This is a genomic window from Exiguobacterium sp. s189 (assembly GCF_018617615.1).
Lineage (GTDB): Bacteria > Bacillota > Bacilli > Exiguobacteriales > Exiguobacteriaceae > Exiguobacterium > Exiguobacterium aestuarii_A.
Genome location: NZ_JACSKM010000003.1, coordinates 1 through 113,132, shown reverse-complemented (window position 1 = coordinate 113,132; position 113,132 = coordinate 1). Strand labels below are relative to the sequence as shown.

The 113,132-nt window shown below is 49.8% G+C and carries 127 protein-coding genes and 1 riboswitch (1 of these 128 running past the window's edge); of the genes, 33 read left to right on the top strand and 94 right to left on the bottom strand.

Annotated features, from left to right (window positions below; translation table 11 throughout):
- From KNO99_RS05295 to cspD, 5 genes are all read right to left on the bottom strand, one after another.
- Window positions 1-611 carry the 5' portion of a YitT family protein gene (locus KNO99_RS05295; protein WP_214745980.1) on the bottom strand. The gene continues 247 nt to the left of window position 1, outside the view, so only the first 611 of its 858 coding nucleotides appear in the window; its start codon is at window positions 609-611; its stop codon lies off the left edge, out of view.
- Between the two features lie 61 nt (window positions 612-672).
- Entirely contained in the window at window positions 673-1,773 is a 1,101-nt protein-coding gene (gene prfB / locus KNO99_RS05290) for a peptide chain release factor 2 (protein ID WP_214693596.1), read from the bottom strand.
- 55 nt (window positions 1,774-1,828) lie between these two features.
- Window positions 1,829-4,351 (bottom strand): preprotein translocase subunit SecA, encoded by a 2,523-nt coding sequence (gene secA / locus KNO99_RS05285; RefSeq protein WP_214745977.1) that lies wholly within the window; start codon window positions 4,349-4,351, stop codon window positions 1,829-1,831.
- A gap of 139 nt (window positions 4,352-4,490) precedes the next feature.
- Window positions 4,491-5,054 (bottom strand): ribosome hibernation-promoting factor, HPF/YfiA family, encoded by a 564-nt coding sequence (hpf, locus tag KNO99_RS05280; protein ID WP_214687196.1) that lies wholly within the window; start codon window positions 5,052-5,054, stop codon window positions 4,491-4,493.
- A gap of 303 nt (window positions 5,055-5,357) precedes the next feature.
- Complete coding sequence (gene cspD, locus KNO99_RS05275; RefSeq protein WP_012726946.1) at window positions 5,358-5,555, bottom strand: cold-shock protein CspD; 198 nt, start codon at window positions 5,553-5,555, stop codon at window positions 5,358-5,360.
- 272 nt (window positions 5,556-5,827) lie between these two features.
- Between cspD and KNO99_RS05270 the strand changes: the two genes are divergently transcribed.
- The 8 genes from KNO99_RS05270 (at window position 5,828) to KNO99_RS05235 (ending at window position 11,420) form a co-directional block, all read left to right on the top strand.
- Complete coding sequence (locus KNO99_RS05270; protein ID WP_214745974.1) at window positions 5,828-6,322, top strand: competence protein ComK; 495 nt, start codon at window positions 5,828-5,830, stop codon at window positions 6,320-6,322.
- A gap of 74 nt (window positions 6,323-6,396) precedes the next feature.
- Window positions 6,397-8,112, top strand: a complete 1,716-nt coding sequence (locus KNO99_RS05265; protein ID WP_214745971.1) for a hypothetical protein — start codon at window positions 6,397-6,399, stop codon at window positions 8,110-8,112.
- Between the two features lie 9 nt (window positions 8,113-8,121).
- Window positions 8,122-8,412, top strand: a complete 291-nt coding sequence (locus KNO99_RS05260) for an EscU/YscU/HrcU family type III secretion system export apparatus switch protein (protein WP_214693601.1) — start codon at window positions 8,122-8,124, stop codon at window positions 8,410-8,412.
- Complete coding sequence (locus tag KNO99_RS05255; RefSeq protein WP_214745969.1) at window positions 8,409-8,789, top strand: flagellar export chaperone FliS; 381 nt, start codon at window positions 8,409-8,411, stop codon at window positions 8,787-8,789. The genes KNO99_RS05260 and KNO99_RS05255 overlap by 4 nt, the downstream gene beginning before the upstream one ends.
- Window positions 8,773-9,672 carry a flagellin N-terminal helical domain-containing protein gene (locus tag KNO99_RS05250; RefSeq protein ID WP_214745966.1) on the top strand — a complete coding sequence of 300 codons (900 nt, stop codon included), beginning with the start codon at window positions 8,773-8,775 and terminating at the stop codon, window positions 9,670-9,672. Before KNO99_RS05255 ends, KNO99_RS05250 begins: the two co-directional genes overlap by 17 nt.
- A gap of 24 nt (window positions 9,673-9,696) precedes the next feature.
- On the top strand, window positions 9,697-10,140 hold the full coding sequence (locus KNO99_RS05245) for a YaaR family protein (RefSeq protein WP_214745961.1): 444 nt from the start codon (window positions 9,697-9,699) through the stop codon (window positions 10,138-10,140).
- A gap of 9 nt (window positions 10,141-10,149) precedes the next feature.
- The gene (locus KNO99_RS05240) at window positions 10,150-10,815 is read left to right on the top strand and encodes a DUF2225 domain-containing protein (protein ID WP_214745958.1); all 666 of its coding nucleotides are present in this window, start codon (window positions 10,150-10,152) and stop codon (window positions 10,813-10,815) included.
- A 104-nt stretch (window positions 10,816-10,919) separates the two neighbouring features.
- Window positions 10,920-11,420, top strand: a complete 501-nt coding sequence (locus tag KNO99_RS05235) for a DUF1572 family protein (RefSeq protein ID WP_214745955.1) — start codon at window positions 10,920-10,922, stop codon at window positions 11,418-11,420.
- Here KNO99_RS05235 and KNO99_RS05230 read toward each other — a convergent pair.
- From KNO99_RS05230 to KNO99_RS05215, 4 genes are all read right to left on the bottom strand, one after another.
- A complete protein-coding gene (locus KNO99_RS05230; protein ID WP_214745953.1) occupies window positions 11,408-11,929 on the bottom strand; it encodes a DUF402 domain-containing protein in 522 nt (173 codons plus the stop codon). The two genes, KNO99_RS05235 and KNO99_RS05230, sit on opposite strands and share 13 nt — an antisense overlap.
- A 100-nt stretch (window positions 11,930-12,029) precedes the next feature.
- A complete protein-coding gene (locus KNO99_RS05225; RefSeq protein ID WP_214745951.1) occupies window positions 12,030-12,698 on the bottom strand; it encodes a DUF4352 domain-containing protein in 669 nt (222 codons plus the stop codon).
- Window positions 12,699-12,857: 159 nt separating this feature from the next.
- Window positions 12,858-13,484 (bottom strand): hypothetical protein, encoded by a 627-nt coding sequence (locus KNO99_RS05220; protein ID WP_214745948.1) that lies wholly within the window; start codon window positions 13,482-13,484, stop codon window positions 12,858-12,860.
- 135 nt (window positions 13,485-13,619) lie between these two features.
- The gene (locus tag KNO99_RS05215; protein ID WP_214693614.1) at window positions 13,620-13,805 is read right to left on the bottom strand and encodes a hypothetical protein; all 186 of its coding nucleotides are present in this window, start codon (window positions 13,803-13,805) and stop codon (window positions 13,620-13,622) included.
- Between the two features lie 159 nt (window positions 13,806-13,964).
- Here KNO99_RS05215 and KNO99_RS05210 point away from each other — a divergent pair, with 159 nt between their 5' ends.
- Window positions 13,965-14,342: a DUF3021 family protein gene (locus tag KNO99_RS05210; protein WP_214745945.1), complete on the top strand. Its 378-nt coding sequence runs from the start codon at window positions 13,965-13,967 to the stop codon at window positions 14,340-14,342.
- 36 nt (window positions 14,343-14,378) lie between these two features.
- On the opposite strand, the gene KNO99_RS05205 is transcribed toward KNO99_RS05210, so the two are convergent.
- From KNO99_RS05205 to KNO99_RS05185, 5 genes are read right to left on the bottom strand one after another with little or no spacing between them, the layout of a single operon-like run.
- Window positions 14,379-14,729, bottom strand: coding sequence for a flagellar protein FliT (locus KNO99_RS05205; RefSeq protein WP_251130958.1), 351 nt, complete (start codon window positions 14,727-14,729; stop codon window positions 14,379-14,381).
- Window positions 14,729-15,103 carry a flagellar export chaperone FliS gene (fliS, locus tag KNO99_RS05200; protein ID WP_214745942.1) on the bottom strand — a complete coding sequence of 125 codons (375 nt, stop codon included), beginning with the start codon at window positions 15,101-15,103 and terminating at the stop codon, window positions 14,729-14,731. The genes KNO99_RS05205 and fliS overlap by 1 nt, the downstream gene beginning before the upstream one ends.
- Before the next feature lie 14 nt (window positions 15,104-15,117).
- A complete protein-coding gene (gene fliD / locus KNO99_RS05195; RefSeq protein WP_214745938.1) occupies window positions 15,118-16,785 on the bottom strand; it encodes a flagellar filament capping protein FliD in 1,668 nt (555 codons plus the stop codon).
- Between the two features lie 12 nt (window positions 16,786-16,797).
- Window positions 16,798-17,154: a flagellar protein FlaG gene (locus tag KNO99_RS05190; protein WP_114165849.1), complete on the bottom strand. Its 357-nt coding sequence runs from the start codon at window positions 17,152-17,154 to the stop codon at window positions 16,798-16,800.
- A 44-nt stretch (window positions 17,155-17,198) separates the two neighbouring features.
- Window positions 17,199-17,438: a hypothetical protein gene (locus KNO99_RS05185; protein WP_214745935.1), complete on the bottom strand. Its 240-nt coding sequence runs from the start codon at window positions 17,436-17,438 to the stop codon at window positions 17,199-17,201.
- A 102-nt stretch (window positions 17,439-17,540) separates the two neighbouring features.
- On the opposite strand from KNO99_RS05185, the gene KNO99_RS05180 reads away from it, so the two are divergent.
- Window positions 17,541-18,416, top strand: a complete 876-nt coding sequence (locus KNO99_RS05180) for an endonuclease (protein WP_214745932.1) — start codon at window positions 17,541-17,543, stop codon at window positions 18,414-18,416.
- Between the two features lie 90 nt (window positions 18,417-18,506).
- On the opposite strand, the gene KNO99_RS15450 is transcribed toward KNO99_RS05180, so the two are convergent.
- Complete coding sequence (locus KNO99_RS15450) at window positions 18,507-20,117, bottom strand: flagellin N-terminal helical domain-containing protein (protein WP_214745930.1); 1,611 nt, start codon at window positions 20,115-20,117, stop codon at window positions 18,507-18,509.
- Window positions 20,118-20,512: 395 nt separating this feature from the next.
- Between KNO99_RS15450 and KNO99_RS05170 the strand changes: the two genes are divergently transcribed.
- Entirely contained in the window at window positions 20,513-23,248 is a 2,736-nt protein-coding gene (locus KNO99_RS05170) for an SH3 domain-containing protein (protein WP_214745927.1), read from the top strand.
- 165 nt (window positions 23,249-23,413) lie between these two features.
- Here KNO99_RS05170 and KNO99_RS05165 read toward each other — a convergent pair whose 3' ends face one another.
- The 4 genes from KNO99_RS05165 to KNO99_RS05150 form a co-directional block, all read right to left on the bottom strand.
- The gene (locus KNO99_RS05165) at window positions 23,414-24,706 is read right to left on the bottom strand and encodes a methyl-accepting chemotaxis protein (protein ID WP_214745924.1); all 1,293 of its coding nucleotides are present in this window, start codon (window positions 24,704-24,706) and stop codon (window positions 23,414-23,416) included.
- 122 nt (window positions 24,707-24,828) lie between these two features.
- Window positions 24,829-25,152 carry a hypothetical protein gene (locus KNO99_RS05160; protein ID WP_214745921.1) on the bottom strand — a complete coding sequence of 108 codons (324 nt, stop codon included), beginning with the start codon at window positions 25,150-25,152 and terminating at the stop codon, window positions 24,829-24,831.
- A 10-nt stretch (window positions 25,153-25,162) separates the two neighbouring features.
- Window positions 25,163-25,990: a GNAT family N-acetyltransferase gene (locus tag KNO99_RS05155; protein WP_214745918.1), complete on the bottom strand. Its 828-nt coding sequence runs from the start codon at window positions 25,988-25,990 to the stop codon at window positions 25,163-25,165.
- Between the two features lie 66 nt (window positions 25,991-26,056).
- On the bottom strand, window positions 26,057-26,542 hold the full coding sequence (locus KNO99_RS05150; RefSeq protein WP_074033732.1) for a hypothetical protein: 486 nt from the start codon (window positions 26,540-26,542) through the stop codon (window positions 26,057-26,059).
- A gap of 156 nt (window positions 26,543-26,698) precedes the next feature.
- On the opposite strand from KNO99_RS05150, the gene KNO99_RS05145 reads away from it, so the two are divergent.
- Window positions 26,699-27,199 (top strand): hypothetical protein, encoded by a 501-nt coding sequence (locus tag KNO99_RS05145; protein WP_074033734.1) that lies wholly within the window; start codon window positions 26,699-26,701, stop codon window positions 27,197-27,199.
- Window positions 27,200-27,230: 31 nt separating this feature from the next.
- On the opposite strand, the gene KNO99_RS05140 is transcribed toward KNO99_RS05145, so the two are convergent.
- The 3 genes from KNO99_RS05140 to KNO99_RS05130 form a co-directional block, all read right to left on the bottom strand.
- Window positions 27,231-28,166: a DMT family transporter gene (locus tag KNO99_RS05140; protein ID WP_214745915.1), complete on the bottom strand. Its 936-nt coding sequence runs from the start codon at window positions 28,164-28,166 to the stop codon at window positions 27,231-27,233.
- A 106-nt stretch (window positions 28,167-28,272) separates the two neighbouring features.
- Window positions 28,273-28,560 carry a putative quinol monooxygenase gene (locus KNO99_RS05135; protein ID WP_214745912.1) on the bottom strand — a complete coding sequence of 96 codons (288 nt, stop codon included), beginning with the start codon at window positions 28,558-28,560 and terminating at the stop codon, window positions 28,273-28,275.
- Between the two features lie 130 nt (window positions 28,561-28,690).
- Window positions 28,691-29,551 (bottom strand): YitT family protein, encoded by an 861-nt coding sequence (locus KNO99_RS05130; RefSeq protein ID WP_214745909.1) that lies wholly within the window; start codon window positions 29,549-29,551, stop codon window positions 28,691-28,693.
- A gap of 179 nt (window positions 29,552-29,730) precedes the next feature.
- Between KNO99_RS05130 and KNO99_RS05125 the strand changes: the two genes are divergently transcribed.
- Window positions 29,731-30,645, top strand: coding sequence for a YitT family protein (locus KNO99_RS05125; protein WP_214693643.1), 915 nt, complete (start codon window positions 29,731-29,733; stop codon window positions 30,643-30,645).
- A gap of 57 nt (window positions 30,646-30,702) precedes the next feature.
- Here the strand turns inward: KNO99_RS05125 and KNO99_RS05120 are convergent, their stop codons facing one another.
- The 17 genes from KNO99_RS05120 to KNO99_RS15480 all read right to left on the bottom strand — a co-directional run bounded on the left by KNO99_RS05120 (window position 30,703) and on the right by KNO99_RS15480 (window position 45,632).
- Window positions 30,703-31,758 (bottom strand): GGDEF domain-containing protein, encoded by a 1,056-nt coding sequence (locus KNO99_RS05120; protein ID WP_214745906.1) that lies wholly within the window; start codon window positions 31,756-31,758, stop codon window positions 30,703-30,705.
- Window positions 31,759-31,851: 93 nt separating this feature from the next.
- Window positions 31,852-32,079, bottom strand: coding sequence for a carbon storage regulator CsrA (gene csrA, locus KNO99_RS05115; protein ID WP_074033743.1), 228 nt, complete (start codon window positions 32,077-32,079; stop codon window positions 31,852-31,854).
- The gene (gene fliW / locus KNO99_RS05110; protein WP_214745903.1) at window positions 32,079-32,516 is read right to left on the bottom strand and encodes a flagellar assembly protein FliW; all 438 of its coding nucleotides are present in this window, start codon (window positions 32,514-32,516) and stop codon (window positions 32,079-32,081) included. The genes csrA and fliW overlap by 1 nt, the downstream gene beginning before the upstream one ends.
- 15 nt (window positions 32,517-32,531) lie before the next feature.
- Complete coding sequence (locus KNO99_RS05105; protein WP_251130957.1) at window positions 32,532-33,086, bottom strand: DUF6470 family protein; 555 nt, start codon at window positions 33,084-33,086, stop codon at window positions 32,532-32,534.
- A gap of 27 nt (window positions 33,087-33,113) precedes the next feature.
- Window positions 33,114-34,049, bottom strand: a complete 936-nt coding sequence (flgL, locus tag KNO99_RS05100) for a flagellar hook-associated protein FlgL (protein WP_214745897.1) — start codon at window positions 34,047-34,049, stop codon at window positions 33,114-33,116.
- A 6-nt stretch (window positions 34,050-34,055) separates the two neighbouring features.
- Entirely contained in the window at window positions 34,056-35,609 is a 1,554-nt protein-coding gene (flgK, locus tag KNO99_RS05095) for a flagellar hook-associated protein FlgK (RefSeq protein WP_214745894.1), read from the bottom strand.
- A 14-nt stretch (window positions 35,610-35,623) separates the two neighbouring features.
- On the bottom strand, window positions 35,624-35,980 hold the full coding sequence (flgN, locus tag KNO99_RS05090) for a flagellar export chaperone FlgN (protein ID WP_214745890.1): 357 nt from the start codon (window positions 35,978-35,980) through the stop codon (window positions 35,624-35,626).
- A 114-nt stretch (window positions 35,981-36,094) separates the two neighbouring features.
- A complete protein-coding gene (locus tag KNO99_RS05085) occupies window positions 36,095-36,346 on the bottom strand; it encodes a flagellar biosynthesis anti-sigma factor FlgM (protein WP_074033759.1) in 252 nt (83 codons plus the stop codon).
- Window positions 36,347-36,369: 23 nt separating this feature from the next.
- Window positions 36,370-36,756 carry a flagellar protein gene (locus KNO99_RS05080; RefSeq protein WP_074033761.1) on the bottom strand — a complete coding sequence of 129 codons (387 nt, stop codon included), beginning with the start codon at window positions 36,754-36,756 and terminating at the stop codon, window positions 36,370-36,372.
- A gap of 18 nt (window positions 36,757-36,774) precedes the next feature.
- Window positions 36,775-37,443, bottom strand: coding sequence for a ComFC family protein (locus tag KNO99_RS05075; protein WP_214745887.1), 669 nt, complete (start codon window positions 37,441-37,443; stop codon window positions 36,775-36,777).
- Window positions 37,440-38,597, bottom strand: coding sequence for a DEAD/DEAH box helicase family protein (locus KNO99_RS05070; protein ID WP_214745884.1), 1,158 nt, complete (start codon window positions 38,595-38,597; stop codon window positions 37,440-37,442). The genes KNO99_RS05075 and KNO99_RS05070 overlap by 4 nt, the downstream gene beginning before the upstream one ends.
- 125 nt (window positions 38,598-38,722) lie before the next feature.
- On the bottom strand, window positions 38,723-40,357 hold the full coding sequence (gene treC, locus KNO99_RS05065; protein WP_214745881.1) for an alpha,alpha-phosphotrehalase: 1,635 nt from the start codon (window positions 40,355-40,357) through the stop codon (window positions 38,723-38,725).
- Window positions 40,358-40,440: 83 nt separating this feature from the next.
- Window positions 40,441-41,889, bottom strand: a complete 1,449-nt coding sequence (gene treP, locus KNO99_RS05060) for a PTS system trehalose-specific EIIBC component (protein WP_214745878.1) — start codon at window positions 41,887-41,889, stop codon at window positions 40,441-40,443.
- Window positions 41,890-42,090: 201 nt separating this feature from the next.
- Window positions 42,091-42,798 (bottom strand): trehalose operon repressor, encoded by a 708-nt coding sequence (gene treR / locus KNO99_RS05055; protein ID WP_214745875.1) that lies wholly within the window; start codon window positions 42,796-42,798, stop codon window positions 42,091-42,093.
- A 51-nt stretch (window positions 42,799-42,849) separates the two neighbouring features.
- On the bottom strand, window positions 42,850-43,698 hold the full coding sequence (locus KNO99_RS05050) for a DegV family protein (protein ID WP_214745872.1): 849 nt from the start codon (window positions 43,696-43,698) through the stop codon (window positions 42,850-42,852).
- Between the two features lie 94 nt (window positions 43,699-43,792).
- The gene (locus KNO99_RS05045) at window positions 43,793-44,485 is read right to left on the bottom strand and encodes a response regulator transcription factor (protein WP_271305325.1); all 693 of its coding nucleotides are present in this window, start codon (window positions 44,483-44,485) and stop codon (window positions 43,793-43,795) included.
- A gap of 22 nt (window positions 44,486-44,507) precedes the next feature.
- The gene (locus KNO99_RS15480) at window positions 44,508-45,632 is read right to left on the bottom strand and encodes a sensor histidine kinase (protein WP_214745869.1); all 1,125 of its coding nucleotides are present in this window, start codon (window positions 45,630-45,632) and stop codon (window positions 44,508-44,510) included.
- Window positions 45,633-45,812: 180 nt separating this feature from the next.
- Between KNO99_RS15480 and KNO99_RS05035 the strand changes: the two genes are divergently transcribed.
- Both KNO99_RS05035 and KNO99_RS05030 read left to right on the top strand, forming a co-directional pair.
- Window positions 45,813-46,454: a YigZ family protein gene (locus KNO99_RS05035; RefSeq protein WP_214745866.1), complete on the top strand. Its 642-nt coding sequence runs from the start codon at window positions 45,813-45,815 to the stop codon at window positions 46,452-46,454.
- A 41-nt stretch (window positions 46,455-46,495) separates the two neighbouring features.
- A complete protein-coding gene (locus tag KNO99_RS05030; RefSeq protein ID WP_214745863.1) occupies window positions 46,496-47,503 on the top strand; it encodes an LCP family protein in 1,008 nt (335 codons plus the stop codon).
- Window positions 47,504-47,543: 40 nt separating this feature from the next.
- Here the strand turns inward: KNO99_RS05030 and KNO99_RS05025 are convergent, their stop codons facing one another.
- From KNO99_RS05025 to KNO99_RS05005, 5 genes are all read right to left on the bottom strand, one after another.
- Window positions 47,544-48,596: a glycosyltransferase family 4 protein gene (locus KNO99_RS05025; protein WP_214699601.1), complete on the bottom strand. Its 1,053-nt coding sequence runs from the start codon at window positions 48,594-48,596 to the stop codon at window positions 47,544-47,546.
- A 124-nt stretch (window positions 48,597-48,720) separates the two neighbouring features.
- On the bottom strand, window positions 48,721-49,131 hold the full coding sequence (locus KNO99_RS05020) for a Rok-like winged helix domain-containing protein (RefSeq protein WP_214745860.1): 411 nt from the start codon (window positions 49,129-49,131) through the stop codon (window positions 48,721-48,723).
- 210 nt (window positions 49,132-49,341) lie between these two features.
- Window positions 49,342-50,007, bottom strand: a complete 666-nt coding sequence (pgmB, locus tag KNO99_RS05015) for a beta-phosphoglucomutase (protein ID WP_214745858.1) — start codon at window positions 50,005-50,007, stop codon at window positions 49,342-49,344.
- Window positions 50,008-50,207: 200 nt separating this feature from the next.
- On the bottom strand, window positions 50,208-50,543 hold the full coding sequence (locus KNO99_RS05010; RefSeq protein ID WP_074033784.1) for an Asp23/Gls24 family envelope stress response protein: 336 nt from the start codon (window positions 50,541-50,543) through the stop codon (window positions 50,208-50,210).
- Window positions 50,544-50,617: 74 nt separating this feature from the next.
- On the bottom strand, window positions 50,618-51,673 hold the full coding sequence (locus KNO99_RS05005) for an acyltransferase family protein (protein ID WP_214745855.1): 1,056 nt from the start codon (window positions 51,671-51,673) through the stop codon (window positions 50,618-50,620).
- A 329-nt stretch (window positions 51,674-52,002) separates the two neighbouring features.
- Here KNO99_RS05005 and KNO99_RS05000 point away from each other — a divergent pair, with 329 nt between their 5' ends.
- Window positions 52,003-52,491: a hypothetical protein gene (locus KNO99_RS05000; protein ID WP_214693723.1), complete on the top strand. Its 489-nt coding sequence runs from the start codon at window positions 52,003-52,005 to the stop codon at window positions 52,489-52,491.
- Between the two features lie 5 nt (window positions 52,492-52,496).
- Here the strand turns inward: KNO99_RS05000 and KNO99_RS04995 are convergent, their stop codons facing one another.
- Window positions 52,497-53,096: an alpha/beta hydrolase gene (locus KNO99_RS04995; protein ID WP_214693725.1), complete on the bottom strand. Its 600-nt coding sequence runs from the start codon at window positions 53,094-53,096 to the stop codon at window positions 52,497-52,499.
- Complete coding sequence (locus KNO99_RS04990; protein WP_214745853.1) at window positions 53,093-54,037, bottom strand: VOC family protein; 945 nt, start codon at window positions 54,035-54,037, stop codon at window positions 53,093-53,095. Before KNO99_RS04990 ends, KNO99_RS04995 begins: the two co-directional genes overlap by 4 nt.
- A 116-nt stretch (window positions 54,038-54,153) precedes the next feature.
- Between KNO99_RS04990 and KNO99_RS04985 the strand changes: the two genes are divergently transcribed.
- The 3 genes from KNO99_RS04985 (at window position 54,154) to KNO99_RS04975 (ending at window position 56,717) form a co-directional block, all read left to right on the top strand.
- Window positions 54,154-55,044, top strand: coding sequence for an ABC transporter ATP-binding protein (locus KNO99_RS04985; RefSeq protein ID WP_214745850.1), 891 nt, complete (start codon window positions 54,154-54,156; stop codon window positions 55,042-55,044).
- Window positions 55,034-56,227, top strand: a complete 1,194-nt coding sequence (locus tag KNO99_RS04980) for an ABC transporter permease (RefSeq protein WP_214745848.1) — start codon at window positions 55,034-55,036, stop codon at window positions 56,225-56,227. Before KNO99_RS04985 ends, KNO99_RS04980 begins: the two co-directional genes overlap by 11 nt.
- A 64-nt stretch (window positions 56,228-56,291) precedes the next feature.
- Window positions 56,292-56,717 (top strand): hypothetical protein, encoded by a 426-nt coding sequence (locus KNO99_RS04975; protein ID WP_214693732.1) that lies wholly within the window; start codon window positions 56,292-56,294, stop codon window positions 56,715-56,717.
- A gap of 52 nt (window positions 56,718-56,769) precedes the next feature.
- On the opposite strand, the gene KNO99_RS04970 is transcribed toward KNO99_RS04975, so the two are convergent.
- Window positions 56,770-57,369, bottom strand: a complete 600-nt coding sequence (locus KNO99_RS04970) for a helix-turn-helix domain-containing protein (RefSeq protein WP_214745845.1) — start codon at window positions 57,367-57,369, stop codon at window positions 56,770-56,772.
- An 89-nt stretch (window positions 57,370-57,458) separates the two neighbouring features.
- Window positions 57,459-57,959 (bottom strand): PTS sugar transporter subunit IIA, encoded by a 501-nt coding sequence (locus KNO99_RS04965; RefSeq protein WP_012727005.1) that lies wholly within the window; start codon window positions 57,957-57,959, stop codon window positions 57,459-57,461.
- A gap of 208 nt (window positions 57,960-58,167) precedes the next feature.
- Between KNO99_RS04965 and KNO99_RS04960 the strand changes: the two genes are divergently transcribed.
- Window positions 58,168-59,862 (top strand): M3 family oligoendopeptidase, encoded by a 1,695-nt coding sequence (locus tag KNO99_RS04960; RefSeq protein ID WP_214745843.1) that lies wholly within the window; start codon window positions 58,168-58,170, stop codon window positions 59,860-59,862.
- A gap of 32 nt (window positions 59,863-59,894) precedes the next feature.
- Here the strand turns inward: KNO99_RS04960 and KNO99_RS04955 are convergent, their stop codons facing one another.
- From KNO99_RS04955 to KNO99_RS04940, 4 genes are all read right to left on the bottom strand, one after another.
- Entirely contained in the window at window positions 59,895-60,962 is a 1,068-nt protein-coding gene (locus KNO99_RS04955; RefSeq protein ID WP_214745840.1) for a DUF389 domain-containing protein, read from the bottom strand.
- A gap of 134 nt (window positions 60,963-61,096) precedes the next feature.
- A complete protein-coding gene (locus KNO99_RS04950; RefSeq protein ID WP_305794023.1) occupies window positions 61,097-61,990 on the bottom strand; it encodes an aldo/keto reductase in 894 nt (297 codons plus the stop codon).
- Entirely contained in the window at window positions 61,987-62,490 is a 504-nt protein-coding gene (locus KNO99_RS04945; RefSeq protein ID WP_214745836.1) for a cupin domain-containing protein, read from the bottom strand. The genes KNO99_RS04950 and KNO99_RS04945 overlap by 4 nt, the downstream gene beginning before the upstream one ends.
- Window positions 62,491-62,572: 82 nt before the next feature.
- Entirely contained in the window at window positions 62,573-62,899 is a 327-nt protein-coding gene (locus KNO99_RS04940) for a winged helix-turn-helix transcriptional regulator (RefSeq protein ID WP_012727011.1), read from the bottom strand.
- 264 nt (window positions 62,900-63,163) lie between these two features.
- Between KNO99_RS04940 and KNO99_RS04935 the strand changes: the two genes are divergently transcribed.
- The 4 genes from KNO99_RS04935 to KNO99_RS04920 all read left to right on the top strand — a co-directional run bounded on the left by KNO99_RS04935 (window position 63,164) and on the right by KNO99_RS04920 (window position 67,174).
- Window positions 63,164-64,366, top strand: coding sequence for an MFS transporter (locus KNO99_RS04935; protein ID WP_214745833.1), 1,203 nt, complete (start codon window positions 63,164-63,166; stop codon window positions 64,364-64,366).
- A 10-nt stretch (window positions 64,367-64,376) separates the two neighbouring features.
- Window positions 64,377-65,324, top strand: a complete 948-nt coding sequence (locus KNO99_RS04930) for an LLM class oxidoreductase (RefSeq protein WP_214745830.1) — start codon at window positions 64,377-64,379, stop codon at window positions 65,322-65,324.
- A gap of 16 nt (window positions 65,325-65,340) precedes the next feature.
- Complete coding sequence (locus tag KNO99_RS04925; RefSeq protein ID WP_214745826.1) at window positions 65,341-65,976, top strand: DegV family protein; 636 nt, start codon at window positions 65,341-65,343, stop codon at window positions 65,974-65,976.
- Window positions 65,977-66,064: 88 nt separating this feature from the next.
- Window positions 66,065-67,174: a low temperature requirement protein A gene (locus tag KNO99_RS04920; protein WP_214745823.1), complete on the top strand. Its 1,110-nt coding sequence runs from the start codon at window positions 66,065-66,067 to the stop codon at window positions 67,172-67,174.
- 37 nt (window positions 67,175-67,211) lie between these two features.
- Here KNO99_RS04920 and KNO99_RS04915 read toward each other — a convergent pair whose 3' ends face one another.
- From KNO99_RS04915 to KNO99_RS04845, 15 genes are all read right to left on the bottom strand, one after another.
- On the bottom strand, window positions 67,212-67,640 hold the full coding sequence (locus KNO99_RS04915; RefSeq protein WP_074033810.1) for a CBS domain-containing protein: 429 nt from the start codon (window positions 67,638-67,640) through the stop codon (window positions 67,212-67,214).
- A gap of 257 nt (window positions 67,641-67,897) precedes the next feature.
- Complete coding sequence (locus KNO99_RS04910) at window positions 67,898-68,701, bottom strand: alpha/beta fold hydrolase (protein WP_214745820.1); 804 nt, start codon at window positions 68,699-68,701, stop codon at window positions 67,898-67,900.
- Between the two features lie 75 nt (window positions 68,702-68,776).
- Window positions 68,777-69,889 (bottom strand): M14 family metallopeptidase, encoded by a 1,113-nt coding sequence (locus KNO99_RS04905; RefSeq protein ID WP_214745817.1) that lies wholly within the window; start codon window positions 69,887-69,889, stop codon window positions 68,777-68,779.
- 86 nt (window positions 69,890-69,975) lie between these two features.
- Window positions 69,976-70,374 carry a hypothetical protein gene (locus KNO99_RS04900; protein ID WP_214745814.1) on the bottom strand — a complete coding sequence of 133 codons (399 nt, stop codon included), beginning with the start codon at window positions 70,372-70,374 and terminating at the stop codon, window positions 69,976-69,978.
- A 114-nt stretch (window positions 70,375-70,488) separates the two neighbouring features.
- Complete coding sequence (locus KNO99_RS04895) at window positions 70,489-70,956, bottom strand: flavodoxin family protein (RefSeq protein ID WP_214745811.1); 468 nt, start codon at window positions 70,954-70,956, stop codon at window positions 70,489-70,491.
- A gap of 55 nt (window positions 70,957-71,011) precedes the next feature.
- Complete coding sequence (locus tag KNO99_RS04890) at window positions 71,012-71,440, bottom strand: hypothetical protein (protein WP_251130956.1); 429 nt, start codon at window positions 71,438-71,440, stop codon at window positions 71,012-71,014.
- Between the two features lie 8 nt (window positions 71,441-71,448).
- On the bottom strand, window positions 71,449-72,099 hold the full coding sequence (locus KNO99_RS04885; RefSeq protein WP_214745805.1) for an SIMPL domain-containing protein: 651 nt from the start codon (window positions 72,097-72,099) through the stop codon (window positions 71,449-71,451).
- Window positions 72,100-72,132: 33 nt separating this feature from the next.
- On the bottom strand, window positions 72,133-72,882 hold the full coding sequence (locus KNO99_RS04880) for a hypothetical protein (RefSeq protein ID WP_214745802.1): 750 nt from the start codon (window positions 72,880-72,882) through the stop codon (window positions 72,133-72,135).
- Window positions 72,879-73,421 carry an RNA polymerase sigma factor gene (locus tag KNO99_RS04875; RefSeq protein ID WP_214745799.1) on the bottom strand — a complete coding sequence of 181 codons (543 nt, stop codon included), beginning with the start codon at window positions 73,419-73,421 and terminating at the stop codon, window positions 72,879-72,881. The genes KNO99_RS04880 and KNO99_RS04875 overlap by 4 nt, the downstream gene beginning before the upstream one ends.
- Before the next feature lie 115 nt (window positions 73,422-73,536).
- Complete coding sequence (locus tag KNO99_RS04870; protein WP_214745796.1) at window positions 73,537-73,707, bottom strand: hypothetical protein; 171 nt, start codon at window positions 73,705-73,707, stop codon at window positions 73,537-73,539.
- Between the two features lie 23 nt (window positions 73,708-73,730).
- Window positions 73,731-74,267 carry a DUF2812 domain-containing protein gene (locus KNO99_RS04865; RefSeq protein ID WP_214745793.1) on the bottom strand — a complete coding sequence of 179 codons (537 nt, stop codon included), beginning with the start codon at window positions 74,265-74,267 and terminating at the stop codon, window positions 73,731-73,733.
- Window positions 74,264-74,587, bottom strand: coding sequence for a PadR family transcriptional regulator (locus tag KNO99_RS04860; protein WP_214745790.1), 324 nt, complete (start codon window positions 74,585-74,587; stop codon window positions 74,264-74,266). The genes KNO99_RS04865 and KNO99_RS04860 overlap by 4 nt, the downstream gene beginning before the upstream one ends.
- A 116-nt stretch (window positions 74,588-74,703) precedes the next feature.
- Window positions 74,704-75,339, bottom strand: a complete 636-nt coding sequence (locus KNO99_RS04855) for a GNAT family N-acetyltransferase (RefSeq protein ID WP_251130955.1) — start codon at window positions 75,337-75,339, stop codon at window positions 74,704-74,706.
- A gap of 62 nt (window positions 75,340-75,401) precedes the next feature.
- Entirely contained in the window at window positions 75,402-76,394 is a 993-nt protein-coding gene (locus KNO99_RS04850) for a tRNA dihydrouridine synthase (RefSeq protein WP_012727027.1), read from the bottom strand.
- 84 nt (window positions 76,395-76,478) lie between these two features.
- A complete protein-coding gene (locus tag KNO99_RS04845) occupies window positions 76,479-77,093 on the bottom strand; it encodes a TetR/AcrR family transcriptional regulator (RefSeq protein WP_214745787.1) in 615 nt (204 codons plus the stop codon).
- A 201-nt stretch (window positions 77,094-77,294) separates the two neighbouring features.
- Between KNO99_RS04845 and KNO99_RS04840 the strand changes: the two genes are divergently transcribed.
- A complete protein-coding gene (locus KNO99_RS04840; RefSeq protein ID WP_214745784.1) occupies window positions 77,295-78,239 on the top strand; it encodes a DUF5692 family protein in 945 nt (314 codons plus the stop codon).
- A gap of 103 nt (window positions 78,240-78,342) precedes the next feature.
- On the top strand, window positions 78,343-78,870 hold the full coding sequence (locus KNO99_RS04835; RefSeq protein WP_214745781.1) for an AAA family ATPase: 528 nt from the start codon (window positions 78,343-78,345) through the stop codon (window positions 78,868-78,870).
- Here the strand turns inward: KNO99_RS04835 and KNO99_RS04830 are convergent.
- Window positions 78,862-79,302 (bottom strand): hypothetical protein, encoded by a 441-nt coding sequence (locus KNO99_RS04830; protein ID WP_214745779.1) that lies wholly within the window; start codon window positions 79,300-79,302, stop codon window positions 78,862-78,864. The two genes, KNO99_RS04835 and KNO99_RS04830, sit on opposite strands and share 9 nt — an antisense overlap.
- 206 nt (window positions 79,303-79,508) lie before the next feature.
- On the opposite strand from KNO99_RS04830, the gene KNO99_RS04825 reads away from it, so the two are divergent.
- Window positions 79,509-80,177 (top strand): excalibur calcium-binding domain-containing protein, encoded by a 669-nt coding sequence (locus tag KNO99_RS04825; protein WP_214745776.1) that lies wholly within the window; start codon window positions 79,509-79,511, stop codon window positions 80,175-80,177.
- A gap of 43 nt (window positions 80,178-80,220) precedes the next feature.
- Here KNO99_RS04825 and KNO99_RS04820 read toward each other — a convergent pair whose 3' ends face one another.
- From KNO99_RS04820 to gatC, 9 genes are all read right to left on the bottom strand, one after another.
- Window positions 80,221-80,835, bottom strand: coding sequence for a hypothetical protein (locus KNO99_RS04820; protein ID WP_214745774.1), 615 nt, complete (start codon window positions 80,833-80,835; stop codon window positions 80,221-80,223).
- A 10-nt stretch (window positions 80,836-80,845) separates the two neighbouring features.
- Window positions 80,846-81,379, bottom strand: a complete 534-nt coding sequence (locus KNO99_RS04815; RefSeq protein ID WP_214745771.1) for a GNAT family N-acetyltransferase — start codon at window positions 81,377-81,379, stop codon at window positions 80,846-80,848.
- Window positions 81,376-81,969, bottom strand: coding sequence for a dihydrofolate reductase family protein (locus tag KNO99_RS04810; RefSeq protein ID WP_214745768.1), 594 nt, complete (start codon window positions 81,967-81,969; stop codon window positions 81,376-81,378). Before KNO99_RS04810 ends, KNO99_RS04815 begins: the two co-directional genes overlap by 4 nt.
- 134 nt (window positions 81,970-82,103) lie before the next feature.
- The gene (locus KNO99_RS04805; RefSeq protein WP_214745766.1) at window positions 82,104-82,556 is read right to left on the bottom strand and encodes a DUF5946 family protein; all 453 of its coding nucleotides are present in this window, start codon (window positions 82,554-82,556) and stop codon (window positions 82,104-82,106) included.
- Window positions 82,557-82,623: 67 nt separating this feature from the next.
- Complete coding sequence (gene rlmD / locus KNO99_RS04800; protein ID WP_214745763.1) at window positions 82,624-83,985, bottom strand: 23S rRNA (uracil(1939)-C(5))-methyltransferase RlmD; 1,362 nt, start codon at window positions 83,983-83,985, stop codon at window positions 82,624-82,626.
- 55 nt (window positions 83,986-84,040) lie between these two features.
- Entirely contained in the window at window positions 84,041-85,039 is a 999-nt protein-coding gene (locus tag KNO99_RS04795) for a diacylglycerol kinase (RefSeq protein WP_214745761.1), read from the bottom strand.
- A 63-nt stretch (window positions 85,040-85,102) separates the two neighbouring features.
- Window positions 85,103-86,533 carry an Asp-tRNA(Asn)/Glu-tRNA(Gln) amidotransferase subunit GatB gene (gene gatB, locus KNO99_RS04790; protein WP_214745758.1) on the bottom strand — a complete coding sequence of 477 codons (1,431 nt, stop codon included), beginning with the start codon at window positions 86,531-86,533 and terminating at the stop codon, window positions 85,103-85,105.
- 12 nt (window positions 86,534-86,545) lie between these two features.
- The gene (gene gatA / locus KNO99_RS04785; protein WP_214745755.1) at window positions 86,546-87,988 is read right to left on the bottom strand and encodes an Asp-tRNA(Asn)/Glu-tRNA(Gln) amidotransferase subunit GatA; all 1,443 of its coding nucleotides are present in this window, start codon (window positions 87,986-87,988) and stop codon (window positions 86,546-86,548) included.
- 11 nt (window positions 87,989-87,999) lie between these two features.
- Window positions 88,000-88,290 (bottom strand): Asp-tRNA(Asn)/Glu-tRNA(Gln) amidotransferase subunit GatC, encoded by a 291-nt coding sequence (gene gatC, locus KNO99_RS04780; protein ID WP_214745752.1) that lies wholly within the window; start codon window positions 88,288-88,290, stop codon window positions 88,000-88,002.
- Window positions 88,291-88,506: 216 nt separating this feature from the next.
- Between gatC and KNO99_RS04775 the strand changes: the two genes are divergently transcribed.
- The gene (locus KNO99_RS04775) at window positions 88,507-90,210 is read left to right on the top strand and encodes a methyl-accepting chemotaxis protein (RefSeq protein ID WP_214745749.1); all 1,704 of its coding nucleotides are present in this window, start codon (window positions 88,507-88,509) and stop codon (window positions 90,208-90,210) included.
- Window positions 90,211-90,250: 40 nt separating this feature from the next.
- Here KNO99_RS04775 and KNO99_RS04770 read toward each other — a convergent pair whose 3' ends face one another.
- The 3 genes from KNO99_RS04770 to KNO99_RS04760 all read right to left on the bottom strand — a co-directional run bounded on the left by KNO99_RS04770 (window position 90,251) and on the right by KNO99_RS04760 (window position 93,352).
- The gene (locus KNO99_RS04770; RefSeq protein ID WP_214745746.1) at window positions 90,251-91,612 is read right to left on the bottom strand and encodes an alanine/glycine:cation symporter family protein; all 1,362 of its coding nucleotides are present in this window, start codon (window positions 91,610-91,612) and stop codon (window positions 90,251-90,253) included.
- A gap of 485 nt (window positions 91,613-92,097) precedes the next feature.
- Window positions 92,098-92,535, bottom strand: coding sequence for a thioredoxin-dependent thiol peroxidase (gene bcp, locus KNO99_RS04765; protein ID WP_214745744.1), 438 nt, complete (start codon window positions 92,533-92,535; stop codon window positions 92,098-92,100).
- Between the two features lie 13 nt (window positions 92,536-92,548).
- On the bottom strand, window positions 92,549-93,352 hold the full coding sequence (locus KNO99_RS04760) for a hypothetical protein (protein ID WP_214745741.1): 804 nt from the start codon (window positions 93,350-93,352) through the stop codon (window positions 92,549-92,551).
- 171 nt (window positions 93,353-93,523) lie between these two features.
- On the opposite strand from KNO99_RS04760, the gene pruA reads away from it, so the two are divergent.
- Window positions 93,524-95,068: an L-glutamate gamma-semialdehyde dehydrogenase gene (gene pruA / locus KNO99_RS04755; RefSeq protein ID WP_074036480.1), complete on the top strand. Its 1,545-nt coding sequence runs from the start codon at window positions 93,524-93,526 to the stop codon at window positions 95,066-95,068.
- A 36-nt stretch (window positions 95,069-95,104) separates the two neighbouring features.
- On the opposite strand, the gene KNO99_RS04750 is transcribed toward pruA, so the two are convergent.
- The 6 genes from KNO99_RS04750 to KNO99_RS04725 form a co-directional block, all read right to left on the bottom strand.
- Window positions 95,105-96,340, bottom strand: coding sequence for a GAF and HD-GYP domain-containing protein (locus KNO99_RS04750; RefSeq protein ID WP_214745738.1), 1,236 nt, complete (start codon window positions 96,338-96,340; stop codon window positions 95,105-95,107).
- A 126-nt stretch (window positions 96,341-96,466) separates the two neighbouring features.
- A complete protein-coding gene (gene ribH / locus KNO99_RS04745) occupies window positions 96,467-96,931 on the bottom strand; it encodes a 6,7-dimethyl-8-ribityllumazine synthase (protein WP_214745735.1) in 465 nt (154 codons plus the stop codon).
- A gap of 5 nt (window positions 96,932-96,936) precedes the next feature.
- On the bottom strand, window positions 96,937-98,112 hold the full coding sequence (gene ribA, locus KNO99_RS04740; protein WP_214745733.1) for a GTP cyclohydrolase II: 1,176 nt from the start codon (window positions 98,110-98,112) through the stop codon (window positions 96,937-96,939).
- On the bottom strand, window positions 98,112-98,753 hold the full coding sequence (gene ribE, locus KNO99_RS04735; RefSeq protein ID WP_214745730.1) for a riboflavin synthase: 642 nt from the start codon (window positions 98,751-98,753) through the stop codon (window positions 98,112-98,114). The genes ribA and ribE overlap by 1 nt, the downstream gene beginning before the upstream one ends.
- Window positions 98,753-99,817 (bottom strand): bifunctional diaminohydroxyphosphoribosylaminopyrimidine deaminase/5-amino-6-(5-phosphoribosylamino)uracil reductase RibD, encoded by a 1,065-nt coding sequence (ribD, locus tag KNO99_RS04730; RefSeq protein ID WP_214745727.1) that lies wholly within the window; start codon window positions 99,815-99,817, stop codon window positions 98,753-98,755. Before ribD ends, ribE begins: the two co-directional genes overlap by 1 nt.
- Window positions 99,818-99,970: 153 nt before the next feature.
- Window positions 99,971-100,112, bottom strand: a riboswitch (FMN riboswitch).
- 80 nt (window positions 100,113-100,192) lie between these two features.
- Window positions 100,193-101,005 (bottom strand): undecaprenyl-diphosphate phosphatase, encoded by an 813-nt coding sequence (locus tag KNO99_RS04725; RefSeq protein WP_214745724.1) that lies wholly within the window; start codon window positions 101,003-101,005, stop codon window positions 100,193-100,195.
- Between the two features lie 453 nt (window positions 101,006-101,458).
- Between KNO99_RS04725 and KNO99_RS04720 the strand changes: the two genes are divergently transcribed.
- Window positions 101,459-102,100, top strand: coding sequence for a homing endonuclease associated repeat-containing protein (locus tag KNO99_RS04720; protein WP_214745722.1), 642 nt, complete (start codon window positions 101,459-101,461; stop codon window positions 102,098-102,100).
- Window positions 102,101-102,145: 45 nt separating this feature from the next.
- Here KNO99_RS04720 and KNO99_RS04715 read toward each other — a convergent pair whose 3' ends face one another.
- Both KNO99_RS04715 and KNO99_RS04710 read right to left on the bottom strand, forming a co-directional pair.
- A complete protein-coding gene (locus tag KNO99_RS04715; RefSeq protein ID WP_214745719.1) occupies window positions 102,146-103,825 on the bottom strand; it encodes a sensor domain-containing diguanylate cyclase in 1,680 nt (559 codons plus the stop codon).
- A 297-nt stretch (window positions 103,826-104,122) separates the two neighbouring features.
- Window positions 104,123-104,953 carry a DegV family protein gene (locus KNO99_RS04710; protein WP_214745716.1) on the bottom strand — a complete coding sequence of 277 codons (831 nt, stop codon included), beginning with the start codon at window positions 104,951-104,953 and terminating at the stop codon, window positions 104,123-104,125.
- Between the two features lie 160 nt (window positions 104,954-105,113).
- Here KNO99_RS04710 and KNO99_RS04705 point away from each other — a divergent pair, with 160 nt between their 5' ends.
- The 3 genes from KNO99_RS04705 (at window position 105,114) to KNO99_RS04695 (ending at window position 108,956) form a co-directional block, all read left to right on the top strand.
- Window positions 105,114-105,812, top strand: coding sequence for an ABC transporter ATP-binding protein (locus KNO99_RS04705; protein WP_214693849.1), 699 nt, complete (start codon window positions 105,114-105,116; stop codon window positions 105,810-105,812).
- 12 nt (window positions 105,813-105,824) lie between these two features.
- The gene (locus tag KNO99_RS04700) at window positions 105,825-108,146 is read left to right on the top strand and encodes an ABC transporter permease (RefSeq protein WP_214745714.1); all 2,322 of its coding nucleotides are present in this window, start codon (window positions 105,825-105,827) and stop codon (window positions 108,144-108,146) included.
- Between the two features lie 84 nt (window positions 108,147-108,230).
- Entirely contained in the window at window positions 108,231-108,956 is a 726-nt protein-coding gene (locus KNO99_RS04695; protein ID WP_214745712.1) for a DUF4261 domain-containing protein, read from the top strand.
- A 33-nt stretch (window positions 108,957-108,989) separates the two neighbouring features.
- On the opposite strand, the gene KNO99_RS04690 is transcribed toward KNO99_RS04695, so the two are convergent.
- The 6 genes from KNO99_RS04690 to KNO99_RS04665 form a co-directional block, all read right to left on the bottom strand.
- Window positions 108,990-110,072 carry a low temperature requirement protein A gene (locus KNO99_RS04690; RefSeq protein WP_214745709.1) on the bottom strand — a complete coding sequence of 361 codons (1,083 nt, stop codon included), beginning with the start codon at window positions 110,070-110,072 and terminating at the stop codon, window positions 108,990-108,992.
- A 15-nt stretch (window positions 110,073-110,087) separates the two neighbouring features.
- Window positions 110,088-110,360: a GNAT family N-acetyltransferase gene (locus KNO99_RS04685; protein WP_214745706.1), complete on the bottom strand. Its 273-nt coding sequence runs from the start codon at window positions 110,358-110,360 to the stop codon at window positions 110,088-110,090.
- Window positions 110,361-111,254 (bottom strand): DUF5996 family protein, encoded by an 894-nt coding sequence (locus tag KNO99_RS04680; RefSeq protein ID WP_214745703.1) that lies wholly within the window; start codon window positions 111,252-111,254, stop codon window positions 110,361-110,363.
- A gap of 14 nt (window positions 111,255-111,268) precedes the next feature.
- On the bottom strand, window positions 111,269-111,670 hold the full coding sequence (locus KNO99_RS04675) for a (4Fe-4S)-binding protein (RefSeq protein ID WP_214745700.1): 402 nt from the start codon (window positions 111,668-111,670) through the stop codon (window positions 111,269-111,271).
- An 87-nt stretch (window positions 111,671-111,757) separates the two neighbouring features.
- Entirely contained in the window at window positions 111,758-112,084 is a 327-nt protein-coding gene (locus tag KNO99_RS04670; protein WP_074036441.1) for a thioredoxin family protein, read from the bottom strand.
- Window positions 112,085-112,103: 19 nt separating this feature from the next.
- Window positions 112,104-112,955 carry a DegV family protein gene (locus KNO99_RS04665; RefSeq protein ID WP_214745697.1) on the bottom strand — a complete coding sequence of 284 codons (852 nt, stop codon included), beginning with the start codon at window positions 112,953-112,955 and terminating at the stop codon, window positions 112,104-112,106.
- Window positions 112,956-113,132: the final 177 nt, after the last annotated feature.

The window sequence follows — 113,132 nt, the reverse complement described above, 5'->3', positions numbered from 1 at the left end:
TTCTCCGAGATGACATACGCCATCTTGTCCTGTGTGAACCCGAGCTGAACGAAGTCGATCATCTTGACCGTGATGAATAACGCGATAAGTGCATAGAGCCCGGTCGAGAACGAGAACGTGACAGCAGCGGTCAAAACGACCATACCGTCGAGGATGGCGATACAAAGATAGAGCGGGATGTGCGTGAACTTATGTAAGATCTGTGCGATCAAGTCCATTCCGCCTGTCGAGGCACGTCCTCGGAAGATAAGCCCGAGTCCGACACCGACACCGACCCCACCAAAGATGGCGGCGAGTAACATATCGTTGACGGCAGCCCCTGCATCGATTGCCTCATAGAATAGGATGACACCCGGCAAAAAGATGGAACCGACGAGCGACTTCACGCCGAAACCGAGACCGAGGATGGCCCATCCGATGATAAGTAGCAACACGTTCGCCACGAGCTGGAACGCCCCCGGCGAGATGCCGAACAATTCATACGTGATGACCGAGATCCCGCTCACCCCGCCCGACGCGAGGTTGTTCGGCAACAGGAACAAGCTGAAGGCCGAGGCGACGAACACCGAGCCCGTCAACAAATATAGATAGTCTTTGACGATTTGCTTCATTAAAGAAATTCTCCTTTACAGACAACGTGGCCCAAAGACAGGAGTCTTTGAGCCACATGCATCACATATTTGTTTTACGAAGATAAGCATCGATGAACGGCATGACGTCGCCATCCATGACACCACTTGTGTTTCCGACCTCGTGGTTCGTACGGTGGTCTTTGACCATCGAATACGGGTGGAAGACGTATGAACGGATTTGGCTACCCCAACCGATGTCCGTTTTCTCTCCACGGATCTCGTCGAGCTTGCGTTGTTGCTCGTCGAGTTCGCGTTGGTACAATTTCGCTTTCAACATCTTCATCGCCGACTCACGGTTCTTGATCTGTGAACGTTCTGTCTGACAAGAGACGACGACGCCTGTCGGCACGTGCGTGATCCGGACGGCAGAGTCTGTCGTGTTGATGTGCTGTCCGCCGGCACCTGACGCGCGGTACGTGTCGATGCGGAGGTCTTCTGTCCGTACTTCGATTTCGATGTCGTCATCGAATTCTGGCATGACGTCACATGACACGAACGACGTGTGACGACGGCCTGACGAGTCGAACGGCGAGATGCGGACCAAACGGTGAATCCCTTTCTCCGCTTTCAAGTAGCCGTACGCGTTATGTCCGACGATGCGGAGCGTGACCGACTTGACGCCCGCTTCTTCACCAGGAAGGTAGTCGACCGTCTCGACTTTCCAGCCTTGCTTGTCTGCGAAGCGCTGATACATCCGAAGAAGCATCGATGCCCAGTCCTGTGACTCGGTACCGCCTGCACCCGGGTGTAATTCTAGAATCGCGTTGTTCGCATCGTACGGTCCGTTCAAGAGGATTTCGAGCTCGAAATCATCGAACTCTTTCTTGAGCGATTGAATCGTCTCCGCGAGCTCTTCTTGCATCTCGGCATCCGGCTCTTCTTTGATGAGTTCGAGCGTCACTTCGCCGTCCTCATGTTGTGTCGCGAGGTCTTGATACTTGTCGACCATCGCCTTGAGGCCGTTCGACTCGTCGATGACTTTTTGTGCCTTCTCTTGGTTGTCCCAAAAGTCAGGGTACGTCATCTCGTTCTCGAGCTCAGCGATGCGTGCTTCCTTCTCCGTTAAGTTGAGCGAAGCTCTGTAGTTCTCGAGGCGCTTCGCCATCGCCTCAAGTTCGTTCCGAATATCTGAAATTTCCATAGTGTTGATTCACCTTTCCGTAGGAAAGAGGCGAGCGGACCCGCCTCTTCAATAATTAAGCCTGTTGTCTACCGTGACAGTTCTTGAACTTCTTACCAGACCCACACCAGCACGGATCGTTCCGGCCGATGCTATCTTCTTTCGAACGACGAACCGGCTTCTTCTTGACCGGTGCGTCTTCCTTGCCTGAAACGGCGACTTCCTCTTCGACGACTTTCTCGCGTCGGAGGTTGTCCCCGACTTCGGCACGGAGTACGAAGCCTGTCACTTCTTCTGAGATGGCTGCGTTCATCGCATCGAACATGTTGATTCCTTCCGCCTGATACTCGCGGAGCGGGTCGTTCTGTCCGTATGCACGGAGATGAATCCCTTGACGCAACTGATCCATGTGGTCGATGTGAGACATCCAGTGCGAGTCGACGGCACGGAGCACGATGATCTTCTCGAACTCGTTGAAACGCTCAGGCGGTGCGAGTTGACGTTTCGCCTCGTACTGCTCGTTCACGCGCTCCATGAGGAGTTCGATGATCTCTTCGCGTTCTTTGCCGAAGAAGTCTTTGCCTTCGACCGTACGCTCGAGCGCGAGCGTCTGGTTTGCCCAATGCGCGAGCTCGTCGATGTTCCACTCTTCCGGCACGAGTTCGATCGGCGTGTATTGACCGACACCGAGTTCGACCGTCTGTGCCATCATCGAACGGACGATGTCTGTGACCGACTCGTTCTCGAGGATGCTCGAGCGGTCTTTATACATGACCTTCCGTTGGTCGGCCATGACGTTATCGTAACCGAGAAGCTGTTTACGCGCATCGTAGTTGTTTCCTTCGACGCGTTTTTGAGCCGATTCGACCGCTTTCGAGACCATGCGGCTCTCGATCGGTTGCGTATCGTCCATCCCGAGACGCTCCATCATGTTCTGGAGGCTGTCCGTTCCGAAGCGACGCATGAGCTCATCTTCGAGTGACAAGTAGAACTGGGATTTACCCGGGTCCCCTTGACGACCTGAACGACCACGGAGCTGGTTATCGATCCGGCGTGACTCGTGACGCTCTGTCCCGATGATATAGAGACCACCGAGGTCGATGACACCTTCGCCGAGCTTGATGTCGGTACCACGACCGGCCATGTTCGTCGCGATCGTGACCGATCCTTTTTGACCGGCGTTCTCGATGATTTCCGCCTCACGCGCGTGGTTCTTCGCGTTCAAGACATCGTGACGAATCTTCTTCTTCGTCAAGAGTTTGCTCAAGTATTCAGACGTCTCGACGGCAACCGTACCGACGAGGATCGGTTGACCAGTCGCGTGGACCGTTGCGATCTCCTCGACGACGGCTTTGAACTTCCCTTCCATCGACTTGAAGATGAGGTCTGAGCGGTCCTCACGAAGAATCGGTTTGTTCGTCGGAATCGTCACGACTTGCATGTTGTAGATGTTACGGAACTCTTCTTCTTCGGTCTTCGCCGTACCGGTCATCCCGGCAAGCTTCTCGTACATACGGAAGTAGTTCTGATACGTGATCGTCGCGAGCGTCATCGATTCACGCTGAATCTCGACGCCTTCTTTCGCTTCGATGGCCTGGTGAAGACCTTCTGAGTAGCGACGTCCGTCCATGACACGACCGGTGAACTGGTCGATGATCATGACTTGTCCGTCACGCACCATATAGTCGATGTCGTGATGCATGACCGCGTTCGCACGAAGGGCAAGCCCGACATGGTGGTTGACCGCGACGTGCTCGATTGCGAACAGGTTGTCGATGCCGAAGAACTTCTCGGCGAGGTCGACCCCTTGGTCCGTCAAAAGGACCGATTTCGTCTTCACGTCGACCGTGTAATCGTCTTCCTCTTTTAACGTACGGACGAATGCATCGGCACGCGTGTAGAGTTCCGTCGATTTTTGAGCCGATCCTGAGATGATGAGCGGGGTACGCGCCTCATCAACGAGGATCGAGTCGACTTCATCGACGATCGTATAGTAGAGCTCGCGTTGCACACGGTCTTCCTTATAAAGGACCATGTTGTCACGGAGGTAGTCGAATCCGAGCTCGTTGTTTGTCGAGTACGTGATATCACAGTTGTAGGCCGCCTGTTTCTCGACACGGTCCATGTTCGACACGTTGAGGCCGACCGAGAGACCGAGTGCGAAATAGAGCGGCTCCATGAGTTCTTTATCTCGCTTCGCCAAGTATTCGTTGACCGTTACGACGTGTACGCCACGGCCCGTGAGCGCGTTCAAGTAGACTGGAAGTGTCGCGACGAGCGTCTTCCCTTCACCGGTTTTCATCTCGGAGATGTCACCGTTGTGGAGCACGTAACCCCCGATGAGCTGGACACGATAGTGACGCATGCCGAGCACACGCTCTGATGCCTCACGACAGACCGCGAACGCCTCTGGTAAGATATCGTCGAGCGTCTCGCCTTTCTCTAGGCGTGAACGGAACTCTTCCGTCTTCGCTTGAAGCTGTTCGTCTGACAATGCTTTGATTGGTTCGGCGAACGACTCGATCAAGTCGGCCGCTTTCTCTGCTTTTTTCAATACTCGTTTCTGTGGAGCAAATAACTCTTTCAAAAAGTTCGCCATACTCATATCTCCTCTGCACTCACTAAAAAATGCATGTTTTTTCCCTAATGTACAGTTTAACCGAAGTGGTGCCACCTTTCAAGGAAAGGCAAAACGAAACGACCCTCCGAAACCGGAGGGTCGTGTAAGGTCAAGTATATTATTCTGGTTCGATCAAGCCATACTTCCCATCTTTACGACGGTAGACGACGTTCGTGTTGCCCGTTTCCGCGTCAGAGAAGACGAAGAAGCTGTGACCGAGCATGTCCATTTGAAGAATCGCCTCTTCCGTGTCCATCGGTTTCAATGTGAAGCGTTTCGTCCGTACGAGTTCGAGTTCTGCCTCGTCCTCATCGTAGACGGCCGGTGCATCATCAGGTCCTTCGAGGGACTTGAAGTACTCGCCGACGCCACCTTCTTTCCCGCGTCCTTTACGGTTGAGTTTCGTTTTGTGTTTACGGATTTGACGTTCCAATTTATCGACGACGAGGTCGATTGCCGCGTACATGTCGAGGTTGATGTCCTCGGCACGGAGCAACAAGTTCGGCATCGGGATCGTCACTTCCACTTTTTGTTTCTCGTTATACACTTTTAAGTTGACGTAAGCCGTCTGTGCATCCGTAGGAGTTGTGAAATACCGAGTCAACTTCTCCAGCTTTTTCTCGACATAGTCTTTGATTGCTGGTGTGACCTCAATGTTTTCGCCGCGAATGTTATAAATCATCTGAACTCCTCCTTAAAATAACCGCTTGAACCAATGATTCGTCGAACGAGACGGAATCTCCTGCTTCATTTCTAAAAGAAAGTGGAACCAGGTGGTTCACTAATATTATACCCCGAAATCGCTATGTTTGAAAACGTTATCATCAGAAAATAATGACAATTTTGTTCCGAATTCAACATTTCCTACAACGAGCTAAAGGTATAGAAAGAAAATACCCATTCCACCCATTTTTAAACACCTTTTTTTATTATGTAGACAAAATAAAAAGCCGACTCCCGAGGGAGCCGGCTTCACGGTTTGAAATTATAATTTTACAACGTTAGCCGCTTGTGGGCCACGCTCGCCATCAACGATTTCAAACTCTACGTCTTGACCTTCGTCAAGTGATTTGTAGCCTTCAGATTGGATTGCTGAGAAGTGTACGAACACGTCTTTGCCGCCTTCTACTTCGATGAATCCAAAACCTTTTTCTGAGTTAAACCATTTTACTTTACCTACCATGTGTAAATCCATTCCTTTCACCATTGGAGAATACAGAGGGTTGTCCTCTACGGCTAATCTTACCACCTTCTTGTAAGCGTGACAAACACTTTCTCAAATATTTGTAAACGTTTCGTCATTTGGCTTTCATTGGAATTCTTTTTCCCTACTTTTCATATTGTCTTGTTGAATTTACATTTTTTGTGATATATCATTGAAGGGATGATTTAGGTTTGTGCCGTTTGTCATTTAGCCGATCCTGAAAATCTAATAAGAGGAGGATGGTGCAGCGTATGCGCTCCTACTATTCTGAGGAAAAATATCGCATCACAAAGCGAACCGTGGCGATTCTCCCTTGCTTTGACATTATGAAGCAGTCACGGATCATTCTCGAGGATGGCACCGAGATTTCAACCCCGCTCCGGCCGTACCAGTTGTTGCAACTTTCTTGCCGCCAGTACAACAGCTCGATCGAGGAAAGAATCTTCATCGCCAAACGCGTCGCCGGCGTAAAAGGGAAAGTCCCTGTCGTGATCGAACCGACAACCGGACTCGTCTTCTTCCCGACGAAGTCTCCGAAGCGAGACGATTGTGAATGGTATGCCTGGTCCCATATTCGAGACATACTGAACATCGAGGAGGAGCCGAACGGCCTCGTCCTCACAAAAGATGGACATCAAATCCAGACGAACGCGACACCGTACGTCCTTCGGAACCAACTGAAAGCGACAGGAGAACTCGTCGCCCGGTTCCAACAATTGAATGCGAGCCCAGCGCTTGAATCATGACACGCCTTCCGTCGAAAAGACGGAAGGTTTTTTTCGTTTGTTTCGCTTCATTTTTTGAAAAAGAGGTCGATATTATGGTCGAGGTGACAAACATGCAAATTCAAGCCCAAGCGACCGCCGTCAGTTCGGTCTTACCAGGCATCCAGACGAATCGGACCTATAAGGCCGAACTCGTCAAACAGACAGGCCCCGACTCCGCTATCGTCAAGATCAACGGCGAAGAAGTCGAGGTCACATTCAAAGACGGGCTTCCGAAGACGAACCCGTTCCACGTGACGCTTGCCGAACAGGACGGCGTCTTGCTCGCGACCGTCGTTCCACAAAAGGAAGAGACGCTTGAACCCGCACCACCTGCATCGTCAAAGCTCGACACGAAGATCCAGACGCTCCTCGCTTCCCTTCCACCCGAAGTCCGAAGCGCCGTCAGCCGTCTGCTCCAGTCCGGGCGTTTGCCGATGAACGAGGACACGGTACGCCTCCTCGAGACGGCTTTTAAAGGTGACATGCGCGACGTCATCCTTCATCTAAAGACGCTCGACACTCAGGCCGTCCCGCGTGAAGTCGCACGGGAGATTGCCGTCCTTTCTTTAAATGAGGCGAGACAACTCCTCACACCACCATCACCAGACGCCCCGTACCCTCAAAAAGAGCGATACGTCGAACTCGTCAACTTGTCACGTCCCGTGAGCGAACGAGTAACACCGACTCAGGAGACGATCGACCGGGTCATCCGTGACTTCCCTACCCCACCGAAGATGGAGCGCACCGAACCGTTGCCGCTACCTCCGGTGAACGGACGACAGGTGATGGTCAAGGAAGTGACAAGCCATCTCGCGAACGTGACGAACACGTTCCGAAACGAACAGGCGACGGTGACGAAACAACTCGGACAGGTCTCAGCACTCATCGAGTCGAACCCACATGCGGCACGCCCCGCGCTTGAGACCGTCTCGACCCGCTTGACGCAACTCGTCCAAAAGACGGATGCGCTCCTTCACACGGATGTGACGCAGGAGAAACAACTCGTCGCCATGACCGCGAAGCTCGACCTCGCCTTGTCGTTACTCTCGACAAAGCCACAAGAGAGCGCGGCACTCGTCAAAGACGTACGGGCGACGTTGAACGACTTCCGCTACGCACCGAACCAGGCACGGATCGAATATATCCCTCACGGTGCGATGCGCGCCGGGGAGATTCCGAGCGTCACACCGCTAAAACTTGACGCGACACTATCCGGTCGGCACGTCCAAGAAGTGACGCAACGTGTCCAGGCACAGGCCCAGCTCGCACAGGCGAACAACACGCCGACGTCCGCATTATCGGTGCGAAGCGACACGACGAACCCGGAGGCGCAGCGACTCGCCTCGTTCCTTCAGGTCCAACAGACGCTCAACCGCCTCGATGGTGGACAGCTCCACCAGCTCCTCTTCGCCCTTCCGGCGAAAGTACAGGAGATTGACACCGGGATTCACGTCCATATCCAAAACCGCGAGGCCGGTGACGTCGTCGACTGGGAGAACAGCGTCCTCTATATCCGCTTAGAGACACCTCGCCTCGGCGAGATCGGCGTCAAACTCGAAGCGAAAGACCGGAACCTCCGTCTCACGCTCGAGCATGACGATGCGACGGTCGAACGACTCGCCCGCCCGCTCCTCGTCAAGATCGAACAGACGCTCGAGACGATCGGCTATAAGAGCGTGACGACCCAGTTCAAACCGCTCACGAAAGCCGAACGCGTCGTCGATGAGCCGAAAGTGGCACCGACGACCGGCTATGACTTCAGAATTTAGGAGGCCACGATGTACCAACGCATGGATTTGACGAAACGAAAGACGGCCGCGGTCGTCCGCTATGACGAATCGACGGACAAAGCGCCCGTCATCGTCGCCCGCGGAACGGGAGCCGTCGCTGAAAAGATTCTACAAGAGGCACGTGCCCGAGGCGTGGCGGTCGAGAACGACCATTCCTTGCTCGGACACTTGCTCGACCTCGACTTAGGGGACGCCATCCCCCCGCAGCTGTATGACGTGATGGCGGAAGTGTTGCTGTTGATAGAAGAACTCGATTCCATTAAAGGAGAACCAAGATGAACCCAACCCAGTTATATGAAATGAGGCCTGAAGAACTGACACAGGCGATGTTACACGCACTCACGTATCATTACGAACGCGCCCAAGGCTCGACGATCGCCGAACGAAATCGTCATCTGCGCCAAGCGCGCGAGCTGTTGGTCAAGCTCCATCAAGGACTTCATGACAGCGGTGGCATCATCGCGGCGCAACTTGATGAAATCTATCTCTATATGGCGAACGCCAGCGTCGAGGCAATCATCGACCAGGACCAACAAAAGATCGCCGAACTACATACGCTCGCAAGCGACCTCGACAAGACGTGGAGCGAGGCGATGGAACGCGCGAAAACACAATCTGTCCCGACTGGAGGAAACCGCTATGAAAATTACCAATAACGTCCAAGCGTTGAAAGCCTATACGTCACTCTCGTTGAACCAGGCATCGATGAAGAAGACGATGGACCGCCTCTCGAGCGGTGTCCGGATCAACAAGGCGTCAGATGATGCGGCAGGACTCGCCATCTCCGAGAAGATGCGGATGCGCCTTGACTCGCTCTCGATGGCAGAGCGCAACACGCTCGACGGCATCTCGCTCACCCAGACGCTCGAGGGCGGGATGAATGAGACGCATTCCCTCCTCCAGCGCATGCGTGAACTAGCGGTCCAAGCAGCGAACGGGACGCTCAGCGAGGACGATGCGAAAGCCGTCCAAGAAGAGATTAACGCGTTGACGGAAGAAGTGACACGAATCGCCGAGACGACGGAGTTCAACTCGAAGAAGATCATGAACGGGGAATACAAAGAAGAGAAGAGCACGTTATTCTTCCAGATTGGTGCCGGCAATAACGAAGCCGTCGTCTTGAACGTACAAGATATGCGAGCGCATGCACTCGGCATCACGACGACAGCGGGAGGCGGAGCGTTATCTACCGTCGACCACGACAACGATCAAGCGACAGCAGATGTTTCTTACTACTCCCTCAGCGTATTGACGCCAGACAAAGCGGGAGAAGCAATCGCGAAGTTCGATGCAGCCATCAACCGTGTGTCACTCGAACGCTCGAAGCTCGGGGCAATCCAAAACCGTCTCGAGGCGAACGTCAGCGTCGTCGCCATCGGTTCTGAGAACTTGACGGCGTCCGAGTCACGAATCCGTGATGCCGACATGGCCCGTGAAATGATGGACTTCGCCCGCCTTAACATCTTGAATCAGTCTGGCATGGCGATGATCGCGCAGTCGAACGCATTGCCGCAAGGCGTGTTACAATTATTGAACTAACCTAAAGAAAGGACGGTTGCCCATATGGACATTCGTCGCATCATGGAGACGCAATCGCTCCTCGGCTCAAATAAGGCGAAACGCCCCGAGGTCGAACCTGGCATCTCCTTCCAAAACGTCATCGGTCAAAAGCGTGAAGACCGTGAACACGAGCGATTCCATCGTCAAATCGCCGCGATCCAGGAACAAGGAGAGCTACTCGCCGAGAGCCAGACGGTCGAGGCGCTCGCCGACTATAAGAAAATGATCAAAGACTTTATGAAAGAGGCCGTTGACGCGGCACTCCGCCTCGAGGACAAGCGCGGATTCAACCGCCGGGGACGTGCGAAGATCTACAAGGTCGTCGAACAAGTCGACCAGAAACTCCTCGCGCTGACAGACCAGGTCATCTCAGGGGAAGCCTCTCGCCTCTCCCTCCTCGACCAGGTCGGTGAGATTCGCGGATTGCTCGTCAACGTCTATGTGTGAGGTGTCGAGATGGCAGAACATTTGTTTTTGAAGAAAGTCAAATGTCCGTATTGTTTACAGGAAAGCAAGACCCAGCGTGTCTTGTCGCGTCACATCCGTCCGCTCGAGGTCGAAAAGGACGGCTATACGACGTATGACGGACCGAACCCGTATTTGTATGAGCCGACCGTCTGCGGTCACTGCCACCTCGTCTTCCATGACTCGTTCGACAAGGTGCGAAAGCATAACCGGGAGGCACTCGAGACGCATTACTTCAACCAAGTGAATCCGGATATCCTAAAAGGTGACCGGACACATGAGCACGTCATTCTCTTATATAAATTTGCGGTCATGACGGCCCAGTTGAGCGGACAAAAGCCTTCCGTTGTCGCCATGCTCGGGATGCGGATCGTCTGGATGTATCGGTTGATGGGGGATACGGCGTCTGAGAAGGAATGGATGCAACGCACACTCGATAAATACAATGAGGTGCAAGAGGCGTATACGGACCCAATCCGGACCGGGCTGCCGTATGACCAGCTCATGCTTCGGATTGCTGACCTTTCGGCTGCGCTCGACTATTACGAAGATGCGCGGCGCTGGTACGGGATTCTCCTCAGCAGTAAGGAAGTATCGGAGCGGATTCGGAATCAGGCACGGACTCATTGGGAAGATTTTCGTTTGGAACATACATAAACGAAAGCGTAGGACATTAAATCCTACGCTTTTTCGTAGTCATCATTGAGAGGTTCGACGATGGGGTATAAACAAATAGCTTACATACTAAAGGAGGATTTCTCATGTTTGAAACACAATATCTCGATACCGTACGTGCCACGTTCAACAGCCAGAAACAACTCGCCGAGCGCGCACTCGTCCAAGTGAGTGACGAGAACCTGCACAAGACGCTCGCGCCCGATACGCTCTCCCTCGCCCTCATCATCCAGCATGTGGCGAACAACATGAAGTCGCGCTGGACCGACTTCTTGACGACGGACGGCGAAAAGCCGGACCGGAATCGCGACGCCGAGTTCGAGGACCAACAATTGTCCCGGGACGAGCTCATGCAAGTATGGGACGAGCGCTGGCAACTGTTAGACGACGTCTTGGCCGCTCTCACACCAGAAGACTTAGGAAAAGACGTCATGATTCGCGGGGAAGCCCACTCTGTGATCGATGCGATTGAGCGACAAGTGTCGCATTACGGCTATCATGTCGGACAGATCGTCTATCTATCGAAGCTATTTGCAGGCAATGACTGGGACGTGTTGTCGATCCCGTTACCGCATCAGAGGAAGTGAGGCATCTCTCTTTGAGCGAGTTCGATGAGACGCCGCTCTAACGAACCGTCAAACGGAAATTGCTGATGCTCGATTCGTCGTTTCACTTCAGCGACGGTGTGCCATACCTGTTCAACCAATGCATCTGGATAACCGTATCGTATCCGGTTGATGTCGAACTCCTCTTCGTCGACGAGTTGCCATTCTCCTGGTTCCCTCGCAACGAGGTCCACATCCAAGTCAATGAAATGAATCTCCTCATCCGTAACGGTTGGGGGCAGGCCAATATTGGAGTACCCGCGCATCGTGCCGTCCTGTTCTAAATCGAGTTGCAGCGTGAAGCCTTCATGTCGCATAAAGCACTCCAGTGAGTGAGAATCGTATGTATAACAGGCACCTCGCGTATGATGTTGGAGCGTCCGCCCCGGTCCCGCATACAACAATACGTAATCCTCCGTTTCTTCCAAGACATGACTCGACCATTCATAATGGAGCTGTTGGTCATATTTGAGTAGAGAGACGTTCTTCATCACTGACCTCCTAAAAGATGGGATATCTTCATTATCCTCTATCGTTTAGGTTTAGACTAGACAAAGAGGGCGTGCCGTTTGGTTTCGGCACGCCCTTTATTTATTTCGTCACGTTGATCGTATATTCGTAGCGGTCTTCCGCAATCGTATTGAATTGGTCGTTATACGGACCCTCTACGACAAAACGCACCTCAGTCAACTCTGCTGGCATCGAATCTACATGAAAGAGTACCCCGCCCTCTTTCTTCACTTTACCTAAAAATTCTCCTCCGACATCTTCCGAAATGATTAGATCAGCGTCTACCTGTTCTCCTGTGTTCGTTACAAGGCGGGCCTGATTCGGATGAAATGAGACCGTGTCGTCACTCGTATTTTCGACAATCACGTTGAACGAAACAATGGTCACTTCTTTTTTTTCATCGAACATGAAACGAAAATCAGAAGCAACCTGTAATCGGAGGGTTTGCACTTTATCAATCTGAAAAATGATTGGACCAATCTTTTCTTCAATACCTAGGTTACGATTTTTCATGTAAATTTGACTGATGCCAAGCTCATTCTCTTCTACCTCAAACTCTTCGGAGCCACCAATCCCTTCTGACGTATCTTCATCTTTACTCGATTCACTTCCTTCTGATGAAGAAGTGGTTTCTTCATCAGTCGCCTGCTCGGTTTGCTCGATAGTTTCAGAACTCGTCGCCTCATCCGTCTCCCCGCATCCAATCAGAAATACGAGAGGCAATGTGAACAACCAATGTCGAACTTTCATGACACGCTCCCTCCTATTCGAAAATCTCGTCGGACAATGACTTATATTGAATATGTACCCATCTAATTAGAAATAATCATTTGTTTTATGATAATTCCTCTACTCATTTTCCAATGACCATACAAAAAACGTGCCGACACTCGGTCGGCACGCTTAATCTTATTTCGTCACGTTGATTGTATACTCGTAGCGATCTTCCGCCACTTTGTCGAAGTTCTCGTTAAACGGTCCATCGATGACGACTTTCAAGTCCGTCAGCTCTTCGGGTTTTGCTTTCACGAAGAAGAGGACATTCCCTTCTTTCTTCACTTTCCCCATGAATTCGCCACCAACGTCATCTGAGAACCATAAGTCCGAAGACACCTGCTCCCCCGTGTTCGTCACGAGTGTCGCCTGGTTCGGATGGAAACTCATCGTCTCGTCAACTGTATTCTCGACAATCATGTTCATCGCGACGACCGTCACCTCTTCTTGTCCATCGAATGAATCACTATAAGCTTCTGCGACCGTGAGACGTGACGTCTGCACTTTGTCGATGGCGAACTGAATCGGTCCCATCGTCTCCGTGATGGTGAGTGCCTTATTCTTCAAATAAATCTTGTTCGTGCCGAGTTCGCTTTCTTGGACGTCCGTTTTTTCAGCAGTCGTCTCCTCTGGCGCACTCGCTTCCGCCTCTGCCACTTCTTCTGTGTCCGTCGCCGTCGTCTTCAGTTCATCTGCTTCCCCGCATCCTGCGAGTAGTGCGAGCGGTACCGCTACCAGTAAGCCAAATCGTTTCATGTTCATCTTCATCTCTCCCTTTTCATAATCCAAGTGTTGTGGTTAAGACGAATATAACGAATTGGCAATCTGTACCGTGACAAGAAAACATTCCAGGCAAAATAAAAGTCAAGGTCCACAATCGGACCTTGACATATACACTTATCCTCTTGATTTCAGTTCTTCTTCCTCGTATGGGTCAGGACGATCTTCAAGCGGCGTATCGTCCTCGACATACGCCTCGAGTTTCGGGTCCCGTTCCACATACTCATCGTACGCTCCCTCTGGACCATAGACGAAATAACGGCGTTTCCGTGACGATACCGGTTTGGACTCTTTCTCACGCATCTCGTTTCCCTCCTCTTTCCAGAAAAGAAGCAACGGCTACAATGATGTTTACCCGATTATAGCGGAAAACAGACGTGATTTCATCTTCGCTTTTTATCCGAAACCTTTTTGCGTGATATCCGTATATATGCACAACGATTCAATGAAGGGATGGTACATATGCAATTAGTGAAGAAAGGGTTCGTACGAAGCCTCTTATGGTCGCTGCCGTTTGCGATCCTCGCGCTCTATCAAGGATGGTCAGGAAATACGGACGGCGTACATGCCATGCTCGTCTACGTCGGAGTCGCTTTCTTTCTCGGGCTCACGAGCGTCATTTATGAAGTCCGACAATGGTCGTTCAAAAAGCAAATTTTCATTCACTGGTGCGTCATGCACATGACGATCCTGCCGCTCCTTTGGTTCGGTGGGTCTACACCAGTGACGTCACTTCAAGATGCCATGCGCCTCTACTTAAATTTCACGGTAAGTGGGCTGATCTTGTTTACGGTCTCTTACTTCATCATTCGCATGCGTCGCCAAGTGAAAACCTCTTAACACACAAAAGCTCGAAGGCATATGCCTTCGAGCTTTTTACGTCTGTTGGTCGAATAGTCCAGAAAAGTTAGAATCGACGTCTTCATACGGGTCGACGTACGATTTGACCGTCTTCCGTTCCATCCGGGCCGTTCCGAGCGTCATCCCGAGACGCTGGTGTTCAGCCTCAATGAGACGTGCAATCTTTTGACTGTCGTCGACGAGCTGCCGGAGGACCGTCTGATCGGCTTTCTCCAAATCAGGACCGTGCGCCGCCAGCAACTGTTCGCGGTCGTCCAAGAGCTCATGGATTTGTTCCATCCATGAGTCGTACGTTGGCTCTTCTGGGACTTGCGCCAGCAACTCTTTCAGGCGTTGCGTCTTTAAAATGATCTCATCAATCGGCATCATGACTGTTTCGCGAGTTTCATCGCTTCCTTCCACGTGTCGCGGAGTTCCGTTGTGAAATCGAGTACCTCATCGAGGATCGTCGTATCGTTCTTGACGTTCGCATCGACGAGACGGCGCCACATGTACTCATAGAGCGAATCCAGATTCGCCGAGATGGCGATGTTTTTATTGAGTGTGAGACGAAGCTCTTGGAAGATGGCTTGCGTCTTTTGGATATTGATGTTCTTCAAATCAGGGTTCCCCTGGTCGATCGCAAGCTTGGCGAGGCGCATGAACTTGAGCGCCCCGTCATAAAGCATAAGCGTCAGTTCCTGTGGGTTCGCGGTCGTGACTGCATTGTTTTGATAAGCTGCGTATGGATTGGCTACCATTTAAATTCCTCCTCTTACATGCCTCCGCCTAAAAACTGTTGAAGTGAAGCGGCTTGTGAGTTCGCCTGGTTCATCGCCGTTTCCATCGCCGCGAAGCGACGGTAGTAGGCGTTTTCTTTATCGATGAGTAAATCGTTTAATCGTTTGATTCGCGTATCCATCTGCGTCATCTCGCGACCCATTGAATACGTCGGAGCCCCCGCCCCATCCGCACCGGCGATACGCGTGATCGTCTCACGTGAGTCTTTTGCCGTGTCACGAATTTGTGGGAGGAGTCCTGTACTTTCATCCGTGAACAGTTTATACACTTGTTCTGGGTCTTTCTCGATGGCAGCTTTTAACTTCTCTTCATTCAGCTCAATCTTACCACCGTTTGTGAAGTCAGAACCGGTCGAGAGACCGATCTGGAACAGTTGCTTCATCTCTTTATCGTTCGATGCCGATGTCGCACTCGACCATTTGCTACGGAGCGTGTCCATCGTCCCACGAAGAATCGTGTCCCCACGGAGCATCCCGCTCATCGCTTTCTCTTCCCACTTCTTGATCTCATCTTCCGACAACTCATCACGCTGCGCCTGTGTGAGCGGTGCGAACGATCGGAATCGTTCTTCGCGTGTCTTCTTGTTCATGAGATCAATCGTCTCATTGTATTTATCGACGAATCCTTTGATGTTGTCAAAGATTTTTTGAGTGTCAGTGGCAGCGGAGAGTGTGACTGGTCCGCTCGCAAATGTCGATTTTAAAGTCAATGTCATATTGTCGATTGTCACAGTATTTGAGCTCTGTGTCATTGGAATACCATTCAGCATAAACTGTGCATCTGTTCCAGCTTTCAAGGCATCACCTGGAGCAATTCCTAGTGCTGTTTGTGTGGCTGCATCGAATTCAATCACTGCAGTTGAACCTGTTTGTTTTTGGGTCAAAGCGAGCTTCCCTGAAATCGGTTCAAAAAATGCGGAAATGCCTGTGTCTTTACCATTCAATGCCGCAATCAGATTGTCTACAGTTGCATCTTCTGATAACTGAATCTTTTGCATCGCACCGTCTTTAACAGATCGTAGTTCAAGTTCATATCCGGAAGTAAATGTCGCTTTTGTGCCAGCTGGGATATCTGACCCATCTGTCATCGTCACTTTACCTGTCGCGTCGACGCTATAAGTTCCATCAACTAATGGTGAATCGCTTGCATCACGCAATTGAACACTACCGGCTTTTGGCGGTGGTGAAAGTGTCCATTCTTTCGTAGCCGCATCTAATGTCGCTGAACGAGACGTTGGTGTAAATTTCATATCAGAAATTTTAGTCGTTCGTGTCACAGCACCGTCCGCTTTCGTTAACGGTGTTGCCGTTACTGTCGCGGCAGTCGCTAAATCTGAAACGGAATCAACACGGATTGCCGTATTCCCATTCGAAGGACCTGCCACAACTGAGACACGTGACTCATCCGACGAACTAGACGTCTTCGCATAGAAGTTTCGGCTGAACATCAAGTCGACTGCGCTATTTCGTAACGTCATGAGGGAGCGGTTGATTTCACGATACGCATCGCGTTTCCATTCCGTCGTTTGTTTCTTTTGTTCGAGTTTATCGACCGGCGCACGCTCGGCCTGCATCAATTGTTTAATAATCGTGTCGGTATCGATTCCACTGGCGAGTCCGCCAAACCGGATCGGTGTCGTCATGAAAATCCTCCTTTATACCCGTTCATCGAAAAGTTGGTTGAACTCCATGAACGCCGCAAAGAAATCGAGTGATTTCTTGCTTGGGATTTCGCGGATGACTTCGTTGTTTGTATCCACGATTTGAATATAGTAGTCGTTCAATTTTTCATGTTTCATAAACTTCAAGCCCGTACGTTGTTGTTCGAGCACTTGATTCGCCTTCTCGACGGCCGCCTCTAATTTGGTGACGTGTTGAGGCGTCGGAAGAATGACGATGCCTTCGTCAGCGAGTTTTGCTTGATTCGCTTCGACGAACACGTTTTTCGTTTGTTCATACGGCAAGACGGAAGAAGGTAGGTGAAGCCGGACTTCTGAAATGGTCGGATTCATATACGTCTACTCCTCTTAATAAATGTTCTCAATTCATATATCGGTTATTCTATTAAATTATTAAGAACTTCTGGGAAACTAACCGAAATCTTCGATTCGAGATAGACTAATTGGTTTTGTAAATCTTGAAACGATTGATTTAATACTATTCTTCTCGAATCTTCGGCGTTCATCGCTTCAAGTGCGATAGATTTCATCGTCCGTAATAGCTCTTCTTTTTCATCAAGGATTTCTCTCAACGCTTTAACTTGATGTAGTTGCTCCAACACTTCTTCACGAATCATAAACCTCAATCCCTTCTCTTTTTTTATATCGGTCAAATGAATGAGCTTCATAAGGAACGGGAATTAAATAATGTATGATTACTAAAATAGGGAGTGGTTGAAGTGAAGTGGGAAGAGTTGACGATTTTTGAGAAAAGCTTGTTACTCGGCACACTATTAGGAGATGGAACAATCGCAAGAACAAAGTCAAAAAGTATTCCAAAGAAAGGTCTTCAGTACCGAGAACATTTTTCCGTGAAACAGATGGAGTATCGAGAGTGGAAGTTAAAAGCGGCCCCTCGTATTTTTAGCGGAATTCAAATTCGGAAATCAGGAACGAGCGCAGAACTGTATTCAGAGAAAGATGAATTATTCGCATGGCTTTGGGAGCAATGTTACGTCGATCGAAAGAAATATATACCTATCCATCTATTAGAAGATTGCACCCACCCTGTCTTTTTACTCGCACTTTACTTAGATGATGGAAGTTTATCTTTAACCAAATCATCACGGTCTAAATTGAACCAAATTATCATCACACCGCATATCTATTTGTATCTTCAAGCATTTTATCCTGAAGAGCTTGAGCAATTAAGTGCTTTTATTGCTCGTACATTTCATCATCAGTTTGTGTTAAGCAAACGATCCGATGGTCATTTCTATACGTTACGTATTCAAAAAACAGAAGAAGCGCTTCGATTTTTGAATGACTTTGAACCTTATTCTTATGCAATCCCTTCAATGCGAAAAAAATTGGATTGGGAATACCGACTCAATTTGGAAAAAACGAAACATCCAGACATGTCTGTGATTGTCTCCAAAGCAAAAAATGACTATACCGAAGAAGAAATTCAATTTATTATACAAGCGAAACGAGAAGGAATAACGGATGCTAAGATTGCCGAGGCATTGAATCGTACGTATTGGTCAGTCGTCTACAAATGGCAGGACATTAAGAAAAATATTATAAAAGAGTATCGACTCATTTACACATACTAATGCAAAAGCCCGTCTCTCGATTGGCGAGAGACGGGCTTTGTTATGCAATCCGTACATTGAGTGTACTGATTAAAGAGTCGAAAGAAAATCTTAACGAAGAAGTTGAAGAACCGCTTGCGGTTGCTGGTTCGATTGGGCCATCATTGCTTGTGCAGCTTGGTTAAGAATGTTGTTCTTCGTGAAGTTCATCATTTCTTTTGCCATATCAACGTCACGGATACGTGATTCTGCAGCAGTTAAGTTTTCAGCAGATGTACCTAAGTTGTTAATCGTGTGTTCAAGACGGTTCTGAACCGCACCAAGGTTAGAACGTTCTGTCGAAACCGATTTAATTGCTGAATCAAGTGCAGTAATTGCGTTATCTGCTCCCTGACGGTTTGAAATATCTAAATCAGCAATGTTTAAACCTGATGTAGTCATGTTTCCAATTTGAAGGTTAATGTTCTGTGTGCTGTTTGCGCCGATATGGAAGTCTACTCCCCCTGAAGCTGAAGTCGTTGCTCCAGAAAGTCCGAGCGCATCTGCAGAATCATTTTTTTCAAATTCAAGTTTAACTGTATCTGACTTGTCAGTTGAGATGACAAAAGCACCGTCTTTTACTTTAACATCAACTGTTCCGAAATCTTCTCCAGTTAATGCCTTATATTCATCCAAAGCAGCTTGAATATCTGTTTGCAAATCAGCAGCAACAGTTGTGATATCGTCGCCCGCTGTACGACCACCGCCACCAACATTTGCTAAATCAACAGCAATTTCTTTTCCGTTTGCGCTGAGTTTGAGTTGATCTGTAGTTGCGAGAGCGTTAATAGCTGTTGTAGCCTCGGCAGTTAATTTACCATCAGAACCTAATGTTTTAGTAGCGTTATCTGTCAAAAGATCTTGAAAATCAGAAGCTGTCTGTGCTCCAGTATTCGTACCATCTTCAAGTGGTTTAATCGAAATTTCTGAATTTGACCCTGTTGTACCACTAGTGATTTTGAAATTCATTGTAGTCGCATCTGTTACATCAATATCAAACTTAGCATATTTCACTGTATCTGTTGGATTAGCTGCATTGTGCGTATCGATTGCAGCATTTAATTTCGTTTCTAAGTCTTTGAAGAAGGCAAAAGTATCTGATGAGTCAACGCCAGCTAAATCAAACGTTTTACCATCTAATTTCACTTGGAAATTTTTAGTAGACCCAGCTGTAAATGCACTAGGGTCCATATCACCAGTTTCAAGAACAGCAGCAGTCGCTTCGCCTAAGGAAGAACCAACACCTGATAATTGAGTACCAGAAAGTTCACCGTTCAAGAGTTTTTTCGTGTTAAATTCAGTATTTGTAGCAATACGGTCGACTTCTGACTTCAACTGTTTGACTTCATCTTGAAGTGCTGCACGATCGTCGTCTGTCGCTGTGTCATTTGATGCTTGTACAGAAAGTTCACGCATACGTTGAAGAATTGAATGTGTCTCATTCAAAGCGCCTTCAGCAGTTTGAATCAATGAAATTCCGTCTTGTGCGTTACGTGTTGCTTGATCAAGCCCGCGGATTTGTCCGCGCATTTTTTCAGAAATAGCAAGACCAGCTGCGTCGTCGCCTGCACGGTTGATACGAAGACCTGAAGACAATTTCTCCATTGCTTTCCCAGTTTGCGTTGTGTTGAACGACATGTTACGGTGTGCGTTCATTGAGTTAAGGTTGTGGTTAATAATCATTTTAATTTCCCTCCATAGGTTTAAAGTTTTTCCGCTCTTCCAAGTCCTTTTGTCCGAGCATGCAAGGTTTAGGCCGGCCCCTCACCTTGCATTTTTTGGAACGTTTTATCGTTTCCATACTCTATATCGGAACCCTATTCAGATTGTTTAACAGTTCTTTCATCATTTTTTCTTTTTCTTTTCCGTCTTCATACTACTTGGTTTCTTTATTTCTCACCCTTCTCATCCATTCCGTCTAAAAAATCTTATCAACAATAGGATAAATTATCTAATTTTCCTCTTTGTTAGAAACGTTTACCCCTTTTTGAAATATTTCCTTTCAATCACTTCCCTCCTTTCTCTATACTTGTGTCGAGTCATCTTTATATTGAACTAGGAATCAAGGAGGGAAACCATTGAACAAACAAACCAAGCGGTTGAGTACAGCCATTTTCTTAAGTGGTGCATTGTTCGCTACGCTTTACACTCAACACGCAGACGCCGCATCGAAAACTGCAACCGTCGACACAACCGTGTTAAATGTCCGACAATCTTCCTCTACATCTTCCCCAATCGTCGGGAAACTCACAAAAGGGACAAAAGTCTCTGTATTGAGCACAAAAGGAACATGGGCACAAATCGAGTACAAAGGTCAAAAGCGCTACGTATCTTCGACTTATCTCAAAATGACTTCGACTTCATCGACAAGCGCGCAAAAAGTCGAAAAAGTATATAGCGTTACGGAGAATCTCAACTTACGCTCTTCTGCGAGCTTAAAGGCGAAAGTATTATTGACCATCCCGAAAAACAAAGAGATTCAATACATCTCGAAATCAGGTAGCTGGTATCGCGTCAAATACGGTTCAAAGACCGGTTATGTCTCATCAAAATATGTAAAATCTGAGAACAAAGTCATCAAAGAAGCGACGTCAACAGTTTCGAAGACATCGACTTCATCATCTTCTAGTTCAACGAAGAAGGTTTATACCACGACGGTCAACTTGAATATGCGCACAAAAGCTTCGACTTCTGGATCGCGCATCCTCACGATCCCAAAAGGGAAAGAGATTCAATATCTCTCGAAGTCAGGTAGCTGGTATCGCGTCAAATACGGTTCAAAGACCGGTTACGTCTCGTCTCAATACGTGAAAACGACGACAAAAGTCGTCAAAGAAGACTCTACTTCGACAACGAAGCCACCAACAACATCAAATAGCTCAAATAAAACGACAACGAAATATACGACTACTGTCAACTTGAACATGCGAACAAAAGCCTCGACTTCTGGATCGCGTATCCTCACGATTCCAAAAGGTAAAGAAGTTCAGTATATTTCGAAATCAGGTAGTTGGTATCGCGTCAAATATGGTTCGAAGACTGGTTATGTCTCGTCTAAATACATAAAGGCGACAAAAGTATCCACACCAGCAGCGAAACCTCCTGCGACAAAACCACCGACAACAAACGCCACATCAAAAACCTATAAAACGACAGAGAATTTGAACTTGCGTAGTTCAGCATCTACGTCAGGCAAGATTCTCGTGACAATCCCGAAAAACAAGACAGTCAAATACATCTCAAAATCGGGTAGTTGGTATCGCGTTCAATACGGTAGCAAAACCGGATATGTGTCTAGCAAATATTTGTCAGAGGTCAAAACGACTCCTTCAAAACCGGAAACTCCAGTCGTGAAAAAATATTATTACACGACCGTCAATTTGAACTTACGTGACAAGGCATCAACAAGTGGTAGCCTTCTCATGACTATTTTGCCGAATGAGAAAGTTGAGTACGTCTCATCACATGGTGACTGGTATAAAGTGAAATATGACGGGAAGACCGGTTATGTCGCGAAGAAATATTTGACTGAAAAAGCACCAGCCAAGCCGAGTGAACCAGCGGAAGATACAGATTACGAAATCAAGTATGAAGCTGTCGTCACGGTAGATGGATTAAACGTGCGAAGCACCCCAGGTGTCACGTCTACGAATAAAATCGGTCAATTAGAGAAGAATCAAATCATCGGTGTCATTAAAGATGTAAATAGTGATTGGTCTCAAATTGAATACGTCGTCAATGATAACTTCGTCACGGCTTATGTCAGTCGTGATTACATCAAACCTTATACAGGTCCAACAGTTCCTGAGACAATTCCTGGCTCAAAAAATGTGGTCTTGAATTACACGGACTACGCATACAAATTGACAGACATGGTGGCTATCCAAAAAGGTGTCAATGCTCAAACCGATAAGTATAGAGGTACAGCTGCCTATGTCTCACAAGAATACGTTGAACTCATTGAAGGTACGAATACCGGTAGAATTACCGTTTCAGGTCTCCGCGTTCGAGCTGATTCGAACACGAACTCTCATATTTACGGTATCTTAAATGTAAATAGCATCGTCAACGTGTTAGGTGAGAAGGATAACTTCTACCTCATTAGCTACAAACGTAAAGCAGGAGAATCAGAACGCGTCTTTGATAACACGTGGCGCTTGGCAACTGAAGAAGATATCTTAAATCGTGTCGACCCACGTTTGGTCGAATTTGAAAAAGCACTTGAATCACCTTACGAATCTTTCCAGTTCTTAGACCTTTCGAAACCAACGAATGCAACTGCAACTGTTTTAAACAAAGCATTGGTCGGCAAGGGTATTCTTGATGGACAAGCACAAGCTTTCATTGACGCAGGTAAAGCATTTAACATCAATGAAGTGTACTTGATGTCGCATGCATTCCTTGAAACTGGTAACGGTATATCAACTCTTGCAAAAGGTGTTTGGGTCGATTCTAACGGAAACTTAAGTACATCAGACGCTACAAAGAAACATCTGGTCTACAACATGTTTGGAATTGGCGCAACTGATGCAAATCCATTGGCAGGCGGAGCGAAGCATGCCTTCACTAATGGATGGTTCACTCCGGCACAAGCCATTTACGGAGGCGGACAATGGATCAGTGAGAGATACATCAATAACTCACGTCAACAGAACACTCTTTATAAGATGCGCTTTAATCCAGCAAAACCTGGAACGTATCAATACGCGACAGACATTGGATGGGCGTTTAAACAAACGTATAAGATTCACGAGATTTACAAATTGCTTGATTCTTATACAGCAGAATTCGATATCCCACGTTTCATCTATTGATTTATTTGACGAATCCGGTCACATCATGTGATCAGATTCGTCTTTTTGTGTTCTAACCGATAAGGAATTCAATCAATACTGTTTAGACAATCTGTTCAAGTCAAAAAAATACCTCCATGGATATCGACTTCTCATCGCCGACATCCATGGAGGTATGTTTATATATTATGCTTCCACCTTCATCTGTTCCGTCTCATTCTGCAAACTCTCCGCGACCCGAACGAGCTCTGTCATCGCCCCGTTTACTTCTCCAAGACTTGCCGCTTGCTGGCTTGCCGCTGACGTTACTTCATTCGCATAGCGCGACGCTTCTTCGACCATGCCAACGATGCCTGCCGAGTTCGTCACGACCGAGTCAATCTGACCGCGTGACTCATCCAAGAGTGAATCGACCGAATGGACATGGCTGTACACTTCGTTTGCCGAATTGTGGATCGATGCGAACGCACCACCCGCTTTTTCAACCAAGCCGACGCCTGTCTCGACTTCTGCTTTCACGTTCGCCATCGAAGACGATGTATCGCCAACGAGACGCTTCACGTCTACGATGAGATCTGTGATTTCTTGAGTCGAGTTCGCCGTTTGTTCCGCGAGCTTTTTGACTTCTGCCGCCACGACAGCGAATCCACGACCATGCTCCCCGGCACGTGCCGCTTCAATCGACGCGTTCAAGGCAAGCAAGTTCGTCTGTGCCGAGATGTCACTGATGACATCTGTGATACGTGAGATCTCGCCTGTCATCTCTGTCAATTGGCTGTTGAGTGTCGACGATTGCTCCACTTTTCCAGCAATCGCATGCATCGCGTTGACGGAAGACGACGCGAGGCCTTTCCCGCTCTCCGCTTCCTGTTGCATCTCGCTCGCCGAATCAAGCGCCGATGACATCTCTTGACGGATGCTCTCCATCGTCCGCGCGACCGCTCCGAGTAAGTCCATCGAGTTGTATGTCGCACTGACGTTGTCTTCTAACATTTTGTTGAGGGAATCCATCGCGACACGAATACTTTCGCCCGCCACGTTTCCTTCTTGAACCGCTGCCGCGATTTCTTGCGCCGAACCTGTCAATTGGTCCGCCGTGTAACGCATGTTCGATCCTTGTTCGCGAAGGTGTTCGACCATGTTGTCCATCGACAAGAGCAAACGTCCCATCTCCGAACGGTCTGATGTCTTCTCGTCCGCGAAGTGGACTGTCAAATCACCGTTCCCGACCTCGACGGCTTTCTCAGAAGCCATCTCGACCGCTTTGAGTGGACGACGGGCAATCAAGTAAATGACGATGCCGCCGAGTGACGAGATGAGTAACGCCACGACAGTACCGACGAGCATGACTTGACCTTGTTCCATCTCGAGTTCCGTCAAGAGTAATAGGGTGATGTAGCCGACCGCTCCGCCCGTGATAAAGGACGTGACCAAGATCCACGCGAGCAATTGCGTCGTAAAGTTTTTAAATACTTTCACTGTTTGTTCCTCCTCAATGTGTTCATCACTCCCTATATCGTCCGATTTCCAATGAATGTATAGCGTTTTCAGTTGAACGTTTGGTCAATGAAAAAACGTACCCCGTAAAGGAGTACGTTTCATCAAAATGCTTCATCGTCACGTTCGACGCGCGTCACCCGTCGCGGAGTCGTCGCAGCGTCGATCGCGAGCGTGATCGCTGCCGCCCAGTGGAGCATCATCCCGACGATTGGAATGAACCCGAGGACAGAGGCCGTGATCCCGACGGCCGCGCCGTATGAGAATCGGTTCAGTCGACTGAACGAGAGAATCAACACGATGACGTGATAGACGAACATGAATCCGAGGGGCGAATACCCCATCCCGATGATGAAAAGACCACCGAGAATCGGGATCCCGAGAAATGCTTCAAACGCTGCACCGAGCCATTTCAGATTTTTCACCATGTGGGTCACCTCATAATTCGATCATGTAAAACTCGTAGCCGCCATTCTCTGCGAAGCCGGCGCGCTTATAGATCTCAAGCGCTGCCTTGTTTTCCGTCTCGACATCGAGCTCGACTTTTGTCCGGCCCATGCGGAACAGTTGTTGCACCATCTGTTTCAACATTTTCGTGCCGTAACCTTTGCCTTGCTCTCCTGCTTTGACGCCGAACGCGTGAATGCTTGCCGCGTCGTCACCGACGAGAAGGGCACGGATGACGCCGACCGGCTTGCCGTCGACTTCGCCGATATACGTCACACGGTCCGGCGTGTCGATTTGTTGATAAATGTTTTCCGTCACATCGACCGGGTCACCGAACGCCTCGCTGAGTGTCGCGATGATGAGCGGGCGGTCGTCTGCCGTCGCCTCACGGAGCGATACCTCGTCCGGTTTCAAGAACAATTCCGCCTTCTTCAAGACGAGATTGTATTCCGAGAACTGATACGCTGCCTGAAGATGTTCAAGTACCGCCTTCCCAGACGCTGAGTTTCGGTCGATGACGAACGTGAACGCCTCACAGCCGTTCAGTTTCGCATCCTGTTTCGCCGTCTCGAGCAGTGCCGTGAAGACGCCTTGCTTCCGGTATTCCGGATGGACGAGCGCGTTCACCTCATACTCGTTCGGGAGATATGGGAAGAGCATGAGATACCCGACGAGCGTCTCGCCGTCATATACCGCATAGTCGTTCTGTCCGACCGACTCATGACCGACTTTGACGTCGATCTTCTCACTCATGTTTACCGCCTGTTCTAACGTTTTCACATCATCCGCTTGTTTGACTTCTTCTACTGTCCAATTCATATACATCACCTCATTTGTATTGTAGCACAAAGAAAAAAGCCCGCCGTAGCGAGCCCACTTACAAGATTATAACGTCCGAAACTCCAACTCAGGGAGCGTCTCGATCAATTCAGCGATTTCATCCGTATGCGCCTCCGCGCCTGGGACGGCCTCTGTCGGTTCGACCCAGAAGAACGTCTTATCGTTCGTGCCGAGATAGTTACCGTAACCGACCTCTGTCGCGAACGCCTCTTCCGTCAACTCACGGTCGATCAAGTCCAAGTGGAACAAGAGCTGGTCGTCCCCGTCCTCGACGTTATAGTACAAATCGAACGTGCTGTAGCTCTTCGTGTCGCCGATGTCGACGACGTCTTGTGCCTTCTCGATATAGACGTCACCGCGCTCGATCGCCGCAACAATCTTTGACGGCAAGATGATCTCGTACCCGAGCTCTCGGTCACGAATCGTCTGCGTCGTATCCTCTGTCCGTCCCCGGGACGAGACGACACCGACCGTTGCCACCAATGCACCTGTCACACCGAGCGCGAGCGCCCATTTCATCGATTTGTTCACAAGAACCACTCCCTAGTTGTTGATGTCTTCACTTGATTATCCCACAAGTTGATGACTTTTCATCAAATATTCTGAAAAAATGTTTCCCCTTACATTGACGACCGTCCGCCAATCCCATACGATGGTAATAACGTACTAGAGAAAAGAGGAACTGACATGTCTAACGAAACTACTTTGACGCGCGCTCAGCTCGACGCGCTCTTGAAAAACGTCTTCGCCCTTCAAATCCCGGTCATCGAGAAATTCATGACGGATTTGTTTAAACAATACGTCTCGACGGCTTCCACGTTCAAACAAGATATGGACACGATGAAAGCGACAGACTGGCACAAACACTTCTTCGGTCAAAAGGTCATGCCGCACCTCTTCATCGAGAACCTCGGCTTCGGCGCATCGTTCCGCCACCAAGGTCAAGAGAAGGTCGTCAGCATCCCGGAGAACATGACGGTCGTCAAACCGGACTCGGACGCACAGATCAAAGAGATTTTAGAGAACCTCGACAAGACGCTCGCGTCGATGGACGGAATCAAAAACAAAGGACTCGTCAAGAAGTTCTATAAAGAAACGCTCGAACTCATCTGCCAGCTCGGTAGCCGTACTGGTATGATGGATGACTTCTATGACAAAGTCAAAGGCAGTTTGACGACAAGTTCATGACAATGCCTCGCTCGAAGGAGCGAGGTATTTTTTATGCCTCCTTTTCGATTGCCATCGGGAGTTCGATGAATTGGCTCCGACTATGGAAGACGACGCCAATCATGACGAGCGTGATTCCGACTAAGGCGATTGGGGACGGCATGACCGCATGGAGGAAGAGGAGCTCGCCAATCAAGGCGAACAACACCTCGAGCGCCTGCGTCGCCTCGACGGACGCCAGTTTTCCCATGTCGTGCTTGACGAGGTCCGTCGCCTTGAAAAATAGGACGGTCGCGACAATCCCTGACAACAAGGCGACGAGGAACGTCTGCCCGAGCTGGCTCGATGAGGGACGACCCGTCGTCAACCCGTACCCGAACAGTAAGAACCAGACCGGGAGCGACCCGAGACACATGCCAAGAATGCGCTCGAGCACGTCGAGGTCTGTCTGTTGCATCATCTTGCGGTTGCCGAGTGGATACGCGAAGGCCGCAATCACGACTGGGACGACACCGAACCAAAGGAAGCGCGGCTCGAACGACTCGAAAAACTCGACTTGCATCAAGACGACCCCGATCAAAATCAGACTCGAGAACCGAAGCCCTCGCCACGGGATCTGTTCGCGTGACCCATCCGCTTTCTTGAAGAGTGGTGACAAGAGCGCACCGGCGACGATCGTCACTTGCCACGTACCTGCGATGAGCCACGGAGGTGCGACCTCGGCCGCGAGACAGATGGGAACGTAAAAGAACCCGAACCCGACCGTCCCCCAGACGATCCACGGACGCGGATTGTCTTTAAGCGCCGAGATGACCCGTTTGAGTCCACCCCGTAAGGCGACGAGGAGCATCAACAGTGGGATCATCCATAAAAAGCGGAGCGAGGCACTATAGGCGAAGCTACCTCCCCCGACTTGCATCACTTCGTTCAACACAAACGTGCTCGCAAAAAACAAGGCTGCAAAGACACCGAGTATGAGTGGACGCATACGTTCCCTCCTTTCCGAATCCTGTCTTGTTCTCGGTATCCATCTCTTTCTCCTGCAAAAAAGACGGACGACACGTGGTCATCCGCCTGTTGATTCGATGATTCCGTCACGTCCGCAGTTCGAGCGCGGCGATCCGCTCCATCCGCTCGAGGATGGGCTTCGCCTGATCGATATACGCCCTCACTTCAGCAAGCGACAACGACGCCGCATGCGCATCCTCACTCCGCCACACTTCATAGACGAACACCGTGTCCGCCTCGTCGAGCGATACGTGGACCCGATACGATTCACAGTCCGCCGTCGCCTCCATCTCCCGTGCCGCTTCCGATAAAATCGCCACGAGTCGGTCCCGTTGTCCCGCTTTTGTGACGAGCTTCCCGATCAGTGCATACATGCTCCATCCTCCCCTTTCCCTTGCATCGTCTCATTCCACTTGTTGCGTCCGATTTCCTGCCTTACGGGTTCACACGTATGGAATGTTTTCACGCCACATATATAAAAAACGGACGGCACGTGGCCATCCGTCAGTGAATATCGCGTTTTTGGAAATTCCCGCCTTTGACCTCTGTCACCTCGTATACGACAACGAACGCCTTCGGGTCGACTTGATCGATGATGTCCTTGATCTTTCGTTCTTCGAGCCGGTTGATGACACATGTGATTTCGTAATAGCTCTCTTTTGAATACGCACCTTGGATCTGATTCAACGTGGCGCTCCGCCCGAGACGGTCCCGAATCGTCTCGACCATCTCATGCGGTTCACTCGTGATGATTTTGAACGTCTTCGCACCGCTCAATCCCTCTTCGACGATATGAATCACTTTCGAGGCGATGAAATAGGCGATCGCCGACAAGACGGCTCCTTGAAGCCCGAACACTGTCGAGACGACGATGAAGACGAACGTATTCAAAAATAGAATCAAGTCACTCGTCCCGAACGGCAGTTTACGGGACAAGAGGACGGCCAGCATATCAATCCCGTCAAGCGCACCCCCGTTACGGAGGGAAATCCCCATCCCGAACCCGAGGATGATTCCGCCGACTACGGTAATGAGGAGCGCGTCGCCCTCGATGATGGTCGGGACATGGTGCATGATCACCGTACCGACAGACAACGATGCGATCCCCGTGACGGAAAGGATGGCGAAGCTTTTCCCGATCTGTTTATACCCGAGATAGATGAACGGGATATTGAGAATCCCGATAAAGATCCCGAGCGGTAATCCCGTGAGCTGCGACCCGACGATACTGATGCCTGTGACGCCCCCATCCGACACGTTGTTCGGGATGAGGACGGACTCCAACCCATACGCCGCGATGAGTCCGCCGATGATGTTCATGAAAATCTGAAACCCCATCAACCAGGTTCTATTCTCTCGTTTCATGTTGCATGGACCTCCTTCTCATGTTCAACAACCTTCTTAGCCTACCACAAAATAATACTGAAATAATTTACAAGGAATCATCAATCTATTCTGAATATTCATGTCAGATTCTCTGTCGCAAAGGATTTTGTATCGGCTCGTTTTGGTATACTTAAGAAAATGGAAAGGGGGCACCACGTATGCAGCGTACACCCATGCCTTCCCCGACACCGGAGGAAGTGCAGCGCTTAAGGCGCGAACATAATCCGATCAAGGCGTCCGAACTGTTTGCGAAAGTCGTCCTCTTGCTACTCGGTTCCCTCGTCTTCGCGGTCGGCCTGGAGGCGTTCCTCGTTCCGAATCAGATCATCGACGGTGGGATCGTCGGGGTCTCGATCATCGTCTCGTATTTGACGGAGACGAAACTCGCCATCTGGCTCGTCCTGTTCAATTTGCCGTTCATCTACTTCGGCTATCGGCAAATCGGGAAGACGTTCGCCGTCGTCACGTTGACGGCGATCCTCCTCATGTCGGCGTTCACAATCGTCCTGCATGACATCAAACCGTTCACGGACGATTTGCTGTTGTCGACCGTCTTCGGGGGCTTCTTGCTCGGTGCCGGGATCGGGCTCGTCATCCGCGCCGGTGGGTCGCTCGACGGGACCGAGATTCTCGCCGTCGCTTTCACGAACCGATTACCGTTCTCAGTCGGAGAGATCGTCATGTTCTTCAACATCTTCATCCTCGGGACGGCCGGTTTCGTCTTCAGCTGGGACCGGGCGATGTACTCGCTCCTCACGTATTTCATCGCGTTCAAGACGATCGATGTCGTCTTGGAGGGGATCGATCAGTCGAAGGCGGCGTGGATCATCACGAACGCACCGGAAGAAATCGGTCAGGCGATCATGGACCGGCTCGGTCGGGGCGTGACATATCTCCACGGGGAAGGCGCGTATACAGGGGACGGGAAGAAAGTCGTCTTCACGGTCATCAGCCGACTCGAGGAGACGAAATTAAAAGACATCCTCGACGACTATGACGAGAAGGCGTTCCTCGCCATCGGCAACATTCACGACGTCCGGGGCGGACAGTTCAAGAAGAAAAACATTCACTAAACGTGAAATCCCCTATAACCGCTGGACACCATTCGCCAACGGTTATAGGGGATTTTTTTAGGCGAAGCGGACCTGGTCCCGTCCATTCCGTTTCGCATCATATAAAGCCTCGTCCGCTCGTTCGAACACGACCATGCTCGGTTCGTGCCCGGCGACCGCGGCACCGATCGAGACGGTCATGGGGATGACCTCGCCCTGACATTCGAACGTCGTGTGGCGCACCGTCTCAACTAATGATTCAGCCACTTCTTTCGTCTGTTCACACCCTTCGATCACGAGCAAGAACTCCTCCCCGCCGTAACGACCGACGAACCCGCCTGGCGGACAGTGCCGTTCAAGCGTCTGACCGATATGTCGGAGCGCGGCGTCTCCTGCCAGATGACCATATGTATCGTTCAACTGCTTGAAGTGGTCGACATCGATGACGAGTAACGTCCATGGCTTCCCGGACATCTCCAAGTCGTTCATCTGTTCGAGCGTCCGGTAACGGTTCGGGAGTCCCGTCAATTCATCGACGGTCGCCCGATGCGTATGCAGGAGGAACATCCATAGATGCGTCTCGAGCTTCTTCGCCCCCCAATAACAGAGCCACGCCCCGAGCGACAGCATGAGGAAGTACGGGATGAAGACGTTCACGAACACCATCGTATCCACACTGCCGGTCACACGAATCAAGACGAGGAGCGCACCGAATCCGACATAGACGGCATATCCTCGTGAGCGATGCATGGGGACACGCGAAAGGAGAAGCGAAAAGATGTAAAAAACGACGAACATGAGAATCGAATCGACGAACGGGGCACTCATCCCATGCAGCGTCATGCGCCCGATAAAGATGAGTGCGAGCGTGACGACTGCACCGAACGGTCCGGCGTACGTCGCCGACAAGGCAATCGGGATGAGACGGAGGTCGATCCTCGCATCGCCAAGCTCGATGGCGTTTAAGGTCAGCAAAATCGCCGTCAATCCGTTCGACACCCCAAACCAAAAACGGACGAACAGCGGGGAGGACGGTTGAATCGGCAAGACCGTCCGCATCACATAGAACGTGAGCGACATGAGTAAAAAAATGATACTGATATTAATAAAAAACTGGTTGATGACCGTTCCCATCGATTCCCCTCCTTCCCTTTCCGTTTCCATCCTATCCCAACCAGGTGAAAAATGTCACCCTTACATTCTAGATTTACAAAAAAAGTCGAAAGCTCACGCTTCCGACTGCTTTTTGATCATCTGCTTCATCAAGTTGGCACTGTCTCGTGCCGACTCATTCTCTTCTTGCATCTGAATGTACACTTCATGTCGATGGATATCGATATGGCGCGGGGCATCGATGCCAAGTTTCACCTGGTCGCCCTCGATGGCGAGCACCGTGAGCGTCACGTCGTCCCCGATATGGATTGCCTCGCCTTGTTTTCGTTTCAATACGAGCATCAGCGCACCTCCGCTTTCGTGCCGCCAAGCGGATAACGGGCCGGATACGCATCGTCTAAGATGACTTGCTTCCCGCGACGTTCCTTCGTCTCGATGACGATCGGCGCCTTCAAGTTGAGCGTAGATGCATCAAACGGCTCACGGAGCGTGACGATCGAGTAGACAGAGACGTGTTCCGCTTCTGCGATCCCGAGCTGATCCTTCGCCCCGTCCGACAGTTCGAACGAATAGTCCGACTTGTGCCAGAACGGATTCGTCACGACGAACGCGCACGCCTTCTCTTCGATCGACTGGAGCGACCAGAACGGCAGCTCTTCCCCGTATGGAATCAACACGAACGTCTTCGAGTCCGGGAATCCTGGAATCTCACTGACGAACGAAATTGTCTCCGCTTCATTTATTTCAATCTTGCCAAAGTAGTCTGTTTCAATGAACATGGATTGTCCTCACTTTCAACGCGTTTCATCATACATCCCACCGACCGGCCACATCTCGAGCGATGCCTGTTGACGGAGAGAAATGTCCGTCGTCCATGGCGTGAACGAGATGTCTGCCGGTGTGAGCGATACATCAATCTGTGGCGGTGTGATATTCCATTCGATTTTCACATCCGCCGGCGTATACGTCAACTTGACACGGTCGATTGATTTCGGCATATAGCCCATCTCGACGATCGGATACGGGTCGTTCACTTTCTCTGCCGCCATCGAGGCAATCGGGTTGCCGTTCTCGATGCGCATCATGCGATCCCCTTCACGGGCGATGTTCATCATCGCCTCGCGGGCCCCTTGTTCCCCCATCTGTCCGAACGACTTACCGAGTTCGAGCGCCCCTTTCAGGTTACTCTCACTCCGTGCCACCGACGAGTCGATCTCAAGTTTCCCTTGAGTCGTCTGTTGCCTCATCTCGGCTTTCCCTTGCTGCATCGACATGTCCGCCCGACCTTGACGCATCTCGAGCACCGGTCGGTTCGAGGTCATCTGGATGGCAGCAAACGTTTGCCGCATTTCAAGTCTCGCGAGATTCATGAGCGATTACCGGAGGAAGTCAAGGAGCGTCGGTTGGATGATCCGAGCACCTGCCGAGAGTGCGGCGCGGTGTACCGTCTCATGCGACTTCAACTCCATGATGACTTTCTCAACGTCGATGTCTTCGTTGTCGGACATGATCGTCTTCGCGATGATCTCGTGGTCTTGTAGACGATTGTCGACGAGCTCCAAACGGTTCGCACGGGCACCGAGCTCAGACCGCTCCGTGATCAAGTTCTGCCCGATTGTATCGAGCGTCTCAAGTTGGGCCGATAAGTCGGCTCCTCCCGTAGTCTCATCGGCGAGCAAACCGCTCAGCTGCTTCAATCCTTCGAAGAGCTCTCGTCCGAAGACGGTCTCCGGCTGCATGTTCACTTGCATCGTGATCCCTTTTGAGACTTCGAACTCGATTTTCCCGGTCGCCGTCGGAGGACCGTCCGTTCCATAAATCGACTCGAGCGTCGCCCCTGGTTTTTCATTCAAATAGTCTTTCAGCGCCTGCATGTCAATGAGCGGTTGATCTGTTTTCGTCCCGTTATAAATATACTTCTCGCCCGCTTTCGAGTTGGCGAGTGAGCCGATATGTTCGATCAACTGGTCGATCTCACTCTTGATGATCGCGCGTTGCGACGACTCGTACGTGTCGTTCGCGGCTTGCGTCGTCAATTCCCGAATCCGTTTGACGGCTTCGGTGACCTCGTTCAAGGTCGAGTCCGTCATGTCCATCCAGCTCGTCGCCTCGCTGACGTTGCGGCGGAACTGGTCGACTTCCCGCACCTCGGTCCGGTACCGGATTCCTTGCATCGCGACGACCGGGTCCTCCGATGCCTTTTGGATCCGCTTCCCGCTGATCAATTGTTCCTGGACGCGGGCGAGCGTGTTATAGCTACTCGATAAGTGTTTCAAGTTCGTCTGTGTGAGCATCGTCTGTGTGACACGCATCAGTCATTACCTCCCAACGACACCCATGCCGTTAATGATTTTGTCGAGCATCTCGTCGACGACCGTGATGTTCCGTGCCGCCGCATTATATGCATGTTGATATTGGATCATCATCGTCATCTCTTCATCGAGCGAGACCGCGCTCACCGACTGACGGCGCTGGTCCGAGCTACTCAAAAGAGCGAACGTGCTCTTCGCGAGGTTCGCGTTCTGGCTCGCCTCGACCGCCATGTTCCCGATGACGTTCTGATAGTACTTCCCGATCGATGTCGTCGTCTTGGCCGACCCGGCAAAGCTGAGTGCTTTCTCTTTTAGTCGTGCGAGTTCGAGCGCCCCGCTCCCGTCCCCGATATTGCCGTCTTTTGAAGCCGCAATCAGATCGAGGTTACTCATGAACGTCTCGTTCACTTCGATGTTCGACGCTTTGATGTCGGTGTTCGTGTTCGTTCCTGCGTTCACGAAGAAATTGTCTTGTCCTTCTGTACCTAGCCCATCTTTGTTCGTTTTGTGCGTATCGTTGAACGCCGTCGCGAACACGCTCGCCATCTCGTCTAAGTCTTTGAGCATCTTCGTATACGCCCCATCCGCCGCTTCAGGACCCGATTGGCTTCCGTACATCTCAACGAGTGCTCGTAATTTGCCGTTCGGCATGTCTTGGAGCGTCATCGTCTCAGCTGTCGCAGCATCTGCCGCGCGATACGACGACTCGGTCACTTCCCCGACACCACCCGTGATGCCATCGACCAATTTCACTTTGACCGGTTCTGGCAACACGTCCGGGTTTGCAGGATCGATGACACCTGGCACGGTGATTTGGATGTCGATTCGTCCTTCTGCGACACGTTGCGAGTTCCCGCGCGTCTCCCCGTTCAAGTAATCGACCGGCACACGCTCGAACTTGATATATTGCGAGAGCTCGTCCATGTAACGGTCGCGCTCGTCATACAGTTCGTTCGGCAAGACGCCAAGTGGTTCCGCGTCCCCGATTTGACGGTTCACGTTATTGATTTTCGTCAACAGGTCGTTAATTTTTTTCGATACGACGCCCGCTTCCGCTTTTAAGTCCTCTTTCACTTTCGTCAGGGATGAAGACATGTAGTTGAACGTCTCGGCGAGCGTCATCGCCCGCTGACGGACAACGCTTCGTGCACCCGTATCATCCGGATTGACCGACAAGTCCTGAAGTGACGCCCAGAACAAGTCGAGCGACTTGGCAAGGCCGTTCTCGGATGGTTCGTTGATGATGTCCTCCATCCGCCCGAACGCCGCTTCTTTCGTCGCATAGAACGCGTTCTTCACCGACTCATCGCGATACTGTTGGTCAATCATGAGATCGCGAATCCGAGCGAGCGTTTCCCCGCGTACCCCGGTCCCGAATTGTCCGGCTTTCGTTCCGCCGAAGTTGACCGAGAGCTGTTCCGTCATCCCGAGGGTGAGACGTTGGCGTGAATAGCCAGGGTTTGAGGCGTTCGCCACGTTGTTCCCTGTCGCCTGTAACGCCCATTGGTGTGTCGTCAGGCTGCGGCGCGCCGTCTCTAATCCCATAAATGTTGAACCCATTCTGTACTTCCTCCTTAAACGTCACGGCTGAACGAGCGCGTTTCAAACGCTTGTTGTCCGTATGTGAAATCATCTGCATCTGGCAAGAGCATGTCCAAGTGCCAGGTAATATAACGAAGGGACTGTTCGAGAAGCGATGCGTTCAATTCGTTCTGACGCTTCAACTCGAACAAGACCGGTCTCAGTTCCTCTATCTCTTCATCGTCCAATTCATACGTCCCTTGAAGTCGTTCCGCTTCTTTTTGTGAGATTTGTCGGACGAGTTTCGCCTCTTCTTTGACGAGTGCGCTAAAAGCGGCCATGTCATTTTGGACGAGCAGCTGTTCTTTCGTATAGGCCAATTCGAGTAAACGTTTATGTAATGTGAGCATGAGTCTCTCCTTTTTCCAAAAAAAGAGCCGACTAAAGAAAGGGGTACCCCTTATTTAGTCAGCTTCCGTGCCGTGTTATTCAGTGCGAAGGCCTCAAACGGACCTCGCTTCCATTCATCCTTGTAGAAAGCGTTTGGCGATTTCACGCGCGTCCCGTGAATACGTGCCCGCATCAATCTCTGCTTTCAAAGCGTCGATTTTTGCGAGACGGTCCGGATGTTTCACCGGTTCTTCAAACCGGGCGCGGGCTTCCGCCGAGATTGACAATTGGTCCGTTTGGCGTGATGGCGCGGGCTTCGGCTCGACTTGCGTTTTCTTTTCATAAGTGTTCGGTAAATGTACCCACTTGGCTGAATCGATGCGCATGCGTCTTCCCCCTCTTCATGATGTTAATCCAAACGATAAGCGCGAGCACTTGACGACTTCGTCAAGCTCTCTTGTAGACTAGACAGTTCCTTCTGCATATCTCTCTGGCAGTTCGAACAGACTTTCCCTTCGTTCGTCGGTTGACCACAACGTACGCAGCCGACGAGGAGTTCCGGGTTGTCCTTGATGATCAGGCGTCCTTCATGGATATATCGCGTGATATCAAGTTCCGACACACCCGTCGCTTCGACGAGGGCGCCGATGTTCGTTGATTTGTTTTCTGGTTCACGAATGAAGTCACGGACTTTCAAGAAGTTTTGGAAGTCGACTTCGCTACATGATGGGCAATAAGGCGAGCGACCTTGTTTCATAAACAAGCGTCCGCACATTTGGCAAGATGCTGCATCCATTGGTTTCACCTCTGCCTTTTATATCGGACGGGTTTTTGATTTGTTTAGCGCCCGAAATAAGCAAATCGCAGAAACTTCTGTCGCACCTGCCTGCCGCAGTGAAAATGCCGCCTGATGGAGCGTCGTCCCCGTCGTATAAACGTCGTCTACAAGAATGATTTTCCCACATTTCACTGAAGTTGGTACAGTGAAAGGATTCGTTCGGTGTCGTCTTTCTTCTTTCCCGAGTTCGCGTTGACTCGAAACCTCGGTTTTCTCGATCAGTTGCCGGGTCGGACCAACCTTTCGTGCGAGCACCTCCGCTTGATTGAAGCGACGCGACCTGTGTCGTTCGTCACTGAGCGGGACGGGCACATATGTCGCGCCAGGTTCTCGCAGTGCCCGAAGTTTTGGTGCGACCGATGCGGCGATGACGACGTCGCCACTGAATTTGAAGCGATGTAGCCACTCGATTCCCGCCTCGTCATAGGCGTACAGACAACGGACGGTCAAATCAGAGCCGAGCGCGAGCCAGCGGACGCAATCTGAGCACGTCTCCCCCGTTTCATTCGGTTGACCACAGCGCGGACAGCCTGTCCCGATCGGCGTCAGTCGGTCCTCACATGACGGGCACACCCAGTCGCGTCGCCATAACGTGGCCGGTGTCCACGGGACGGTCATCGGTTGGTGACAGAGAAGACATTTCATCGACTGTTCGCCTTCACGATCGCCCGGATGGCGAGATCTTGCCGAAACGTCCGTTCATGATAAAAGAAACAGACCTCCCCTGTCGGCGCATCGGGTTTTCGTCCGGCCCGTCCTGCCATTTGGATGAGCCCCCGTGTTGTGAAGAGTCGATGTTCGCTCTCTAGCACCCCTACCTGCACGTCCCGGACCGTCATCCCCCGCTCCCAAATCGATGTCGCGAGGACAATCCCCCTCGTCTCTTGAAGCCAGTGCAGCGCGTCGGTCCGCTCCTCGGTCTCGGCCGATACCGTCCGACATGTAAACCCCGCGTCTTCTAGCGTCTTACGATATCGCTCGAGGTGAGGCTTTGTCGGCACGAACAGGAGACGCGGTTTTGCGGCGTGACGTCGACAGAAGTCAAAAATCCGTTCGTCCGACTGTTTGACGAGTGTCGGCACCGGCAAATCAAATCCGTGATAACGGCGGGACAGATGCACCGTCGACACCATCTGTTGCCAAACGGTCGGGGTCGCCGTGATGAAGAGAAACACCCCTTTCCCGACCCGATAGATAGTACGCCATAACGTCATGTCAAAGGCGAATGGAAAAGCATCAGACTCATCGACGAGCACATAATCAAATACGTCTCGTAGATTCAACAATAACGGTGCGGTCGCCACCGTGATCATCCCGATGGAATCTTTCTCGCCACCCCCGTACCGTCTCGTGACGGGCACGGTGAATGCTTGTTCGAGCCGTTCCACCCATTCGATGGCGACATCTTTCCTCGGGGACACAATCAATACCCGCTTCCCTTCATTGACGACCTGCTCGATCACCGGGAACGTCATCTCTGTCTTCCCGGCTCCACACACCGCATGGACGAGACCGGTCTTCCGTTCGTCCCACCACGTGAGTAACTGACTTGCGACCATCATTTGAGCTGGTGCGAGCTCGAACGGCATCGTCAATTCGGTCTTCTTGAATGGTGTCGTGATGTCCCGCTCTTGTAGAAAATCACATCGGCAGACACGTCCAAGATAAAGACAGTTCCGACAGTAGGCACATGATCCGTGATGACAGGTGAACGTTCGGACGTCCGTGCTGAGACAGCGTTGGCAGATGCCAAAACGGATGGCGCGCGTCCCATTTGATGCGACGATGAGTTCCCCCATATCCCTTTTCTCCTTTTTTCCTTTCACGCTAACAGAGTGGACGTCTGATTACGACTCGGCTTACGAAAGACAACCGAACGACTAAACACAAATAGGACCCGACGAAAAAGTCGGGTCCTACCTGCTTATTTCTGTTTGTAGAACATGATCGCCTCATACGGACGAAGGGACAACGTCGTCCCGTCGAGCTCAGGCACGTCGTAGTTGTGGCTGACGACGCTCACCCGCTCGAAACCTTCTGGGATGGTGTACGTCGTTTCCGTTCCATAGAAGTTGGCGACGACGAGGAGCTCCTCGCGGTCCGTCTTCCGTGTATATGCCCAAACGTCTAACGAATCAGGCGTGAGGAGCGTATAGTCCCCGTCCGTCAAGACGTCAAGTTCTTTTCGTAATGCAATCAAGTTCTTGTAGTGGTAGAACACCGAGTTCGGGTCATCGAGCGCCGCTTCGACGTTCACGTCCTGGTAGTTCGGTGCCACGTTGATCCACGGTGTGCCGTTCGTGAAGCCGGCATGTGTCGTCGCATCCCACTGCATCGGCGTCCGTGAGTTGTCGCGTGACTTTTGCTTGATGGCTGCCATCATGTCTTCATGCGACACACCTTCTTCGCGCTTCAACTTATAAATGTTGAGCGTCTCGATGTCACGATACTCGTTCAAATCATCAAAGCCAGGATTCGTCATCCCGATTTCTTCTCCTTGATAGATGTACGGTGTCCCTTGGAGTCCGTGGAGCACGGTCGCAAGCATCTTCGCACTCTCGACGCGATGGTTCGTGTCGTTCCCGAAACGACTGACGACGCGCGGTTGGTCATGGTTGCACCAGAAGATGGCGTTCCATCCCTTCCCGTGCATCCCTTGTTGCCACGTCGACATGATGTCTTTCAACTGGATGAAGTCGAACGGGGAGGCGACGAATTTCTCGCCGTTCGGGTAGTCGACTTTCAAGTGATGGAAGCTGAACGTCATGCTGAGCTCGTTCTCGTCCGGGTTCGAATAGCGCACGCAATGGTCGAGCGTCGTCGACGACATCTCCCCGACCGTGATGACGTCATGTCCGTCAAATACTTCTCGGTTCATCTCTTTCAGATATTCGTGGATGCGTGGGCCGTCCGTGTAGAACTTCCGACCGTCCGACTCATCTTCCGGGAAATCTTGTTCTTTTGAGATCAGGTTGATGACGTCGAGACGGAACCCTTTTATTCCTTTCTCGCGCCAGAAGCGCATCATCTCATAGACGTCTTCACGCATCTGTTCATTTTCCCAGTTCAAGTCGGCCTGGGTCACGTCGAACAAGTGGAGATAGTATTGCCCGCTCTTCTCGTCATATTCCCACGCGTTCCCACCGAACTTCGATTCCCAGTTCGTCGGCTCGTCGCGCCAGATGTAGTAGTCACGGTACCTCTCGTCTCCCGCCAATGATTTCTGGAACCATTCATGGTCTGTCGACGAGTGGTTGACGACGATGTCCATCATGAGGCCAATGCCCCGCGCCTCTGCTTCACGGATCAATTCGTCGAGGTCTTCCATCGTGCCGTAAGACGGGTCGATGGCATAGTAATCACTCACGTCATAGCCGTTGTCGTGTTGAGGTGACTGATAGACAGGCGTCATCCAAATGTATTCGATGCCGAGTTCTGCCAAGTAATCTAGCTTCGCCGTCACCCCTTTGATCGATCCGGTCGCGTTTCCTTCCGGACTGTAAAAGCTTTTCGGGTAAATTTGATAGACGACTGATTTGCGCCAATTTTTCTGTGTCATCAACGACATCTCCTTTTTTGTAAGAGTTTTCATTTCAATAAGAAAGAGGGAAGAACTGCCGTCCCTCCCTCCCGAGTCAATACTTATGCGACTTTATTTTCTTCGAATTCACCTTTCTTCATGTAGCGCTTCGACAAGATGAATGTGAGCGCGAACGGTACGATGATCGCGATGATCATTCCGACGATGAAGAGAAGGATTTTGTCTGTGAAGATTGAGAGGAATCCAGGGAGTCCTCCGACACCGATTGCGATTGCTTGAACATCATTCAATGTGATGAAGATGGCTGCAATCGCTGACCCGATCATTGCAGAGTAGAACGGGAATTTATTCGGCAAGTTGACCCCGAACATCGCCGGCTCCGTGATCCCGAAGTAAGCCGAGATCGCTGAAGTCGATGCCATGCTCTTTTGCTTCGCGTTGTGCTTGTAGACGAAGAACATCGCGAGTGCAGCAGAACCTTGTGCGATATTTGAGAGTGCGATCATCGGCCAGATGAACGTACCGCCTGTATCTGCAATCAACTGAAGGTCGATGGCGATGAACAAGTGGTGCATCCCTGTGACGACGAGTGGTGCATAGAACAATCCGAAGAGGAGTGCCCCAACGACCGGTACGGCTTCAAACGTGTTGACGAGTCCTGTCGCAATCACATTACCAATTCCACGTGTGATTGGTCCAACGATTGCGAGTGCGAGGAATCCAGTGACGACGATTGTCGTGATCGGAACGACCAAGAGTTGAATCGCGTTCGGTACACGTTTTTTCAAGAACATCTCAATTTGGCTCAAAATATAAGCCGCGGCGAGAACCGGCAAGATTTGGCCTTGATATCCAACTTTCTCAATCTCGAACAGTCCGAGAATATCGAACGTCGGTACTTCTCCTTCAAGTGCCGCTGTTCCGTAACCCCAAGCGTTCAAGAGGTCCGGGTGGACAAGCAAGAGACCCATGACGATCCCCAGTACTTCGCTTCCGCCGAAACGCTTCGTCGCCGACCATCCGACGAGTGCCGGTAAGAACACGAATGACGTGTTCGCCATCATGTTGATGAGGTCCCAAAGTCCTTGTAAGTTCGGATAAGCCTCGATAAGCGTTTGCCCTTCGATGAAGAGACCTTCAGAAGCAAGTAAGTTGTTGATCCCCATGAGGAGACCGGCCACGATGATGGCTGGAATGATTGGCATAAAGACGTCAGAGAAGACTTTGACGAGTTTTTGAAGCGGATTCATTTTTTTGCCGCCTGCGGATTTGACCTCGGCGACCGTTGCCGCTTCGAGTCCTGCGAGTTTGATGAACTCGGCATAGACGCGGTCGACATCACCGGCTCCGATGACGATTTGATACACGCCCGAGTTCTCGAACGCCCCTTTGACGAGATCGACTTCTTTCACACGTGCCTCATCGACTTTTGACTGGTCTTTGAGGGAGAGACGGAGACGTGTCACACAGTGTGCGGCTTTGTCCACGTTGTCTTTGCCACCGATCGCTTCAAGGATGTCTGCGGCAATTTGACGATAATCTGCCTTCATGTTTATTGTCCTCCTTTGTTTGAAAACTTCTAATGAAAACGGTTACTTATGAGTACAAACAAAGTATAACTTATCTATATAAGTTAAGTCAACAACTTATATAGATAAGTTTGAGTGAAGGTTCTGTGACCAGATTCATTGTAAAAAATTCCCTTAATCATTCTCTTTCAAACAAAAAACCTCTTCCTGTTCGAAAGAGGTTTAGCGCCGGGCGACGTCACTGAACTGGAACTTGTCCAAGCGGTGACGGGATTCCGTATATTCGAATTGCTGTCCTTCATATAAGAACGTATCGTTCGTGATGACGATGACATATTCATAGTCGTGCAAATCAAGACGCATCCGGTCGAGCTCGGTCACGTCCTCCGCCGCAATCTTTCGTTTGGCGTAGCTGATCTGTAAGCCGAGCTCTCCTTCGATATATCCATAAATCGAACGAGCAGCGATTTCTTCTGTCAATCCAGGAACGAGGTCTTTGACGAAATAGTTGATGTCGAGGATGACGTTCTCCCCGTCAAAGTTTCGGACGCGTTCGATGCGAAACACTTGCGTTCCCGGTTTCAAGTTCATCCGTTCGACGAGCCAAGGTGGGGCCTCCATCTCTTCGAACGCCGCAACGTGCGTCTGGATGGAGCGACCGAGCATGCTGGCGTACACTTCTGAGAAACTGACAATCCCATTGAATTGAAACTCAATCTGGTCGCGCTTCAACACGAAGACACCTTTTCCGTGGTGCTTCCGGACGTACCCGTTTTCCTGTAAGAGGTCAAGTGCCTTCCGGACTGTCCCCCGACTTGCCTCAAACTGATGCATCAACTCCGTCTCCGACGGGAGTTTCGAGTCTGCAGGTCTCGTGCCGTTCCGCATCTCTTCTGCCAACCGTTCAAATATTTGGCGATATTTCGCCATCGCATTCCCTCCTCCATTGAAAAAGACGACCAGAAACGGTCGTCTTGTGGTTTACCATTCGCGACGATACCAAGTGATGCCGATTGCACCAGGTCCGAGATGCGTTCCGATGACCGGACCGAAATGGCTTCCCGAGATGTGTGCTTTCGGGAACTTCTGTTTCATCGAAGCGATTTCTTCCGCCTGACGCTCCGGGCAGTTGGCGTGAATGATTCCGATACAGTATCCCTCACCGTCACCTGCAATTGACTCGTCCATCATTTCTTCGATTCGACGTACAGCCTTCTTATACGTGCGAATTTTCTCAAATGGGACAATCAACTTGTCTTGGAAGTGAAGGACTGGCTTGATTTGTAAGAACGAGCCGACGAGCGCTTGCGCGGCGCTCAATCGTCCACCACGTTGCAGATGATCGAGGTCATCGACGACGAAATAGGCACGAATCGAGTCACGGACCGTCTCAAGTCGGGCGATGATTTCTTCCGGCGCGGCGCCTTTGTCACGGAGGTTTAACGCCTCTTCTACCAAGAACGCTTGCGGCATACAAGAAATCTCAGAGTCAAACGCATGAACGGTCACGTCGACCATATCATTTAACGCGACCATCGACTGATACGTTCCGCTGATACCACTCGAGAGTGTGATGGCGATCACGTCCGTCACATCATCCGGTAAATTCTCAATCAACTCGACCGTCTCCCCGATGACCGGTTGTGACGTCGTCGGTAGTTTGCCTGCCTCGATTCGCTCATAAAACGCCTCCGTCGACATATCGATCGACTCGCGGTACGACGCGCCATCGAAGATGACACTGAGTGGAGCGACATGGACGTCATGTCGTGCCAAAAAATCATCCGACAGATAGGCGGTACTGTCGGTTAAAATCGCAATGTTTCCCATACTATATCCTCACTTTACGTCGTTTCATTTTCCAATTATGTTAGGATTCCATTCCATATTGTAACACAAAAACGAGGTAAAGCATCGGTGACGCTCAAATCTCGACCCATCCCCGGCGAATCGCATCGACGACCGCTTGCGTCCGGTCGTTCACATCCATCTTACGGAGGACAGAGGACACATGGTTTTTAACCGTTTTTTCACTGATGAACAACATATCACTGATGTCTCGGTTCGAGCGACCATCCGCGAGAAGGTGTAACACCTCGACCTCACGACGTGACAACAGTTGGTATACCGGATCATCCGTGCGACTTTCGACGCCACGACCCGCTTGTTCCCCTTTGAATTGTAAGAGACGACGGTACTCTTTCAAGACGTTCGTCGTTACTTTCGGGTGTAAGTATGCCCCATCGCGAGCGACGGCACGGACCGCCGAAATCAATTCGGTCGACGCCACTTCTTTTAAGAGAAAACCAGACGCGCCCGCTTCGAGCGCATGCGTGATATATGACTCATCATCGTGGATCGAGAGGATGAGGACGCGTGTCTCCGGTGACAGGAGCGACAGTTGCTTTGTCGCCTCGATCCCGTTCATGTCCGGCATGTTGATGTCTAAGATCATGATCTCCGGTTTTTGTTCGCCGGCGATGCGAATCGCCTCGCGACCCGTCCGTCCTTCTGCGACGACCGTAAATTCATCTTCTAAATCAAAAATCCGCTTCAATCCTTCGCGGAACAGTTCGTGATCATCCACGATTGCAATGCGTGTCTGTGTCATTTCCATGTATGTCTTCCCCCTTGTTCTCTCACGGAATCGGAATCGACATGCGGACGACCGTCCCCTTGCCGACTTCCGAGTCAATGGTGATACTTCCGTTCACCAACTCAATTCGCTCACGCATCCCGACAATCCCAAACGACTCTTCGCCAATCGAACTCGGTTCGAAACCGATGCCATAGTCGCGGATGTGAAGGTGAATCACATCGCTCGCCTGTTCGACATTGACGATAATCTCTGGCGTTTTGGCATGCTTGATCGCATTTTGCACCGCTTCCTGCACGAGACGGAACACGTTGATTTCTAACTTCTCCGGCAGACGGGCACGTGACCCGCGATAGTTGAGACGCGTCTTGATGGCCGTATACTCTTCCGTTTGGTGGAGATAGCGCTCGAGCGTCGGTAAAAAGCCTAAATCGTCAAGCGACATCGGACGCAAATCGTAAATCAGGCGACGTACGTCGACGAGTGCTCCACGAATCAACTTTTTCAATTCATGTAATTCGGCAAACGCTTCATCTTTCCCTCGTTTATCAAACGTCTTTTCAATCAAGTCGGCACGAATCAAAATGTGGGCAAGCGATTGCGCTGGTCCGTCGTGCATCTCACGAGCGAGGTGACGTCGTTCACGCTCGGCCGCTTCGAATACACCGATGGCCATCTCCTGCTTTTTCATCATGTCCGAATATTCTTGTTGCAGGTCGTCCCGTAAGAAGTTCAAGACGACGCTGACACGACCAATCAGTTTTTCGGCACGTTCGATCGTGTCCTCTAAAATAAGAAGACGTCGTTCTAAATCGTTACGACGCTGCTGGGCCGCCATCTCTTCTTTTTGAACGAGAAACCGCTCCAGTTGCATCTGATTCGCCCGTTCATAGGCGTCACGAATTTCTTGCTCACTATGTATATGAAACTTTTTACTGACTTGAACGAGCTTGCCTTTTGCGGCTTTCACGAGTCGGTCGAGTCGATCGGACTCCTCGATGTAGAACTCGATTTTATCCGTCAATTCTTTCAACTCGTTTTGAATCGCAGAATATTCAGTTGATGAACTTTCGGTTATACGGACAATCTCCTCTTTACTTTCCGTCACCGTATCAATCATATTTGTTATGATATGTTCTAAAGCTGTCCGATCGGTAATATGATTCACGATGCCATCCCCTAATAGTTCGGTAGTTAATCCTCATCTATCCTTATATATCGTCCACTTGAAACCAGGTTTACAGTGCACATGAGAGATTTTCTATAATTTGCATTCGCCAATTGAAGCGTGTGTGCCTACTTGAATTTTAAAAAAAATATTCAAAAATAGAAAGGAGAATTTTCAGAAATGTCTATTGAGTCAAATTATACTATAAAACAAAGTGGAACATACGAAGTCGTCATACAAAAGTCAAAATTTATCGCTCACTTCAAACGTGTCGAAACCGAGGAAGAGGCGCAGTCGTTTATCCAAGGCATCAAAAAAGAGCATTGGAACGCGAACCATAACTGCTCTGCCTACATCATTGGGGAACGAAACGAGCACCAGAAAGCGAACGATGACGGGGAGCCGAGTGGTACAGCGGGCATGCCGATGCTCGAGGTGTTGCGGAAACGTCATCTCAAAGACACGGTCGTCGTCGTGACACGTTATTTCGGAGGTATCAAATTAGGCGGAGGCGGGCTCATCCGGGCATACGGTGGGACCGTCAGCGAAGGACTCGATGCGATCGGGATTGTCGAACGCTTGCAAATGCAACAATTGACGCTTACCGTCGACTACACCTGGATCGGCAAAGTCGAGAATGAATTGCGACAGTCCACCTACTTGCTCGACGATATCTCTTACGCCGACCTCGTCACGTTTCACGTTTCAGTACCCGTGGAAGAGACAACTGTAGCGCTCGATTGGCTGACAGATATGACAAACGGTCAAGGCGCGCTACAAACCCACGATATCCGCATCATCGAACGTGATTTCAAACGCTGAAACGCCTATACTAAAAGAAACAACTGAAATGAGGAATCCACATGGAAACACCCCCACGCAAGAAAAAGTCACCTTGGAAAATCGTCCTCATCGTGTTGGGTGTCGTCTTGCTGATCGGCGGTTCTGCTTTCGGCTATTTTGTCTTCAAAGCGAACGAGACCGCCGAGAACGCGAACAAAGAGTTGGAGCGTGGCGACAAGTCAGAGCGTCGCGACGAGACCATCGATTTGACCAAAGACCACTTCTCCGTCCTGTTAGCAGGGGTCGATGGCGGCGCCTCGCTTGAAGAAGGTCGAAGTGATTCGTTGATGGTCGCGACGTTCAACAAGGAATCACGTCAAGTGACACTCGTCAGCATCCCGCGCGACTCGTATGTCGACATCATCCTCGACGACAACGACCCGTTCAAAGACAAGATTAACCACGCTTACGCCTATGGAGGCATCGATGCGACCATCTCGACCGTCGAGAATCTGCTCGACATCCCAATCGACTATTATGCGACCATCAACTTTGATGGAATCGAAGATTTAGTCGATGCGGTCGGCGGCGTCGAAGTCGATGTACTCATCCCCATCTCCGGAAAAGCGACGGGAAATGTCGAGCTTGAGCCTGGTGTTCAAGTCTTGAACGGAAAAGAAGCGCTCGCATACGCCCGCATGCGAAAAGAAGACCCTGCCGGCGACATTGGTCGGGCCGGTCGACAGCAACAAGTCATCGAGGCCATCATCAACGAGGCGACCACGATCAACTCGTTCACCAAGTTGAACAGGATCATGAACGCGGTCGGCGAGAACATTCGAACAAATATGTCCTTGTCGGAAGCCTCGCAGCTTCAACCGTATACGAAATCGCTCAAGTCTTTCAATCGCGAAACGCTTGAAGGAACCGATTTGACGTTGAACGGTGTCTATTACTATGAGCTCGACCCGGCTGACCTACGAGACGCGCAAGCCCTTCTCCAAACGGAGCTTGGAATGCCCGTCACAGCGGACGAACCGTCAACCGATGAAACAGATGACTCGATGACCGAGACAACGATTTACTAACACAAACGGCCGATATCGCTAGGCGATATCGGCCGTTTGTTTATGTTCGCGGTCGACCAAGTAGTCGCCGAGACGTTCGGATGATGGGTTTATAGTTCGGATGAATGAGTTCCGTCGATTCGACAATCAATTCGATGACGATCAGAACCACGATGAACGTGATGACGGCACCGAGCATTGTCGTCTTCGCAAACAAGATCGATGAGATGCCGAAGAATAGCGTCATCCCATACATGAGCAGAACGGCTTGGCGCGTCGTAAACCCCATGTCAATCAACTGGTGGTGCATATGCGATTTGTCCGGCGACATCGGCGGTCGACCTTGAACGAGCCGACGCACGATTGCGAAAATCGTATCCGAAATCGGCAACCCGAGCAAGAGGACCGGGACGACGAGTGAAAACAACGTCACATTCTTAAAACCAATCAGTGAGAAGACGGCGAGCATATAGCCGAGAAACAGCGCTCCCGTGTCCCCCATGAAAATTTTCGCCGGGTAGAAATTGTGGACGAGAAAGCCGAGCGTGCTCGCGAGCAACAACAAAGCCATCATCGTCAAATAGACGTTCCCTTGAATGATTGCCAGGACGGCAATCGTTCCGAGGGCGATACTTGAGACACCTGCGGCTAGACCGTCGAGTCCGTCAATCAAGTTGATCGCGTTCGTAATCCCGATCAACCAGAGAACCGTGACCGGGATGCTCCATGACCCGAGATACAGTTGCTGATCAAACGGGAGATTGACGAGCTCGATGCGCATCCCAGAGTTCAAAACGATGACCGTCGCAATCATCTGCCCCATCAACTTCACACGGGCAGAGAGCTGGAAACGATCATCGATCAGTCCGGTCAGGAGAATCACGACGGCCCCGATCAAGATGGCGTCATTATAACGACTCGTCGGAAGCAGTAGCGCATAGCCGATGAAGAAGGCGATGAAAATCGCCAGACCACCGATTCGTGGCATCGTCCGTAAATGTACTTTTCGTGCGTTCGGATGATCGACTGCACCGATAAAGAATGCGAATCGACGAACGAGCGGTGTAATCAAGATGGCCATTACAAAACTGACCAACATGGCAATCCATAGCATGGGCCGACAGTTCCTCTCTCAAAAAAATAGACTCTGGCGAATTATATCATATTTTGAATCGATGAGTTGTTATCAGTCCGTTTACAACAAAAAGCCGATGGGTGCTCTCCCCATCGACTCAAGATTATGAATGTGTCACTGCCTCTTTATCTGTTACTGGCTCGTATGTATAGAGGCCGCGGCCAATCTTTTTGATCTCTGGGTTGACCCCTTCGATTTTCACCATCAATTGGTAGATGTTACTGATGTGATGACGATATCGAAGTTCAAGTTCCATTTGGATATCACGTACACTCATGGTTTGTCGTTCTTTTAATAAGTCGGTCACTTGATGAACATACACATCTAACGGATAACGTTGATTGACACGTCGTGGGCGTAAGCGTTTCGACATTTCCGAGAATGCCGTTTCTCGATCTTCGTCTCGATTCAATTCAGAAACTAAATATTCTGCACGTTGTTGGAGTTGTCGATATGACTCTTCAATTTCTAACAATTCTCGATAAATATGCTCATTCTTATTAGTAAATTCCATGCACAAATCCCCTTCCATATACAATTCAAATCTATAATTCTATTTATATAAATTATTTACAAAAATATCTCTTTTAGAATTGTAACGGATTTGTAACGGATTTGTCATCTGTTTTTGGACAATATTGTCTATTCGGGACTTTTGATTCAATAGAAAAAGACGGCGACTGTTCGGGGCAGTCGCCGTCTCACGGAAGATGATTGTAGTCTATTACACGCGAGCGCGGTCGAGGATGCGGTCGAGTGAAAGTTCGTCGGTAGAAGCAACGATGAGGTCTGCATGACCAAGCATCGATTCTTCCCCGACGGCGACAGCAAACATGTTTGCCGCTTTGATTGCAGTTACGCCGGCAGCCGCGTCTTCAACGCCGATGGCGAGTTCGGGTTTCACGCCAAGGGCAGAAGCGGCTTTCAAAAACACTTCGGGGTGTGGTTTTGACTGGGCGACAGTTGCTGCATCGACAATATGGTCGAAGTAATGACGGACACCTAGTGCGTCAACAACCGCAAATGCGTTCTTTGAAGCAGACGCCATTCCGATTTTAAGTCCCGCCTCTTTGATTTCATCCAAGAATGAAACGATGCCAGGAAGAAGATCGTCAGATGAGATATGTTGAATGAGTTCAACGTAATGCTCGTTTTTCTTTTGAGCGAGTTCTTCTTTCTCTTCCGGCGTGAAGTCGTTCTGTTTTCCGCCGAGCGCAAGGATCCGCTCGAGCGATTCAGTCCGACTCACCCCTTTGAGCGTTTCGTTGAATTCGCGGTCAAATGGAATTCCGAGTTCTTCACCGAGCTGCTTCCAAGCGAGGTAATGGTACTCTGCCGTGTCAGTGATGACACCGTCCAAATCGAAAATCACTGCTTCAATCGTTAACATACATGCTTTCCGCCTTTCCTTCAAATGCTTGTGTCGTCAGACTACATTTAGGGAACTTGACAAGTACCCGTCGCACGTTTGGTCAATGATGCAAACGGTTGCACTTGTTCGATTTCTATTATAAATGAAAACGTTATCTTGATGCAACCGTTTTCGCAAAAATCAAAAAAAGAGAAGGGCTCTCTGCTCTCCCCTCTCATTTACAGTTGGATCCCTACGACTTTCACGTTCACCGAACGTGGTGTCATCGCAAGCATCGTATCCATATCTTGCGTGATTCGCTCTTGAACCGCCGTCACCGTTTTAATGATCGACTGCCCATATGCGATATAAAGTGACAAGTTGATCGTGATGCCTTCTTCTGACTCATCGACTTTCACATGCTTCATGAGCGCACGTTCTGACAATTTCGTGTCTTCTTGCGTGAACGATACGTGTTTCGTTTCTTTGACCGCGACTGCGGCAATCATTTCTACGACGTGACGTGAGACGTTCACGTCACCTTCTGTGCTGTGCATTCCATTTTCGTATGGCATAGGGTCACTTCCTTAACTCTAGTTTCGTTTCCTCTTTATAAAGTGTAGCGGAAATGAAGCGTTTAGAAAAGACTTTACCCTTTCACACCTTTCGTATTTTGTACGCGCCTCACGTCAATCTCGACGAGCGGACGTAAGAGACGAACCATCGGCGGACTGATAATCACGAGTACCATCACGAATGCGACACCGAACAAGACGAGCAATTGCATCCACGACGTCGGCATGAATCCAGCCGGCACGAACGCTTTCCAAGCGACCACGAAGAAGACGTGAACGAGATAGACATACAAACTATATCGTCCTGCCCTCGAGAAGATTGGTAGTTTTCGTCCCGGAATGATGAGCGCGAAACTGATCGACATGAGAAGTGACACCGTATAGACGATCAAGAAAGCGAACGGTCCGCTCCACATTGCCTCCGGCACCGCCGTATCATAAGCGAAGCGGAACTTGAACAAGTTTCCGATGTGATAGAACGCGTCGGCCTGTTGGACGCGCATGGAAACCAATAGGCCAATCGTCAACGTGACAAAGACAATCGCTCCCCCAATTCGGTAACGGTTCCGTTGTTCGGCCCGTTTCGGTAGCTCGAAGAAGTTGAGTGTGTTCCGTTCGGACATCCAGTTCCCGATCAAGAAGAACGGATAGAACATGATCACTTTTCGTAACGCGAAATAGCCGGTCGCCTCTGCCTGGAACCCGAACAAGAGCGCAAATAGGAGTGCGTATAGCACATACCCTTTCAGCTGCGTCACGTACGGGGTAATGATGTACCAGAAGATGATTGCCATCAAATACCAAAGTGCCCAATACGGTTTCAACAGATTCAGCCCCGGATTCTCCAGCGAGAAAATCGGGATGCCTTCTGTGAAAGCGAACCACGACCCGAGAATGACTTGCCAGATGACGTAGACAACGAACAACTGAATCACACGTAAATAACGGTTCTCCCGATAGAAGTAACCGCTTAGCATAATGAATAACGGCATATGGAAGGTGTACAGGAACAAATACACCCACTTCGGAAGAATGTCGTCATACACGCCGCGGACGTCCGTCAACAAGTGACCGAACACGACGAGTAAGACGAGTACTCCCTTAATATTGTCATACCAATAATTTCTCATAACATTCCCTCTAGTTCTTTATGATGATTGCGATGAAGCTGACCTTCATGTTTTCACGTTCAATTCGCACACGGACTGCATGGAAGGTCAGATGGAAAAATCCCTCACCTATCATAATCGATTCCCTCGCCAAGTGAAATTACGTTTCAACAAAATTTTCATGTCTTCACTGTCATCATTCCCATAATTCGCGTATTGCAAGCCGAAACGTCAAAAAATCCTCACGATTCAGCACGTTGTGGGCGTATTCAAATAGACGGGATTGGGTAGAGTATAGTATAGTAGTGTTACTAAATATTCAGAATATTCTAATAAAGGAGGTGGAGAGAATGGCTTCGATCATCCGGAATCGACATCATATGGTGCACGACCCGAAACGTTCATTCTCTAACTTCGGATTCTGGTGGTTAATCAGCAGCTTTTCCGTCGGGCTACTGATGGTGGCCTTTGAGTCGGTCCGTAACGGGTTCTCTGCCATTCATCCTGTGTTGTCTAGTATGGCCTTCCTCGGTCTCACGTTCGCGCTCGGTGTGTGCGCCAAATTGGTCCGTGACGTATGGTGGCTCAACTATCTGCTCGAGCGCACCCAAAACCGGTACTTATACATCGGTGGCGATACGCTTCAGAGCTGGCAGTATACGCTCGACTCGATCTGGTTGCTCACGCGAACCTCACAAAAAAAGCTCGGCCGATTGTATATCCAAATCGACCGAACCGTGCATGCTGAGGAAGCGAAACGCTTATTCGCCGCCTATTTGATTGACCGAGGTGTCCTCGTCGTCTATTCTCGTCCGAACAAACCGAAAAAAATGGCTTGAACGAATTAGTCGAGGTGAGCGGCGATCCATGTCCGTGCCGCCTCGACTTCTTCCATGCGCACTTCATGCCCACCCGTATGATAGAAGAGCTCGACGTCCGCTCCGGCATTCCGGAGTGTCGATGTCAGCTCTTCTGTTTCTGCTTTCGGGCAAATCGGATCGCGCTCACCTGCCGAGATGAATACGTTCGTACCTGACAAGTCAGGCAATGTGAGCGAACGGTCCGGGACCATCGGATGGAACAAGAGTGAAGCGGCGAATGCTGGTTGACGGTATAGTGCCGATCCGATCAAGTTCGCCCCGTTCGAATATCCGATTGGGATCATCTTGTCGCGTTTGATTCCATATTCCGCTGCCGCATCATCTAAAAACTGAAGGAAGCGTTCTGTCTGTTTCTTTAAATCTTCGAGGTCGAGCACGCCTTCCGCGTGACGACGGAAGAAGCGGGTCATCCCATTCTCAAGGACGTCCCCTCGTAGCGTCAGGACGTTCGATTCCGGTGATAACTCTTTTGCGAGCGGGATCAAGTCTTGCTCGCTCCCCCCTGTTCCGTGCAATAAGACGAGCGTCGTCTCTTTCGTTCCTTGAATGAATTGATGAATCATATCCGTTCTCCTTTCGGAATTGTAATCGTTGGTAGCGTGCGCACAATCTTGTCGCGGTCCGCTTCAAGCCATAATGGTAGGCGTAACGTCTCACCGAGCGTGTCGATGGACTCGTCCACGGTGAACCCAGGTACGTCTGTCGCGAGTTCGTGCAAGATCCGTCCGGCATCATGGAAATAAACCGAGCGGAAATAGTTCCGTTCTTTCACTTCGGTCGGTCTCAATCCAAGGTCAAAGATGGCGTCTTGCCACGTCGGATAGTGTTCACCGTCCGCGACCCGCCAAGCGATATGGTGGACCGTACCCGTTCCGGGCACACCGTTCGGAAGAATCGTCTTTTTGACGTCGATGACGTTCCCATAGTCAGCCGTCCCTTTCAGACGTACCCATTCCTCGTCTTCTCCGACTCGTTCAAATCCAAACAGTTCCGTCAACAAGCGTACGGTCTCGTCTGGTGCTTTTGATAATAATGTCGCGCCCGCGAATCCGACGATCGCCTCATCCTTCGTGACGCCTGGGATGACCCAGCGCGTCTGTTTCGTCGTCGGTCGCGCAACGAGTTCGACGACGAGTCCATCCGGGTCTTCAAACAGAAGTGACGGCTCCTCGAACCGTTCCGTGGCGACGGTCGCAATTCCATGCTGTTGTAATCTTTCTTCCCAAAACGGTAAACTTCCTGCCGGCACGAGATATGTCGTCACGCCGACTTGACCGCTCCCAACCTGTCCTTTACCTAACCCAGGGATTGGGAAGAAGGTAATCACGGTTCCCGGTGTCCCGACCTCGTCCCCGAAATAGAGATGATACGTGCCCGGGTCATCAAAATTGACGGTCTGCTTCACGAAGCGAAGACCGAGTACTTGTCCATAAAAATCAAGCGTACGTTGTGGGTCTTGTACCATCGATGAAATATGATGGATGCCTGTAGACTGCGTATTCATTGTCATCCTCCTTTATTATCTTGATTTCAAGATAAATCATTTGCCAGAAAAAGTGAAACTTTTTGCTCACGGTGGCGTACGATAAGAAGAGAGACATTCTAAGGAGGTATAAGAACATGGCATTACAGATTGAACGAGTCACCAAAGAATTCGGTGACTTCACCGCTGTCGACGACCTCACGTTCCGCGTGCCACAAGGAGAAATGTTTGGTCTTCTCGGAGCGAACGGTGCCGGCAAGACAACGACGTTCCGGATGATCCTCGACATTTTGAAACCGACCGATGGAAGCATCACGTGGAACGGCAAAGCGGTCGACCATCGGATTGTCGGATATTTACCCGAGGAACGAGGACTATACCCGAAGTCACAAGTACGCGAACAACTCGTCTTTTTAGCCAGTTTGAAAGGCATGCGTTCAAACGATGCCAAACGTGCGGTCAAATCATGGCTCGAACGGCTAGAGATTCCCCAGTATGAGACGATGCGCGTCGAGCAACTGTCAAAAGGGAATCAGCAGAAAATCCAACTCGTGGCCGCGCTGCTCCACAACCCCGAGCTCGTCATCTTAGATGAGCCGTTCAGTGGACTCGATCCAGTCAACGTCGAGATTCTGAAACGCGAGGTGCTCGCTTTGCGTGACGCCGGAACGACCATCGTCTTCTCGAGTCACCGGATGGAACATGTCGAAGAGCTCTGTCAACATGTCGGCATCTTGAAAGGTGGACGTGCCGTCGTCAGTGGTGACGTACCCTCCATCAAGTCGCGTTACGCCGAGCCAGCCCTCTTCATCGAGACGGACCAGATTCACGTGCTCGAATCACTCCCGGTCATCGAAACGATCGAGCCGTATAAGTCCGGTCATTTAGTACGTCTACATTCATTTGATGATAGCGACGTCGTCCTATCGACACTCGTTCGCCATCAGGCAAACGTGAAGACGTTCATGCGCCAACCGGTATCGCTCAATGACATCTTTATCAAGGAGGTCGGACAGCATGTTTCATAACTTTGAACCGCTCTATGCATTCACCCTCAAGTCGAGGATCCGTTCAAAAGCGTTCGTCATCTCGACAGCGTTGACGATTCTTTTCATCTTCGGATTCACGAACATCGACCGCATCATGTCCTCGTTCGAGGATTCGGAGCAAGCGAGCGCCCTCGTCGTAACGGAAAACACAGCGCTCGTCGATACGATGCAGTCGCTCGGCTATGAAGACGTTGCCACGAGTGACATCACCGAAGAAGAGGCACGCGCCGAAATCAATGACGGCGAATACGGAGTCGTTGCTTTTGTCGACGGTTACGACGCACGTGTCATCTCGGAACGCCCTGAGCAGGAATTCACGACCATCTTGCAAACGTCGCTTCAACAATTGCGTAATGCGGAGTTGATCGAATCAGCCGATGTCGACCCGGCCGTCATCACGGCTCTCAGTGAACCGATTCAACTCGATGAGTCGTATCTCGGGCGCGGAGGCGAGAACTCGGATGAGCTGCTTTCGTCTTCGGCACTCGTCTATGTCATGTTGATGCTCCTTTACATCTCGATCATTACGTACGGATCGATGATTTCGACAGAAGTGACGACCGAGAAGTCGTCGCGTGTTATGGAGCTGATCATCTCGACGACGCATCCGGTGACGCACATGCTCGCCAAGGTGTCCGCCATCGGGACACTCGCCCTCATCCAGATCGGGATTTTCCTCGGGTTTGGTTATGTCAGCGCGAGCGGCAGTGAGTTAGCGACGACCGTCATCGAAAACGCCGGGAATGCGCGAGCTGTCATCTACTTACTCGTCTTCTTCCTACTCGGCTACTTGTTGTACGCGTCACTCTTCGCCGTCCTCGGCTCACTCGTCAGCCGCGTCGAAGAATCCCAACAGATGGTCATGCCGGTCATCATGCTTCTCGTCGCAGCATTCTTAGTGGCGATGTTCGGCTTGAACAATCCAGATGCGACCATCGTGACGATTCTCTCCTTCGTCCCGTTCTTTGCCCCGATGCTCATGTTCCTTCGGGTCATGCTCGTCGATGTGGCTGTGTGGGAAGTCGCGCTCTCGATTGGCTTACTCATCGGAACGATCGGTGTGACGCTTTGGATCGGCTCGAAATTCTATCGTGGTGGTGTCTTATTCTATGGAACGAACGCCATTAAACAATGGCGACAAATATTACAAAACCGCCAATAACGTTTACAGCAAATTCGTTTTCGTTTACTCTAAAGAATGTGCAAAATGAGGAGGAAAACGAACTATGCGATCACGATTACTCGCGGCCTTAATCTTTACGTTTATGACGACGCTCACGACGTTCATCTGTTATACCGTCTTCTTAGACGCGGATGCGTTATGGCAAATCCTGCTTGCGTATGCAGGTAGTACGTTTATCGGAACGCTCGCGTTTTGGTATCCGGTCAGCAGACGTCCACAAACGTCTCGCTTCGGTGGCGCATGGATCGGCATCATGATTACTGCAACGACACTCATTGGCTTCACCGTCATCCGCTTTACATTCCGCGGCGACGCAGCAGCTCTGCTCGACTGGCAAACGGTGCTGGCGAGTCTCGCTTACACGTTCGGGTATGTCGGATGGGTGCTCACAATCTTGAATATCGTGCTCGGCTTTTTACTTGCCGGCACTCGTCCGAAAGTACGCTACGAAGCGCGTCCGATGCGCTGATGAATGGAAATGACCAGGAGAGTAATTCTCCTGGTCATTTTTTCGTTCACGATCATTGCAATTTATATGATTTGTCTACGACACCGTACTCTGCATATTGGAAGGAGTTGTCCGCGAACTGGTCGGGGACGAGTCGTTCCACATAGCGAGCGAACGGGACGATGTGTCGATTGGTGTCATGGGACCGACCGAGGTCAAGGACTGCGTCGACGAGTGCTTCGAGGGCGTGGTGCGACGTCGGCTCTTCGTCCTCTTCAAAGATTCGCTGCAATTCCTCTTCATGCATCAAGTCGAAGATGCGCATCCGCTCCTCGAGTTGTCGTTGCATCTCCTCGACGGACTTCCCGTGCATCGCCTCTTCATAGGCGAGTTTCATCTGTTCGATTTCGGGTACTTTCCCTCGCATCAACACTTTGAGCGACTCTCCCGTCCAAATGTGACGCGCCAAATAATTGGAATCGATGCGCAGAGCTTCTGCGAGCGCATCTATGTAAGGCATCGTCGGATAGACCTCACTCAGTTCCGTACGTCGAATAAAATATGGGGCGACGCCGATTTGTTCCGCAAGCGTCTCAATCGATAATCCAGCCCGCTCTCGCAAGATTCGAATCCGGTCCCCGTATCCCCGGTATGGTGCATTTTTACCATCCATCTCATTTCCCCCTTCCCTCTCTTCATTATAATTCCCGAATTCACAAAAAAATACTCGGAAGCATAGGCTCCCGAGTCATGATCGTTCTCTTATTTCTTCGTCAATTCGACGACTTCTGAAGATCCAGCTGTCACCGTGTCGCCTTCTGCGACAAGTTTGTTCACGCCGAAGCTGTCATGGTTCGTGATGATGATCGGAGTGATTGTCGATGGAGCGTTCGCTTTGATGAAGTCGAGGTCGAACGTGACGAGCGGGTCGCCTGCTTTGACAGACTGACCTTCTGTGACGTGTGTCTCGAAGCCTTCACCTTTAAGGTTTACCGTATCCAAACCGATGTGGATCAAGTACTCTGCACCGTTGTCCGCGTTGATACCGATCGCGTGTTTCGTCGGGAATACCGTTGCGATTGTTCCGCTAACTGGTGAAACGACTTTGCCTTCAGTCGGCTCGATCGCAATTCCGTCACCCATCATTTTTTGTGAGAATACTTGGTCCGGTACGTTCGTGATGTCGACGACCTTTCCTGTAAGCGGTGAAACCGCGTTGAGTTGTTCTTCTTTACCACCAAATAGTTTTTTAAAGAATCCCATAGCTTAATCCCTCCAACATGTTCTATTGAATCGAAGTCTTCACTTTTATACCCGAAAAGCTAAAACTTCAATCCCTACCTTATTAACGGTATAGTAGATATAAGGTAGTGCGAAATCGTTTTACACATCGTAAGAATACGAGTGTGCAATCGCTTTTGCAAGCCCTTTTTACACTTTATAAAAATTTCACACGATGGAGGCGCTTACAATGACGACTTTCACAAAATTGTCATATGAACGACCCGACTTGGATGCTTTGAACAGCAGATTGTCGGACTATTCTGCCGAATTACAGCAAGCGAGCACACTAGAGGAAGCGAATGAACTCATTCGTCAAATCAACAAGGAACGGAACGACTTTGAGACACAAAGTCAACTCGTCGCGATCCGACACTCGGTCGACACACGCGACGCTTTTTATGAAGAAGAACAATCTTTCTTCGACGATGCACTACCGGTCTATGAGAAAGAGATTCAAGCATACTACCGCGTCTTGACGAACCACGAGCTCCGTTCTGAACTCGAAGCGGAATGGGGTAGCCAGTTGTTCTCTCTCGCCGAGCGTGCACTCGAGACATTCGAGGAGTCGCTCATCCCGAAATTGCAGGAAGAGAACCGCCTCGCGACGGCTTATCAAAAGGTCATGTCAGCAGCACAGATTGAATTTGACGGCAAGACACTCAACTTGTCACAGTTCGGTCCATACCTTCAGTCACCTGACCGCGATGTCCGTAAAGCCGCATCCGTTGCCCGCTATACATACCTTTCTGACAACGGTGACGAGCTCGACCGGATTTACGGAGAACTCGTACGCGTGCGTACAGAAATCGCACACGCGCTCGGCTTCCCATCATTTGTTGAACTCGGTTATGCCCGTATGCAACGCGTCGGATATGACGAGTCGATGGTCGACAACTTCCGCAAACAAGTCCGCGACGTCATCGTCCCGCTCGCTTCTGCGTTAAAAGAGAAGCAGGCGAAACGCATCGGTGTCGACCATCTCTATTATTACGATGAGTCGTTCGTCTTCCCAGACGGTAACGCGACGCCTCAAGGGGATGAGTCGTTCATCATCGAAGGCGGCAACAAGATGTATCAGGAACTCTCGAACGAGACAGACGAGTTCTTCCAATACATGCAAGAACGCGGCGCCCTCGATTTGACGGCGAAACCAGGTAAAGCTGGCGGCGGATATTGCACGTACTTGCCTTCTGAAGGTCTCCCGTTCATCTTCTCGAACTTCAATGGGACAGCCGGAGACATCGACGTCCTCACACACGAAGTCGGTCACGCCTTCCAAGTGTACGAGAGCCGCCATTTGACGACTCCGGAATACGCTTTCCCGACATACGAGGCGTGCGAGATTCATTCGATGTCGATGGAATTCTTCTGTTGGCCATGGATGGAACTCTTCTTCGGCGACCAAGTCGATAAGTATAAGTTCAACCACTTGGCTGGTAGCATGACTTTCCTTCCGTACGGCGTGCTCGTTGACGAGTTCCAACACGTCGTCTATCGCAATCCGGACATGACAGCTGCCGAGCGTCGTCAGGCGTGGCGCGACTTGGAGAAGGTATACCTTCCGCACCGCGATTATGAGACGAACGACTATCTCGAATCAGGTGCATGGTGGCACCAACAAGGACATATCTTCCAAAGTCCGTTCTACTATATCGACTATACGCTCGCGCAAGTCTGTGCGTTCCAGTTCTGGGTGCGCATGCATGAAGACCGTGAAGCGGCATGGAACGATTACCTCACACTCTGTCAGGCAGGCGGAAGCCGCTCGTTCCTCGAACTCGTCGAACTGGCTGGTCTCAAATCGCCATTCGCAGACGGCGTGTTGAAAGAAACAATCGATCAAATCGAAGACTATCTCTTGAAACACCCACTCGCAAACTAACAAGTCAGACCATCGAAAAAATCGATGGTCTTTTAGTTTGGGTTTATTTCGTTCTGTAGTTCGAACGGCAAGTCCTCTAAATCAATTTGACGGCTGTCGAACAGATTGAACTGTTGGAGGCGACTTTCTAAATATTTTTGAAGCAATTCAGCTACCTTCTCTCCGGACAATCCGTTCAAGTCCGGGACTTGCGTCACCGAGAGTTCGATGGTACGAAGCCCGTAGTCCGGCAGACGCGATTCGATGTCGGCAAGTTCTTCTTCGGTCAACCGTTTCCCTGTCGTCGTCACGAGAAGCAAATCATCATCTTCCTGGTAGTCCTGACTGATAATAATGGCGTCTGAAAACTCTTCTTCGATGAAGTTATTGATTCCCGTCCGGACGATGCTATCTTGAACGAGCGTCGCGGCCGAAAAGATACTCGGAACGACGATGAGGACAGATAAGGCAATGAGAAGTCGATTGATTTTTTTATGGTTCGCATCCTGTTTCGTCAACACTTGAGAGATGCCCATGAACTTGACCCCGATGAATGTCGCGATGGCGATGAACGCACAGTTGATGACGAACAGGTAGCTCGACCCGATTAAGTAGTCGAGATTGCGTGTTGCAATCGAATAACCGACCGTACATAACGGTGGCATCAAGGCGGTCGCGATGGCGACACCCGGAACAATGTTGTTACTCATTTTCTTTTGCGCCCCGATAATCCCGGCGGTTCCCCCGGCGAAGGCGATGATGACATCCCAAATCGTCGGTTCGGTCCGCGCGATGATTTCATTACTCGCATAGGTGATTGGGGAGATGGCAAAATAGATGGTCGCAACGGTGAGACTGACCGCGACTTGGACGAGCAGTAAACGAACACCTGCTCGAAGGAGCTTCATATCGTAGAGCGACAAGGCGAGACCGATACTCAAGATTGGTGTCATGAGTGGCGAAATTAACATCGCCCCGATAATGATGGGAATGGAGTTCATATTGAGTCCAATGGATGCGATAAAGATGGAGCACATCAAAATGACGGAATCACTCGGCCTTACTTTCAAATTTGAATACATTTTGTCTTTGAATTCTTCGGCGGTATACGTCTGTTCCATTTGGTTTTCAGCTCCCTTGTCGTATCAGTCTCCTTTACACAAGCAAGTCCTTCCTTTATTTACCCGCAACACGAAACCGACAATCGATTTCGGCAAAAGAAAAACTGGACCTTTGATTGGTCCAGTTCACATCATTAAATGACATCTAGCGGTTGTTTTGTCGTCGGTGGTGGGAATGCTTCATCGAGCGCCGCAAAGTCTTCCTCACTCAAATCGAGCAAGAGGGCTGCCGCATTCTCCTCGACGTGCTCGGCCCGACCCGCTTTCGGGATGGCAATCACATGTCCGCTCCGAATCGTCCAGGCGAGTAAGATTTGGGCGACCGAGGCACTATACGCCTCCGCGATCCGATTGATCGTTTCGTTTTCGAAGACATCTTTTTTCACGTCACTTCCCTCGGCAAGCGGTGCGTACGCCATGACCGGGATCCTTTGTTCTTTTAGATATGGAAGCAGGTCATACTCGATCCCTCGACTGCCGAGATGATAGAGCACTTGGTTGACCGCACAGTTGTCTCCATTAGGCAGAGACAGCAACTCTTTCATATCCTCGACGTCGAAGTTTGAGACGCCCCACGCCCGAATCTTGCCTTCTGCCTTGAGCTGTTCCATCCCTTGAATCGTCTCCTCGAGCGGGGCATCCCCTCGCCAATGGAGTAAGTAAAGGTCAAGATAGTCAGTCCCGAGTCGTTCGAGTGACGCGTCGCACGCTTTGACGAGTTTGTCGCCGTACGCGTTGTATGGATACACTTTCGAGACGAGAAAGACGTCTTCGCGTCGATCTTGAATGGTTTCGCCGACCAACTTCTCCGACTCTCCTTCCCCGTACATCTCAGCCGTATCGATGACATGGAGTCCGCAGTCGAGTCCTGTCCGAAGCGCCTCCACCTCAGCGTCATGCTTCGACTTCTCTTCTCCCATACGCCACGTCCCTTGCCCGAGTGCACGCATCTCCCGTCCATCTTTCAATTCGACGACGTTTTGTTTCAATGCCGCGAGTAATAAAGAATGTGGTAGTCGTTGATTCATAACGTTTCCTCCTTTATCCATGCTTCATGTAACGGTCCCGTCGTCCCGAAGACAGGGTCGAACGTCGGTTTCTCGACTTGTTCGATTCGCTTTATATTGTCCGGTCGTTCTTCCGTCTTCCCAGTCAATGTGTCATAGTCACGACCGTCCGGGTATGCCCCGACGACTTGAAAGTCTTCGCTCGCCTCGATGCGCCGATGTCCTGTTCCCGCCGGCAAGACGAGGACATCACCTGCACTGACGCGTACGAGATCACCATTCGTTCCTCCGAGTTGAAGGGTCGCCTCACCATGTAATACGCCCAACACTTCATGCGTGTTGCTGTGATAGTGATGATAATCGAACACCCCGTTCACCCAACTGTTCGTCCATTCATTATGAGCGAACGTTTCCTGCATCCCGCTCGGGTCATCAAAGACACCACGATAGAGAAGCGCCGGATAATCGGGATGATTCGGGATTGAGCCGTCATCTGTAAACAAAAAAGTTTTCAAGTCCATTCTAAAAACCCTCCTTGTCTCTGTCCCTGTACCCGACTTCCCCACACAAAAAACGGTCGCCCTCTATGGACGACCGTGATTGTTATGAAATGACCTCTTCTCCAGACTGGTCGATATGGCACTCGCCCCAGGCGCACATGGCGTCTAAAATCGGTTTAAGTGACCATCCATACTCTGAGAGTGAGTAGATGACTTTCGGTGGAACTTGTTCGTACACCGTACGCACGACGACCCCGTCCGCTTCCAGCTCACGCAATTGTTGGGTGAGCATCTTCTGGGTGATGTTCGGCATGAGTTTACGCAGCTCACTCGTCCGACGCTCTCCTTTGATCAAGTGACACATGATGACGACTTTCCATTTACCACCGATGACGTCAAGTGTCGCTTCGACCGGAATATTATATGGCATATCATTTCCTCCATTTCTCCCATAGGCACTTTTTGGTGCCTACCGCACTTTAAAGTACGTACTTCTCAAACGGTTTTCATGCCCTTATGATAGCAACTATAGCAAATCAATACAAGTTCATTTCGCTCGTAGAACCCTCTTGAGACGGTAAGGTGCTTTTTCGACCGTACTGAACAAATAGAGGAAAGTGAGATGTCTTTGCTATCGGGAGACGAAGGGCCCTCGTCTTCCACACCATTTTTCATCAACTAGGAGGAACTACTCATGAATCAACCTATTTCACAACCTGTTGAAGAACAGGCACCTAAAAATGGAGGATTGGCGTTACTCGCCCTTGCCATTAGCGCTTTCGGCATCGGGACGACCGAGTTCGTCCCTGTCGGATTGCTCGCATCCATCGCAAGTGACTTAAACATTGGGATCACACTCGCGGGTCTCATTATTTCGGGATATGCCATTGGCGTCGCCGTCGGTGCACCGATTTTAACGGCACTGACGAACCGAATGAACCGCAAGACGTTACTCATGGCACTGATGGTCGTCTTTATCGGCGGAAACTTGGTCTCTGCCATGTCGACAAGTTTTGAACTCTTGATCGTCGCCCGATTTATCACTGCGTTCTCGCATGGTGTCTTCTTCTCAATCGGGGCAACGATTGCCGTACAGCTCGTACCCCCGCATAAAAAAGCGAGTGCCATCGCACTCATGTTCACAGGTTTAACTGTCGCGACCGTCACAGGGGTCCCACTCGGTACCTTCATCGGACAAGCGTTCGGATGGCGCGCCACATTCTTCGCCGTCGCAGCACTCGGTGTCGTTTCAATCATCGCAAGTTTCTTCTTGATTCCGAATGATTTGAAACAATCACCACCAGCGAAGTTCTCTGATATGAAGAAATTACTCACGAACGGTCGTCTCATGCTCGGATTCTTGATCACAGCACTCGGTTATGGCGGAACGTTCGTCGCCTTCACGTACTTGACACCCATCATGCAAGACGTGACAAAAATTAGCCCTAGCTTGATTAGTGTCGTCTTACTCGTTTACGGAATCGCGGTCGCTATCGGGAACTCGGTCGGTGGAAAACTCGCCAACGAAAACCCGGCGAAAGCATTGTTCTATATGTTCATCGTTCACGCTGCCGTCATGATTCTCATGTCGTTCATGATTCCGTTCAAAGTGGCAGGTCTCATTGCCATCGTCTTGATGGGTCTCCTTGCCTTCATGAACGTGCCTGGACTTCAACTGTATATCGTGCAATTGGCTGAAAAATATGTACCGGCTGCTGTCGATGTCGCATCCGCACTCAACATCGCGGCCTTCAACATCGGGATCGCCCTTGGTGCGACAATCGGCGGACTCGTCGCCGATTCAATCGGACTCGTCCACACACCGTGGGTCGGTGGGATCATGGTCATCATTGCCGTCATCTTGACAGCCATCTCTCGTCGTTTGGAAGCAAACTAAGGAGGAACCTATGTTCAACAACCATAAAAGCTACAACCGGATGTATCGGGAGGGCGAGCTCACGCTCGGCCTCCACATCCCTTTAGAAAATTTCAAAATGCGTACCCCGACACTCGAACGTCAAGTCGAGCTTTCTCAAAAGGCTGATGATTATGGCTTCACAGCGCTATGGTTACGTGATGTCTTACTCAAAGACCCGAACTTCTTAGACCCTGCCGTCGGTCAGATTTATGACATGTTGATCTACGGGACCCATTTACTCGGTCAAACGAAAAACATCGCGCTCGGTACGTCCGCGCTCGTCTTACCGCTCCGCCATCCCCTTCGTTCGGCAAAGGAAGTCGCGACGATTGAAGCGTTATTCCCCGAACGATTGATTCTCGGGATCTCGTCAGGCGACCGTCGTGCCGACTTCAAAGGACTCGGAGTCGATCATCCGACACGTGGCGACCAGTTCAAAGAATCACTTCGCGTCATGGAACAGGCGCTCTATAACAACTATCCAACCATCGACTCCCCTTACGGAGAAGTCGAACAGGCAACGCTCGTACCACGTCCGAAGAAACGGATCCCGACAATGATCACCGGCTTCGCGCAACAGGATATGGACTGGCTCGGGGCGAACGGGGATGGATGGATGTATTACCCGCAAGCGCCTTTCGCGCAGCAGCAAGTGCTCGACGCTTGGCGTGAAAGCGGTGAGGCACACGGTCGTGCCTTCCGTCCATTCTCGATGCCGATGCACCTTGATTTGACGCATGACCCAGACGAGCCACCGACGCCAATTCGCCTCGGTTTCCGTCTCGGTCGCAATCACTTGATCAAATTGCTCGAAGCGTATCGTGCCATCGGCGTGAATCACCTCTTCTTCGCCCTCTTCGACGGAGAACGTCCGGCTGAAGAAGTCATCGATGAATTAGGAGAATATGTGTTACCACATTTTCCACCACTCGATTAAAGAAAGGTGAGATTTCATGGATTATCAAGTCATTACAGACGCCGCATCAATCCGCTATATGCATCATGCGGACAAGATACTCCCCGTTTCCGGTGCACTCACTTGCTTTTTATACGAGAACGGAGAAAGACATTATTTCTTTGAAGAACGGTTACGAGCCGTAAAACGGAATGCTGTTTCACTTCCTGACCTTCGAGAACAACTTCATCGTATGTTTAGTAAGGCACGCCGTCTTAATCGTGGGATTCTCTATTTAACATCGAATGCTCACTATACAGTCAATTATCAAGAATCTCTTTTGATTTCAAAGGAGTATGATGTTCCGTTACAATTGATTGATACAAAGTCATTTTTGTACGGGCAGGCGTTCATTGTTGATCAGGCAATCGAGCTTCGCAAACAAGGTATCTCGTTACAAGACTCGGGTGCGAAACTTCGCGAAGTAGTGGAGAGACGCGAAGAATATCTATACACATCAGAGGACATTTTTCGTTTCTCAAATAATGTAATGACTTCTGTTAACGAACGACCAACACAATTGATGTGGACGACCGTTCCTGAACATTTACGTTTAGATTCTTCGGCAAGATTGCTTGCACCAGAAAGAAACTTTTCATACGGAATTAACATCTCACACCTTGGAGATGCTTGACCAAAAATCCTTCATTTCAAAAAAATGAAGGATTTTTTTATACCGAGGCGGGTAAACAAATAGTGACTTAGGAAAAGGAGCGGACTCTATGGCTACACAAAACAAAGAAGTCGATAAGATTGAACTTTTTTTTGATTTGGTATTCGTCTTCACATTCATTCAGTTGACTTTAAAGTTAGAACATCACTTAGATTTTCATACATTTTTAGAGGTCTTCGTGCTTTTAGCACTTATTTGGTACATCTTTGAAGGATATATTTGGTTGACCAATACGACAGAATTGACCGAGCGTAATCATCGGATCTTTTTAGCACTCGGTATGGTTGGTTTTATGTTGATTTCGGTCGCAATTCCTGAGGCATACGGGAAAAATGGTTTCATTTTTGGATTAGGCTTTTTAAGCATTGTCGCCACACATTCCCTTCTGTTCTTACTCCACAGTAACGATGAGACCAAGAAAGCAATGTCTGCGATTGTACCCTACAATTTAATCTTTGCAATCATCGTCCTTGTCTCCTCTTTATTTAGTGGTGACGTGCGACTAATTGTATGGGGAATCGTCGCAGCAGTCGCTGTTCTCGGACCACTCGTTCAAAAAAATAAAGGACAATTTGCTGTTTCCCCTTGGCACTTTTTAGAGCGACATTACCTGATTCTCGTTATCGCTCTTGGTGAAACGATTGCTTCGACTGGTCGAGCCGCCATTGATGAAGATTTAACTTCCGATGTCGTCTTGACAATGGTACTCGCTCTCGGTTTGACCGTGTTGTTATGGTACTCCTACGTTAAAGATGATACAGAGCGAGAAGAACAGTTTCACGAGATGGATATCAATCAACGAGACCAAGCTGCAAAAGCCGGATTCTATTGGTCCCACTTTGCGATGTTCCTCGGTATTATCTTGCTCGCTGTCGTCAAAATCACAATCGTACACGATCCGATGCAAACACTTGATTTAGCACACCGGATCACGTTGTATGTCGCGATTGTTTTGTTTGGATATGGTGTCATTTACTTCAATCGTCTGTTCTTCAAGGTGTCGTGGAAGCGACTCGCGGCTCTCGCGGTCCTACTCGTCATCCCACTCATCTCCCCATATTTACCCGCAATCATTTTATTACTCGTCATCACCTTTATTTACTACCTTGCAATGATTGCCCCACTTCCCTTTCTAAAAACAAAACGAGAGGAAATGTAAAACAAGCCAGAACCGGGATTCGGTTCTGGCTTGTTTGTTATCGGACTTCATTCTCCAGTTGTTTCAACTTTGACGAATAATACTCGATGATGTCACGGCGTCGGATGATGCCGATGAAGTATTTGCCGTCATCGACGACCGGCACGAAGTTTTGATCCGTGATCGCATCGACGAGTTCTTCGATTTGGGCCGTAATGGATACCGGCTTATAGCGAACGCGTTGCTTGATGTCTTTTAGACGTGTCCGAAGCACTTTTTCATAGTCTTCTTCCCCGCGAAGCTGTTCTGCGAGTGCCCAGAGTAAATCCCCCTCTGTCATCGTCCCGGCGTAAAATCCGTTCTCCGAAACGAGTGGGACAGACGTGAATCGATGATGTTTCATCTTTTCAAGTGCTTGTCGCACCGTTGATTCGGGGTCCAAATATTTGACGTCTTCTTTCGGATATAAAAAGAAAGCGATGTTCATTTAAATCTCTCCTCAATCTGTTAATCCACCCCGCTATTGTACCATGAATGGTAGGACAGGTTGAACTAAATCCATGTTCCTATTCTCTCTAATCATCCCCTTTCTCCTAAACGACACAAAAAAACATCGTGATTCTTGTCACAGCGATGTTTCGGTGCTTCAAAAGATTTGGAAGGGAACTCCAATTGATTTATACCCGTTTTAGTTGGAACTTATCCGTCCAGACACACAAAAGGCCCCCATGAGGAGGCCACAGATTATTGAACAAACTGCAACAGTGTATCGTTAAATTTCTCTCGTTCATCGAGTACCGTACCGTGCCCGCTCTCTTCAAAACGTTCAATCCGAGCATTTGAAATGCCCTGCTCCATCTGTTCAGCAAACTCAAACGGACAGATTTTATCATGTACGCCGTGAATGATTAACGTCTCTACGTCAATCTTCGGCAAGGCATCGCGCAAATCTTCGTCTCGGAGCGCTTTTGCCGAGGCAATCGTCCCGTGACTCGAGGCCACGAGTGCGAGATGGTGGAACCAATTTTGCATCGGTTTCGAATGTTCTTTCTCGAAGAAGATTTCCCCGAATCCTTCGAGCATCTTCGGCCGATCGGCTCGTGTATCGTCAATCAACGCGTTGACTTCATCCGTCGTCATCCCGTACGGATAGTCTGAACGTTGTGTGAAAATCGGTGCCGCTGCTCCCGCCAACACTAACTTTTTCAGACCATCCTCTTTATAGTCGGCCGCGTAACGAACAGCAATCGCGCCACCCATCGAGAATCCGACGAGTGTGAAGTCTTTCAAACCAAGGCCGTAGACGACCATATGCACGTCAGATGCCATCGTCTCATAGTCATACCCTGTCGCTGGCGCATCGGATTTGCCGTACCCTCTAAAGTCGATCCCGATATAGCGATAGCCTGCCTCAACGAGCGCATTTTTCTGATACTCGAACATATTGTTGTTCGCCGGCCAACCGTGTAAGAAGACAATCGGCTCCCCAGAACCGACATCCTCCACATATAAGTTTGTCCCGTCATGTGCTGTAATATATCCCATCATCCAACCTCCACATTTTTAATTGATTGTAAATACTCACAACCTACTTGTTCCCGTTTCCGATTCCTAAAAACCTTCTCATGTGTCACGCCAGAGCGATTCTCCTTTTAAGTAACCTTCAATGGCTTTCGCCCCTTCTCGTAACACCGCTTCCCGCCAAGACGAGTCGTCTGGATAAAACATTGCCATGAACTCGTTTTGAATCCCGTTACGCGCTTCGGGATCTTTCGTCCCTTCAAAGTACAGACGATTCTCTAAAATGATCGTCAAAAACTCGCGAATGGAGGCTTTCGTCGACGTTCCGAACGTCCCGAACTCAAAGAGAGCAGAGACGAGTCCTTTGTCCGGATACTCCGTGTCTCGTACATAGTAGAAGTGGTTCGTCGAGTCCCCGAGCACTTCATCTGGGTCATACACTTTCACGTTGTCGAGACCGTATGCCTGTTTCAACTCGTCTTCGGTGCGACCGTCTCGCTTACTGATGACCATCGTCACTTCGTTTGTCGGACCGAGTGCGGTATGCCAATCGAGATGGACCACTTTCTCGTAGCGTTCCAGCAGATCATGTTGAATGCCTTTCAAGAAGATGACTGACGGTTCGTCTTCTTCCCCCCCATAGTACACACCTTTCGGGAATTGGTACTGTCCCATCCCCTTCGCTCCACTCATCGCTTTGAAGCCATCGAGCTTAATGCCAGAGCCGAGGAACGAATAAATCTGTTCACGCGCCTCGTGGTAGTCGTCAATCACTCCGTCCGGTACGAAGAGATGGCGCATCAGCTCATATTCACGGTTCACGTTATATGGGACAGATTCACGGTCGATCACATAGTTTCGGTTCAAATCGACATTATGCTCGTTGACCCGGCGGAAGTGTTTCATTCCCCACGGATTGACGGCATGGATGAGACAAAGACCTGTCGTTTCATGTCGCAGTTGTGGCAATTGTGTGTGAACAAATTGATGCGTCACCGCGGCACCTGCATATCCTTCAATCCCATGTTCCCCGATGGTCATGAGAAGTATCGCTTTTCGATCTCGTTTCGGTTCACCTAAGATGATGTCGATGCTTTCGTCCCCAATCGAATGCGTCAACAACTCCGCTTTCGGATAATATCGTTTCACTTCTGGCAACAAATTGATGAATTTTTCCCGTGACTCTTCATAGGATGATGAAAAATACTGGCTCATCGCACTCTCCTCCAATCTTTTCTCTTTACTCCATTCCCATCCTACGGCAATCTAAAAACGCCTCCTGAAAGAGGAGACGTTTCGAGTCAAGGCGTTCGGATCCGTTTCGTATGTTGACGTCGGAACGCCATCACGTAGAAAATCGGACCAATCAAGACGGAACCGAATAACCAATAGAGACCCGCGTTCGCATACAATCCTTCAAACGAACGGAACACCCAGGCGAGGACTGTGAACGCGACGATCAGCTCGACGGTCCACAACAATCCACGGCGAACCGCTAGGAGAATCGTATTCGTTTTTTGGAAAAAGGCTGCGACGAAAGCAATCAAAAATGCTGGGAAACTCGAGAGCCACAACATGCGATTGAGTGAGGACTCGGCAAAGTATGAGTTTCCGAGAGAGACGGTGATGAGGAAGTGCACCAATATAACGAGCAAGACGACCATCCATCCGACGAAGACATCACGTTCCATTTTTCTCATCACAAACAGCTCCCTTTCTAAAGAGTTGAATACTATGTATTTACCCGCTTTTTCAGCCTTCTCTTCCGCTTCCACTAAAAAAACGCATCCTGATTCCAGAATGCGTTTCACGTATTATCCGACCAACTCTCGTGCCCATGCTTTCGCACGTTCGAGCTCGCCTTCCTTCAGCATCTCCGTCTTCCCATCAACCAAGAACGATTCTTTTTGAACGTTCGTCGCGCCTTTTTCAATCATTTCCCCTTCGACGCGATTGACCGCATGACCGAACCAGTCGATGATTTTACCAAGAATCGGATTCTGTTTTTCTTTGACGACACTCGTATCAAACGCAGCCGTCCGCTTCCCGCGAAGCGCATTGTCCGAGATTCCGTCTAGAAACACTTTAATGTCTTCCGTCTCATAACCCCCATGTGTCGGTGAACCGATGACGACAAGGTCGACATGCGCCAAGTCGCCGAGGCCGATGTTCAACACATGTTCCATGCGTGCCTCATGCTCTTTCGAAAGTTCTTCCTGCATCGCATGTGCAATCTTTTCTGTATGACCATACAACGAATCAAAGATAATCAAAATGTTCATGATGAATCCCCCTTTGCCGAACGTCTCTTTATCCCCTTCCCATTCCAACGTTCGTTCATGCTTCTTTTTTGTACAGTGAACTTCGCTTGAAGAGTGTCCAACTTACCATAACAATACCGAGTACGAGCAAGATATAGCCGAAGAACGTGACAAAGTCGCGCGTATGATAGGGTGCTTCAAATCGGTATTCCGCCCGCTTCCATTCCGAGCCGTCCTCGACCGCAATGACGTCTTCAACGGACTCCCCGACGACTTCACGATACACTGTCCCGATTGGATATCCGTTCGATGCATTCCCGTAGTAACGTCCCGTCTCATCGTTGACCGTTGTTTCTACTTCACCGATCACGTCACCGAGCGAATCCTCATCTATCGTCGTATCAAGCACTTCATATGCATTTCGGTCGAACACGACAAACGTATAGGCCCAGGAAAGAGCGGATACGGGAAGCGCAATCGATATAGCGAAAAGAGTCAGAATCATGAATCGCCTCATTTGAGACTCCAGACGAATGTCGCCGAATCACTGACATTGATGTCATCTGGTTCGAGTTCAGGCATCCGTGATTCAGAAAAGTCGATTTCATGACCATAGCGAATATCAGTTGCAGAGAAGAGATGAATTTCGCTCCATGTATAGTCAATTTGAATCAACTCTCCTAACGTTGCGCCCGCTCCTGTCGCGAGGAGTTCTGCTCGTTTTTTTGCATTTTCCGCAGCGTTCACTAACAGCTGATCTTCAATCGCGTTCGGATCTTTCATCGTGAAACGAATCGATAGTAGCGGATTCGCACGACATTGACTGATTTGTTCGATGGCATCAGACAGTTTGGTTGTATCGAGCGGGAACTCCACTTTCATTTTTTGCCTACAAGCATATCCAATTAACCGTGAACGGTAATTCTTATCTTTATCACGATACTGGTCGTATAATGTGTCAATCGAAAAATCACTCGTCTTCAGGTCCTTCTTTTCAAATCCTGCGCGCACGATGGCCTTTTGAAGCTGCGCCACGGCGTTCGCTGCCTCAGTCATCGTCTCTTCATATCGTGGTGCTTTTGTGACAAGGTCCATATGAATCACAATCAAATCTGGTCGAGACGAGACATTTCCTGTTCCTTTTACCGTAATCGTACGTTCCATATCGTTCACCCTCCTAATAATATGAGATGTAGATTATTCTGATGCATTAAATCGTGAGATCATCCAACGTTCTATTCCATCTAAAGAATGCATATCTTGCAATGATGGATAAGCATCCCGCTCAAACAACAGTCCATTCGGAGTATCTAAAAACAGATAACGCTCCCCGTCCGGAAAACCGTAATTCGCAATATCTTTCAGTCGAAGCGTGGCCCCGTTTTGTTCCCAGATGAATTCGTCATCATATGGAATCGGCATAAAGATGCCTTCCATTCCTTGACGTACGTGTGAGATGACGCTCGTATGCTCTGTCAGTTTCGTTCCTCCGATTGCATCGGCACGAACAACCAGTTCTTGCCCGACTTGCACATCCCCTCGATACACATCTGACACATGGATCGTGATGAGGGATTGATATTCGGTCTCCCCGTTGAAATCAATCTCAATGTGCTGGATGTTCGAGACCGTTCCTCTGATCACGACCGGACTCCACCGCGAAAAGAGTTCATCCTCTGTCATGTCCATCAAGTTTTCCTGGGAAGTACCTTGCCTTATTTCTGATTCACCGACGATATGAACCGAGTTTGCCGTCGAATCCGTGGATAACGGCATACGTTCATTCCAAATATTCGATGTGAAGAGCATGAATCCCGCAGCGGTGGCGAGTATCAGTCCCGCCCCCCATTTGAGTCGTTGATAAGGTCTTCGCTCTATCATCATGGATTCCTCTATAAAGCGGTCATCCACTTCCCCAAGTAATCGAAGCAACTGTTCATTCTTCATACGCGAATCCCTTCCGCTTCAAGCGCTCGCTGTAATGCATCACGCGTTCGCTTCAGCGTCATTTTGACATGACTCTCCCCGAGTTGATGATTTTTCGCAATTTCTTGAATCGAGTGAAGATAAAAATAACGTTGCATGAACATCATTCTCGTCTGTCGAGGAAGGTCTGCAAGAAATGCATTCAATAGGTCGACGATGTCTTCGTCTTTCATCGACACCGTGAGGACATGTTCTAGTTCTTCATAGACGAGCGGTACTTGTCCACCGCCCCGTTTTTTCGCATGATTCTTCTTATAGCGTTGCAGCGAGAGATTCCGAACAATCTTCGTCAAATACGCTCCGAGTCGAAGCGGGCGTGTTGGCGGGATCGACTCCCACGCTTTCATATATAAGTCGTTCAAACACTCTTCTGTGTCTTCGCGATTTTGTAGAATGTTATAGGATACACGATGACAATAGCTTCCGTATTTCTTCTTTGTCGCGACAATCGCATACTCCGATCGCTCCCAGTACCAATCGATGATGACCTGGTCATCCATCCAGTTACCCCCTTCGTATAACCCCTCTATAACTATAGATCCCAATCGACTATACTTCGTCACAACATGCTAAAAAAACCTCGTCGTTGAGACGAGGAATCGAAACGCTTATCCATCATTTTTTCCAAATCGATAAGGCAAGTCCTCCGATATAGCCAACCATCGCTCCGCTCGCGATGCCGTATGTCAGCTGTATATCGAAGAAAAACGAGAGGATTACACCGAGTGTTGTCCCCGCAATCAATCCAAAACAAATGATACAGTCCTTCCATTCTCGTGAATCCATCTTGCTCCTCCTTACCAATCCGTTCAATCTGACGACTTCATTTCCCCTATTGCTTTAAGACCTTTCAACGTTCTCATTTTCCGTGTGTGATGCTGGACGGCATAGGCCAACATGGCGACAACAACTATATTTAATAGAATTGTCCATTTTGCAACCGGATTCGAGAAGTTCGCTAAGACGACCACAAAGTTGGCGAGCAAAACGGTCCCATACAGTTGGATGATTCGATTTTCACGTTGAATCATCGAGTCAAAATCCGAATACAACTGGAACGGTCCGTCACTCGTTCGCTTTCTTAAAAAGACCCAGCGATAGGATGTGTCGACGACCTCAATCCCAACTTCATCCATGAAAGCCATGTAAGCTTTCGAATCAGGATGAGAGGGCAGTTCTCGTAACAATTCAATTCGATATGTATACATCCCTGGTTCGACTAAACGAAAGCGATATCGCATGAAGCGAAACGACTCGAGGGCCCATCCCTTTTCTGCCATCTCATTGAGCCATTTTTCTTCTTTTTCATAGTCGACAAATATACGGTATTTGGTCTTCGTCTTCATGTTTCCAACTCCTTCGTCCACTCATGGCCGTGCCGCACCAATTCTTCCAATCGTTTTAATTCGATCTGAAGTGCTTCTCGACCAGCATCGGTGATCTCGTACTCTTTTTTCCGTGCCGTTCCTTCAAGTGCTTGAATCCAACCTCTTTCAACTAAACTACTGAGAGCTCCATATAACGTACCGGGCGCGAGCTGAACTCGCCCATGACTCAATTCCTGGACAAACTGCATCATGCCGTACCCGTGCCTCGGAACTTGAAGGGACAATAATATATAATAAACTGCTTCGGTTAGTGCGCCTGTACTCGACTGTTGTGTCACGTATCCTACTCCTTTATATCGTGTTTCGTTATATCGTCATCCGATATATCAAAATTATCCTATTTTTGGTTATTAGGCAAGAGAAAATGCCAAAGAATCATTTCTTTGGCATCGCTTTATGATTCGTCGAGTTCAGTTGAAACAAGCCCATACTCGCGTTGACTGGGTAGCACTTCTTTTTTCTTCTTTGGAAACGTAGCGTCGAACACCTCTACCTCGGCTTCTTCCACTTCCAATCCCTCTGTAAATACGGCGACACCTTGAACCCCATCAAGCGCCCCTTCGTATAAAGGTAGTACAAGTAGTCCTTTATAATATTGTCCGTCCGGCATCGCAATGCCGTATCGTTTTCCACCTACAAAACCATATGGTTCATAATGATATGGATACCCGAGTGTCAGGATTACACGGTAACCAAGCGATTTCGCATGCTCAATCGAATGCGTAATGAGATGTCTGCCTACGCCTTGTCGATGATACTTCGGATCGATGAAAACTGGACCGAATGTGATGGTATCCACCGACTTCTCTCCGTCTACAATTTTCGACTTCGAGTAAAAGACTCCGCCAGCAAGTTCCCCGTCTACCTCGATGACCCATGACAATTCAGGCAAGTAATCTTCATGTTTTCGAAGTTGATGGATTGCATAATGCTCATGACATCCCGGGAAATATAAGTTCCAAAACGCTTCCCGCGCAATTTCTTCCACGCGACGCTCATCTTCCACTCTTTCTTTGCGAACATTCATCATGTTTCTCACCCTTTCTCAATTCAGTATACAAAAAAGGTCCAGCTCTCGCTGAACCTCATCGTTTATTCAGCAGCCAGTGCTGCCTCTTCTTCGTGATATTTCTCGACGAAGGCATCAAGCAACGCTCGTACCTCGTCCGTCGATTTCGTTTCCATCAAGTTATGACGGAGCTCGCTCGCCCCGCGGAATCCTTTGACATAAATCTTGAAGAAACGGTGCAAGTTCGAGATTGAACGTGGCACGTCTTCTTGGAATTTGTCTTGAAGGTCCAGTTGCAGACGCAATAGATCGAGATGTTCTTCCATCGAGTGTTCGCGCGGCTCTTTCTCGAATGCGAACGGGTTCTTGAAAATCCCACGACCAATCATGACACCATCGACCCCGTACTTCTCAACGAGTTCGAGTCCCATTTGACGGTCGAGGATATCTCCGTTGATGGTGATGAGCGTATCCGGTGCAATCTCGTCACGCAACTTCACGATATCCGGGATCATCTCCCAGTGCGCGTCAACTTTACTCATCTCGTTGCGCGTGCGCAAGTGAATCGACAAATTGGCGATGTCTTGTTTCAAGAGATGCGTCAACCAGTCGCGCCACTCGTCGAGCTTCGCGAAACCGAGACGCGTCTTGACACTGACCGGGATGCCGCCGGCTTTCGCCGCTTGAATGAGCTCAGCCGCGACTTCCGGACGGAGAATGAGTCCGCTCCCTTTCCCACGTTTTGCAACGTTTGGGACTGGGCAACCCATGTTGATGTCGAGTCCTTTATAGCCCATCTCGGCCATCCCGATACTCATTTGACGGAAATATTCCGGATTGTCTCCCCAGATGTGGGCGACCATCGGCTGCTCGTCTTCCGTGAATGTCAAACGACCACGAAGGCTACCTTTCCCTTCAGGATGGCAATAACTGTCCGAGTTCGCAAATTCTGTGAAGAAGACGTCCGGGCGTCCCGCATGAGCGACGACATGACGGAAGACGACATCGGTCACATCTTCCATCGGGGCAAGTATAAAGAATGGACGCGGAAGGTCGCGCCAAAAGTTTTCTTTCATCGTAAAATCAGTTCCTTTCATCCATACAGTCCAACAAAATCACTCATCTATTCTATTATGTCTGTCGGATTGTATCAACTGACATTACTCATGATTCGTTTCTTTCGAACGAATGAGCTGAAAAAAGTGTGGGAATCCTTCGGTCAACAAATAATGAAGCACACGATTCGTGTATTCCGGTTCAATCGTTCCCGTCCGGAGTAGCGTCTGGAGGACCATTCCATCAATTCCGGCCATCGTCCACGTGGCGACCGCCCGAGTCATCGGTCCTTGTTCGACATCATAGGCTCGTACAAAAATCGCCTCAATTCGTGTGATCCAGTCTTCATACTTCTCTTTGAATTTCTGTTGAATGTCCTCATTCCCAATCATCGCTTCATGGGCGAGATAAAACTGGAGTCGGCTCTCCGCATCTTTTTGAAGGCGCTCCTGCATGCCTTCGTAGATTTCTTGGATGATCACCGCCGCTTCTTTCTGATCGTCATGAGAGACACTCTCGATTCGTTTGACCTCTCCGAGTCCTTCGTCCATTACGTCATATAGAATCGCCTCTTTTGACGTATAGTAGTGATAAATCGCGCCCGTACTGAATCCGGCCCGCTCTGCGATTCCTCGAAGCGTCGTGCCTTTGATGCCTTGTTCGACGATGATTTCACGCGCGGCTTGTAAGATTTTTAACTTCCCTTCGTTCATCATCATCTAGCACCCTCCTCTGTTCTCATCGCTCATTATATCATAATGATGTGGCGAACTTTCGACACTTCTCTGTGAGCTACCAACTCACATTGACAGCGCTTTCAATATATTGTTACACTTTTCACATAAACATAACGAACGTTCGGTATGTTTAGTCATTGCATTTATTTCTAGTCATTTCATTTCTGAAAGGAGTGTCGTTTTATGTTTTTCTTCGAGTCGATTCCTTGGTATAACGTCGTCATGTGGTTCGTCGTACTTGGTCTTTTAATGGGTTTGAACGAGTTCGTCCGCTCTGGAAAACGGGCGAGTCAACTCATGTTCATGGCGTTACCGATTGCGTTGACCCCGATCTGGTTGTTTGTCGTCGATTCCGAAATTACATCATGGTTCCACTGGGTGAAGGTGTACTCTGCACTCGCCGGCGCACTCATCTACATGGTCATCCGCTTCACAAACTACCATAAGAAACATCCTTGGTATTTAGTACTCGTCCCGGCTATTCTTGCCATCAATATCATGGAGGCCGTCATTCGGGAGTTTCAAGTCGGCTTCATGGGATTTGATGGAGTCGTCGATGGAATGACTTACATCTCCGGTGGTTGGAACTATATCAACGCCTTCGCCGGGATTTTGAACATCCTCACGATTTGCGGATGGTTCGGTATCTTCGCGACGTCCGGTAAACGAGTCGATATGATTTGGCCGGACCAGACGAAACTGTGGATCATCGCCTATGGCATTTGGAACATCTCTTATGTCTACTCTTGTGCACCGGGCAATGCATTCTATTCCGGCTTCGCTTTGAACATTGCCGCAACGATTCCTGCTCTTCTTTGGGCGAAAGGGACATGGATGCAAAACCGTGCCCAGACACTATCGATTTGGATGATGTGGGTCATGACCTTCCCTTATTTCTTTGCGGTCGGCAGTACGTTCAACGTGAGTGTCTCGTATAATCCAGCAGCGAACTGGACACTCGCACTCATCAGTCTTGTCCTCAACGTCGTGCTCGCCGTCATGCAGGTGTCACGTATTGTTAAACGACGTCTCAACCCGTTGAAAGACGAGCTCTGGACCGATACCGAAGAATACAAGCGAGTCGATGCATTACGTGAAACAGAATCGCCTAATCCAAAGACAGCATGACGACACCCCATAGTAGATGGAATTCGAATTCCGTTACTATGGGGTGTTTTTTATAGGACTCCATTGTAATCGTAGAGAATATAAGCACGAAAGGATGATGACAATGATTTTGTGGATCAACGGCACTTTCGGTTCAGGCAAAACCACATGTGCTAATATACTTCAGAAACAACTGCCGAACGCATTTCTCTATGACCCGGAGCAGGCTGGATTTTTTATACGGAATCAATTACCGGAGAGCCTTCAGCAATCTGATTTTCAACATCACCCGGAATGGCGAAAGTTCAATTATCAAATGCTTTTGAAAATCGCAACGTCCTTTGATGGGGTCATCCTCGTTCCAATGACACTCGTTGACGCAACGTATGTAGATGAAATCATCGGACGACTTCAACGAGAATGCGTCGATGTACGACATATCATTCTCGAAGCGAATCGACGGACACTCGTGAAACGATTGAATAAACGATTCGAGTGGTTCAACTCTTGGGGGAAATCTCAAATCGACCGCTGCCAATCCGCATTCGAATCTGACATCCACGCAGAAAAGATTGTAACGGATTCTCAATCAAAACAAGATGTCGCGAGAGCAGTCGCTGAGCACGTAGGACTGACGCTTTCTTCAAAATGATTCAGATTCATACATCTCTTCTACAGGCTCGTCTTCCCATCGGATGACGAGCTCGCTTGCATGGGAGAGATTCAACTCCACCGTCTCACATGTCGTATCCGTCAACCACATGCAACGGAATAACAGCTGACGGTAACCATACAACTCATCGACAATCTCGAACCGCCCACTTTTGACGAACTGACCGAGTTGCTCGATTCGACACATCGAATAGGTCGTTTCACCAAATCGTGTAAGTGAAGAAGAGTCCCAATCGATGTTCGGAATCGTCACGGTGGCACGTCCTGTCCATACCGCTTCTTTCTTGAACAAATCTCGGATTCCATCCGCAAACACGAGACGGATCGTCGAACCCGTCACAGTCGCTTCTGTGATGACGGCATCATGTAAGGAAAGCGGGACGTTACGGTTTCGAATCGTATATTGTTTCATCAAATCCCTCCTTTGTGTATCTATCTTCTTCGTGAAAATTCACTTCTTACCTTTCTCATACATCTCCCATAATCAGCAATGAATTGAAAAAACAATAATCAATTGAAAACATACTTCATTCATTCCGTTTACAAAATGAAAAACTGGTAAAATAAATATAAATAAGTGGGTCGTATTGGATATCGCAGATGAAAGGAGGATATGGTATGGAAAATATTTTGTTAGTCGGGCTATTCCTAATAGTTTTACTTATTGTGACAACTTTTATTTTGAGCAATTACGTTCAGCAATCACGACTTTCCCCTCGCTTCTTCATCATTTTCTCAGTCCTCTCTTTCGTTCTTCTATTAGCATCTTGTAGTTTTGAAGAGTCGATTCCAGTTGAAGAGTACGAACAAGATTTATCGCTCGTAGAGGAGAAATTGAGTTCCGCCAATTCTGAGAAAGAAAAATTACAGAATCAATTGGATTCCTATTTGTCTGAAAACGAAGACTTACGTCAACAACTAACAGACGCTAAAGAATCTACGAATCAGAAATTAGCAGAAGCCGAAACAAAATTACGTGAAGAGTTCGAAAGTGAGTTGAAACGCGTAAAAGAAGAAGCTGCGCAACAATTAGAGGAAGAAGTTGCTTCGGTTCGAAAAGAAGAGCAAGAGAAGTCGGCAGCAGCCATCGCAGAAATAAAACAGGAACTTGAACAACAAGCACAAGCTTCGGAATCGACCAAATCGAATACTCAAACGTCACAACCCTCTGAGAATTTCCAAAACTGTACAGATTTACGCGGAACCTATCCAGGTGGCGTGTCTTCCGATCATCCAGCCTATCAACCTAAGATGGATCGTGACAACGACGGCTGGGCATGTGAATGATTACTTTTCGCAAAAGGAGTGGACCGACTCGGATTCACTCCTTTTACAATCGTTTCTGAAACACATAGTTCTCCACTTGTTTCGTATATTGGGGACCTTTCATCATCTTCTTCACTTCTGTGATATCGACGACTTTCCCTTTCGGCAATTGAAAATACTCGTCGAGCCCCGTCTGAACGAGTGCATTCGCACTTCCTATAACTCCAATCAATTCGAATGCCTCATCAAATCGTGCCAGCGTCGCGTCTCCATGACTATCATTGCAGAGCAAGATGCCGCCCAGCTTCAAATAGTCCTTCGTTGCCTGACCAACAAATCCAGCATATTGCGAGATGATCAAATCGACCGGTTCGATGTCGAGCGGTTGCGTATAGTCTTGACCAAAGAATTCAATGGTACACGGCTCATCATATTCTTTTCGTTCATCAATCAATTCCTGTACCTTTTCGAGGTGTTTGAAGAACCGAATCGTCCCTTTAAAACTGTCGACATAGACGACGTGAGGAATGACAAGAGACGGTGCGATATCGACGTGGCTTCCGGGATAAAGCGCTCGCTTCACGTCAAAGATGCTCGCAATCGTTTCGTACACTTGTTTCCGGTCACCAATTTTTTGTGAATATGCCTCATACAGGTCTGACACTTGTTCACGGTTCATCTGGACCCTCCTAGTATAAGTATCCGAGCAAGTCGAGCTTTCCATCGGTCCATCGTTTGTCTCCCACCTGACGAATCATCAATTCTTCAAATCGTGCTTCCCCGATTCCTCGTGTCGTTTGATTCTCGTCATTGATTTGAAGCCATGTGCATGTATTCGATACAGCGTGAAATCCAATTCGCTCGTAAAGGTCTGGTCGGTCTGCGAACAACAGGAGAAAATCGATTGGGTACTCTTCTCCGAGCGCAATGACTTTTTCCATTAGCGCCCGTCCGATCCCACGTCCCCGAACTTCTTCCCTCACGCATAAATCGATGATGCCGAGCACGTGTATCGGAGTTCCATCCATATTCATCACCCGAAAATCTAACCCGACTTGTCCGATGATTTGTTGATCCTCATACGCAATCAGCCGAAGATGGGGCAGTTGCTTGAAGTAGCGACGATTCGGATAGATGGAAGGAAACGCGTGTTGTAAGAGTTCAATCAGCTCCGTATCTATTGATTCTGAAAGAGTCATCTCGAGGTGCTGCTCGATTCTCATAGCGCCTCTCCATCTGTTTGAATACGTTCGTAGCGGACGATACTGACTCCGTTCGGCATCAACTGTTGCTCGACTACATCAAGTTGAAGTGGCAAGATGTTTCCATCTGGGAAAAGACGTTTTCCGGAACCAATGATAATCGGATACATGATCAATCGGTATTCATCAATGAGGTCGTTCGCGAGTAACGTGTGTACGAGTTCACTGCTGCCCCAGACGTGTAAATCGGGTCCCTCTTCTTGTTTGAGTCGTTTCAACGCTTCGACCGGTTCTGACAGAAACGTCGTTGATTTCCATTGTGAATCATGTGAATGCCTACTAACCACATACTTCACTGCACGGTTGGCTTCCGGCCAAATTTCATCATGTTTTGGCCAGTAACTCGCCCATTGATCATATGTTTTTCGACCAAGTAACAGATCAAACTCACTGTGCATCTGCGTTCGAATCCAAATGCCGAGCTCTTGACTCGAAAACGACTCTGTCCATCCTCCATGCATGAAATCCCCGCTCATGTCCTCTTCTTTTCCCCCTGGCGCTTGAATCACGCCATCCAATGACAGATGTTCCAGAACAATGATCTTTCTCATCTCCGACTCTCCTTTCGGCTGTTTGCAAAAAAAAGCCCGCTATTGAATCAATCGAAGGCACATGAAATCGACTTAATCCCTACTTTCTTCTTTCATGTCTGTAAACCCTTGAAATATCACTTTGACACTGCCTACTATCCATTCTTAACTTCGTTTCGTACACAGTCTTTCCATCTCTTAATATTCATCATGGCATTTGCCTTGCCGCCCACATAGATATCGCCGATTGTCAGCACCCAATCTTTTCGTTCCCGAACTCGATTTTGGCTTGAAACTGGATTTGTTATTTTACTAATTTTTTTTATGAGTTCACGATTTTTCTTTAATGTATAGGCAGCATCCCAATCTTGATCATATGCTTCTACAAACAGTTCAATTAAATGTCGATAGCCCTCTTCAGTAAAAACCGATGGATGTTGAATCATGTAGCAAGACACAAGCCAAAAATGTACTTCATACAATTCGGGATCATCATGCTCCCATGCTAATGGATACCCAAACTGTTCGTAGCAGGATAGCCCGTCATGCTGACTATTACCACATTCAATACACACTCCATCAACCATGATGGCTTCGTAATTATTCATTAGTTCATCACCACTTTTGTTAAAAAAAGCCCTCGATTGATTCAATCGAAGGCATCATACATTCATCTTATTCTACTTTCTCCATCCACGCCACCGTCTCCACATGCGCCGTATGCGGGAACATGTCGACCGGTGTCACTTCCATCAAGCGATAGCCACGGTCTGCGAGGTAACGCATATCACGTGCTTGTGTCGCGACGTTACATGAGACGTATACGATTCGCTTCGGTCCCATCTCGACCATCGTCTCGAGGAACGACTCGGCACATCCTTTACGTGGCGGGTCGACGACGATCACGTCCGGATTCACACCGTCTTTCTTCCACTGTGGGAGCACATCTTCGGCCGCTCCACATGCGTACGTCACGTTATCGATCTCATTGAAGAGCGCATTTTGTTTCGCATCCTCAATCGCTTCCGGTACGACTTCGACACCGTACACATGAGCCGCTTTCCGGGCGAGGAAGAGGCTGATTGTCCCGATGCCACAATACGCATCGACGACTTGCTCCGTACCTGACAGTTGTGCGTATTCTAACGCTTTCCCGTACAGCTTCTCCGTTTGGACCGGGTTGACTTGGAAGAACGAGTGCGGGGAAATCGTGAACGTGAGTCCTGCGATTTTGTCCTCAATCGTCTCATGACCATAAAGCAACTTGTTCGTCGCCCCGAGGATGACGTTCGTCTTGTCCGGGTTGACGTTTTGCATGATTGACGTCACGTCCGGGAGACGCTCGACGATGTCCGCGACAATCTCATTCACACCTTTTAATTTCGTCGTCTTCGTGATGAGGACGATCATGAGTTCACCCGAGTGGTACCCGTAACGGGCCATGACGTGACGGATAACCCCACGTCCTGTCTTCTCGTCATACGCTGGCACGCCCCGTGCGTCCAATACATCACGGACGACTTGGATCGCCTTGTCATTACGCTCATCTTGAATCAAACATTCGCTCATCTCGACGATGTCATGCGAACGAGGACGATAGAACCCTGAGACGAGACGGTCCCCTTCTTGTTTGAACGGGACTTGTGCCTTGTTGCGGTAGCGCCAAGGTTCCGGCATCGCAATCGTGTCATGGACCGGTACATCGAACTGGCCGAGACGCTTCAGCGCATCGACGACGCGTTCCCGTTTCTGGCGAAGTTGTCCTTCATAGCTGAAGTGTTGCAGCTGGCAGCCGCCACATTGATAAAAGATCGGGCACGGCGGCTCGACGCGGTCGGCACTCGCTTCTTTCACGTTCAACAATCGGGCGAACCCGTACTGCTTGTTCGTCTTCGTCACGACGATTTCGACCGTCTCTCCTGGCAATGCGTTCGGGACGAACAGCGTATAGCCATCGACACGTGCCACACCCGCTCCTTCATGGGTCAAGTCGTGGACATGGACATCGAGACGATCATTCTTTTTCACTGGTAGCATACGAATGCTCCTTCCATTGCAAATAGGAATGACTGATGTCGTCATTCCTATCTTTTCACTCTGCTTTATCGAGCGAAACATTGAACAATTGCTTGATCATCTGTTCGCGTTCATATTGTGCATTCAAATCTTCCATCTCGCGGATCCGGGCGTTCGGTGCAAGCACCGTCAAGTGACGGAATAAGTTCCGCATCTCACCTGTGCACTCCCCGCCATACTCCCCGTCGATGTTCAGACTCATCGGCTCGGTCGTCTTCATCTTGACGCGGCTCGTCTTCACATGTTCGACGAGTGGGCTCGACAAATGTTCCCCGCGGAGGAGAAGACGGACGACATGGATGAATTCAAACAAGTTACACTTCCGAAGGATGAACAAGTCGAACAACCCGTCATTCAACGACGCGTGCGGTGAGATTTTTTCAAAGCCACCGACTGAATTCGAGTTCGATGTGAGGAAGACCATGACTTCGCCTTGGAATGTCCCTTCATCGTGCTCGAGTTCGATGTACGTCGGCTTGATGAGTGGCAGTTTCTCCATTCCCTTCACGTAATACGCGAGCTGTCCGAGTGCCGTCTTCAATTTCGATGGCACCTCATACGAGAGCTCGGTCATGATTCCACCGCCGGCAATATTGATGAAGTAGTGGATATCACCTTTCTCGCCTTCGATCTCACCGAGGTCGACCGGCATCTCGAACCCGTCACAAATGACGTCGAGTGCGCCGACGACGCTCAGTGGAATCCGCATCGCCCGGGCAAAGTCGTTCGTCGTCCCGACCGGAATGAGACCGATCGTTGGACGATTCTCAAGCGGTGCGAGCCCTGAGATGACTTCATTCAATGTCCCGTCCCCACCTGCGGCGATGATGAGGTCGAACTCGGCCGCTGAGGCCCGTTTTGCTTCGAGCGTGGCATCACCAATCGCTTTCGTCGCATACGTCGACGTCTCATAACCCGCATCCTCGAGGCGGTTCAAAATGTACGGGAGTTCCCGTTTGATCACTTCTTTACCAGATGTCGGGTTATAAATGACCCGCGCACGTTTCCGTTGCATATTGATTCTCTCCCCTGTGCTCAACTCGAGCGAAAAGCGAGACACAAGTGTCTCGCCGCCTGCTTAGCGTTTTGCGATCTCTTCGTGGAACAAGCCATCGAGGAGTGCCGGGTTCGCCATCCCTTTCGTCTGTTTCATGATTTGCCCGATGATGAAGCCTTTCGCACGGTCTTTCCCGTTCTTGAAGTCTTCGATCATTTGCGGATGTGCCTCGAACAATTCGAGGATATAGCCGCGGAGCAAGTTCTCGTCCGAGATTTGGGCGAGTCCGTTCGCTTCGACATACGCTTTCGGCTCTGCGCCCTCTTCCATCATCGCTGTGAAGACACGCTTCGCAATCTTCGATGAAATCGTCCCTTCCGCAATCAAGCGGATGAGTTCTGCGAGTGCTTCTGGCGTCAACTTCATCGTTTCGACCGTTTCATTCGACTTGTTCAAGTGACCGAGTACTTCACCCATGAGCCAGTTCGCTGCTGCCTTCGGTTCAGCTCCAGCCGCTGTCGTCGCTTCGAAGAAGTCCGAGAACTCACGCGTCGACGTGAGAGCTTTCGCGTCGTATGCCGAGAGACCGTATTGGCTCATGTAGCGTTCACGACGTGCTGCCGGCATCTCTGGAATCGTCGCGCGAATGCGCTCTTTCCACGCCTCATCGATTTCGAGACGGACGAGGTCCGGCTCTGGGAAGTAGCGGTAGTCCGCTGCCCCTTCTTTGACACGCATGAGAATCGTCTTTTTCGCTGCTTCGTCGTAGCGGAGCGTCTCTTGACGCATGACGCCACCTGAGAGAAGCAATTTACGGTGACGCGTCTCTTCAAAGTCGAGTGCTTTCAAGACGTTCGAGAACGAGTTCAAGTTCTTGAGCTCTGTCTTCGTGCCGAACTTCTCTTGCCCGAATGGACGGACCGAGATGTTACAGTCACAGCGAAGCGATCCTTCTTCCATCTTGACGTCCGAGACGCCAGCGAACGAAAGGACCTCTTTCAAACGCTCGAGGTACGCGACCGCATCTTTCGGTGAACGCATATCGGCTTCACTGACAATTTCGATGAGCGGTGAGCCGGTCCGGTTGAAGTCGACGACCGAATGCTTCTCGCCCGTGTGGTTCATCTTCCCAGCATCTTCTTCCAAATGCACGCGCTCGATGCGGAATCGTTTCATCTCTCCATCGACTTCGACGTCGACGTGGCCGTTTGAACCGATCGGCTTGTCAAACTGCGAGATTTGGTACGCTTTTGGCGTGTCTGGGTAGAAGTAGTTCTTACGGTCAAATTTCGTATCTGTCGCAATCTCACAGTTGAGTGCCATCGCCGCTTTGATGGCGAGGTTGACCGCTTCTTCATTCAATTTAGGCAAGACGCCCGGGTGTCCGAGACAAATCGGACACGTCTGTGTATTCGTTTCGGCACCGTAAGTGCGTGAGCAGCCACACCAAATCTTCGACTTCGTGCTCAGCTCGGCGTGCACCTCGATCCCGATGATCGTTTCAAAGTTCATCGTACGTCCTCCTTAGAGCTGTGGCATCTTGAAACCGCCGTTTGCTTGTTCAAAAGCATGGGCCACGCGGTAAAGTGTTGATTCATCAAAGTAGTTCCCGATAATTTGAAGACCGACCGGAAGACCTTCTGAAAGACCTGCCGGGACCGAGATCGCCGGGATACCGACCAAGTTGACCGGAATCGTCATGATATCGTTCGCATACATCGTGAGCGGATCGTCGAGCTGTTCGCCGAGTTTGAACGCTGTCGTCGGTGCCGTTGGGCCAACGATCGCATCGTATTCTTCGAACACTTTCGCAAAGTCCTGCTTCATGAGTGTACGGACTTGTTGCGCCTTCTTATAGAACGCATCGTAATAACCAGAGCTGAGCGCATACGTCCCAAGCATGATCCGGCGTTTGACCTCGTCACCGAAACCTTGTTCACGCGAATACGTGAACACTTCGTCGAGTGTGTCCGCTTCAGCACGACGTCCGTAACGGATGCCGTCGAAACGAGCCAAGTTCGAAGAGGCTTCTGATGATGCGAGCAAGTAGTAAGCCGAGAGCGCGTACTTCACGGACGGAATCGAGACCGTCTCGATCGTTGCACCTAGAGACTTGAGCGTCTCAATCGCTTTTTCAATCTGTTCACGGACGCCTGGCGCGACACCTTCTGCCATGAACTCTTCCGGGAGGGCAAACTTCATCCCCGTCAAATCTTGGTTGAGTGCTGCCGTATAGTCCGGCACCTCGACCTCAGCTGACGTGGAGTCCATGTCGCAATGTCCCGCAATCGTATTCAATAAGTAAGCATTGTCTTCAACGGTACGCGTGAGCGGACCGATTTGGTCGAGTGAAGACGCAAAGGCGACGAGGCCGAAACGCGAGACGAGACCGTATGTCGGCTTCATTCCAACGACACCACAATACGCGGCCGGTTGACGAATCGAACCACCCGTATCCGAACCAAGGCTAAAGAGGACTTGTCCAGCTGCGACCGATGCCGCTGAGCCGCCTGAAGAACCTCCTGGTACACGTGTCGGGTCCCATGGATTACGGACCGGCTTGAACGCCGAGTTCTCGTTCGATGAACCCATCGCAAACTCATCCATGTTCAACTTCCCGATTGTGACAGCACCAGCATCATGAAGACGCTCGACGACTGTCGCATCGTGGGCCGGGACGAAGTTCTCGAGGAACGTCGAGGCACATGTCGTGCGCATCCCTTTTGTGACGATGTTGTCTTTCACACCGATTGGCATTCCGAAAAGCGGGTCGTCTGATGTTTTGGCGAGCTCATCCATGCGTTTCGCTTGCTCGAACGCATCTTCATTGAGCGTCAAAAACGCACCGATTTTGTCATCTGTCGCTTCAATCCGGTCGAACGACTCTTTGACGAGGTCCGTGACTGTGACTTCGCCTTCTTTTAATAGCGTATGCAGCTTCGCTACACCGTGGTCAAATAAACTCATGAAAGGCCTCCTTACTCAAAGACCGCAGGGACACAGACTTGACCGTTCTCCCAGTCAGGTGCCATCCGTTCGACTTCCTCACGTGGAAGCGATGGACGAACCTCGTCTTTGCGTAGTACGTTTTTCAAATCTAGGGCATGGGTCGTCGGTTCGACGCCCGTTGTATCCAGCTCATCGAGTTGCTCGGCGAACTCGAGAATTTTTGTCAATTGCTCCGTGAAGTGCGTCACTTCTTCATCTGTGATCGCAAGTCGGGCAAGTCCGGCGACGTGCCGAACTTCAGCTTCTGTAATACGAGCCAAAATTCCCACCTCCAACAGTTTTCAATACATCGTTCATTATCATACCACTTTTTCATAAGACAAAAAAGGAAATCTATCTCTTCCCGAATTGTCTCTTTTTTTAGAAACTAGGGGAATCCCATGCGGATATTGACCTGCTTTCGAAATCAGCTATACGGTCGGCGACTGATTCTGATTATGCTTATGTATAGAAACGATTCGTTAAGGAGGAATCATATGTCGATCCGAAATAAACTGATCACCGCCTTCAGCATCATGTTTGTCTTACTTCTTGGTGTAAGTGGTTATTCACTTTACGCGTTGAACTTGGAAAAAGAAGCGCAGCATGACATGACCATCTCCTGGGTACCGGGGATAGACCAAATCCATCAGGTCGATAAGCAATTACTTGAAATTCGTCGTCATTTGATTCGCCATGCCCTCGTGGATGAAGCGACGACGAAACAAAACATCGAACGGGAAATTCAAGCGTCCGTCGCGATTTTAGAACAGCGAATGGACGGGTATGAAGCGACGATCATCATGGAGGAAGACCAAAAACTCTTTGATCAGGCAAGTGCGAACTGGAGTAACTTCCAGACGGTCATGAATGAACTGATTCGTATTTCCAATGAGGAAGGAACAGAAGCGGCCGAAGCATACATTCGCGACACGGCAACCGCAAGTGCCGATACACTTTCGAACTCTCTCGGTCTTCTCGTCAACTTGAACCGTGAAGAGATCCAGACGGATACAACCGCTGCCGCAGAATTGTTCGAACAAGTCCGTCTAACGCTCTTCATCGTGCTTGGAGTTGCTGCTGTCATGACAATCCTCATGATGCTCTTCATCTTCCGCTCCATCTTTGAGCCACTCAAAGAGTTCAAGACGAAGATGCACGAACTCGCGACGAGCGAAGGGGATTTGACGACGTCGATTCCCGTGAAGCGCCGTGACGAGTTCGCCGGACTTGCCCGCGACTTCAATCAGTTCATCGCCAACTTACGTCAGTTGATTTTGCAAGTGAACGATGTGACAACAGGCGTGACGAAACAATCAACCCATATGTATGACGAATTGAAAGAACTCGATACGTATATGACGACGACTGCGGCAACGACCGAAGACTTGACCGCCGGCATGCAACAGACGGCGGCGAGCGCGCAAGAAATGAATGCGTCTGCGTCGGATATGGAACGGACGATTCATCATATCGTGACGCTGGCGGATGAACGAAAAGTCGAAGCCAAACAGATCGATGAACGCGCCCTCTCTCTGAAGTCACATGCGGTGGAAGCGAAAGAGAACGCCATTAGCGTTCTTCAATCAACGCGTACGAATTTGGAGAAAGCGATGCAAGATGCCAAAGCCGTCCGTGAGATTGCAACCCTCACGAATGATATACTCGACATCGCGGCCCAAACGAACCTGTTGTCACTCAACGCTTCCATCGAAGCAGCACGTGCCGGTGAAGCTGGTCGTGGCTTCGCCGTTGTCGCTGACGAGATTCGAAAGCTCGCCGAGACGAGCCGGGCGACCGTCGAACGCATCCAAGCCATCTCGACGACCGTCCTTCATTCGGTCGACCATTTGAATGAGAGCTCAGGACAGATGCTACACTTCCTCGATACGAACGTGTTGAAAGACTACGACCAACTCGAAGAAGCTGCCGGACAATATAGCGAAGACGCTGGTCGCTTCGAGACGACGGCGACCGAGTTTGCCGCTGCTGCGGGTGAGCTTGAACTATTGACGTCGAACATGATCGGTGTCATTCAAGACGTCGCGACGACCGTCAACAATGGAGCGCTCGGGACTCAGGAGATTGCTGAAAAAGTGACGATGTCCGTGGAACGCTTCGCCGAACTGAACCATGCGACAGAGCAGTCGCAACAAAAGATGGAAGAACTCGATTCGTTGATTCGACAATTCAAGGTATGACAAAAACCCGCCGACACGTGTTGTTCGGCGGGTTTTCTCATCAAGCAGCAGACTGAACCGCTTCTTTTTTTCGTTCGAGTTCGAATCGCTTCGTCTCGGCGACGACGACACCTGATAGGAACAAGAGTCCAATCAAGTTCGGAATCGCCATGAGACCGTTGAACACATCCGAGATGGACCAAATCAAATTCAAGTTCGTCGTCATCGCACCGAGTCCTGCGACTAAGATATAGAGGACACGATACGGGACGATCACTTTTTCCCCGAGTAAATAGTACGCGGAACGTTCCCCGTAATAACACCAGCCAAGGACGGTCGAATAGGCGAAGAAGACGAGTGAGACCGTCACGATGATTTCACCAATCGGTCCTAGGAAATAGGCGAATGACGCTTGCGTCAAGGCAATCCCTTCGAGCCCTTCCGTATATTGACCACCCATGACAATCGTGAGTCCGGTAATCGAACAGACGATGAGCGTATCAATCAACACCTGTGTCATCGAGACGAGTGCTTGTCGTCCCGGGAAGTCGGTTTTCGCTGCCGCGGCCGCAATCGGTGCAGATCCAAGTCCTGCCTCGTTAGAGAACACACCGCGTGCGACCCCGTAGCGAATCGCGGCACCTAACGCACCCCCACCGATGGCTTCGGCACTAAATGTGCTCGAGAACATCGTCGATAAGGCACCCGGTACCAATTCAAGGTTCATGATGAGAATCACGAGCCCGCTTCCGACATAAGCAAGGATCATGAACGGAACAAAGATTCCGACGACTTTCCCGATCGATTTGACACCACCTAAGATGACGAATGCCGTGACCGCCATCATGACGATCCCTGTCACAACCATTGGGACGTTGAACGAATTGTTCAAAGCGAGACTGATCGAGTTCGTCTGTACCCCGTTCCCAATCCCAAAGGCTGCGACCGATGCGAATAAGGCAAACAACATGCCGAGCCATTTTTTCTTTAGCCCGTGTTCTAAGTAATACATCGGTCCACCGGCAATTTCGCCTCGTTCATCGACAACGCGATATTTGACTGCCAGGATGGCCTCTGCATATTTCGTCGCCATTCCGACAAAACCGGATAACCACATCCAAACGACTGCGCCCGGTCCCCCGAGGACGATCGCCGTCGCGACACCGACCATGTTTCCGGTACCAACCGTGGCCGCCAAGGCCGTCATCAATGCTTGGAAATGCGAGATGTCCCCTCGTTGTTTCTTCTTCGGTTTTTCATTCTTTGGAATAAAGGCCTCTTTCAAGCCGACACCAAGCCTCGTCACTTGAATAAAGCCGAGACGGACGGTCAGGAAGATTCCTGTCCCGACGAGTAAGATTAATAAATGTGGCCCCCATACGAGATTTGATAAACTCGACAGCCAACTTTCAATTTGATTCACTGTGTTGCTCTCCTCCTACGTTCTTGATTTGAGCGCTCTCCCTATATTTTTCAGAACATTCACAATCGAGTCAAGGTACACCACCGAAAGAAAGCGTTTTCAATTCGTTATATAATTGTAATATTTTCCCTAAACCCTGTTCTTAAGAGCTTCTTTAAATTTATTTCGAAATATGATTGTAATATATCTCGCAATCCAGAAGCAGCGATTTCACAATCCATACGAATCGTTGATCGATAGATTGTACCTCAACGAGAAATCGATTCATCGCGAAAGAAAAAACCGCTCGTGGCGGCTTTAGAGCAATGACCAAGTACAGGTAGGCGAGACTCCTGAGGGAATAGCAAGCAAAGGGAGACCCAGCAGCGACCGAAAGTCGCGATGCGGCTCACTGCTTGCCCCTAGGAAAGCGAGCCGTGCCTGTACTTGGTCAAAAAAGACTGTAGACCTATGTTGTCTACAGTCTGATACCGCTTTTGCTCATTTTACGAACGAATGGCAGACACGACCTCTTCAACGTGTCCCTTCACTTTGACGCTACGCCACTCTTCTTGAATGTAGCCGTCCTCATTGATCAGGAACGTCGAACGGACGATGCCGTAGTACTCTTTCCCGTAATTCTTCTTCAGCTGCCAAACGCCGTACAATTCAGACACTTCATGATCCTCGTCGACGAGCAAGTCGAACGGCAACTCATTCTTCGCGATAAAGTTCTGGTGCTTCTTCTGACTGTCCGCTGAAATTCCGATGACGACCGCGCCTTCCATCTTCGGCATCGCATCACGGAAATCACACGCTTCCGTCGTGCAACCCGGTGTCGAGTCACGAGGATAAAAATACAAAACGACTTTCTTGCCTAAATAATCTTTCAGCGAGACCATTTCTCCATTTTGGTTTGGTAATGAAAATGTAGGTGCGAGCATCTGTTTTTCCTCCTTAACCGAACGACGGGTCGACGAGTTGTTCGTCGAAGCCATCGATCGCTTCCTCTAATTTTGTCTTTAATGGATCGAGTACTTCGATATACTCGATTGGATCTTCAGTGGCGGCCGCTTTTCGAAGCGTCTCTTCATTGTCGGTGTACCACGTCTCATACGCTTTAAAGTAATCGGCCATGATGACTTGGTTCTCTTCGACCGTCAACGTCTCTGCCATCAAGAGAAAAACGTTATTGTCCGCCTCGAGTGCCGTATAGTCGGTCTGGGCGTTGACTCGGTCATAGATCGGTCCTGCCTCATCTTCTGGAACCTCTGCAAGACGCGCGTTCGCTTCTGCGTTGACCCCATATTCGTTTGCCTGTATCCCGATGAGGAGCTCTCCGACTTCGGCGATGACGTCCTCTGGTAACGCAGTCGGCGTGATGACGAGCGACCAATCGTCACCTTCTTTCACAGCGACTTTACTGAGTCGGTTCGGGAGCGGATTGCCGTCTTGGTCGACCATTTCATGGACGAGAAACGCAACGTCTTCGTCCTCGTTGACCCAACTCTCATAGATGTCCCCCGGAGCGAGCTGACGCGTGACGGCACCGGTCGCCGGAATGTCAGTCAATCGACCCGCATAGTCGATGGCTGCGAGCGCCTCTGCATCGCCCGATTCGAGCGCGGTTTGATAATCCGCATACACTTCCGTGACGGCGTCAGGCAATGCGCGTTTCGTTTCTTCTACAACCGTCTCTTCATCGTTCCCACATGCGCCAAGCGTGAAGACGAGGAGGAGCGGAATGAACCATTTTTTCATGTTGTTCGTCCTTTCAAAAGCCGTGTTCTCCCCCATCCTACCATGTCTCGATTTTTCGCTCCAATGCCTTGTGTTTCTGGAAAATTGTTTCACTAGGATTTCTACGATAATTTCGATACAATACAGACGTAAGCGCTTTAACGCTCAACATCACTTTAAGGGGGAACGAGAATGATTCCATACAAACATGAACCATTCACAGACTTTACACAAAAAGAGAATGCCGATGCGATTCAGGCGGCAATCGAGAAAGTGAACGGTGAGCTCGGGAAAGACTATCCGCTCGTAATCGGTGGGGAGAAGGTTACAACGGAAGGGAAAATCACGTCTTATAACCCAGCTAACAAAGAAGAAGTGATCGGTCGCGTCTCAAAAGCGAACCAAGAGCTCGCAGAACGTGCGATGCAAGAAGCACTCACAGCATTTGACTCATGGCGCCACGTCGATCCAGCCGTCCGCGCAGACGTCTTGTTCAAAGCAGCGAACATCGTCCGTAAACGTAAACACGAGTTCTCAGCTTATCTCGTCAAAGAAGCAGGTAAGCCATGGAACGAAGCAGATGCGGATACAGCAGAAGCGATCGACTTCATGGAATACTACGCACGTCAGATGCTCGAACTCAAACCTGGTAAGAAAGTCGAGAGCCGTCCGGGCGAATACAACCGTTATGACTACATCCCACTCGGGGTCGGGATCGTCATCAGCCCATGGAACTTCCCGTTCGCAATCATGGCCGGTACAGCTGTTGCGGCAATCGTAGCCGGTAACACGATTCTCTTGAAGCCAGCTTCAACGACACCAATCGTTGCTGCGAAATTCGTCGAAGTGATGGAAGAGGCAGGTCTTCCAAAAGGTGTCCTCAACTTCATCCCAGGACCTGGTGCAGAAGTTGGAGACTACCTCGTCGACCATCCGAAAACTCGTTTCATCAGCTTCACAGGATCGCGTGATGTGGGACTCCGCATCAACGAACGAGCTTCTAAGTTGAACGAAGGTCAAATCTGGCTCAAACGCGTCATCGCAGAGATGGGCGGAAAAGATACAATCGTCGTTGACGAGTCAGCGGATCTCGAACTCGCAGCACAATCGATCGTCAAATCGGCATTCGGTTTCTCAGGTCAGAAATGTTCGGCTTGTTCACGTGCCGTCATCGTCGACAGTGTGTATGACACGGTACTTGACCGCGTCGTCGAACTCACGAACGAACTCTCTGTCGGCAACACAGAGAAGAACGAACACTTCATGGGACCTGTTATCGACGCAGCAGCCTTCAAGAAAATCACATCGTACTTCGATGTGGCAAAAGAAGAAGGACGCATCGTCGCAGGTGGAAACGCGGATGATTCAACAGGCTACTTCATCGAGCCGACGGTCGTCGCAGACGTCGACCCGAAAGCACGTCTCATGCAAGAAGAGATTTTCGGACCAGTCGTCGCTTTCACAAAAGCGAAAGACTTCAAAGAAGCGATTGACATCGCGAACAACACAGAATACGGCTTGACAGGTGCGGTACTCACACGTGACCGTATGAATCAAGAATACGCTCGTCAAAACTTCCACGTTGGGAACCTTTACTTCAACCGTGGATGCACAGGCGCAATCGTTGGCTATCAGCCGTTCGGTGGATTCAACATGTCAGGTACGGATTCAAAAGCAGGTGGACCGGACTACATCCAACTCCACATGCAAGCGAAAACAACATCTGAAACGTTCTAATCCAAAAGAGACGTTCCCTCGGGAGCGTCTCTTTGTTTAGTGTGCTTGAAATGTTTGATCGAACATGATGGCGATCTCTTCTTGATGGAGCAAGAACAGGTCAAATAGCGTCGGATCGAACGCCCCGTTCATATCTTTCATCGCGACAATCGTATCGTCATGAGAGAAAGCAGGTTTATACGGGCGAACCGTCCGTAACGCGTCATAGACGTCGATGATGGTGACGATTCGGGCCGCGAGTGGAATTTCCTCTCCCTTCAACCCTTTGATATATCCTGTCCCGTCCCAACGCTCATGATGATAGAGCGCGATCTGATAGGCCATTTGGATAAAGTAGTTTTGAGGGAACTGTATCTGGAGATCCTTCAACACTTCACCCCCGACGCGCACATGATCTTTCATGAAGACCCATTCTTGGTCGGATAACTTATTCGCCTTCAATAAGATCGAATCTGGTACAGAAATCTTCCCGATGTCATGAAGCGGTGCCGCAAGTCGAATCCCTTCGATGAAGAGTGGCGACACGTCCGGGTGATGATGGTCATATAAAATCGTCGCAAAGAGCGTCGACAAATCTTGTACCCGCTCGATATGGTTCCCCGTCTCATTGTTACGTAGTGCGGACAGTCGTAACAACGTCCGGACGAGCCCCTCTTGATAATCGATCATTTCTTTTTCCCGCTCTGCGAGGATACGCTGTGCTTCTTCCCGTCCCGCCTCGATTCGGTGCCGTTCGACCGCACCGAGAAGGGCATTACTGAAATCTTGCAGTGCCTGTTGCTCGTATTCCGTGTACGTTCGCTCCGAGACGACGGAATCAAATCCGACGAACCCTTGGCACGTCTTGCCTTGCATCATCGGGACCGCCAGCAAGCTTTGAATCGACTGCGGTTCGAGAATGCCGCGGACGACACTAGTTTCTGGTAAATCTGCCACGCGTGGAATGTACATCGTCTCGCCTGCCACGTGAGTGTTGACCCATTCAGGCAACACGTCGATTGGCACGTCTTGAAGATTGTCCATCTCGGCGGTGATGCCCTCGGCGCACCACTCGAACGTGTTGTGACAGACCTGGTTCGTGAAATCGTAATCGAAGACATAGACGCGGTCGACCGCGAAATAATGTCCGAGTTCGGCTAGCGACTGGTCAACCCGCTTTTTGAAATCCGCAATCTCTGTTGTTAAAAAACGATTGAGGAGTGACGAAAGCAGGTGATGGAGTCGCTCTTGTTGTTGTAACTGTAACGTCAATGATTCATGCGAAGTTGCCATGTGCCAAACCTCCCTTTTCTCTGGAATATATGCAATCGTTCCATGAGTTTATTTTACCCAATTTTCAGTCTTTTTACCCTGCTTATCCCAATTGAAAAACCGGGCGACGATGCACCCGGTTCTTCCTCACACTTGCTTTAACAAGTTCGCCATTTCAATGGCTGATGTTGCTGCTTCCCAGCCTTTATTCCCTGCTTTCGTACCAGCCCGTTCAATCGCCTGCTCGATCGTCTCCGTCGTCAATACGCCAAAGATGACCGGGACCTCCGATTGATAGCTCGCTTGTGCGATTCCTTTCGCCGCTTCGTTACACACGTAATCAAAGTGCGGCGTCGCGCCACGGATGACGGCCCCTAGTGTGATGACCGCATCATATTTTTGACTCATCGCCATTTTTTTCGCAACGAGTGGGAGCTCAAAGGCACCCGGGACGAAAGCGAGCGACACGTCCTCTTCTTTCACGCCATGACGCTTCAATGCATCTTTCGCACCGTCTAGAAGACGCATTGTAATCAAGTCGTTGAATCGACCGACGACGATTCCAATCTTTAAGCCTTCTCCAACTAAATTACCTTCAAATGTATATGTCATCTCATTCATCCTCCGATATGGTTCATTTTGAGTTGTTTCGTCATACGATATGATTCATTCGCTTCGTGCGCGCCGACGTGAAGCGGGACACGTTCAACAACGGTGATGCCACACGATTCCAAGGCATCGACTTTTTCAGGGTTGTTCGTCATGAGTCGGACACGGCTCACCCCGAGGTCGCGGAGCATCGCTGCACTGACACGATAGTCACGCATGTCGGGATGGAATCCGAGTGCCTCGTTCGCCTCGACCGTATCCAACCCTTCCTCTTGTAAGGCATAGGCTTTCAGTTTATTCACGAGTCCGATTCCTCGCCCTTCCTGACGCATATAAAGGACAATGCCCGACTCCTGTTCGATTCTCTCGATAGCCACATCAAGTTGCGGACCACAGTCACATCGGAACGACCCGAAGACGTCTCCCGTCAAACATTCCGAATGAATCCGAACGAGTGGGACGTCTGTAAGCGTCTCGGTCACGAGGGCCACATGCTCTTGTCGGTCGAATCGGTTCTCATATCCGATCATTCGAAACGTCCCTTTCGATGAAGGGAGTGACACGTCCGCTTCGCGCGTGACAAGACTCGTCTCCATGTACTGGACCAATGCTTCGATTGTGATGAACGCCAATTCGTGACGTTTTGCGACTTCGACCAAGTCCGGGACGCGGGCCATCTCCCCGTCTTCTCGAATGATTTCACAGATGACGGCTACCGGCTCACTACTAGCAAGGCGTGCCAAATCGACGGATGCTTCTGTGTGACCACGACGCACCGAGACTCCTCCTTTTTTGGCGATGAGCGGGAAGAGATGTCCCGGTCGTTGAAAGTCAGAAGGACGTGATGACGGGTTCGCTAATTCACGAACGGTGTGAGAGCGCTCGCTCGCCGATATGCCTGTCGTCGAATCGATATGATCGATACTAACCGTGAACGCCGTACCATGTGGGTCCGTGCTATTGGTCACCATTGGTGCAAGTTCAAGGCGCACCGCTACTTCTTCGGCGACGGCCGCACAAACAAGTCCTTTCCCTTCTGTGATTAAAAAGTTCATCGTCTCGGGTGTCATCTTATCACCGAGCACAACAAAATCACCTTCATTCTCACGATTCTCGTCATCGACGACGATGATGGGACGTCCGCGTCTTAATTCCTCAATGGCCCGTTCAATCGAATCAAACATTACCATCCCGCCTTTCCATAACCTTGTGACGCCAAAGATTCGAGTGTCATCTTCGACTGTCCGACTAGTTTTTCCATATATTTTGCCAACAAGTCACATTCCAAATTGACGGGGTCGCCGACGTGTTTCGACCCGAGAACGGTCTCACTATACGTGTGCGGGATCAACGACAACGTAAACCCACGTTCGGATACATCGAATACGGTCAGACTCGTTCCGTCCACCGAAATCGAGCCTTTCGGCACGATGTATGGGAGAAGCGAAGGGTCGCATTGAATGTCGACATATACGGCATTTGCGAGTGGACGCTTCTTGGTGATGCGTCCGACGCCGTCAACATGTCCGGACACGAAATGTCCGCCGAATCGTCCGTTCGCCGGCATCGCTCGTTCGAGATTGACGCGCGTTCCTGGCTTCACGCCATCTAGACTGGATGCTTTCAGTGTCTCTGGCATCACATCAACGGCGAATGTTGACGCATCAAACGTTGTGACCGTCAAACAAATCCCATTTACCGAAATGCTGTCGCCGATTTTTACGTCATCGAGCACCTTTGCTCCCGATAGGACGAGTCGTAAGGACGGACCGTTTCGCTTCACCGATTTGACCGAACCGATTTCTTCTACGATTCCTGTAAACATCAGAGCGCCCCCTTTCGAAGGACGACTTTCAAATCAGGTCCGATCGTCTCGACATGATGAATCTCAAAACGAGAAATCGCATCCAGCGAGCCTTCCTGCTGTGAACGGTAGACACCATTTTTTCCACCGAACACGCGCGGTGATTGATAGGCGACCCATTCATCCACGTACCCTCCATCAAGAAGGGACGTGACAAGTGTCGGTCCCGCCTCGATCAATAAGCGTCCAACCCCGTTCGCGTAAAGTGTCTCGAGCACGTTTCCGAGCGACGTATAATCGAATAACTCGATTCCCATGGCACGTGCCTGTTCCCGTTTCTCTCTGTCGTCTGACGAAGTGAACAGGAGCACCGGGACGTCTTCAGCCGTTCGGGCAAGCGCGCTCGCGAGTGGCAAGCGAAGGTCACGGTCGAGGACGACTCGCTTCGGTTGACGTGTCTCACGGTCTAATCGAATGGTCAGTGCAGGGTCATCCGCAAGCACCGTTCCGATCCCCGTTAAAATCGCATCGGTTTTGGCACGCAGTTCATGGACGTCACGACGGGCTTCCGGACTCGTCACCCATTGACTCTCACCGGAATCCAAGGAAACTTTTCCGTCGAGACTCGTCGCCGTCTTTAAGATGACGTACGGTCGTTTCGTCTCAAGCGCTCGTAAGAACGCTGGATTTAGTGCCCGCGCCTCCTCTTCAAGTAAACCGACTTCCACCTCGATGCCAGCCGACTTCAGACGCATGATTCCTTTTCCAGCAACGAGTGGGTTCGGGTCTTTCATGGCGATGACAACTCGTTTGACTCCGGATTCAACAATCAAGTCGGCACACGGTGGTGTCTTCCCATGATGCGAGCACGGCTCAAGCGTGACGTACAGTGTCGCCCCGTACGCTGCCGCACCTGCCATCTTGATGGCGTGAACCTCGGCATGCGGTTCGCCCGCCTTGAGATGGACACCTAGCCCGACGATGCGACCGTCTTTGACGAGAACGGCGCCGACAAGCGGGTTTACACCCGTCTGTCCGTCGGCAGATCTCGCCAATTGGATGGCTTGTTGCATGTACTGTTTCATCGTTCTCCCTCCTTTTTTCCGTACAAACAAAAGACCCTAAGGAACGGTCCTTAGGGTCTTGGTGGGAGGGTTTCGTCGTTTTTGGACAAGCCAAATAAACGTTTTCTTTACAGAAAAGCGTACGACGAAGCACAGGTCACACGGACCTGTTTTTTGTTCCTTCTCCCATCCAGACTATACTGTCGGCTCTAGAGTCTCACTAGATCCACCGTTCGCACACGTGCGCCCGGGTCACGGACTTAGGGCATGGCCCATCACCGCCGGTTGGGAATTTCACCCGACCCCGAAGGAATATTTGTTTGTACAGATTTACTGTATCCCAATTGTTTTTATTTCGCAAAACAAAAAGCGCTACCCGTGAGAGTAGCGCCTCGATTATGCGAGAAAGAGGACGACAAGAAGCCCGACAATCCAGCAATAGTATGAGAAATACTTTAATTCGCCTTTTGCCATGATGTGCTGGAACCACTTCAACGAAATCGCAGTCAACACATAAGAAGCGATGAACGCAAGGATGAGCGGACCAAACAAGTCACGCGTTTCTGGGTTCGTAAATAACGCTGGTCCGTCCAAAATCATCGTCCCGAGACTGATTGGAATGAACAAGAAGAACGAAAAACGAAGTGCTGATTCTTGCTTGATTCCGAGTAACATCGCCATGACGATGGTTGCTCCAGAGCGACTAATCCCTGGGATGAGCGCCACCGCTTGGGCGAGTCCAATCAATACAGCGTCACGTAACGTGATTCCGCCATCTCCTTTATTCCCGCGCATGTTTCGAATGAACCAAAGCGCGAGACCTGTGATGATGAGCGTGTAGCCGACCGTCGCGACGCCACCGAGTACTTCTCCAATCCAATCACCAAAAATGACACCGAGCACGCCGGCTGGAACCGTTGCGACGAGCAGCAATCCAATAAACTTCACATCGACCATCGTCTCATCTGACCGATCTTTTTTGAATAGGAACGTCCATAAGCTGACGATGAGGCGGATGACATCTTTACGATAGACCGTCAAGACTGCAAGGAGCGATGCAAAATTTACGAAAACTTCAAATGACAATCCCGGCAAGTCGATGTTAAATAATTCTTGGAAGATAACAAGATGCCCACTCGATGAAATCGGAATCGGCTCCGTAAATCCTTGGATCAATCCGAGCAACGTATAAAATAACCAAACTGTCATAATGGTAATCCTCTTTTCTGTTTTTCACTCAATGCGCCTATTTTAGCAGAATTGGACTTTCGTTGACCAGCTGTTAAAAATTTTTTGATGTAATTTCAATATTCGATTGATTAGTCTGAAAATTAAATTTATTATAGAAGGGTACTCATCTGGAGCGAAGGCGATGACCCCATTTCTCCAGTTGGGTACTTTTTTATAAAAATATGACATTTTTGGTTGATTAAAACTTTTTGTTTACATTTATCTCGAAATTCGATTTAATTTGTAATAGAAATGTTACCATTTTTTGAAATGTTTTTCTGTGACTTTAGACCTATCCAATTCTTAGGAATTGTTTAATAATTTTCAAAATCACGTTAATAAATCCGAAAAACCATCCGATAGTATGATTGTAGGAGCATTTTTTTCATCTTTGTCGGTTCAGAATTAAGTCCATGGAAGGAGGAACCATCATTGAGTCAAACGCTAACCACTAAATCCCATCACCTGTCCACCGAACAACAGAGGATGATCCATTGCATCCGCCTTCTCGGGGACTTGTTGAAGGAACGTCCACGCCGCTCTGTCTACCGTCGCTTTGCCATGGAACAGAATTGGCCATCTCCTGAATCCATCATCAGACAGTTCGGGTCATGGGCTGAGGCACTTGCCATCGCAGGCTATGAATGGCATGGAGAAGCAACTGTCGAATTGCCAGACAAAATGCCGAAGTACACACGCGAGGACATCATCGAGACGCTTGCACTTTATTCGCGAGACATGGGCTCGATCATCACCTTGAAGAAGTATCAGCAATGGCGAAAGCTCCATCCGAAGGCACCGAGCCATTATCATATCGTCAAGACGTTCGGTTCGTGGCATGATGCCTGTGCCGAGGCAGGACTTGAGGCGAGTGTGACCTATTCGAAAACAGAATTATCCAACGCGCTACGTGAAGCCATTCAGGAAATGGGCTTCTCCCTCTCATTCGAAGCATATCGGGAATGGGCGAAACGCAACAACAAGCCTTCGACAAAAGCGATCCTACATCGCTACGGCTCTTGGTCAGCCGCAGTTCATGCGGTGGAATCGGAACTTTATAATTCGAACTCATAATCTTTTCATACAAAAGGAGGTTCCGCCATATGGTGGATCCTCCTTTCATTTGACTTCTGTGGACAGTTCTTGATAGTGGGCGACCCGGTCACGACCATTGAACTTGGCCCCGACATACATGGCTCGGTCCGCATGCCGAAGTACCGTGTCAAGGTCTTCATATTCATAAATCGTCTCGATTCCAATACTCGCCGTCACCGCGATGCGCGTCCCTTCCGTACCAAAATCATGGCGTCTCAACGCTTCCCGTATCTTTTCACCGACCAGTTGGGCTGCCGCCTCATCCATTCGGGGGAACACGAATACAAATTCTTCCCCACCATACCGCGTCACCAAATCCGTCGCCCGAACGCTGCGCGTGAACAACTGTCCTGCCTCAATCAATACCTCATCCCCGAACGCATGTCCATACGTATCGTTAATCGACTTGAAATGATCCAAGTCAACTAGGAAGAGCGAGAGTGGATAAGAAGCCACGTCATTCAATCGTTCTTTCGTCCAACTACGTAACGCCCGCTGATTATGTAGACCCGTCAACGGGTCTGTCAAACTTTCATGCTGCAGGCGATCCCGCTCATCAATTCGCTCGATCGACCACGACAATGTTTTAAGGAGCCGGTTCACTTCGATGGCAATCGGTGTTTCATACGCGCCGTTGGCTGTCGTCGATACCATACAGCTGACGGCCGTCGCTGCTCCCCAAACGGGCTGGATGACGAGCGCCGCATGATGCAGCTCTTGTTGCTGTTGCTGTAGCTCGGGATGCCATTCATGTAACGAGTCATAGACGAAACATGGCTCATCTTCGTCATGATAACGCTCGATTGTATAGGCGTCCGGCACACTCGGGATGATGCGTCCTGTCATGTCGTAAAACGTTCGCTCCCCTTTTCGGTTAACCTGCAGCCATCCACGTTCGACTTCCACGATATCACGCAGTCCGTTCCAAAACTTTTCAATCAACAGTTGCTCGCTATCGACACGGTATAGCTGTTCTTTCAATCGCTCGACCTGATCGACTTTTGTTTTCGTCTCTTCTGTCTCCGTTGCTTTTGACATCGTCATTTTTAAGACAGATAGCACGAAGAACGTGACGATGAGCCCGACGTACCCAAAGACAAGATACGATTCGATGGCGATCATCGTGAACAACAACTCGAGTGACACGACAAGCCAATCGAATCGGATCAATCGCCACATGATCGGGAACGGGATCCGCTCCCCGACCATGAAGTAAGACAAGGCAAAACTCATCGTCAGGACGAGGAAAAGTGTTCCTAAGAACGCCAACATCGCTACTCCCTCTTGCATCAAATGAACAGGCTCCCCGATGCGTCCACCGAGCCCGATATAGGCCAGTCCCGGCAACAAGACGAGGAGGCACTCGATCACCGTATTCAGCGGATAGAAATGTAAGAAACGCCGCCGCCCGACCCGACGATTGAACGTCCTCGCTTGAAAGGTGAACAAGAGGAGTTGACCCATCAGAAGGGCCGGGGCAAGTCCGTAGAGGAAGAACGTGATAAAGACGAACATCTCATGGAACGTAAAATGGAGATGTCTACGCTTGAGCGGGTTCATGACGAATAAAGCGCCTAGCGTATAGATAAACCAAAACAACGGCCAGTCGAACGATTCCAGGTGGTGTAAGGTCAAGTACGTCACACCTGTGAAGACGATTGCCCAGGCGAGCCAGCTCCGAACTAGATACTTCCGAAATCGCATCGTCTTCTCCCCTTTTCTCGTTCATTTTTTCTAGTATGACCCGTAATGCAAAAACATTCCAGCAATTGTTTGAAAGTTGAGACAATGAAATATTGAAAAAATTCCCAATAAGAAGTTTTGTAAGCATGAATGTCGGCAACAGTCAATGAAAGGAAGCTATAACGATGGACCTTTCCATGTTTCTAATCACGTTCCTACTTATTTATTCGCTGACAATCACATTTCTATTTTTACGAAAGCAAAAACAACATTGAAGCATACAAAAGGCGATTCTCTCACGAGAACCGCCTTCACGTCTTATTTCGCTTTCAAATACGAGATTCCAATCGACCCAGATCCCGTATGCGCCCCGAGGAGCGGTGCGAGTGTGTCGACCCGAATCGGAATCTTGTCACCGAGTCGCTCTTTCCACTCTTGTGCGAGTTCAGGAACGTTGCCGTGGAAAATCGAGACGTTTTTACACTCACCAGACTCGATCGCTGCACGCAACACTTCGAACAAGTGAGCCTGTGCTTTCTTATACGTGCGGACCGTCTGATAGGGGACAATCAACCCTTCCTCGAATCGGAGCACCGGTTTCAATTGAAGCATGTTCCCGATTAACGCTTTCGATTTTGAGATGCGTCCGCCTTTTTGCATCTGTGTCAAATTTTGCAGGGTCAGCTCAATCCGTACGTCTTCAACGCGTTCCTTCATGTAGGCTTCCACGTCTTCAAGCGCATCGCCTCGTTCGACTCGTTCAATCAACTCTTCTAGCATGAGCCCCATCGTATAGATTCCCGCTCGTGAATCAATGGCGAGTAACTTAAATTCTGCGATCTCAGCACCTTGTACAGACGCCGAGTACGTTCCACTCAAGTCAGACGACAAATGAATCGCGATTCCCATGTCGTACTCTTCCTTCAACTTCTCATACAGTGTGACAAAATCTCCGATGGCTGGCTGGCTCGTTGAAACGCGCTCCCCGGCATCAATCCATTCATAGACGGTCGTGGCATCGACTTCAATCCCATCTTTATACGGTTGCTCCCCTTTGACGACATAGAGCGGGACGATATGAATGTCTGGGTGATTCACTAAAGCATCTGGAAGGACGATTGTGCTGTCCGTGATGTATGCAATCTTCATAAAAAGTTCTCCCTTAAAAAAGTTTTTAGTACCTGGTTATATTATTTTATCATAGGTGAAGCGGTTTCACTATTTTTTCAAAACATCCTATGTGCAACTTGTCCAATCTGACTTCGAAAAGGGTACATGATACATAACGAACAAAGGAGGCGAACGAGAGATGATTCAGCTCGAGAACGTCAATAAAATCTATAAGACCGGTGACGTGGAAACGGCCGCGTTGAAAGAGATTAATCTAAGCATTCGTGACGGCGCGTTCGTCGTCATCCTCGGACCGAGCGGAAGCGGGAAAAGTACGCTACTCAACGTCATCAGCGGACTCGATACCGTGACGAGCGGCAAAATTACATTCGGAGACACGGTGCTCACCGACTTGTCCCCCGAACAGATGACGGCGTTTCGGCGCGACCACCTCGGATTCATTTTTCAACAATACAATCTCCTTCAAAACTTGACCGTCTATGAAAACGTACAAATCGGGTCCGATTTGACGAAAGACCCGCTTCCCATCGATGAATTGCTCGACCAAGTCGGGCTCGCGGCAGCGCGTGATAAATATCCTTATCAACTATCTGGGGGCGAACAGCAACGGGTCTCTGTCGCCCGAAGTCTCGCTAAAAATCCAGCAATCGTCTTCTGTGACGAACCGACGGGCTCGCTCGACGAGGAGAATTCGAAGAAGGTGCTCGAGCTGTTGGAGCGACTGAACGAGACGTATCAGAAAACGATCGTCGTCATCACGCACAATAACGGAATCAGTGACATGGCGGACGATGTCATCAAGATGAACTCCGGTCGAATCGTCGAAGTGACCCATCACGACACCCGCGTCGCGGCACGTGACATTCGTTGGGGATAAGGAGGTGGCGACATGCTGTACAAAAATGTGTGGAAGACGCTCAGTAAGAAATGGATGCAACTGCTCGCCATCGCCATCATCATCGTCATGAGTTCACTCACGTACACGATGATGTTCTATGGAATTAGTGGAATCGAAGTTCCAACCGAAGAATACTTGGAAGAATCGAACCAGGAAGACTTCGCCGTTGAGATGCTGAACCGGGTGACGGAAGAAGAATTACGTGACCCCGATGTTGCCGCACTCGCTGAATCCGGAACGTTCACACTAGCCGACATCAAGCAGGCAGACGAGGAAGTCTTTAATCGTTTGATTGCGTCACGCATCGATGCGGTCGAACAAGAGATGCCAGAAGCGACGATTGAACTTCGTGACTTAAAAGCAATCACGTACACACTCGGTGACGCGGAACATCGCGGTCTCTTGCTAAAAGAATCCGATTCAATCAACCGTTCCTATGTAGAGGCGGGAGCAAGACCGAGCACGAACGACGAGGTCGCCCTGAACAAAAAGTATGCTGAAGAGAATGGAATTGAAATCGGGGACACGATCGACCTTGGCAGACCGTTCACCGTCAGCGGGTTCGTCCTCTTCCCGGACTATACACTCCCCCTCTTCGACGACAATTTTTTCAATCTAGATCCCGGCTCCCAAACGCTCTTACTCATGACAGACGAATCGTTCGAATCGACCGTCGGACAAGAATCGTTCCGCCTCTCCGGTGTGACGGACCAGACCGTCATGACCGATCTCGACCTACCGTTTGTCGTGTCTGTCATGGAGACGGAAAATATTATCCGTAGCGGTGCGATTTACAGTGAAATCTCATCTGGGAAAGCGATGGCGCTCGGGCTCAGCCTCTTTATCGTCTCCATCGCCGTTATCATCGTCGCCATCCTGATCTCGAATATGCTCGAGGCGGAACGCGGTCAAATCGGACTGTTGAAGGCGATTGGGTACAGTCGTCGACAAATCGCAGCACCTTATCTCGTCCTCATCTTAATCTTCGCTTTCTTCATGCTGATCATCGGCTATTTCCTTGGTCTTTATTTCGCAGACCCGTTGAAAGAACTGTATCTCGATTTTTATCTCTTACCGTCCATCACTATCGCTCAGAGTCCGCTCGTCTTTTTGACGGCCGTATTTGCGCCACTGCTTTTCTTTGCACTCGTCGCAGGAGCCGTCATCTACAAGATCATGGGAGAAAGCGCCCTCGCCCTCCTATCGCCTCGGGACAACGTTTCCTTGAATCGCCTGAGTCGGCTCGTCAGTCGACTATTGAAACGTGCGAGCGGCAAGACGAAGTTCAAATACTTGTATGCGGTCAAGAGCACGGGAAGCTTCCTCATTTTCTTCCTCGGCATCTTGTTCTCGACCATCCTCATCGTCTTCGCCCTCATGATGAACGGGGCTGTCGATCGAATGACCGTGGGTGGTTTGAATGAAGCAGTGTATGAATACGAAGCCTATACGGACGGTTCACCGCCAATCGAAGACGGACAAGAGCCGTTCCTCACTTACCCGTTCGCATTTGTCGAAGAGAAATTGATTACGTTGAAAGGTTTAGAGATTGACAATACCTTGTTCCCGCTACGTAACGAAGATGGTGACACATTGACACTTGAACCCGACGGATTAATCGTCTCCTCGTCACTCGCCCTCAAACTCGGACTTGAAGTCGGTCAGGACATCGATGTCGAACTGAACGAAGAGACGCTGACCTATCCGATTGTCGGGATTGCCGATGAATTCTCTGGAGACTTCGCCTATTTGCCTCGGGCGACGCTAAGTGAACTGCTTACCGACGGCGCGACAGACGAGTTGTTCAATGGCATTTATGCGACGGAGCGTCCGAACGACTCAGACTATCCGACCATCCTGTCCCGTCAAGGGTTGATTGAACAATCCGAGTCCATCAATCAATATATGAACTTCATGATGAATGTCTTGATTGGTGGTGCGTCTCTCATCGCCTTCAGCATTCTATTCGTCCTGACGGCGCTGACGGTCGAGAAGAACTACTACGTCATTTCGTTATTAAAGGTCATGGGATACCAAAAACGGGAAGTTCGTTCGATGATTTTAAACAGCTACTTCATCTATGCGCTCGTCTCGGCCCTCTTGAGTATTCCGATCGCCTTGTTGACGCTTCGGGTCATCATCGTCGTATTCGCAGAAGATTATGGGCTCGTCCTCCCGCTTGAATTCGAATGGATCTATATCGTCTATACGCTCGGTGCGGTCGTTCTCCTCTTCTTCTTGAGCACATTCGTCAGCCGACGGAAGATCGATCAAATCCCACTTCAGGAAGTATTGAAGACATATCAAGAATAATTTATGCCAAAATAGGGCATAATAAGAGATAGACCAGGCCTCTCCCGAGGAGGGGCCTGATTTTTGCAGAAAAGGATGATTGACATGAATCGTACACAAGTTATGCTCGCCATTCCCGGGAACTGGTCTTCCGCGGAAAGCGTGAACGAACAAATCAGTTTACATAGTGAAGGCTACACGATGGCCGGCTTATTGTTGCTCGAAGATGAGACGGGCAAAGCGTTCACCGTAGAAGTCGTGGAACGTGACCCGGCTCTTGCCGAGGCCATGATCCACGCAAGTTCTGGTGGATTCACACCGAAAGTCGCAAAAGGAATCGCCCGTCACACGCATGTCGTCTACTTGATTGTCGACGTCAACGATTTGACAGACGTCGCCGCCGCGCGTCGTGCCGCAAACGCTGTCTTGAATGCCGGTGGGGTCGGCGTCATGGTCGAGTCGGCTGGTGTTTCCTTCTCGAAAGAGGAGTGGCAAGAGTCTAAAGAAGAAGACCTTGCGCTTGACTACTCGCTATTGACGGCAATCACGGAAGAAGAGAACGCTTATATGTCTTGGGGAATGAAAGCGTTTGGACATGCTGACGTGGCCGTACCGATGACACTCGAGATCGAAGATGCCATCCATGTGATTCACTCGTTCAACTTCCACCTCATCTCAGGCGGGGCGATGTTCGGTGATGGCGACCATTTCGCATTCGAAGACGGACGTGCTTTCACGGTCGAGATGGGTGAAGACGAGCGGACGACAATCGACAACTTGTTGCATAACCCGTTCGGATTAATCTACCTCGTCCCGCAAGCAGCAGAATAACTCGAAAATGGAGCGCCTCGTGGCGCTCCATTTTTATGTGGTCGTGAGTTTGGCGTAGACGGCAAAGAATATGGCAAGTTCGATCATGATGACTAAAGGTGAAACGAGTACAATCAGATGGATGCCGGTGAACAGAAGAATAAGCGCGACGAAAAACACGAAATAGCCCCAGTGCAATCGACTCTCCGGGAAACGATGATTATGAAACACGAGCGTTGTCGACAAAAAGTAGACGAGCACCGCACCAAACGTCACAATCACTTCGAACCGTTCGTTTAATTCACCTAAATACATGAGTTTCATCATACTCGCAAGTACACTGAGTGACATCCAAATGAACAAATGACCGTAGAGAATGATTTGACCGGTACCGACTGCTTCCTTGTCTACTTTCTTTTCGATGTTGTCAAAGTATTGCCACCAGATGGCGATGAGGACGATGAATGCCAAAATTGAAAAGCTGATGGACCGGATGTCCCCATCTTGTGGTTCGAGCACAGCGAGAATACTAATGATGGATTCGCCCAAGACAATGATGGTCAAAAGACCGAAACGTTCGAGCAAGTATCCTAAGTGAATCGGTGTCATCGCAAGGCGCTTTCGACCTATGATGGGTACGACCAAATCGATGATGATGCCCAGATACAACACGACATAGCGGAAACTCCCGTCAAAGAACAGGGATAATGCCGATACTCCAATCCCGATCCACAAATACGTCCCTAAAAAACGTGCCGCCGGGTCTTGAATGCGTCGATTCACCATCGTATATTGCAAGACCGTCATCACACGTAGTCCCAGATAGCCAATCAAAAATGAATAATAATAGTCATCAAAATCAACGTTCAGGCTTGCCGTCATGATGAGGACAAATACCATTTGTCCAATGACAAAGAGACGCTGGTGGACAGCGTCTTCAAAAAATCGATTGATAAACATCGTCTGCCCCACCCATGCCCACCAAATCGGGATAAACATGAGCACGAACTTCGAGGCGTATTCGAAAGGGATGACACCGTGGTGAGTGTGAAGTAAGACATGGGTCGCTGTCGCAATCGCTGCGACGTAAACCAAGTCATAGAAGAGTTCTAACCACGTGGCTCGTTTTTCTTCCATTTAGCCCACCTCGGTTCACGTCGCCAACACGTCGTGATACTCCTCATGACGGTCGAACTGATTTTTTGTGAACGGACAGAGCGGGATGATCGTCTTCCCTTGCTCCCGTGCATATTCGACGACGGCGAGGACGAGCTTCTCCCCGATCCCTTGTCCTCTCAGGTCGTCACTCACATACGTATGGTCGACAATGAGTTTGTCGGGACCCGTCGGTACGTAATGCAGTTCTGCCGATGGCTCAGCCTCGTTTCCTACATAAAACGTGTTTTCTTTTTGTTTAATATCCATTCACTCAGCACTCTCCTCGTCTAGTTTTAGGGGGATGAAGAAATGATCACGTGTCGTCCAGTCCATCTCACGCATCAAGATATCAAACGAGGTGGACAAAAAGTCTTGGACGTGACCACTCGTCGCTTCATCAAACGGTAAGAAAAATTCGCTCTTCTCCGCATCATAATAAGCCGCTTCCGGTTTCAACGTATCCGTCGGTAACGGTCTGAACAAAAACGGATACGGCAACACGAAATAACTCGGACGATCCGTCACGTCGTCTCCGAGCCAAAATCCAAATTCAATCAACTGTTCATCAAAGGCGACACGTTCGATTATCTTATCTTCCGGAAATGGATGTTCAATCGGATAGATGACAAGTGACGAGACATCAAACGTTCCCCAAAAGAGAGCCGGTTTGATTTTCCGACATCGCAATTTCGATAAATATGTTAGTTGTTCGTGCGCCGCCCGCTGAAACAGTCTCAATCCTTTCCGAGCATACGTCGCGTCATAGGCGAGCGGGGTCTCATCCGTATCGAGTAACCCTTTGAAGGCCATCTCTTGTGGTTTCGGATTGATGTTCACGTGTACCCCGTGTTCACGAAGGCGCGCGAACAAATCATCATGATAAGACTTAATCGTTTTGCCCGCTTCAATCGGAATGGCGTCCGTCTGCTCCTCGACATGGACGACGAGGCAAGACGTCAACAGGTCCACATCAATCTGTAGCGCCCGCTCTCCTTCAAATAACAACCCTGTCGTGAAACCTTGCACCGTGAGCGGCAACGAGACGTGCCCCCATTGCGGTTCCGGCGGTGCCAGTTTGAGCTTAATCTTTCCGAGAAGTTGTGAAATCAAATGTAAGGTCAATTTCGTATCGTGCCATTCAGAATGCAGTGGAATGTGCATCCCCCATCATCCTCTCATCCTTTACACGCACCACTATGGTCACAAATCGGACGTTTCCCAGATTGCCCGCATCCACATAGTGTCGCTCGGTAAGTCGAAATGACCTCATCGCCTTGATTGATGTGAAGGTCGCCTCTCACTTCGATTTGTTGCCAGTCATTCAATTTTACGGACGTTGGTACATCCGGTGTCTCCGCATCCCCTCCGTCTTTTCGGACGAATTGGAGGGCACCGCTCGGACAACGTTCAATCACCGTCGCGACATCTGGCGCCTCGGCACCATCCGGTAAAATCCACGGTTTTCGTTTCGTATCAAACACTTCCGGTAGCCCACGGACACATTCTGCCGCATGTACGCAGAGCGACACGTCGTAGTACACATCAATCGATTCTCCCACGTATTGTTTGCCTCGCATCGAATCACTCCTTATGTGTTTGCGGGTCTTTACCCGTTCACCTACGAAAAAAACCCATCATCCTCTAATTCGGATGATGGGTTGATTTTAGGCTTGTCTCATTTCTTGCATGCGTTCGAGTTGATGCGTCAGTTCACCGATCGGGACGAATCGCGCCCGGCGTAGCATCTCTTTCCCATTGATGAAAAAGAGGACGACCGGTACCGTGAAAATGGAGAAGGATCCCGCAACTTCCGGGACTTCGTCCGAATCCACCGCGACCGCCTCGATGTCAGGGAATTGATGAAGCATCTCTTCGATTTGAGGTTTCAGCGCATGACAGACACTGCATCCCGGATGTGACACGTAGACGAGCAGTTGTTCCGTGCTCGCAATCCGTTCATTCAATCCAGTCAAGGTTGTCATTGCTTCCATCTTACATTCCTCCTATTGATTAAGCGTCGAGCCACAAAACACCGACCGTCTCAAACCCGGCATGTACCGCAATCGATGGACAGAATCGTGTCCGTACCACTTCAAGACCTGGCAATTTCGACTCGATGAGCGCGACAAGGTCGTCTTGCATCTTCGGTGCGAGTGCCGTCTGGACGAACACCCGGTTATCCTTCACACCGTTCTCCGCGTGGCGACGTTCGAGTTCACCGACCATCTCCGCATAGGCTTTCTTCAACGAGCGTGCTTTTTTGAACGGGATGACTTTCCCTGTCTCATCGAGCGTGATGATCGGTTTGATGTTCAAGATGTTCGCAAGGAACAGCTCACCCGAAGAAACGCGACCGCCGCGGCGCATCGTTTCCATGTTTCCGATAATCATGAAGAAGTTTTTCTTATCGCGCCATGCCTCGAGCAAAGCGACAATCTCTTCGACGGATTTGCCTTCTTGTTCAGCAGCTTTTCCGATTCGAACGAGCTCTTGTTGCGCTTCGAGCGCGGCGTGCGAGTCGATCGTATACACTTTGAAGTCAGCCGCCTCTGCCGCTGCTTTTGAGTTTTTCGCCGTGCTACTCAATCCGTTTGAGCAGTGGACGGCGATGGCGCAGTCATATCCTTCTTCTTTCAAGCGCTCGTAGCGGCCGATGAAATCTCCGAAAATCGGTTGTGACGTCTTCGCTTCTTTCTTTTGGTCAATCATATACCGATGCAAGTCTTCAAGCGAGAGATTTGTTTCACTGTAGCCGTTGCCATCCACAATCAATTGAATCGGGACGATATCTACACCGAGACGTGATGCCTCTTCTTGTGAGAAGTTGGCCATACTGTCGGTAATCCATGCGATTTTTGTCATAACTAAAAAGCCTCCAATGGTCGTTCATTTTAACTAAATCAGGCGAGAATTCTCCCTCCTCTAAGCGTCTCGGGGCGTAGCCCGGCGGAGGTGGGGGATGAATCGCCCGGTCCAAAACTCTTTTTCTCTGTGACAGATATGACGAACAAAAGTTCGTCATTCCGTCAGATTCTCCCT

Coding starts and splice junctions, on each gene's coding strand:
- prfB (WP_214693596.1), bottom strand. CDS start 1,773: ATGGAAATTTCAGATATTCGGAACGAACTTGAGGCGATGGCGAAGCGC.
- secA (WP_214745977.1), bottom strand. CDS start 4,351: ATGGCGAACTTTTTGAAAGAGTTATTTGCTCCACAGAAACGAGTATTG.
- hpf (WP_214687196.1), bottom strand. CDS start 5,054: ATGATTTATAACATTCGCGGCGAAAACATTGAGGTCACACCAGCAATC.
- cspD (WP_012726946.1), bottom strand. CDS start 5,555: ATGGTAGGTAAAGTAAAATGGTTTAACTCAGAAAAAGGTTTTGGATTC.
- KNO99_RS05270 (WP_214745974.1), top strand. CDS start 5,828: ATGCGCTCCTACTATTCTGAGGAAAAATATCGCATCACAAAGCGAACC.
- KNO99_RS05265 (WP_214745971.1), top strand. CDS start 6,397: ATGGTCGAGGTGACAAACATGCAAATTCAAGCCCAAGCGACCGCCGTC.
- KNO99_RS05260 (WP_214693601.1), top strand. CDS start 8,122: ATGTACCAACGCATGGATTTGACGAAACGAAAGACGGCCGCGGTCGTC.
- KNO99_RS05255 (WP_214745969.1), top strand. CDS start 8,409: ATGAACCCAACCCAGTTATATGAAATGAGGCCTGAAGAACTGACACAG.
- KNO99_RS05250 (WP_214745966.1), top strand. CDS start 8,773: ATGAAAATTACCAATAACGTCCAAGCGTTGAAAGCCTATACGTCACTC.
- KNO99_RS05245 (WP_214745961.1), top strand. CDS start 9,697: ATGGACATTCGTCGCATCATGGAGACGCAATCGCTCCTCGGCTCAAAT.
- KNO99_RS05240 (WP_214745958.1), top strand. CDS start 10,150: ATGGCAGAACATTTGTTTTTGAAGAAAGTCAAATGTCCGTATTGTTTA.
- KNO99_RS05235 (WP_214745955.1), top strand. CDS start 10,920: ATGTTTGAAACACAATATCTCGATACCGTACGTGCCACGTTCAACAGC.
- KNO99_RS05230 (WP_214745953.1), bottom strand. CDS start 11,929: ATGAAGAACGTCTCTCTACTCAAATATGACCAACAGCTCCATTATGAA.
- KNO99_RS05225 (WP_214745951.1), bottom strand. CDS start 12,698: ATGAAAGTTCGACATTGGTTGTTCACATTGCCTCTCGTATTTCTGATT.
- KNO99_RS05220 (WP_214745948.1), bottom strand. CDS start 13,484: ATGAACATGAAACGATTTGGCTTACTGGTAGCGGTACCGCTCGCACTA.
- KNO99_RS05215 (WP_214693614.1), bottom strand. CDS start 13,805: ATGCGTGAGAAAGAGTCCAAACCGGTATCGTCACGGAAACGCCGTTAT.
- KNO99_RS05210 (WP_214745945.1), top strand. CDS start 13,965: ATGCAATTAGTGAAGAAAGGGTTCGTACGAAGCCTCTTATGGTCGCTG.
- KNO99_RS05205 (WP_251130958.1), bottom strand. CDS start 14,729: ATGCCGATTGATGAGATCATTTTAAAGACGCAACGCCTGAAAGAGTTG.
- fliS (WP_214745942.1), bottom strand. CDS start 15,103: ATGGTAGCCAATCCATACGCAGCTTATCAAAACAATGCAGTCACGACC.
- fliD (WP_214745938.1), bottom strand. CDS start 16,785: ATGACGACACCGATCCGGTTTGGCGGACTCGCCAGTGGAATCGATACC.
- KNO99_RS05190 (WP_114165849.1), bottom strand. CDS start 17,154: ATGAATCCGACCATTTCAGAAGTCCGGCTTCACCTACCTTCTTCCGTC.
- KNO99_RS05185 (WP_214745935.1), bottom strand. CDS start 17,438: ATGATTCGTGAAGAAGTGTTGGAGCAACTACATCAAGTTAAAGCGTTG.
- KNO99_RS15450 (WP_214745930.1), bottom strand. CDS start 20,117: ATGATTATTAACCACAACCTTAACTCAATGAACGCACACCGTAACATG.
- KNO99_RS05160 (WP_214745921.1), bottom strand. CDS start 25,152: ATGGTGAAAAATCTGAAATGGCTCGGTGCAGCGTTTGAAGCATTTCTC.
- KNO99_RS05155 (WP_214745918.1), bottom strand. CDS start 25,990: ATGAATTGGACAGTAGAAGAAGTCAAACAAGCGGATGATGTGAAAACG.
- KNO99_RS05145 (WP_074033734.1), top strand. CDS start 26,699: ATGTCTAACGAAACTACTTTGACGCGCGCTCAGCTCGACGCGCTCTTG.
- KNO99_RS05140 (WP_214745915.1), bottom strand. CDS start 28,166: ATGCGTCCACTCATACTCGGTGTCTTTGCAGCCTTGTTTTTTGCGAGC.
- KNO99_RS05135 (WP_214745912.1), bottom strand. CDS start 28,560: ATGTATGCACTGATCGGGAAGCTCGTCACAAAAGCGGGACAACGGGAC.
- KNO99_RS05130 (WP_214745909.1), bottom strand. CDS start 29,551: ATGAAACGAGAGAATAGAACCTGGTTGATGGGGTTTCAGATTTTCATG.
- KNO99_RS05125 (WP_214693643.1), top strand. CDS start 29,731: ATGCAGCGTACACCCATGCCTTCCCCGACACCGGAGGAAGTGCAGCGC.
- KNO99_RS05120 (WP_214745906.1), bottom strand. CDS start 31,758: ATGGGAACGGTCATCAACCAGTTTTTTATTAATATCAGTATCATTTTT.
- csrA (WP_074033743.1), bottom strand. CDS start 32,079: ATGCTCGTATTGAAACGAAAACAAGGCGAGGCAATCCATATCGGGGAC.
- fliW (WP_214745903.1), bottom strand. CDS start 32,516: ATGTTCATTGAAACAGACTACTTTGGCAAGATTGAAATAAATGAAGCG.
- KNO99_RS05105 (WP_251130957.1), bottom strand. CDS start 33,086: ATGCGGCAAACGTTTGCTGCCATCCAGATGACCTCGAACCGACCGGTG.
- flgL (WP_214745897.1), bottom strand. CDS start 34,049: ATGCGTGTCACACAGACGATGCTCACACAGACGAACTTGAAACACTTA.
- flgK (WP_214745894.1), bottom strand. CDS start 35,609: ATGGGTTCAACATTTATGGGATTAGAGACGGCGCGCCGCAGCCTGACG.
- flgN (WP_214745890.1), bottom strand. CDS start 35,980: ATGCTCACATTACATAAACGTTTACTCGAATTGGCCTATACGAAAGAA.
- KNO99_RS05085 (WP_074033759.1), bottom strand. CDS start 36,346: ATGCGCATCGATTCAGCCAAGTGGGTACATTTACCGAACACTTATGAA.
- KNO99_RS05080 (WP_074033761.1), bottom strand. CDS start 36,756: ATGGATGCAGCATCTTGCCAAATGTGCGGACGCTTGTTTATGAAACAA.
- KNO99_RS05075 (WP_214745887.1), bottom strand. CDS start 37,443: ATGAAATGTCTTCTCTGTCACCAACCGATGACCGTCCCGTGGACACCG.
- KNO99_RS05070 (WP_214745884.1), bottom strand. CDS start 38,597: ATGGGGGAACTCATCGTCGCATCAAATGGGACGCGCGCCATCCGTTTT.
- treC (WP_214745881.1), bottom strand. CDS start 40,357: ATGACACAGAAAAATTGGCGCAAATCAGTCGTCTATCAAATTTACCCG.
- treP (WP_214745878.1), bottom strand. CDS start 41,889: ATGAAGGCAGATTATCGTCAAATTGCCGCAGACATCCTTGAAGCGATC.
- treR (WP_214745875.1), bottom strand. CDS start 42,798: ATGGCGAAATATCGCCAAATATTTGAACGGTTGGCAGAAGAGATGCGG.
- KNO99_RS05050 (WP_214745872.1), bottom strand. CDS start 43,698: ATGGGAAACATTGCGATTTTAACCGACAGTACCGCCTATCTGTCGGAT.
- KNO99_RS05045 (WP_271305325.1), bottom strand. CDS start 44,485: ATGGAAATGACACAGACACGCATTGCAATCGTGGATGATCACGAACTG.
- KNO99_RS05035 (WP_214745866.1), top strand. CDS start 45,813: ATGTCTATTGAGTCAAATTATACTATAAAACAAAGTGGAACATACGAA.
- KNO99_RS05030 (WP_214745863.1), top strand. CDS start 46,496: ATGGAAACACCCCCACGCAAGAAAAAGTCACCTTGGAAAATCGTCCTC.
- KNO99_RS05025 (WP_214699601.1), bottom strand. CDS start 48,596: ATGCTATGGATTGCCATGTTGGTCAGTTTTGTAATGGCCATCTTGATT.
- KNO99_RS05020 (WP_214745860.1), bottom strand. CDS start 49,131: ATGGAATTTACTAATAAGAATGAGCATATTTATCGAGAATTGTTAGAA.
- pgmB (WP_214745858.1), bottom strand. CDS start 50,007: ATGTTAACGATTGAAGCAGTGATTTTCGATTTGGACGGTGTCATCACT.
- KNO99_RS05010 (WP_074033784.1), bottom strand. CDS start 50,543: ATGCCATACGAAAATGGAATGCACAGCACAGAAGGTGACGTGAACGTC.
- KNO99_RS05005 (WP_214745855.1), bottom strand. CDS start 51,673: ATGAGAAATTATTGGTATGACAATATTAAGGGAGTACTCGTCTTACTC.
- KNO99_RS05000 (WP_214693723.1), top strand. CDS start 52,003: ATGGCTTCGATCATCCGGAATCGACATCATATGGTGCACGACCCGAAA.
- KNO99_RS04995 (WP_214693725.1), bottom strand. CDS start 53,096: ATGATTCATCAATTCATTCAAGGAACGAAAGAGACGACGCTCGTCTTA.
- KNO99_RS04990 (WP_214745853.1), bottom strand. CDS start 54,037: ATGAATACGCAGTCTACAGGCATCCATCATATTTCATCGATGGTACAA.
- KNO99_RS04985 (WP_214745850.1), top strand. CDS start 54,154: ATGGCATTACAGATTGAACGAGTCACCAAAGAATTCGGTGACTTCACC.
- KNO99_RS04980 (WP_214745848.1), top strand. CDS start 55,034: ATGTTTCATAACTTTGAACCGCTCTATGCATTCACCCTCAAGTCGAGG.
- KNO99_RS04975 (WP_214693732.1), top strand. CDS start 56,292: ATGCGATCACGATTACTCGCGGCCTTAATCTTTACGTTTATGACGACG.
- KNO99_RS04970 (WP_214745845.1), bottom strand. CDS start 57,369: ATGGATGGTAAAAATGCACCATACCGGGGATACGGGGACCGGATTCGA.
- KNO99_RS04965 (WP_012727005.1), bottom strand. CDS start 57,959: ATGGGATTCTTTAAAAAACTATTTGGTGGTAAAGAAGAACAACTCAAC.
- KNO99_RS04960 (WP_214745843.1), top strand. CDS start 58,168: ATGACGACTTTCACAAAATTGTCATATGAACGACCCGACTTGGATGCT.
- KNO99_RS04955 (WP_214745840.1), bottom strand. CDS start 60,962: ATGGAACAGACGTATACCGCCGAAGAATTCAAAGACAAAATGTATTCA.
- KNO99_RS04950 (WP_305794023.1), bottom strand. CDS start 61,990: ATGAATCAACGACTACCACATTCTTTATTACTCGCGGCATTGAAACAA.
- KNO99_RS04945 (WP_214745836.1), bottom strand. CDS start 62,490: ATGGACTTGAAAACTTTTTTGTTTACAGATGACGGCTCAATCCCGAAT.
- KNO99_RS04940 (WP_012727011.1), bottom strand. CDS start 62,899: ATGCCATATAATATTCCGGTCGAAGCGACACTTGACGTCATCGGTGGT.
- KNO99_RS04935 (WP_214745833.1), top strand. CDS start 63,164: ATGAATCAACCTATTTCACAACCTGTTGAAGAACAGGCACCTAAAAAT.
- KNO99_RS04930 (WP_214745830.1), top strand. CDS start 64,377: ATGTTCAACAACCATAAAAGCTACAACCGGATGTATCGGGAGGGCGAG.
- KNO99_RS04925 (WP_214745826.1), top strand. CDS start 65,341: ATGGATTATCAAGTCATTACAGACGCCGCATCAATCCGCTATATGCAT.
- KNO99_RS04920 (WP_214745823.1), top strand. CDS start 66,065: ATGGCTACACAAAACAAAGAAGTCGATAAGATTGAACTTTTTTTTGAT.
- KNO99_RS04915 (WP_074033810.1), bottom strand. CDS start 67,640: ATGAACATCGCTTTCTTTTTATATCCGAAAGAAGACGTCAAATATTTG.
- KNO99_RS04910 (WP_214745820.1), bottom strand. CDS start 68,701: ATGATGGGATATATTACAGCACATGACGGGACAAACTTATATGTGGAG.
- KNO99_RS04905 (WP_214745817.1), bottom strand. CDS start 69,889: ATGAGCCAGTATTTTTCATCATCCTATGAAGAGTCACGGGAAAAATTC.
- KNO99_RS04900 (WP_214745814.1), bottom strand. CDS start 70,374: ATGAGAAAAATGGAACGTGATGTCTTCGTCGGATGGATGGTCGTCTTG.
- KNO99_RS04895 (WP_214745811.1), bottom strand. CDS start 70,956: ATGAACATTTTGATTATCTTTGATTCGTTGTATGGTCATACAGAAAAG.
- KNO99_RS04890 (WP_251130956.1), bottom strand. CDS start 71,440: ATGATTCTGACTCTTTTCGCTATATCGATTGCGCTTCCCGTATCCGCT.
- KNO99_RS04885 (WP_214745805.1), bottom strand. CDS start 72,099: ATGGAACGTACGATTACGGTAAAAGGAACAGGAAATGTCTCGTCTCGA.
- KNO99_RS04880 (WP_214745802.1), bottom strand. CDS start 72,882: ATGAAGAATGAACAGTTGCTTCGATTACTTGGGGAAGTGGATGACCGC.
- KNO99_RS04875 (WP_214745799.1), bottom strand. CDS start 73,421: ATGGATGACCAGGTCATCATCGATTGGTACTGGGAGCGATCGGAGTAT.
- KNO99_RS04870 (WP_214745796.1), bottom strand. CDS start 73,707: ATGGATTCACGAGAATGGAAGGACTGTATCATTTGTTTTGGATTGATT.
- KNO99_RS04865 (WP_214745793.1), bottom strand. CDS start 74,267: ATGAAGACGAAGACCAAATACCGTATATTTGTCGACTATGAAAAAGAA.
- KNO99_RS04855 (WP_251130955.1), bottom strand. CDS start 75,339: ATGATGAATGTTCGCAAAGAAAGAGTGGAAGATGAGCGTCGCGTGGAA.
- KNO99_RS04850 (WP_012727027.1), bottom strand. CDS start 76,394: ATGAAAGAAAACTTTTGGCGCGACCTTCCGCGTCCATTCTTTATACTT.
- KNO99_RS04845 (WP_214745787.1), bottom strand. CDS start 77,093: ATGATGATGAACGAAGGGAAGTTAAAAATCTTACAAGCCGCGCGTGAA.
- KNO99_RS04840 (WP_214745784.1), top strand. CDS start 77,295: ATGTTTTTCTTCGAGTCGATTCCTTGGTATAACGTCGTCATGTGGTTC.
- KNO99_RS04835 (WP_214745781.1), top strand. CDS start 78,343: ATGATTTTGTGGATCAACGGCACTTTCGGTTCAGGCAAAACCACATGT.
- KNO99_RS04830 (WP_214745779.1), bottom strand. CDS start 79,302: ATGAAACAATATACGATTCGAAACCGTAACGTCCCGCTTTCCTTACAT.
- KNO99_RS04825 (WP_214745776.1), top strand. CDS start 79,509: ATGGAAAATATTTTGTTAGTCGGGCTATTCCTAATAGTTTTACTTATT.
- KNO99_RS04820 (WP_214745774.1), bottom strand. CDS start 80,835: ATGAACCGTGAACAAGTGTCAGACCTGTATGAGGCATATTCACAAAAA.
- KNO99_RS04815 (WP_214745771.1), bottom strand. CDS start 81,379: ATGAGAATCGAGCAGCACCTCGAGATGACTCTTTCAGAATCAATAGAT.
- KNO99_RS04810 (WP_214745768.1), bottom strand. CDS start 81,969: ATGAGAAAGATCATTGTTCTGGAACATCTGTCATTGGATGGCGTGATT.
- KNO99_RS04805 (WP_214745766.1), bottom strand. CDS start 82,556: ATGAATAATTACGAAGCCATCATGGTTGATGGAGTGTGTATTGAATGT.
- rlmD (WP_214745763.1), bottom strand. CDS start 83,985: ATGCTACCAGTGAAAAAGAATGATCGTCTCGATGTCCATGTCCACGAC.
- KNO99_RS04795 (WP_214745761.1), bottom strand. CDS start 85,039: ATGCAACGGAAACGTGCGCGGGTCATTTATAACCCGACATCTGGTAAA.
- gatB (WP_214745758.1), bottom strand. CDS start 86,533: ATGAACTTTGAAACGATCATCGGGATCGAGGTGCACGCCGAGCTGAGC.
- gatA (WP_214745755.1), bottom strand. CDS start 87,988: ATGAGTTTATTTGACCACGGTGTAGCGAAGCTGCATACGCTATTAAAA.
- KNO99_RS04775 (WP_214745749.1), top strand. CDS start 88,507: ATGTCGATCCGAAATAAACTGATCACCGCCTTCAGCATCATGTTTGTC.
- bcp (WP_214745744.1), bottom strand. CDS start 92,535: ATGCTCGCACCTACATTTTCATTACCAAACCAAAATGGAGAAATGGTC.
- KNO99_RS04760 (WP_214745741.1), bottom strand. CDS start 93,352: ATGAAAAAATGGTTCATTCCGCTCCTCCTCGTCTTCACGCTTGGCGCA.
- pruA (WP_074036480.1), top strand. CDS start 93,524: ATGATTCCATACAAACATGAACCATTCACAGACTTTACACAAAAAGAG.
- KNO99_RS04750 (WP_214745738.1), bottom strand. CDS start 96,340: ATGGCAACTTCGCATGAATCATTGACGTTACAGTTACAACAACAAGAG.
- ribH (WP_214745735.1), bottom strand. CDS start 96,931: ATGACATATACATTTGAAGGTAATTTAGTTGGAGAAGGCTTAAAGATT.
- ribA (WP_214745733.1), bottom strand. CDS start 98,112: ATGTTTGATTCGATTGAACGGGCCATTGAGGAATTAAGACGCGGACGT.
- ribE (WP_214745730.1), bottom strand. CDS start 98,753: ATGTTTACAGGAATCGTAGAAGAAATCGGTTCGGTCAAATCGGTGAAG.
- ribD (WP_214745727.1), bottom strand. CDS start 99,817: ATGAAACAGTACATGCAACAAGCCATCCAATTGGCGAGATCTGCCGAC.
- KNO99_RS04725 (WP_214745724.1), bottom strand. CDS start 101,005: ATGACAGTTTGGTTATTTTATACGTTGCTCGGATTGATCCAAGGATTT.
- KNO99_RS04715 (WP_214745719.1), bottom strand. CDS start 103,825: ATGCGATTTCGGAAGTATCTAGTTCGGAGCTGGCTCGCCTGGGCAATC.
- KNO99_RS04710 (WP_214745716.1), bottom strand. CDS start 104,953: ATGAAGATTGCATACATCACGGACAGCACAATCGTCCTTCCAGATGCT.
- KNO99_RS04705 (WP_214693849.1), top strand. CDS start 105,114: ATGATTCAGCTCGAGAACGTCAATAAAATCTATAAGACCGGTGACGTG.
- KNO99_RS04700 (WP_214745714.1), top strand. CDS start 105,825: ATGCTGTACAAAAATGTGTGGAAGACGCTCAGTAAGAAATGGATGCAA.
- KNO99_RS04695 (WP_214745712.1), top strand. CDS start 108,231: ATGAATCGTACACAAGTTATGCTCGCCATTCCCGGGAACTGGTCTTCC.
- KNO99_RS04690 (WP_214745709.1), bottom strand. CDS start 110,072: ATGGAAGAAAAACGAGCCACGTGGTTAGAACTCTTCTATGACTTGGTT.
- KNO99_RS04685 (WP_214745706.1), bottom strand. CDS start 110,360: ATGGATATTAAACAAAAAGAAAACACGTTTTATGTAGGAAACGAGGCT.
- KNO99_RS04680 (WP_214745703.1), bottom strand. CDS start 111,254: ATGCACATTCCACTGCATTCTGAATGGCACGATACGAAATTGACCTTA.
- KNO99_RS04675 (WP_214745700.1), bottom strand. CDS start 111,670: ATGCGAGGCAAACAATACGTGGGAGAATCGATTGATGTGTACTACGAC.
- KNO99_RS04670 (WP_074036441.1), bottom strand. CDS start 112,084: ATGGAAGCAATGACAACCTTGACTGGATTGAATGAACGGATTGCGAGC.
- KNO99_RS04665 (WP_214745697.1), bottom strand. CDS start 112,955: ATGACAAAAATCGCATGGATTACCGACAGTATGGCCAACTTCTCACAA.